Origin of the sequence: Streptomyces sp. NPDC059092 (assembly GCF_042756365.1) — a bacterium.
In the GTDB taxonomy this organism is placed as follows: domain Bacteria; phylum Actinomycetota; class Actinomycetes; order Streptomycetales; family Streptomycetaceae; genus Streptomyces.
Genome location: NZ_JBHZEJ010000013.1, coordinates 29496 through 137487, shown reverse-complemented (window position 1 = coordinate 137487; position 107992 = coordinate 29496). Strand labels below are relative to the sequence as shown.

Annotated in this window: 84 protein-coding genes, 3 tRNA genes and 2 pseudogenes; 51 read left to right on the top strand and 38 right to left on the bottom strand. The window is 70.3% G+C overall.

Features of this window, described 5'->3' with window-relative positions:
• Positions 1-72: 72 nt before the first annotated feature.
• Positions 73-1539, bottom strand: coding sequence for a CCA tRNA nucleotidyltransferase (locus tag ACFXPL_RS11210; RefSeq protein WP_384916069.1), 1467 nt, complete (start codon positions 1537-1539; stop codon positions 73-75).
• Positions 1540-1748: 209 nt separating this feature from the next.
• Between ACFXPL_RS11210 and ACFXPL_RS11205 the strand changes: the two genes are divergently transcribed.
• From ACFXPL_RS11205 to trxA, 7 genes are all read left to right on the top strand, one after another.
• The gene (locus tag ACFXPL_RS11205) at positions 1749-4214 is read left to right on the top strand and encodes a DUF6049 family protein (protein ID WP_384916066.1); all 2466 of its coding nucleotides are present in this window, start codon (positions 1749-1751) and stop codon (positions 4212-4214) included.
• 45 nt (positions 4215-4259) lie between these two features.
• Positions 4260-6401 (top strand): murein biosynthesis integral membrane protein MurJ, encoded by a 2142-nt coding sequence (gene murJ, locus ACFXPL_RS11200; protein ID WP_384916063.1) that lies wholly within the window; start codon positions 4260-4262, stop codon positions 6399-6401.
• 119 nt (positions 6402-6520) lie between these two features.
• The gene (locus ACFXPL_RS11195) at positions 6521-8239 is read left to right on the top strand and encodes a protein kinase family protein (protein WP_384916060.1); all 1719 of its coding nucleotides are present in this window, start codon (positions 6521-6523) and stop codon (positions 8237-8239) included.
• A gap of 25 nt (positions 8240-8264) precedes the next feature.
• Positions 8265-8969, top strand: coding sequence for an RNA polymerase sigma factor SigM (sigM, locus tag ACFXPL_RS11190; RefSeq protein WP_384916057.1), 705 nt, complete (start codon positions 8265-8267; stop codon positions 8967-8969).
• Complete coding sequence (locus ACFXPL_RS11185) at positions 8966-9949, top strand: hypothetical protein (protein WP_384916054.1); 984 nt, start codon at positions 8966-8968, stop codon at positions 9947-9949. Before sigM ends, ACFXPL_RS11185 begins: the two co-directional genes overlap by 4 nt.
• A gap of 119 nt (positions 9950-10068) precedes the next feature.
• A complete protein-coding gene (trxB, locus tag ACFXPL_RS11180) occupies positions 10069-11040 on the top strand; it encodes a thioredoxin-disulfide reductase (RefSeq protein ID WP_384916051.1) in 972 nt (323 codons plus the stop codon).
• 44 nt (positions 11041-11084) lie between these two features.
• Positions 11085-11414: a thioredoxin gene (trxA, locus tag ACFXPL_RS11175; RefSeq protein ID WP_384916048.1), complete on the top strand. Its 330-nt coding sequence runs from the start codon at positions 11085-11087 to the stop codon at positions 11412-11414.
• A 104-nt stretch (positions 11415-11518) separates the two neighbouring features.
• Here trxA and ACFXPL_RS11170 read toward each other — a convergent pair whose 3' ends face one another.
• The 9 genes from ACFXPL_RS11170 to rpmH form a co-directional block, all read right to left on the bottom strand.
• Entirely contained in the window at positions 11519-12136 is a 618-nt protein-coding gene (locus ACFXPL_RS11170) for a GNAT family N-acetyltransferase (protein WP_384916045.1), read from the bottom strand.
• A 405-nt stretch (positions 12137-12541) separates the two neighbouring features.
• Positions 12542-13639 (bottom strand): ParB/RepB/Spo0J family partition protein, encoded by a 1098-nt coding sequence (locus ACFXPL_RS11165; RefSeq protein WP_384916042.1) that lies wholly within the window; start codon positions 13637-13639, stop codon positions 12542-12544.
• Positions 13636-14712, bottom strand: a complete 1077-nt coding sequence (locus tag ACFXPL_RS11160; protein WP_384916039.1) for a ParA family protein — start codon at positions 14710-14712, stop codon at positions 13636-13638. Before ACFXPL_RS11160 ends, ACFXPL_RS11165 begins: the two co-directional genes overlap by 4 nt.
• Before the next feature lie 265 nt (positions 14713-14977).
• A complete protein-coding gene (gene rsmG / locus ACFXPL_RS11155) occupies positions 14978-15694 on the bottom strand; it encodes a 16S rRNA (guanine(527)-N(7))-methyltransferase RsmG (RefSeq protein ID WP_384916036.1) in 717 nt (238 codons plus the stop codon).
• Positions 15695-15798: 104 nt separating this feature from the next.
• Complete coding sequence (locus tag ACFXPL_RS11150) at positions 15799-16311, bottom strand: protein jag (RefSeq protein ID WP_384916033.1); 513 nt, start codon at positions 16309-16311, stop codon at positions 15799-15801.
• Positions 16312-16325: 14 nt separating this feature from the next.
• Positions 16326-17606: a membrane protein insertase YidC gene (gene yidC / locus ACFXPL_RS11145; protein WP_384916030.1), complete on the bottom strand. Its 1281-nt coding sequence runs from the start codon at positions 17604-17606 to the stop codon at positions 16326-16328.
• 3 nt (positions 17607-17609) lie between these two features.
• Positions 17610-17969, bottom strand: coding sequence for a membrane protein insertion efficiency factor YidD (gene yidD / locus ACFXPL_RS11140; RefSeq protein ID WP_384916027.1), 360 nt, complete (start codon positions 17967-17969; stop codon positions 17610-17612).
• Entirely contained in the window at positions 17966-18337 is a 372-nt protein-coding gene (gene rnpA / locus ACFXPL_RS11135) for a ribonuclease P protein component (protein ID WP_384916024.1), read from the bottom strand. Before rnpA ends, yidD begins: the two co-directional genes overlap by 4 nt.
• A 26-nt stretch (positions 18338-18363) precedes the next feature.
• The gene (rpmH, locus tag ACFXPL_RS11130) at positions 18364-18501 is read right to left on the bottom strand and encodes a 50S ribosomal protein L34 (protein WP_003975051.1); all 138 of its coding nucleotides are present in this window, start codon (positions 18499-18501) and stop codon (positions 18364-18366) included.
• 395 nt (positions 18502-18896) lie between these two features.
• On the opposite strand from rpmH, the gene dnaA reads away from it, so the two are divergent.
• The 11 genes from dnaA (at position 18897) to ACFXPL_RS11075 (ending at position 33702) form a co-directional block, all read left to right on the top strand.
• Positions 18897-20675, top strand: a complete 1779-nt coding sequence (gene dnaA / locus ACFXPL_RS11125; RefSeq protein ID WP_384916021.1) for a chromosomal replication initiator protein DnaA — start codon at positions 18897-18899, stop codon at positions 20673-20675.
• Positions 20676-21592: 917 nt separating this feature from the next.
• Positions 21593-22723, top strand: coding sequence for a DNA polymerase III subunit beta (gene dnaN / locus ACFXPL_RS11120; protein WP_384916018.1), 1131 nt, complete (start codon positions 21593-21595; stop codon positions 22721-22723).
• A gap of 77 nt (positions 22724-22800) precedes the next feature.
• Positions 22801-23685: a phosphogluconate dehydrogenase (NAD(+)-dependent, decarboxylating) gene (gene gnd / locus ACFXPL_RS11115; RefSeq protein ID WP_384916015.1), complete on the top strand. Its 885-nt coding sequence runs from the start codon at positions 22801-22803 to the stop codon at positions 23683-23685.
• A gap of 28 nt (positions 23686-23713) precedes the next feature.
• Complete coding sequence (recF, locus tag ACFXPL_RS11110; protein WP_384916012.1) at positions 23714-24892, top strand: DNA replication/repair protein RecF; 1179 nt, start codon at positions 23714-23716, stop codon at positions 24890-24892.
• A complete protein-coding gene (locus ACFXPL_RS11105; protein ID WP_384916008.1) occupies positions 24889-25533 on the top strand; it encodes a DUF721 domain-containing protein in 645 nt (214 codons plus the stop codon). The genes recF and ACFXPL_RS11105 overlap by 4 nt, the downstream gene beginning before the upstream one ends.
• Positions 25534-26038: 505 nt before the next feature.
• The gene (gene gyrB / locus ACFXPL_RS11100) at positions 26039-28120 is read left to right on the top strand and encodes a DNA topoisomerase (ATP-hydrolyzing) subunit B (RefSeq protein WP_384916005.1); all 2082 of its coding nucleotides are present in this window, start codon (positions 26039-26041) and stop codon (positions 28118-28120) included.
• Between the two features lie 50 nt (positions 28121-28170).
• Positions 28171-30843 carry a DNA gyrase subunit A gene (gyrA, locus tag ACFXPL_RS11095; RefSeq protein ID WP_384916002.1) on the top strand — a complete coding sequence of 891 codons (2673 nt, stop codon included), beginning with the start codon at positions 28171-28173 and terminating at the stop codon, positions 30841-30843.
• Between the two features lie 86 nt (positions 30844-30929).
• Positions 30930-31592, top strand: coding sequence for a DUF3566 domain-containing protein (locus ACFXPL_RS11090; RefSeq protein ID WP_384916000.1), 663 nt, complete (start codon positions 30930-30932; stop codon positions 31590-31592).
• A gap of 58 nt (positions 31593-31650) precedes the next feature.
• Positions 31651-31724: transfer RNA gene (locus tag ACFXPL_RS11085), tRNA-Ile, on the top strand.
• A 263-nt stretch (positions 31725-31987) separates the two neighbouring features.
• Positions 31988-32122: a DLW-39 family protein gene (locus ACFXPL_RS11080; protein WP_003958712.1), complete on the top strand. Its 135-nt coding sequence runs from the start codon at positions 31988-31990 to the stop codon at positions 32120-32122.
• A 251-nt stretch (positions 32123-32373) separates the two neighbouring features.
• The gene (locus ACFXPL_RS11075) at positions 32374-33702 is read left to right on the top strand and encodes a hypothetical protein (protein WP_384915997.1); all 1329 of its coding nucleotides are present in this window, start codon (positions 32374-32376) and stop codon (positions 33700-33702) included.
• 65 nt (positions 33703-33767) lie between these two features.
• Here the strand turns inward: ACFXPL_RS11075 and ACFXPL_RS11070 are convergent, their stop codons facing one another.
• Together ACFXPL_RS11070 and ACFXPL_RS11065 are read right to left on the bottom strand one after the other, a co-directional pair.
• On the bottom strand, positions 33768-35144 hold the full coding sequence (locus tag ACFXPL_RS11070; protein ID WP_384915994.1) for a protein kinase: 1377 nt from the start codon (positions 35142-35144) through the stop codon (positions 33768-33770).
• A 74-nt stretch (positions 35145-35218) separates the two neighbouring features.
• On the bottom strand, positions 35219-35767 hold the full coding sequence (locus ACFXPL_RS11065; RefSeq protein ID WP_384915991.1) for a helix-turn-helix domain-containing protein: 549 nt from the start codon (positions 35765-35767) through the stop codon (positions 35219-35221).
• Positions 35768-35952: 185 nt separating this feature from the next.
• Here ACFXPL_RS11065 and ACFXPL_RS11060 point away from each other — a divergent pair.
• From ACFXPL_RS11060 to ACFXPL_RS11050, 3 genes are all read left to right on the top strand, one after another.
• Positions 35953-36025 (top strand) — tRNA-Ala (locus ACFXPL_RS11060).
• A 136-nt stretch (positions 36026-36161) separates the two neighbouring features.
• Positions 36162-36743, top strand: coding sequence for a sugar O-acetyltransferase (locus ACFXPL_RS11055; RefSeq protein ID WP_384915988.1), 582 nt, complete (start codon positions 36162-36164; stop codon positions 36741-36743).
• Positions 36744-36753: 10 nt separating this feature from the next.
• Positions 36754-37302, top strand: coding sequence for a TetR/AcrR family transcriptional regulator (locus ACFXPL_RS11050; protein WP_384915985.1), 549 nt, complete (start codon positions 36754-36756; stop codon positions 37300-37302).
• A 115-nt stretch (positions 37303-37417) separates the two neighbouring features.
• Here the strand turns inward: ACFXPL_RS11050 and ACFXPL_RS11045 are convergent, their stop codons facing one another.
• Positions 37418-38617, bottom strand: a complete 1200-nt coding sequence (locus tag ACFXPL_RS11045; RefSeq protein ID WP_384915982.1) for an MFS transporter — start codon at positions 38615-38617, stop codon at positions 37418-37420.
• Positions 38618-38843: 226 nt separating this feature from the next.
• Complete coding sequence (locus tag ACFXPL_RS11040) at positions 38844-42104, bottom strand: DNRLRE domain-containing protein (protein WP_384915979.1); 3261 nt, start codon at positions 42102-42104, stop codon at positions 38844-38846.
• Between the two features lie 490 nt (positions 42105-42594).
• On the opposite strand from ACFXPL_RS11040, the gene ACFXPL_RS11035 reads away from it, so the two are divergent.
• Together ACFXPL_RS11035 and ACFXPL_RS11030 are read left to right on the top strand one after the other, a co-directional pair.
• Entirely contained in the window at positions 42595-50403 is a 7809-nt protein-coding gene (locus ACFXPL_RS11035) for a polymorphic toxin-type HINT domain-containing protein (protein ID WP_384915976.1), read from the top strand.
• An 820-nt stretch (positions 50404-51223) separates the two neighbouring features.
• Positions 51224-51556, top strand: a complete 333-nt coding sequence (locus ACFXPL_RS11030; protein ID WP_384915973.1) for a hypothetical protein — start codon at positions 51224-51226, stop codon at positions 51554-51556.
• 575 nt (positions 51557-52131) lie between these two features.
• Here ACFXPL_RS11030 and ACFXPL_RS11025 read toward each other — a convergent pair.
• Positions 52132-52377: a hypothetical protein gene (locus ACFXPL_RS11025; RefSeq protein ID WP_384915970.1), complete on the bottom strand. Its 246-nt coding sequence runs from the start codon at positions 52375-52377 to the stop codon at positions 52132-52134.
• A complete protein-coding gene (locus ACFXPL_RS11020; RefSeq protein WP_384916092.1) occupies positions 52365-52607 on the bottom strand; it encodes a hypothetical protein in 243 nt (80 codons plus the stop codon). The genes ACFXPL_RS11025 and ACFXPL_RS11020 overlap by 13 nt, the downstream gene beginning before the upstream one ends.
• A 281-nt stretch (positions 52608-52888) precedes the next feature.
• Between ACFXPL_RS11020 and ACFXPL_RS11015 the strand changes: the two are divergent.
• Both ACFXPL_RS11015 and ACFXPL_RS11010 read left to right on the top strand, forming a co-directional pair.
• Positions 52889-53610 (top strand): annotated as a pseudogene (locus ACFXPL_RS11015) (XRE family transcriptional regulator).
• Positions 53611-53612: 2 nt separating this feature from the next.
• Positions 53613-54083 (top strand): NUDIX hydrolase, encoded by a 471-nt coding sequence (locus tag ACFXPL_RS11010; RefSeq protein ID WP_384915967.1) that lies wholly within the window; start codon positions 53613-53615, stop codon positions 54081-54083.
• 1060 nt (positions 54084-55143) lie between these two features.
• Here the strand turns inward: ACFXPL_RS11010 and ACFXPL_RS11005 are convergent.
• The 4 genes and pseudogenes from ACFXPL_RS11005 to ACFXPL_RS10990 all read right to left on the bottom strand — a co-directional run.
• Positions 55144-55379: pseudogene (locus ACFXPL_RS11005) on the bottom strand (tyrosine-type recombinase/integrase); the annotation flags it as partial.
• Between the two features lie 168 nt (positions 55380-55547).
• Positions 55548-56429: a geranyl diphosphate 2-C-methyltransferase gene (locus tag ACFXPL_RS11000; RefSeq protein WP_384915965.1), complete on the bottom strand. Its 882-nt coding sequence runs from the start codon at positions 56427-56429 to the stop codon at positions 55548-55550.
• Between the two features lie 17 nt (positions 56430-56446).
• Positions 56447-57706, bottom strand: coding sequence for a family 2 encapsulin nanocompartment cargo protein terpene cyclase (locus ACFXPL_RS10995; protein WP_384915961.1), 1260 nt, complete (start codon positions 57704-57706; stop codon positions 56447-56449).
• 186 nt (positions 57707-57892) lie between these two features.
• The gene (locus tag ACFXPL_RS10990; protein ID WP_384915957.1) at positions 57893-59305 is read right to left on the bottom strand and encodes a family 2B encapsulin nanocompartment shell protein; all 1413 of its coding nucleotides are present in this window, start codon (positions 59303-59305) and stop codon (positions 57893-57895) included.
• 450 nt (positions 59306-59755) lie between these two features.
• On the opposite strand from ACFXPL_RS10990, the gene ACFXPL_RS10985 reads away from it, so the two are divergent.
• Together ACFXPL_RS10985 and ACFXPL_RS10980 are read left to right on the top strand one after the other, a co-directional pair.
• Positions 59756-60718, top strand: coding sequence for a PDR/VanB family oxidoreductase (locus ACFXPL_RS10985; RefSeq protein WP_384915954.1), 963 nt, complete (start codon positions 59756-59758; stop codon positions 60716-60718).
• Positions 60719-60836: 118 nt separating this feature from the next.
• Complete coding sequence (locus ACFXPL_RS10980; RefSeq protein ID WP_384915951.1) at positions 60837-61751, top strand: MBL fold metallo-hydrolase; 915 nt, start codon at positions 60837-60839, stop codon at positions 61749-61751.
• Positions 61752-61876: 125 nt separating this feature from the next.
• On the opposite strand, the gene ACFXPL_RS10975 is transcribed toward ACFXPL_RS10980, so the two are convergent.
• On the bottom strand, positions 61877-65665 hold the full coding sequence (locus ACFXPL_RS10975) for a hypothetical protein (protein ID WP_384915948.1): 3789 nt from the start codon (positions 65663-65665) through the stop codon (positions 61877-61879).
• A gap of 20 nt (positions 65666-65685) precedes the next feature.
• The gene (locus tag ACFXPL_RS10970) at positions 65686-66993 is read right to left on the bottom strand and encodes an MFS transporter (protein ID WP_384915946.1); all 1308 of its coding nucleotides are present in this window, start codon (positions 66991-66993) and stop codon (positions 65686-65688) included.
• Positions 66994-67214: 221 nt separating this feature from the next.
• On the opposite strand from ACFXPL_RS10970, the gene ACFXPL_RS10965 reads away from it, so the two are divergent.
• Positions 67215-67604, top strand: coding sequence for a DUF6344 domain-containing protein (locus ACFXPL_RS10965; RefSeq protein WP_384915943.1), 390 nt, complete (start codon positions 67215-67217; stop codon positions 67602-67604).
• 199 nt (positions 67605-67803) lie between these two features.
• Here ACFXPL_RS10965 and ACFXPL_RS10960 read toward each other — a convergent pair whose 3' ends face one another.
• Positions 67804-68535, bottom strand: coding sequence for a DUF5324 family protein (locus tag ACFXPL_RS10960; protein WP_384915940.1), 732 nt, complete (start codon positions 68533-68535; stop codon positions 67804-67806).
• A 212-nt stretch (positions 68536-68747) separates the two neighbouring features.
• Between ACFXPL_RS10960 and ACFXPL_RS10955 the strand changes: the two genes are divergently transcribed.
• On the top strand, positions 68748-69275 hold the full coding sequence (locus ACFXPL_RS10955) for a peptidylprolyl isomerase (RefSeq protein ID WP_384915937.1): 528 nt from the start codon (positions 68748-68750) through the stop codon (positions 69273-69275).
• A gap of 134 nt (positions 69276-69409) precedes the next feature.
• Positions 69410-70315 carry a rhomboid family intramembrane serine protease gene (locus tag ACFXPL_RS10950; protein ID WP_384915934.1) on the top strand — a complete coding sequence of 302 codons (906 nt, stop codon included), beginning with the start codon at positions 69410-69412 and terminating at the stop codon, positions 70313-70315.
• A 291-nt stretch (positions 70316-70606) separates the two neighbouring features.
• Here the strand turns inward: ACFXPL_RS10950 and crgA are convergent, their stop codons facing one another.
• The gene (gene crgA, locus ACFXPL_RS10945; RefSeq protein ID WP_329828239.1) at positions 70607-70864 is read right to left on the bottom strand and encodes a cell division protein CrgA; all 258 of its coding nucleotides are present in this window, start codon (positions 70862-70864) and stop codon (positions 70607-70609) included.
• 139 nt (positions 70865-71003) lie between these two features.
• On the opposite strand from crgA, the gene ACFXPL_RS10940 reads away from it, so the two are divergent.
• From ACFXPL_RS10940 to ACFXPL_RS10920, 5 genes are all read left to right on the top strand, one after another.
• Positions 71004-71819 (top strand): DUF881 domain-containing protein, encoded by an 816-nt coding sequence (locus tag ACFXPL_RS10940; RefSeq protein WP_384915931.1) that lies wholly within the window; start codon positions 71004-71006, stop codon positions 71817-71819.
• Between the two features lie 113 nt (positions 71820-71932).
• Entirely contained in the window at positions 71933-72106 is a 174-nt protein-coding gene (locus ACFXPL_RS10935; protein ID WP_384915928.1) for a hypothetical protein, read from the top strand.
• On the top strand, positions 72103-72741 hold the full coding sequence (locus ACFXPL_RS10930; RefSeq protein WP_384915925.1) for an aminodeoxychorismate/anthranilate synthase component II: 639 nt from the start codon (positions 72103-72105) through the stop codon (positions 72739-72741). The genes ACFXPL_RS10935 and ACFXPL_RS10930 overlap by 4 nt, the downstream gene beginning before the upstream one ends.
• Positions 72738-74195 carry a class E sortase gene (locus ACFXPL_RS10925; RefSeq protein ID WP_384915922.1) on the top strand — a complete coding sequence of 486 codons (1458 nt, stop codon included), beginning with the start codon at positions 72738-72740 and terminating at the stop codon, positions 74193-74195. The genes ACFXPL_RS10930 and ACFXPL_RS10925 overlap by 4 nt, the downstream gene beginning before the upstream one ends.
• A gap of 71 nt (positions 74196-74266) precedes the next feature.
• Positions 74267-75097 carry a class E sortase gene (locus ACFXPL_RS10920; RefSeq protein WP_384915919.1) on the top strand — a complete coding sequence of 277 codons (831 nt, stop codon included), beginning with the start codon at positions 74267-74269 and terminating at the stop codon, positions 75095-75097.
• A 192-nt stretch (positions 75098-75289) separates the two neighbouring features.
• On the opposite strand, the gene pknB is transcribed toward ACFXPL_RS10920, so the two are convergent.
• From pknB to ACFXPL_RS10890, 6 genes are all read right to left on the bottom strand, one after another.
• Positions 75290-77350: a Stk1 family PASTA domain-containing Ser/Thr kinase gene (gene pknB / locus ACFXPL_RS10915; RefSeq protein WP_384915916.1), complete on the bottom strand. Its 2061-nt coding sequence runs from the start codon at positions 77348-77350 to the stop codon at positions 75290-75292.
• 167 nt (positions 77351-77517) lie between these two features.
• Positions 77518-78984: a penicillin-binding transpeptidase domain-containing protein gene (locus ACFXPL_RS10910; protein ID WP_384915914.1), complete on the bottom strand. Its 1467-nt coding sequence runs from the start codon at positions 78982-78984 to the stop codon at positions 77518-77520.
• Complete coding sequence (locus ACFXPL_RS10905; RefSeq protein WP_384915911.1) at positions 78981-80399, bottom strand: FtsW/RodA/SpoVE family cell cycle protein; 1419 nt, start codon at positions 80397-80399, stop codon at positions 78981-78983. Before ACFXPL_RS10905 ends, ACFXPL_RS10910 begins: the two co-directional genes overlap by 4 nt.
• A 23-nt stretch (positions 80400-80422) precedes the next feature.
• Complete coding sequence (locus ACFXPL_RS10900; RefSeq protein WP_384915907.1) at positions 80423-81949, bottom strand: PP2C family protein-serine/threonine phosphatase; 1527 nt, start codon at positions 81947-81949, stop codon at positions 80423-80425.
• A gap of 141 nt (positions 81950-82090) precedes the next feature.
• Complete coding sequence (locus tag ACFXPL_RS10895; protein ID WP_329828253.1) at positions 82091-82609, bottom strand: FHA domain-containing protein; 519 nt, start codon at positions 82607-82609, stop codon at positions 82091-82093.
• A 10-nt stretch (positions 82610-82619) separates the two neighbouring features.
• Entirely contained in the window at positions 82620-83477 is an 858-nt protein-coding gene (locus ACFXPL_RS10890; RefSeq protein ID WP_384915904.1) for an FhaA domain-containing protein, read from the bottom strand.
• 327 nt (positions 83478-83804) lie between these two features.
• Here ACFXPL_RS10890 and ACFXPL_RS10885 point away from each other — a divergent pair.
• The 4 genes from ACFXPL_RS10885 to ACFXPL_RS10870 all read left to right on the top strand — a co-directional run bounded on the left by ACFXPL_RS10885 (position 83805) and on the right by ACFXPL_RS10870 (position 87107).
• A tRNA-Leu gene (locus ACFXPL_RS10885) sits at positions 83805-83887 on the top strand.
• 380 nt (positions 83888-84267) lie between these two features.
• The gene (locus ACFXPL_RS10880) at positions 84268-85740 is read left to right on the top strand and encodes a DUF2252 domain-containing protein (RefSeq protein ID WP_384915901.1); all 1473 of its coding nucleotides are present in this window, start codon (positions 84268-84270) and stop codon (positions 85738-85740) included.
• A gap of 70 nt (positions 85741-85810) precedes the next feature.
• Positions 85811-86674 (top strand): hypothetical protein, encoded by an 864-nt coding sequence (locus tag ACFXPL_RS10875; protein WP_384915898.1) that lies wholly within the window; start codon positions 85811-85813, stop codon positions 86672-86674.
• Positions 86675-86762: 88 nt separating this feature from the next.
• Positions 86763-87107: a rhodanese-like domain-containing protein gene (locus ACFXPL_RS10870; RefSeq protein WP_384915895.1), complete on the top strand. Its 345-nt coding sequence runs from the start codon at positions 86763-86765 to the stop codon at positions 87105-87107.
• Between the two features lie 74 nt (positions 87108-87181).
• On the opposite strand, the gene ACFXPL_RS10865 is transcribed toward ACFXPL_RS10870, so the two are convergent.
• The 5 genes from ACFXPL_RS10865 to paaA all read right to left on the bottom strand — a co-directional run bounded on the left by ACFXPL_RS10865 (position 87182) and on the right by paaA (position 90913).
• Complete coding sequence (locus ACFXPL_RS10865; protein WP_384915892.1) at positions 87182-88243, bottom strand: 2Fe-2S iron-sulfur cluster-binding protein; 1062 nt, start codon at positions 88241-88243, stop codon at positions 87182-87184.
• Complete coding sequence (paaD, locus tag ACFXPL_RS10860) at positions 88244-88780, bottom strand: 1,2-phenylacetyl-CoA epoxidase subunit PaaD (RefSeq protein WP_384915889.1); 537 nt, start codon at positions 88778-88780, stop codon at positions 88244-88246.
• Complete coding sequence (paaC, locus tag ACFXPL_RS10855) at positions 88774-89529, bottom strand: 1,2-phenylacetyl-CoA epoxidase subunit PaaC (protein WP_384915886.1); 756 nt, start codon at positions 89527-89529, stop codon at positions 88774-88776. Before paaC ends, paaD begins: the two co-directional genes overlap by 7 nt.
• An 89-nt stretch (positions 89530-89618) precedes the next feature.
• Positions 89619-89909, bottom strand: a complete 291-nt coding sequence (gene paaB / locus ACFXPL_RS10850) for a 1,2-phenylacetyl-CoA epoxidase subunit PaaB (RefSeq protein ID WP_384915883.1) — start codon at positions 89907-89909, stop codon at positions 89619-89621.
• The gene (gene paaA / locus ACFXPL_RS10845) at positions 89906-90913 is read right to left on the bottom strand and encodes a 1,2-phenylacetyl-CoA epoxidase subunit PaaA (protein ID WP_384915880.1); all 1008 of its coding nucleotides are present in this window, start codon (positions 90911-90913) and stop codon (positions 89906-89908) included. Before paaA ends, paaB begins: the two co-directional genes overlap by 4 nt.
• Before the next feature lie 114 nt (positions 90914-91027).
• On the opposite strand from paaA, the gene ACFXPL_RS10840 reads away from it, so the two are divergent.
• The 3 genes from ACFXPL_RS10840 (at position 91028) to ACFXPL_RS10830 (ending at position 93873) form a co-directional block, all read left to right on the top strand.
• Positions 91028-91735, top strand: coding sequence for a DUF5819 family protein (locus tag ACFXPL_RS10840; RefSeq protein ID WP_384915877.1), 708 nt, complete (start codon positions 91028-91030; stop codon positions 91733-91735).
• 158 nt (positions 91736-91893) lie between these two features.
• Positions 91894-93195: an HTTM domain-containing protein gene (locus ACFXPL_RS10835; RefSeq protein WP_384916084.1), complete on the top strand. Its 1302-nt coding sequence runs from the start codon at positions 91894-91896 to the stop codon at positions 93193-93195.
• Complete coding sequence (locus tag ACFXPL_RS10830) at positions 93196-93873, top strand: TrmH family RNA methyltransferase (protein ID WP_384915874.1); 678 nt, start codon at positions 93196-93198, stop codon at positions 93871-93873.
• Between the two features lie 45 nt (positions 93874-93918).
• Here ACFXPL_RS10830 and paaN read toward each other — a convergent pair whose 3' ends face one another.
• Positions 93919-95625, bottom strand: coding sequence for a phenylacetic acid degradation protein PaaN (gene paaN, locus ACFXPL_RS10825; protein WP_384916081.1), 1707 nt, complete (start codon positions 95623-95625; stop codon positions 93919-93921).
• A gap of 242 nt (positions 95626-95867) precedes the next feature.
• Between paaN and ACFXPL_RS10820 the strand changes: the two genes are divergently transcribed.
• Positions 95868-97391, top strand: coding sequence for a 3-hydroxyacyl-CoA dehydrogenase (locus tag ACFXPL_RS10820; protein WP_384915872.1), 1524 nt, complete (start codon positions 95868-95870; stop codon positions 97389-97391).
• A complete protein-coding gene (locus ACFXPL_RS10815; RefSeq protein ID WP_384915869.1) occupies positions 97388-97978 on the top strand; it encodes a TetR/AcrR family transcriptional regulator in 591 nt (196 codons plus the stop codon). Before ACFXPL_RS10820 ends, ACFXPL_RS10815 begins: the two co-directional genes overlap by 4 nt.
• Positions 97979-98077: 99 nt before the next feature.
• Here the strand turns inward: ACFXPL_RS10815 and ACFXPL_RS10810 are convergent, their stop codons facing one another.
• The gene (locus ACFXPL_RS10810) at positions 98078-98578 is read right to left on the bottom strand and encodes an Lrp/AsnC family transcriptional regulator (protein ID WP_384915866.1); all 501 of its coding nucleotides are present in this window, start codon (positions 98576-98578) and stop codon (positions 98078-98080) included.
• A 189-nt stretch (positions 98579-98767) separates the two neighbouring features.
• Between ACFXPL_RS10810 and pdhA the strand changes: the two genes are divergently transcribed.
• The 7 genes from pdhA (at position 98768) to ACFXPL_RS10775 (ending at position 107134) form a co-directional block, all read left to right on the top strand.
• A complete protein-coding gene (gene pdhA, locus ACFXPL_RS10805; RefSeq protein ID WP_384915863.1) occupies positions 98768-99940 on the top strand; it encodes a pyruvate dehydrogenase (acetyl-transferring) E1 component subunit alpha in 1173 nt (390 codons plus the stop codon).
• Positions 99937-100962: an alpha-ketoacid dehydrogenase subunit beta gene (locus ACFXPL_RS10800; protein WP_384915860.1), complete on the top strand. Its 1026-nt coding sequence runs from the start codon at positions 99937-99939 to the stop codon at positions 100960-100962. The genes pdhA and ACFXPL_RS10800 overlap by 4 nt, the downstream gene beginning before the upstream one ends.
• Positions 100962-102383: a dihydrolipoamide acetyltransferase family protein gene (locus ACFXPL_RS10795; RefSeq protein WP_384915857.1), complete on the top strand. Its 1422-nt coding sequence runs from the start codon at positions 100962-100964 to the stop codon at positions 102381-102383. Before ACFXPL_RS10800 ends, ACFXPL_RS10795 begins: the two co-directional genes overlap by 1 nt.
• A gap of 69 nt (positions 102384-102452) precedes the next feature.
• Positions 102453-103397, top strand: coding sequence for an NTP transferase domain-containing protein (locus ACFXPL_RS10790; protein WP_384915854.1), 945 nt, complete (start codon positions 102453-102455; stop codon positions 103395-103397).
• A complete protein-coding gene (locus ACFXPL_RS10785; RefSeq protein WP_384915851.1) occupies positions 103394-104932 on the top strand; it encodes a molybdopterin molybdotransferase MoeA in 1539 nt (512 codons plus the stop codon). Before ACFXPL_RS10790 ends, ACFXPL_RS10785 begins: the two co-directional genes overlap by 4 nt.
• Positions 104933-104952: 20 nt before the next feature.
• Complete coding sequence (locus tag ACFXPL_RS10780; protein ID WP_384916078.1) at positions 104953-106008, top strand: potassium channel family protein; 1056 nt, start codon at positions 104953-104955, stop codon at positions 106006-106008.
• A 145-nt stretch (positions 106009-106153) separates the two neighbouring features.
• Positions 106154-107134: an NAD(P)H-quinone oxidoreductase gene (locus ACFXPL_RS10775; protein WP_384915848.1), complete on the top strand. Its 981-nt coding sequence runs from the start codon at positions 106154-106156 to the stop codon at positions 107132-107134.
• 147 nt (positions 107135-107281) lie between these two features.
• Here the strand turns inward: ACFXPL_RS10775 and ACFXPL_RS10770 are convergent, their stop codons facing one another.
• Positions 107282-107824 (bottom strand): bacterial proteasome activator family protein, encoded by a 543-nt coding sequence (locus ACFXPL_RS10770; protein ID WP_384915845.1) that lies wholly within the window; start codon positions 107822-107824, stop codon positions 107282-107284.
• Positions 107825-107992: the final 168 nt, after the last annotated feature.

Below are 107992 nucleotides of genomic sequence, written 5' to 3'. Positions count from 1 at the left end.
ACGTGAAACACCGCCTCCTGAGGGATCGCGTCCGGGGCATGTTTCACGTGAAACATGCCCCGGACGCCGCGATCAGTTCTGCGCCGCCCACCACTCCTTGAGGGCGGAGACGGCCACATCCTTCTCCATCGGGCCGTTCTCCAGCCGCAGCTCCAGCAGGAAGGTGTACGCCGCACCGATCACCGGCCCGGGGCCGACCCCCAGGATCTCCATGATCTGGTTGCCGTCCAGGTCCGGCCTGATCGAGTCGAGCTGCTCCTGCTCCTGGAGCTGAGCGATCCGCTCCTCCAGCCCGTCGTAGGCGCGGGAGAGCGCGTTCGCCTTACGCTTGTTACGGGTGGTGCAGTCGGAGCGGGTCAGCTTGTGGAGCCTGCTCAGCAGCGGGCCCGCGTCGCGTACATACCGACGGACCGCCGAGTCGGTCCATTCGCCCGTCCCGTAGCCGTGGAAGCGCAGGTGCAGCTCGACCAGGCGTGAGACGTCCTTCACCATCTCGTTGGAGTACTTGAGCGCGGTCATCCTCTTCTTGGTCATCTTCGCGCCCACCATCTCGTGGTGGTGGAAGGAGACCCGGCCGTCCTTCTCGAAGCGCCGGGTGCGGGGCTTGCCGATGTCGTGCAGGAGCGCGGCCAGCCGCAGCACCAGGTCCGGGCCGTCCTCCTCCAGATCGATGGCCTGCTCCAGAACGGTCAGCGAGTGCTCGTAGACGTCCTTGTGGCGGTGGTGCTCATCGCTCTCCAGCCGCAGCGCCGGCAGCTCGGGCAGGATCCGCTCGGCGAGCCCGGTGTCGACGAGCAGCGCCAGCCCCTGACGCGGGTGGGCGGCGAGGACCAGCTTGTTCAGCTCGTCCCGGACCCGCTCGGCGGAGACGATCTCGATACGTACGGACATGTCCTGCATGGCAGCGACGACGTCCGGCGCCACCTCGAAGTCCAGCTGTGCGGCGAAACGCGCGGCCCGCAGCATCCGCAGCGGATCGTCGGAGAAGGACTCCTGCGGGGTGCCGGGTGTGCGCAGCACCTGGGCCGCGAGGTCCTCCAGCCCGCCGTGCGGATCGATGAACTCCTTCTGCGGGAGAGCCACGGCCATCGCGTTGACCGTGAAGTCCCGGCGTACGAGGTCCTCCTCGATGGAGTCGCCGTAGGACACCTCGGGTTTGCGTGACGTACGGTCGTAGGCTTCCGAGCGGTACGTGGTGACCTCGATCTGGAAGCGCTGATCCACGTCGCCGACCCGGGCGTCCTTCTGGCAGCCGACCGTCCCGAAGGCGATCCCGACCTCCCAGACCGCGTCCGCCCAGGGCCGCACGATCCTCAGTACGTCCTCGGGGCGGGCATCGGTCGTGAAGTCCAGGTCGTTGCCGAGCCTGCCCAGCAGGGCGTCCCTGACCGAGCCTCCGACCAGCGCGAGACCGAAACCGGCTTCCTGGAAACGGCGGGCGAGATCGTCGGCGACGGGGGACACCCGCAGCAGTTCGCTGACCGCGCGGTGCTGCACCTGGCTGAGTGCACTGGGGTTGTCTTCATTGGCTTTCGGCACAACAGAAAAGGGTACGTGCCGTGACTCATCCGGTCGTCCCCGTTTCCGGCTCCCCCTCCGATTCACGGGTTTCCGTCAGCGCATGAGATTCTTCCGATCATGTGGAGCAGTCCCCAGCACTTCGCCACAGCGCACATCGTTACCATGCGTGGACGCAGCAACCGACAACCACCAACGGCAGCAGACGATGACGAGGGACGGGCGAGCGCGTGGCCGAGGCGGCAGACTTCCAGGGGACGGGCCATTCCGCTGCCCGCCGATGGCTGCGGCGCACAGCCCCCCTCCTCGCCGGAGTACCGCTCATGGCGAGTCTGCTGGCCGGTACGACGGCCCCCGCGGCCCAGGCCGCGACAGAGGCCACCGGGGGCCGTACGGTCCATGTGGCGCTCGACACACTCGCGCCCAGCGCCCCGGTGAAGGGCGACACGCTCACCATCTCGGGGACCGTGACCAACGAGGGCAAGAGCACCGTCAACAACGCGCAGGTGGATCTGCGGGTCGGGCCACGTATGGCCGGCCGTACCGCCATCGACGACGCCGCTGCGCGCTCCGGGGTCTCGGGTGACGTGGCCCCGATCGGCGGACCGTACAAGGTCGTCATCCCGAAGCTCCCGGCCGGGATCCCGCAGGACTTCGCCCTGTCCGTCCCCGTCGGCAAGCTGGGGCTCGACGAGGACGGGGTGTACCAGCTCGGCGTCTCGGTGACGGGACAGACCTCGGCCGCCCCGTACGACCAGGTGCTGGGTGTCCAGCGCACCTTCCTGCCCTGGCAGCCCGACGATACGGCCAAGAAGACCCAGGTCACCGCTTTGTGGCCGCTGATCTCTGCCACGCATCTCTCCGCCGAGACCGGGCCGGACGATCAGCAGACACCGGTCTTCGAGAACGACGACCTGGCCGAGGAGCTGGCGCCCGGCGGACGGCTGGAGCAGATGGTCTCCCTCGGCAGCCAGTCCCCGGTGACCTGGGTGATCGATCCCGACCTGATCGCCACGGCCGACGCCATGACCAGGAACTACAGCGTCAAGAGCGGCGACACCACGGTGCCGGGCCGCAACCAGGCCGTGGCGATCAAGTGGCTCGACTCCCTGGAGAAGGCGGTCAAGGACGGCAAGGTCGTGGCGCTGCCGTTCGCCGACCCGGACCTGGCCTCGCTCGCCCACCGCGGCAAAAGCGTCTCCGGCGCCCTCAGCCATCTCCAGCCGGCCACCGACGTGGCCGACGACACCGTGGAGACCATCCTCCACGTCAAGCCGTCCGTGGACTTCGCCTGGCCGGTGGACGGCGCGATCGACCCGTCGATCGTCGACGTGGCGACCTCGGCGGGCGCCCACAAGATCATCACCCGCAGTGACAGTCTCCAGGACAACCTCGCGTACACCCCGAACGCCGCACGGCCGATCGGGGGCGGCACGACGGCCGTCGTCGCGGACCATCGGCTCTCGACCGCCTTCCAGAGCGACATGTCGGCGTCGAGCAGTTCCACCCTCGCCGTCCAGAAATTCCTCGCCCAGTCGCTGGCCGTGACGCTCCAGGAGCCCGACAACGAGCGCAACGTCGTGGTCGCCCCACAGCGGACGCCGACGGCGGCTCAGGCGCAGTCGATGGCGCGCGCGCTGCGCGCGCTGGAGTCCGAGCGCTGGACGGAGCCGACGGACCTGATCGCGGCGGCAGCGGTCAGCCCGGACGCGGACGCCACCACGAAGGTGCCGAGCGCCGCCCACTACCCGAAGAAGCTGCGCGGCCAGGAACTGCCGACCCAGACGTTCCTCGACATCAAGAAGACGCAGGACCGCTTCGACAAGTTCAAGGCCATCCTCACCGCACCGGACCGGGTCGCCGCCCCCTTCGGCAACGCGATCAGCCGGGCGATGTCGACGTCCTGGCGCGGCGACCCGAACGGCGCCGCGCAGTACCGGGACACGGTCGACATCTATCTGCAGAGCCTCACCGACGAGGTGCGGCTCATTCCCAAGTCCGTGCTCACCCTGTCCGGGCGCAGCGCGACGATCCCGGTGACCGTCCAGAACCAACTGCTCCAGGGCGTCCAGAACCTGGTGCTGCGCCTGAAGTCGGACAACCCGACCCGACTGAAGCTCGACGGTGATCTGGCCGTCGCGGAACGGCCGATCAAGATCGACGGCGGGCACAGCCAGTCGGTGAAGTTCACCGGCGCGGGCAATGCCAACGGACCGGTGCAGGTGACCGCCCAGCTCTATACGGTGGACGGCAAGCTGTACGGCGGTCCGATGACCTTCCAGGTGAAGGTCTCGGAGATCACGCCCACCGTGATGCTCGTCATCGCGGGCGGTGTGCTGCTGCTGGTCCTCGCCGGGGTGAAGATGTACAGCCAGCGCAAGCGGGCCGTGGCCCGTAAGGCGGGTGCCGGACCCGCGGACGGCGGCGACGACGGCGAGAAGGGCGACGACGGCCCGCACGGCGGCAACGGTGACGGCGACCGGGGCGGCCAGGAAAGCACGGACGCCACGGACCCGGACGCCACCGGGTCCGGTACGGCCGGCCCGGACGCCACCGGGGGCGCGCACGGGGCGAAGAACACGCCCGGCCCGAAGGCCGTCGAGGACACAGATCCCGGGCAGCCGAGTGACCCGACACCGGACACCGGTCCGGAAAGCGCGGACGCGTCGGGCGCGGGTGAGAAAGTGGACCGTTGAGCGATGTCGTGGCCGGTCGGCCGGGGACGATGAGGTGGGGTAACCATGAACGCGCCGTACGACGGTGACCGTGGGCCTGGCACGGGCGGCGATCCGGCAGGCCAGGTCCCGCCGCCTCCGCCACCTGCCCAGGACCCGTATGTCCAGGACGCCTACGCACAGGACCCCTACTGGGCGCAGGACCTGTCCGCGCAGGATCCGGTGACCGAGGCGCTGTACGACCGCGCCTCGCACCCTCCGCCGCCTCCCGGCACCTATCCGGACCGCCAGGACCTGTACCGGCAGCCGTACGCCCAGCAGCCCGCGCCCGATCCGCGGATCTGGGCGCAGACCCCGCCGCCCGAGCCCTCGGGCCCCTCCCGCCTTCTGCCGTACGGGGAGGACGCGCGGACCACCCAGTTCACCGGCGTCGACGACCTGGTTTCCCGGGCCGCCGACGAGGGCCCGGCACCGGACGCGTTCGCGCACCTCTACCGGGACCAGCAGGCCACGGCACAGGCCGTGGCGCCGCCGGAGCCCGAGGCGGTTCCCGCGGCGGCGCCCGCCAAGAAGTCGGGTGGCAAGGCCGCCGGCCTGCTCAAGTCCAGCGCGCTGATGGCCGCGGGCACCCTGGTGTCCCGGCTCACCGGCTTCGTACGGAGCCTGGTGATCACCGCCGCGCTGGGAGCGGCGCTCCTCGGTGACTCGTTCACCGTCGCCTACACCCTGCCGACGATGATCTACATCCTCACCGTCGGTGGCGGCCTCAACTCCGTCTTCGTACCGCAGCTCGTGCGGGCGATGAAGAACGACGACGACGGTGGCGTCGCCTACGCCAACCGGCTGCTCACCCTCGTCATGGTCGCGCTCGGCGCGATCGTGGCGCTGGCCGTGTTCGCGGCGCCCGTGCTGGTCCAGGCGATGTCGGACCCGATCGCCAGCGACGCCGCCGCCAACAACGTGGCCGTCACCTTCGCCCGCTACTGCCTGCCCACGATCTTCTTCATGGGTGTGCACGTGGTCATGGGCCAGATCCTCAACGCGCGCGGGAAGTTCGGCGCGATGATGTGGACCCCGGTCCTCAACAACATCGTCATGATCACCACGTTCGGCCTGTTCATCTGGGTGTACGGCACCGCCGCCGACTCCGGCATGACCGTGGGGACGATCCCGCCGGACGGCGTACGGCTGCTGGGCATCGGTACCCTCCTCGGTCTCATCGTCCAGGCGCTCGCGATGATCCCCTACCTCCGGGAGACCGGGTTCCGGTTCCGCCCCCGGTTCGACTGGAAGGGCCACGGGCTCGGCAAGACGGTCAAGCTCGCCAAATGGACCGTCCTGTTCGTCCTCGCCAACCAGGCGGGTGTGCTGGTCGTTACCCAGCTCGCCACCGCCGCGGGCAAGGCGTCCGGCACGGACGGCGCGGGCATCCTCGCTTACAGCAACGCCCAGCTCATCTGGGGCATGCCGCAGGCCATCATCACCGTCTCGGTCATGGCCGCCCTGCTGCCCCGGATCTCCCGCGCCGCCAGCGACGGCGACCCGGGCGCGGTCCGCGACGACATCTCCCAGGGGCTGCGCAACTCGGCGGTCGCGATCGTCCCGATCGCCTTCGCGTTCCTCTCCCTCGGTGTGCCGCTCTCCATCCTGATGTTCTCGTCCAGCGGCCTGGAATCGGCGCGGTCCATGGGCTTCATCCTGATGGCGTTCGCCCTCGGGCTCATCCCGTACTCCGTGCAGTACGTCGTCCTGCGCGGCTTCTACGCCTACGAGGACACCAGGACGCCCTTCTACAACACGGTGATCGTCGCCGCGGTCAACGCCGCGGCCTCCGCGGTCGCCTATGTCCTGCTGCCCCCGCGCTGGGCCGTGGTCGGCATGGCCGCGTCGTACGGGCTGGCCTACGCGGTCGGTGTCGGCGTGGCCTGGCGCAGGCTGAAGAAGCGGCTGGGCGGCGATCTGGACGGCGGACGCGTCCTGCGGACGTACGCCCGGCTCTGCCTGGCGTCCGTACCCGGCGCCCTCGCGGCCGGCGCGGTCGCCTACTTCGTACTGGAAGGTCTGGGCAGCACGGCCCTCTCTTCGATCGTCGCCCTGATCGGCGGCGGCATCGTCCTGCTGGGGCTCTTCTTCGTCGCGGCGAAGAAGATGCGGATCGAGGAGATGAACGCCATGGTCGGCATGGTGCGAGGCCGCCTCGGACGGTGAGGCGGCCCGGCCGAGTACAACCATCACCGGCTACCGCGTGTCGTGCATAGCGTCCGGCTGTGGGCACAATTGGTTTGGCTGTTGAACAGGGCGCAACGGATGGGGAGGCAGGAGCGACGGTGGCGGAACGTAGCACGGCTGCCGTCGACGTGGCCGGTAACAGCGGCGATGAGCCGCTGACCGCCAAGGCGGACAAGGCCACGACCGACGGGTTGGCGAAGGCCCAGGACACGGCGGAGCGGTCGGCCGCCGACACGGGCAGCGAGCGGCAGGACACCGAGCCGGGCGGCGCGGCGCCCGAACTCCACAGCGGCCACAGACTCGCCAGACGCTACCGCCTGGAGGAGTGCGTCACCCGTCTGGACGGTTTCAGCAGTTGGCGTGCCGTCGACGAGAAACTGCGCCGCGCGGTCGGTGTGCACCTCCTGCCCGCCGACCATCCGCGGGCCCGTTCCGTACTGGCCGCGGCACGGTCCGCCGCACTGCTCGGCGATCCCCGCTTCGTCCAGGTCCTGGACGCCGTCGAGGAGGGCGACCACGTCTACGTCGTCCACGAATGGCTGCCGGACGCCATCGAGCTCACCGCTCTGCTCGCCGCGGGCCCTCTGGAGGCCCACGAGGCATACCAGCTCGTCAGCCAGGTCTCCCAGGCGATGGCCGCCGCGCACCGCGAGGGGCTGGCCCATCTGCGGCTGACGCCCGGCGCCGTCCTGCGGACTTCCACCGGCCAGTACCGGATCCGCGGTCTCGCCGTGAACGCGGCCCTGCGCGGTATCCGCGCCGACCGGCCCCAGCGCACCGACACCGAGGCGATCGGCGCGCTCCTGTACGCCGCGCTCACGCAGCGTTGGCCGTACGAGAGCGACGCCCACGGCCTCTCCGGCCTCCCCAAGGGGGTCGGGCTGATCGCCCCCGACCAGGTACGCGCCGGCATCCACCGCGGTCTCTCCGAGCTGGCGATGCGGGCCCTGGTCAACGACGGCGCCACCGCCTCCCGGCAGGAGCCACCGTGCACCACGCCGGACGAGCTGTCCGCGGCGGTCGCGGAGATGCCCCGCATCCGGCCGCCGGAGCCCACGTTCGCCGCCCCGCCGGAGTACCAGCGCACCACGTACCAGCAAGGCACCTACGGGCGCACCCAGCCGGGTGCCGGGATGGCCTCCCCGACGCCGGTGCTGGCCCCGCCGCCCCCGCTTCAGAGCCGGACCGGCAAGGCCCTCAAGTGGACCGTCGCCGCGCTCCTCATCGCCGCCCTGGGCCTGGGGAGCTGGCAGGTCGCCGACAAGCTCCTCGACAAGGACCGCGGCACGACCGACACGACCCCTACGCAGAGCTCCACGGGAGACAGCGACAAGGCCGTGAAACCCGCCAAGCCCCTCAAGATCGACGACGCGACGGAGTTCATGCCCGAGGGATCCGGGATAAGGCCGGAGCTGGTCGCGAACGCCACCGACGGCGACAGCAGCACGGCCTGGATCACCAAGCAGTACTGGAACTATCCCAATTTCGGTAACCTCCCCGGCCACACCCAGGGCAGCGGAATCGTCGTCGACCTCGGCAGTGTGAAGGACGTGTCCGGTCTCGACATCCGTATGTACCGGTCCGGTCAGAAGGCCGAAGTGCTGGCCGCCGCCGCGGACGCGTCGGATCCGACGTCGCTCTCGGACTTCTCCCAGCGGCTCACCAAGCTGGAGACGGCGGGAAGCACGGTGAAGGCCACCCTCGACAAGCCTGTGCGGACCCGGTACGTATTGATCCACATCACTGAGCTGCCGCAGGACGGAGGATCCACCACCCGCTTTCGCGGAGGCATCTCGGAGATCCAGATCAACGGCTGACCGGAGACAGGGGAGGGGCTCACCGTTGGACGACGCCGCACTGGGCGACTTGAGCGACCAGGACCTGCTGAGCGCTCATGTCACGGGCCACCCTCAGGCCTTCGGCGAATTGGTACGGCGCCACCGCGACCGGCTCTGGGCCGTCGCCCTCCGTACTCTCGGGGACCGTGAGGAGGCGGCCGACGCCGTGCAGGACGCCCTCGTCTCCGCCTTCCGGGCCGCCCACACCTTCCGTGGGCAGTCCGCCGTCACCACCTGGCTGCACCGCATCACCGTCAATGCCTGCCTCGACCGGGCCCGCAAGGCGGCGTCGCGCAAGACCTCTCCCGTGGACGACACCGAGCGGCTGGAGCAGCTTCTCGAACCCCATGAGTCGGCCGAGGCGCCCGCCGAGCGGCAGGACCTCCACCGGGAGCTGCTGGCGGCGCTGGCCACGCTCCCCGTCGACCAGCGGGCCGCCCTGATCCTCGTCGACATGCAGGGTTACCCGGTGGCGGAGGCCGCCGCCGTGCTGGAGGTGCCCATCGGCACCGTGAAAAGCCGCTGCGCGCGCGGTCGGGCCAGACTTCTCCCGCTACTCGCCCATCTACGCGCGGGCACCAGGGATAACAGCGGTTCCGAGCGGGGAAGGAACCGGACGCCGCGGGCATCCGTCCCACCGGCATCGGGACCAAAGGATTCAGGATCGAGCGATCCTGCTGGAGTGAAGGGCGGAGGTGGGCGCGCATGACCTCTACGACCGACACCGCTCAGCATCCGGATGTCTCGGAGATCTCCGATCTCGCCGAAGGTCTGCTGACACCGGACCGCAGTGCCGATCTACGGGAGCACCTCGACGGCTGCGTGCTCTGCTCCGAGGTCCACGACTCCCTCGAAGAGATCAGGGACCTGCTGGGCACCCTGCCGGGGCCGCCCCGGATGCCCGCCGATGTCGCGGGCCGTATCGACGCCGCACTCGCCGCGGAAGCCCTCCTCGACGCGACCGCGCCCGACAAGTCCACCGCGTCCGATGTGTCATCGGCGTCGGCTGGGGCTGTGGACTCCGCCGATGTTTCACGTGAAACATCGCCCGCGTCCGAGCCGCCGCCCCTCACTGCCGCACCGGTGGCAACAACGGAAACCGTACGGGCCGACCGCCCCGCCGGACGGCCGAAGGCAGCCACCGGGCCCGGCCGCGGCGGGCCGTCACGCCTGCGGCGTCGCCGTACCGCTGTCCTGGGTGCCGTGATCGGAACGGCCTTCGTGGGGATCGGCGTGCTGCTGCTCCCGTCGCTCCACTCCTCGGACTCCGACGAAGCGTCCAAGACGGCCAGCGCCGCCGCGAACGACAGCGAGCAGTTCTCCGAGACACGTCTCCAGGACCGCGTGGACACCTTGCTGGCCTCGGGCGCCGATGCCGGGACCGAAAGCGAGACCAAGGCAGGCCGACCCCGCTCCATGGAGGGCGACCGGGGAGGAGCCTCGAACTCTCCCCTGCTCACTCCCGCGCCCGTCGTCCCGGCCTGTGTCCAGCGGGGCATCGGCAGCCGTCTGTCGGCGCTGGCCGCGGAGCGGGGCACGTACCAGGGAAACGACGCGTATCTCGTTGTCCTGCCGCACTCCGATGACAGCACCCGGGTCCAGGCCTACGTGGTCGATGCGACCTGTGTGAAGAGCGCTCCCTCGACCGACGGAGCCGTCCTGCTGACACACTCCTACCTCCGCCGCTGAGGCTCCTCGCGTCGAGCCGGGAGACCTCGGGAATGCGGGACCCGTAGGATCCGTTGGATGGGGTGAAAGTCGTTGATCCGGCCCCAGTAGTGCAGTCTGCAGAGACGAGGAAGAAACCCGTGAGCGACGTCCGTAATGTGATCATCATCGGCTCCGGGCCCGCCGGCTATACGGCCGCGCTGTACACCGCGCGCGCATCACTGAAGCCGCTGGTCTTCGAGGGCGCCGTCACCGCCGGTGGTGCGCTGATGAACACCACCGATGTGGAGAACTTCCCGGGCTTCCGCGACGGCATCATGGGCCCGGATCTGATGGACAACATGAGGGCCCAGGCCGAGCGCTTCGGCGCCGAACTGGTTCCGGACGATGTCATCTCGGTCGACCTCACCGGTGACATCAAGACGGTCACCGACACCGCGGGCACCGTGCACCGGGCCAAGGCTGTGATCGTCACGACGGGCTCCCAGCACCGCAAGCTCGGTCTCGCCAACGAGGACGTGCTGTCCGGACGTGGTGTCTCCTGGTGCGCCACCTGCGACGGCTTCTTCTTCAAGGACCAGGACATCGCCGTGATCGGCGGCGGGGACACCGCGATGGAGGAAGCCACCTTCCTCTCGCGCTTCGCCAAGTCCGTCACGATCGTCCACCGCAGGGACACGCTGCGCGCCTCCAAGGCCATGCAGGAGCGTGCCTTTGCCGACCCGAAGATCAAGTTCGCCTGGGACAGCGAGGTCGCCGAGATCCACGGCGAGCAGAAGCTCTCCGGGCTGACCCTGCGCAACACGAAGACCGGCGGGACCTCGCCGCTCGCGGTGACCGGGCTGTTCATCGCGGTGGGCCACGACCCGCGCACCGAGCTGTTCAAGGGCCAGCTCGACCTGGACGGAGAGGGCTACCTCACCGTGGCCGCCCCGTCGACGCGGACGAACCTCTCCGGCGTCTTCGGCGCCGGCGACGTCGTCGACCACACCTACCGCCAGGCGATCACCGCCGCGGGCACCGGCTGCTCCGCCGCCCTCGACGCCGAGCGCTTCCTCTCCGCGCTGAGCGACAGCGAGAACGCCGAGCCGGAGAAGACCCCCGCCGTCTGACCATCACTTCCCATCCACACCCCTCAACCCGTAAGGAGGCCGCCGTGGCCGGCGACCTGAAGCATGTGACCGACGATTCTTTCGACGAGGACGTTCTCAAGAACGCCAAGCCCGTCCTGGTGGACTTCTGGGCCGCCTGGTGCGGACCGTGCCGCCAGATCGCCCCGTCGCTGGAGGCCATCGCCGCCGAGCACGGCGACAAGATCGAGATCGTCAAGCTCAACATCGACGAGAACCCGGCCACCGCCGCCAAGTACGGGGTCATGTCCATCCCCACCCTGAACGTCTACCAGGGCGGAGAGGTCGTCAAGACCATCGTCGGCGCCAAGCCCAAGGCCGCGCTCGTCCGCGACCTTGACGAATACATCGGCTGACGAAACAGCAGGCGTCGGCAGACGCACGATGTTTCACGTGAAACGGGTCCGTCCCCCCGCTCGGGGGACGGACCCGTTCTCCGTTCTGCTCACCGCGGCCTGCTTCAGAGCGGTCGTAGCGCCGGTTCCTTCTTCACCGCTCCCAGGAGCCGGTCGAGCGCCAGCTCCACGTCTTCCTTCCAGGAGAGCGTGGTGCGCAGCTCCAGCCGTAGCCGTGGGTATCTCGTGTGCGGGCGCACCGTCTTGAAGCCCACCGCGGTGAGATGGTCGGCGGGCAGCACACAGGACGGCTCTTTCCAGCGGCTGTCACCGAACGCCTCGATGGCCTTGAAGTCCCGCCGCAGCAGATCCTTCGCCACGGTCTGCACCATCACCCGGCCGAGCCCCTGTCCCTGATAGCCGGGCATGACCCAGGCCGTCATCAACTGGACGGCGTCCGGCGAGACCGGGCTCGTCGGGAACGCCAGGGAACGCGGTACATAGGCGGGGGGCGCGTACAGGACGAAGCCGACCGGCAGATCATCGATGAAAACGATGCGCCCGCAGGATCCCCACTCCAGCAGGACGGCCGAGATCCACGCCTCTTTCTCCGAACCCGCCCGGCCCGCCCCTGCCGCGGCGTCACCACTGACCGGATCAAGTTCCCAGAAGACACACGTACGGCAGCGATGGGGGAGGTCCGAAAGGTTGTCCAGCGTGAGCGGTACGAGCCGACGCCCCATGGAGGCTGTTCCTCACTTCTTTCCCCTGCCGCACTCTGAGCGCCCGCCGACGCGCTCCGTTCCCGGAGCAGGCCGCCGACAAAGCCACCGAGCACGCCTAGGGTCTTTCGTTTGGGTCTGGCTTGCAGGGAGCGCCCGCCGCGTCAGCGGCTGATGTCACTGCGGGCACGCGAGCCCAGCCACACCCAAACGAGAGGCCCTGGTCCCAGTCCAGCCGACACCAGTTGGCCGCGGCTCGCCGATCGCATGGCCCTCGCTCTCCTTCTGAGGTGGATCAAGGTGGATGGCGCCCTACCAGAACGCATCGTATCCACTGGAGATGACCGGGACACCTGGGGAGCACAAAGGGCGGGCCGTGTTCCGGTCAGCGTGGAACACGGCCCGCCCCAAGGGTGCGGTGGAGCCTCAGCTCTCCTCTTCGTCCTCGGTGTTCTCGGAGAGCCCCTGGTCCAGGACACGCCCCTCACCGGGGGCGAGAGTGCCGAGGATCCGGTCCAGATCGTCCATCGAGGCGAACTCGACGACGATCTTCCCCTTCTTCTGTCCGAGGTCGACCTTCACCCGGGTCTCGAAGCGGTCGGAGAGCCGCGACGCCAGATCGCCCAGCGCCGGCGACAGCCGGGCACCGGCCCTCGGGCCCTTCGGCTTGGAGGTGGTCTGCGGACGCGACCCCATCAGGGTCACGATCTCCTCGACCGCTCGTACGGAGAGACCTTCGGCGACAATGCGGTGTGCCAGCCGGTCCTGCTCCTCGGAGTCGTCCACCGACAGCAGCGCCCTGGCATGACCGGCGGAGAGCACTCCGGCCGCGACCCTGCGCTGCACCGGAGGGGAGAGACGCAGCAGCCGCAGGGTGTTGGAAACCTGCGGACGCGAACGCCCGATCCGGTCGGCGAGCTGGTCGTGCGTGCAGTTGAAGTCCTTGAGCAACTGGTCGTAGGCCGCGGCCTCTTCCAGCGGGTTCAACTGAGTCCGGTGCAGGTTCTCCAGCAGTGCGTCCAGCAGCAGCTTCTCGTCGTCCGTGGCGCGGACGATCGCGGGGATGCGCTCCAGCCCGGCCTCCCGGCAGGCCCGCCAGCGCCGCTCGCCCATGATCAGCTCATAGCGCTCCGGGCCCACCTGCCGTACGACGACGGGCTGGAGAAGCCCCACCTCCTTGATGGAAGTGATCAGCTCGGCAAGCGCGTCCTCGTCGAACACCTCACGGGGCTGCCGGGGGTTCGGAGTGATCGAGTCGATCGGCACTTCCGCGAAATAGGCCCCGGCCACGGCCGGTTCGGGCGCCGCCTCCCGCTCCGGTACGACGGTCCCAGACTCCGGGGAGACGGTGGCCGTCGGCAGCGACGTCACCTTCGCGGCGGCGACCCCCCGCTCCGCCGTCAGCACCGGGGCACCACCCGGAGAAGCCGTGGCCACTCCGGGGGCGGTCACCGGCTGCTCCTGCGGAGCGGCAGGGATCAGTGCACCGAGCCCACGCCCCAATCCTCTACGTCGCTCGCTCACTGGATCCCCTCCGACATGCTCTGCTGACTGTTCTGGATACCCACATGGGCCTGCTGGGAGTCGTAGTGGACCCCCACCCCCCGCAGGGCGATCTCACGGGCGGCTTCGAGATACGAGAGGGATCCACTGGAACCCGGATCATAAGTCAGCACCGTCTGCCCGTAGCTCGGCGCCTCCGAGATGCGGACGGACCGAGGAATGCTCGTCCGCAGCACCTCGTTGCCGAAGTGGCTCCGCACCTCGTCCGCCACCTGCGAGGCGAGACGCGTCCGGCCGTCGTACATGGTGAGCAGAATCGTCGAGACATGCAGCGTGCGGTTGAGATGGGCCCGCACCAGATCGACGTTCCGCAGCAACTGACCCAGTCCTTCCAGCGCGTAGTACTCACACTGGATAGGAATCAGCACCTCCGCACCCGCGACCATCGCGTTGACGGTCAGCAGGCCGAGCGAGGGCGGGCAGTCGATGAGGATGTAGTCCAACGGCTGCTCGTACGCCTCAATCGCCCGTTGCAGTCGGCTCTCCCGCGCCACCAGGGACACCAACTCGATCTCCGCACCGGCGAGATCGATGGTGGCCGGGGCGCAGAAGAGACCTTCGACGTCCACGACCGGCTGGACCACCTCGGAGAGCGGCTTGCTCTCCACCAGGACGTCATAGATCGACGGTACTTCGGCATGGTGGTCGATCCCCAGCGCCGTGGAGGCGTTGCCCTGCGGATCGAGGTCTACCACCAGCACGCGCGCACCGTGGAGCGCCAGGGAGGCGGCGAGGTTGACCGTGGTGGTGGTCTTGCCTACGCCGCCCTTCTGATTGGCGACCACCATGACACGTGTCTGTTCGGGGCGGGGCAGACCCTCGCCGGCCCGGCCCAGCGCCTCCACCGCCAGTTGGGCAGCATGACCAATGGGGGTGTCGTCCAACGGGGGCGGTGTTTCACGTGAAACATCCTCCCCCTGCGACTCGGTGCGGGGGCCGGGGACCGGATCGGTCATCGGTCCCGCGATGTTGGCGTCGGACCGCAAGGATTCACTCTCCTCGACTTCAGACTCGCAATGGACAGAGCCTGCCATGCCTTCGGGGTCGTGAACCAGCGAGGCCCGTGGATCTGTGGATGAATCCGCGTCTGTGGACAACCCCGCCCCCCGTACGAGGGGTTTTCGGCCGCGCGGTGTGGCAGACGCGCGGCCTCGGGTGATGATGCCCTGCAGCAATGAGCGACGTTTCACGTGAAACACGATGCACGCGCTGCGGGGCTAGACCATCACGACACTCCGCAATGCATAGGTATGGCAGCTTGTATGGACCATCACTGATAGCCACTGAGGACTGTACGTCTCAACGGCGGCGCCGCGCACGGCCGGCCCGCGCGGCTTTGGCCCGCTTCGTCGCGAACCTCACACCGCCGGGGCTCTCCCCGACCTCCACCCGCACCACCGTGGCGAGCGGATCAACGATGCCCTCCCCGACCTGAAGCACCGAGGCCTCCACCACGCCGAGCTTGCTCAGCGCCGCCCGGGCCCCGTTGATCTCCTCCTCGGCCGTGTCGCCCTTCAGCGCCAGCATCTCGCCGTAGGGACGAAGCAGCGGCACCCCCCAGCCCGCCAGCCGGTCCAGCGGCGCCACCGCCCGCGCCGTCACCACATGGACCGGCTGGAGCGTACCGAGAACCTCCTCGGCCCGGCCGCGTACCACCGTCACATGGTCCAGGCCCAGCAACTCGACCACTTCCTGGAGGAAGTTCGTCCGCCGCAGCAGCGGCTCCAGCAGCGTGATCTTCAGGTCGGGCCGTACCAGAGCCAGCGGGATCCCGGGAAGACCCGCGCCGGAGCCGACGTCGCAGACCATCACTCCCTCGGGCACGACCTCGGAGAGCACCGCGCAGTTCAACATGTGCCGCTCCCACAGGCGCGGCACCTCACGGGGGCCGATCAGACCGCGCTTGACGCCCGCGTCCGCCAGCAGCTCCGCGTAGCGGACAGCCTCCGGAAAGAACTCACCGAAAACAGTGCGCGCCTCGTCCGGTGCGGGGGGAAGCTCTGCTGCCTCCGTCACGGGAACCGTCCTTCCATACCGAACCACCCACCGGTGGCTGACTATCAGGCTGACAAAGATCGGCCCCGCCTGCGCGACAGGCGGGGCCGAAGACGTTGAACCACTCAGGCAGGGAGCACCACGACGAAGCGCTCGGGCTCCTCGCCCTCGGACTCGCTGCGCAGACCGGCGGCGGCGACCGCGTCGTGCACGACCTTCCGCTCGAAGGGCGTCATCGGGCTCAGCTTCACCGGCTCACCGGTGCTCTTCACCTCGTCCGCCGCCTGGGCACCCAGCTCGGCCAGCTCGGTGCGCTTCTTGGCCCGGAAACCCGCGATGTCCAGCATGAGCCGGCTGCGGTCGCCGGTCTCCCGGTGGACAGCGAGCCGCGTCAGCTCCTGAAGTGCCTCCAGGACCTCGCCGTCGCGCCCCACCAGCTTCTGAAGGTCCACACCGGCCACGTCGCTGATGATCGAGACCGCGGCCCGGTCTGCCTCGACGTCCATGTCGATATCGCCGTCGAGATCGGCGATGTCGAGCAGGCCCTCAAGGTAGTCGGCCGCAATCTCCCCTTCCTGCTCCAGGCGGGTCAGGGTGTCGCCCCCCTCAGGGGCGGCGGAGATGGTGCCTTCCGTCACGGATGGACTCCTTTTTACTTCTTGGTCGGGTGCGTGGGCCGCTGCTGACCCTTGCGCTGCCCTGACTTGGCCTTCTGGCGTGTGGCACCGGCGGCGGGCTTGCCCGACGGCTTGGACGTGGTGTCCTGCGCCTCGTCCTTCTTCTGCAACGAGGTCTTCGCCTGCGGCTCGGCCGGCTCGGAGTGACCGGACTCCGGCTTGTCCGTACCCGCCTGGGCCGCGGCGGCCTGCCGCTGCGCCTTGGTCTGGCGCTTGGGCTGCTGGCGCCTGGCCGCGGCGCCCGCCTCGGCCTCGGCGGCGGCGGTGTCGCTCTTGATCACCGTGCCGTCGGGCTGTGCGGCCAGACCCGATTTGCCCAGACCCACGAAGAACTTGCGCTCGTTGTCGTTACGGTCCGGCCCCTTGGCCACGATCGCCTGCACGACGGAACGCTTGCGGCGGGACCGCACCTCGCCGTGCGTGGTGATGTTCTTCAGCAGACGCTGCAGGTACTGGTCCTGCGCCTTGCTCCCCGGGGTCGGGTTCTGGTTGATCACGTACATCTGCTGGCCCATGGTCCACACGTTGGTGGTCAGCCAGTAGACGAGCACACCCACGGGGAAGTTCACGCCGGTGACGGCGAAGATCAGGGGGAAGATGTACATCAGCATCTTCTGCTGCTGCATGTACGGCGTCTTGACCGTCAGGTCGACGTTCTTCGTCATGAGCTGGCGCTGCGTGTAGAACTGCGACGCCGACATCATCACGATCATGATCGCGGTGACGATCCGCACGTCGGTCAGCGACGCGTTGAGCGACGCGACCTTCTCGCTGCTGTCCAGGAACTTGGCGGCCAGCGGGGCGCCGAAGATGTGCGCCTGTCGCGCACTGTCCAGCAGCCCCTGGTTGATCACCCCGATGGTCTTGCCGCTCGCGATGCTGGAGAGCACGTGGTAGAGCGCGAAGAAGAACGGGGACTGCGCCAGGATGGGCAGACACGAGGAGAGCGGGTTCGTACCCGTCTCCTTGTACAGCTTCATCATCTCTTCGGACTGACGCTGTTTGTCGTTCTTGTAGCGCTCCTGGATCGCCTTCATCTTGGGCTGGAGCACCTGCATGTTCCGCGTCGACTTGATCTGCTTCACGAAGAGCGGGATCAGGCAGATGCGGATCAGTACCACCAGGGACACGATGGACAGTCCCCAGGCCCAGCCCGTGTCGGGGCCGAAGATCATCCCGTACAGCGAGTGGAACTGGACGATGACCCAGGAAACCGGTGTGGTGATAAAACTGAAGAGACTGGCAATCGTGTCCACTAATCAGGCTCCTTGAGCTTTGGGCGAGGTCTCTGCGGCCGGGCTGGGGGTGTCGGGGGCCGATCCCCCGGAAGGCACGTCAGCAGCGGGCCGCCCGCCCTTACCGCCGCGCCACGCGTTGCGCAGCAGTTCATGCCATCGCGGCCGTTTACGCGGCGGGACATGGTCCACGCCGCCCGGCGACCACGGATTGCACCGCAGAATGCGCCAGGCGGTCAGCGCCGTGCCCTTCACCGCGCCATGGCGGTCGATGGCCGTATATCCGTAGTGCGAACACGACGGGTAGTACCGGCAGACGGGCCCGAGGAGCGGGCTGATCGTCCACTGGTACAGCTTGATCAGAGCCAGCAGCGGGTACTTCATCGCGCGCCCCCTCCCAGCAGCCGCTGGAGAGCGGCGTCCAGGTCTCGGGCCAGCAGTGCATGATCGGCGTCGCCTGATCCGGGCAGCGCCCGTACGACAACCAGGCTACCGGGGGGCAGTGCGGGCAGGCGGTCGCGTATGAGATGGCGCAGGCGCCGCTTCACACGGTTCCGTACGACCGCTCCGCCCACCGCTTTGCTTACGACGAAACCCGCACGCACCGGGGAAGCGCTCTCCCCAGGCGCGTGCGGGTCCGTTGCACCGCTGTTCATATGGACGACGAGAAGCGGGCGTCCAGCCCGGCGTCCTCGCCGTACCGCGGTCGCGAAGTCCTCGCGCCGCCTCAGCCGATTCTCGGTAGGCAGCACGTCATGACCTGTTTTTCAGCAGGCGATCAGGCGGACAGACGGGCGCGACCCTTGCTGCGACGCGTCGCGAGAATCGCGCGGCCGGCACGGGTACGCATCCGCAGCCGGAACCCGTGGGTCTTGGCACGACGGCGGTTGTTCGGCTGGAAGGTGCGCTTGCTCACTCGGGGGCTCCAGAAAATGATGTGTGGATGGCGGGACATCGCCTGGCTGTCACCGTGCGCCCACGAGAAGCTCAGAAGCTCGCGTTCACGCCCGAGTGCACCGCTTCACAACCACAGATCGTGATCTTTGCCCATCGGAGGCAGGCGGCAGCAGCCATCGACAACTCGACCTGGTCACGGTACGCGCGGCTACGCCATCCGGTCAAACCAGCTCAGTGCCGGACTCCATTGTGCACAGCCTGTGGACAACAACTTGAACCGCGCGGGTCGGCCTGACTACCTTGGCGGAGACCGCTCCTATGCGCCGGTCGGTCTTCACCCCGGCTTTCCCCGCCGGCCTTCCCACCCCGTCCCGAGAAGCACACATTCGTGGGACCAGCGAGAGAGCGTGCCTTGTGGCTGATGTACCTGCCGATCTTGCCGCAGTGTGGCCACGAGTGCTGGAGCAGCTCCTCAGAGAGGGCCAGCAGGGCGTGGAGCCCAAGGACAAACAGTGGATCGAACGGTGCCAGCCCCTGGCCCTGGTCGCCGACACCGCGCTGCTCGCCGTCCCCAATGAATGGGGCAAGCGCGTCCTCGAAGGGCGCCTCGCCCCCCTCATCAGCGAGACCCTGAGCCACGAGTGCGGCCGGCCCATCCGGATCGCGATCACCGTCGACGACTCGGCGGGCGAGCCCACCCCTCCGGCGCCGCCCGTTCCCCAGCAGCACCGCTACCAGGGTCCGCTCCACGACGAGCCGCGGCAGGACGACGCGTACGACGGCTACGGGCACCGCCCCTCCGACGACGGCATGCCGTCCGTACGCCCCGCCTACCCGGACTACCAGCAGCAGCGCCCCGGCGCCGGGGCCTGGCCGCGCACCCAGGAGGACCTGTCCTGGCAGTCCCGCTCCGGCGGGTACCAGGACCGCGACCCGTACGCCACCGCCCGGCCGCAGCACCACGACTACCGGCAGCCCCAGGGCCAGGACAGGTCCCCGTACGAGCAGCCCACCGACCACCACGCCCGGCACGACCGGCACGACCTCCAGGAGCCGCCGGCGCCCCGGCACGGCGGCGGGCAGAGCGTGGGCCGCGCGCGCGCCGGAGCGCCGGGGCCGCTGGGCGCCCAGCCCGCCCCCGCGGCGGGCCCCGGCGAGCCGCAGGCCCGGCTCAACCCCAAGTACCTCTTCGACACGTTCGTCATCGGCGCGTCCAACCGCTTCGCGCACGCGGCGGCGGTCGCCGTCGCCGAGGCGCCGGCCAAGGCGTACAACCCGCTCTTCATCTACGGCGAGTCCGGGCTGGGCAAGACCCACCTGCTGCACGCCATCGGGCACTACGCGCGCAGCCTCTACCCCGGTACGCGGGTGCGGTACGTCAGTTCCGAGGAGTTCACGAACGAGTTCATCAACTCGATCAGGGACGGCAAGGGCGACACGTTCCGCAAGCGCTACCGGGATGTCGACATCCTCCTGGTCGACGACATTCAGTTCCTGGCGTCCAAGGAGTCGACGCAGGAGGAGTTCTTCCACACGTTCAACACGCTCCACAACGCCAACAAGCAGATCGTGCTCTCCTCGGACCGGCCGCCCAAGCAGCTGATCACTCTGGAGGACCGGCTGCGCAACCGCTTCGAGTGGGGACTGACCACGGACGTCCAGCCGCCGGAGCTGGAGACCCGTATCGCGATCCTCCGTAAGAAGGCGGTCCAGGAGCAGCTCAACGCGCCGCCCGAGGTGCTGGAGTTCATCGCCTCGCGGATCTCGCGCAACATCCGCGAGCTGGAGGGCGCCCTCATCCGGGTCACGGCGTTCGCCTCGCTCAACCGGCAGCCGGTGGATCTCGGGCTCACCGAGATCGTGCTGAAGGACCTCATCCCCGGCAGCGAGGACGCGGCCCCGGAGATCACCGCGACCAACATCATGGCGGCGACCGCCGACTACTTCGGGCTGTCGGTGGACGACCTCTGCGGCTCCTCGCGGAGCCGGGTGCTGGTGACGGCGCGCCAGATCGCGATGTACCTCTGCCGGGAGCTGACCGATCTCTCGCTGCCGAAGATCGGTGCCCAGTTCGGCGGGCGTGACCACACGACGGTCATGCACGCGGACCGGAAGATCCGTGCGCTGATGGCCGAGCGCCGCTCCATCTACAACCAGGTGACCGAACTCACCAACCGCATCAAGAACGGCTGACAGCGAGAGCGGCCTCACGGCGCTCACGAGGGCGCCCGGGACCCCGTCCGACACGGTCCCGGGCGCCCTTTCGCCGTTCTGGACGGCTCGCGGCGCCGCCTCCGAGGGCTCGCGGCACCGTCCCTGAGGGTTCGCGGCGCCCTCCCGGACGGCTCGCGGCGTGTCACCGGCCGCCCTCGCTGTTCGAATACGCGGCGGCACGGAAGCCTTCTCCACAGATTCGGGCAGAATCTTCCGTCCACAGCCTGGGGACCCAGGAGTTGTCCCGATCGTGTCCACAGGGCAGGCCGTCGCCCGGACATCGCTCCAGGTCAGGGGGGTGTGGATTTGTGGTTGACGCCGCTCCACAGCCTGTGGACGAATTTTCTGTCCACAGGGCCTCCGGGATCTTGTCCACCGGCGGCCCACAGGCAACCCTCCGTCGCCCACAGCTTCTCCACAGCCCTGTCCACTGTTCGGCAACGAAACACCCGGGGTCGCTGAGTCGAGTGAAAGGCGTCACATCAAGGAGGTCGGTTGGGCTGTGGGGAACGTGGGTAAAACTGGGGACGCGGCTGGGGAGAAGTCAGGGTGTCCTGTGCATGGGGTGTGCAGAACTTTCGCCTGTCCACAGAAGAGCCGAGTTCTCCACGGCTCCGCCCACAAGCCCGGTGGATAAAAAAACGGGCTTGACCTGCGCATACGACGTTATCCACGGTTTCCACAGGACCTACTACTACTACCCCTGAGAGTTAGCCAGGAGTCCGTTTCGAAGCAGGGCCTGTGCACAACTTCGCGGCCGACCGTCCGGAACGTCTCGCCTCGGCTTGACCCGCGACAGCACCGAGTGTCGGCGCCGTAGGTCAGACTGGTCCCCGGCATCACAGCCGACGACGAAGGCCAGCAGGGCGAGCGAGCAACAGCAGGAGGCGGTTCCGGTGAAGATCCGGGTGGAGCGCGATGTACTCGCGGAGGCGGTGGCCTGGGTGGCCCGTAGCCTTCCGGCCCGTCCGCCGGCGCCGGTGCTCGCTGGCCTTCTGCTGAAGGCGGAGAACGGCGCGCTCAGCTTCTCCAGCTTCGACTACGAGGTTTCGGCGCGGGTCTCGGTGGACGCGGAGGTGGAGGATGACGGCACCGTCCTCGTCTCCGGCCGGCTGCTCGCCGACATCTGCCGCGCGCTGCCCAACCGTCCGGTGGAGATCTCCACAGACGGTGTACGGGCGACGGTCGTCTGCGGCTCCTCCCGCTTCACGCTCCACACACTGCCTGTGGAGGAGTACCCGGCGCTGCCGCAGATGCCGACGGCCACCGGCACCGTGCCCGGTGAGGTCTTCGCCTCGGCCGCCTCCCAGGTCGCCATCGCCGCGGGCCGCGACGACACGCTGCCCGTCCTGACCGGCGTACGGATCGAGATCGAGGGCGACACGGTCACCCTGGCCTCGACCGACCGCTACCGCTTCGCGGTCCGTGAGTTCCTGTGGAAGCCCGAGTCGCCGGACATCTCCGCGGTCGCCCTGGTGCCCGCCAAGACGCTGCTGGACACCGCCAAGGCGCTCACCAACGGCGACACGGTCACTCTGGCGCTCTCCGGTTCCGGCGCGGGCGAGGGCCTGATCGGCTTCGAGGGCGCGGGACGGCGTACGACGACCCGGCTGCTCGAAGGTGATCTGCCGAAGTACCGCACGCTCTTCCCGACCGAGTTCAACTCGGTCGCGGTGATCGAGACCGCCCCGTTCGTCGAGGCCGTCAAGCGCGTGGCCCTGGTCGCGGAGCGGAACACCCCCGTACGGCTCAGCTTCGAGCAGGGCGTTCTCATCCTCGAAGCCGGTTCCAGCGACGACGCACAGGCTGTGGAGCGCGTCGACGCCCAGCTCGACGGCGACGACATCTCGATCGCCTTCAACCCGACCTTCCTGCTGGACGGTCTGAGCGCGATCGACTCCCCGGTGGCCCAGCTCTCCTTCACGACGTCCACGAAGCCGGCGCTGCTCAGCGGTCGCCCGGCCGTCGACGCCGAGGCGGACGAGGCGTACAAGTACCTGATCATGCCGGTACGCCTGAGCGGCTGACCCCACAGGTGAGTGGCCGGGTCCGGGCGTAGGCTCGGACCCGGGTACGAATCGCCTCAACGCTTAAGGAACGCCTGATGGAGCTCGGTCTTGTGGGTCTCGGCAAGATGGGCGGCAACATGCGCGAGCGCATCCGCCGCGCCGGACACACCGTCATCGGATACGACCGCAATCCGGATCTCGCGGACGTCCACAGCCTCAAGGAGCTGGTGGACAAGCTCAAGGGTCCGCGTGTGGTGTGGGTGATGGTTCCCGCGGGTGCCGCGACCCAGGCGACGATCGACGAGCTCGCCGAGCTGCTGTCCCCCGGTGATGTCGTGGTCGACGGCGGGAACTCCCGCTGGACCGACGACGAGAAGCACGCGGTCGAGCTGGGCATCAAGGGCATCGGCTTCCTCGACTGCGGTGTCTCCGGCGGTGTCTGGGGCCTCGACAACGGCTATGCGCTGATGTACGGCGGTGACGCGGAGCATGTGGCGAAGGTGGAGCCGATCTTCGACGCGCTCAAGCCCGAGGGGAACTTCGGCTCCGTGCACGCCGGCAAGGTCGGCGCGGGCCACTTCGCCAAGATGGTCCACAACGGCATCGAGTACGCCATGATGCAGGCGTACGCCGAGGGCTGGGAGCTGCTGGAGAAGGTTGACTCGGTCACCGATGTCCGTGAGGTCTTCCGCTCCTGGCAGGAGGGCACGGTCATCCGCTCCTGGCTGCTGGACCTGGCGGTCAACGCGCTGGACCAGGACGAGCACCTGAACCAGCTCCGGGGGTACGCGGAGGACTCGGGCGAGGGCCGGTGGACGGTCGAGGCGGCCATCAACCACGCGGTGCCGCTGCCCGCGATCACCGCGTCGCTCTTCGCGCGGTTCGCCTCGCGCCAGGAGGACTCGCCGCAGATGAAGATGGTCGCGGCGCTGCGCAACCAGTTCGGCGGCCATGCCGTCGAGTCGGCCGACGGCAAGTAGTGACATCCGGGGAGGTCCGCGCACAGCCATGCACGTGACGCATCTGTCGCTGGCCGACTTCCGGTCGTACGCCCGGGTGGAGGTGCCCCTCGACCCGGGCGTCACCGCGTTCGTGGGGGCGAACGGGCAGGGCAAGACGAATCTGGTCGAGGCGGTCGGCTATCTGGCGACGCTCGGCAGCCACCGGGTCTCGTCGGACGCGCCGTTGGTCCGGATGGGCGCGGAGCGCGCGGTGATCCGGGCGGCGGTCACGCAGGGCGAACGCTCGCAGCTCGTGGAGCTTGAGCTGAACCCCGGCCGGGCGAACCGGGCCCGTATCAACCGGTCGTCGCAGGTCAAACCGCGTGACGTGGTCGGGATCGTACGGACGGTGCTGTTCGCGCCGGAGGACCTGGCGCTGGTGAAGGGCGATCCGGGCGAGCGCCGCCGGTTCCTGGACGAGCTGATCACCGCGCGGTCGCCGCGGATGGCGGGGGTGCGGTCGGACTACGAGCGCGTGCTCCGGCAGCGGAACACGCTGCTGAAGTCGGCGGCGATGGCGCGGCGGCACGGCGGGCGTGGCATGGACCTGTCCACGCTGGACGTCTGGGACCAGCATCTCGCGCGCGCCGGTTCGGAGCTGCTGGCGCAGCGGGTCGATCTGATCGCGACGCTGCAGCCGCTGACGGACAAGGCGTACGAGCAGTTGGCGCCGGGCGGCGGTCCGGTCACGTTGGAGTACCGTTCCTCCGCCGGTGGCCCGGGCGGTGACGAGCCGGGCGGTTCGCCGGGCGTCGATGGTCCGGGCGAGCCGGGCGCCGGGTCCTCGCGCGACGAGCTGTACGCGCATCTGCTGGCGGCGCTGGCCGAGGTGCGCAAGCAGGAGATCGAGCGGGGCGTGACGCTGGTCGGGCCGCACCGGGACGATCTGGTGCTGAAGCTGGGCCGGCTGCCGGCGAAGGGGTACGCGAGCCACGGCGAGTCCTGGTCGTACGCGCTGGCGCTGCGACTGGCCTCGTACGATCTGCTGCGCGCCGAGGGCAACGAGCCGGTGCTGGTGCTGGACGACGTGTTCGCCGAGCTGGACGCGCGGCGGCGGGAGCGACTGGCGGAGCTGGTGGCTCCGGGTGAGCAGGTGCTGGTGACGGCGGCGGTGGACGACGATGTGCCGGGTGTGCTGGCCGGGGCGCGGTTCGCGGTGGCCGAGGGTGCGGTGGAGCGCGTATGAGTCCGTTGAGTCCGGGAACGCCGGGGGGCCCAGGGGCGCCGGGTCCTCGGTGGCCGGGGGGCCGCGGGGTGCCCGCGGAGCTGCCCGAGCCGTCCGCCGGGGCCGTGCCGCCGTCGTCGGCGGCGTCGGTGCCTGAGCCGTCCGGGGTGGATCTGGCCCGGGTCGCGCTGCGGGCGGCGAAGGAGCAGGCCCGCGCCCGGGGCAACGCCGTACAGCAGAAGAAGCAGGCCAGGCGCGGTGGCGGGCTGCGGTCCGGCGCGCGGGCCGACGGGCGTGATCCGCTGCCGCTGGGTGCGGCGATCAACCGGCTGATCATGGAGCGGGGCTGGGAGACCCCGGCCGCCGTGGGCGGGGTGATGGGCCGCTGGCCGCAGATCGTCGGGGAGGACCTGGCGAAGCACTGTGTGCCGCAGCGTTACGACGACGCCGAGGACGCGCGGGTGCTGACCGTGCAGTGCGACTCGACGGTGTGGGCGACGCAGTTGCGGCTGCTGGCGCCGCGCCTGGTGGCGCGGCTGAACGAGGACCTGGGCCACGGCACGGTCCGGATGATCAAGGTGCTGGGACCGGGGGGCCCGCCGCAGCGGTACGGCCGCCTCCGGGCGCCGGGGTCCACGGGGCCCGGCGACACGTACGGCTGAGGCTCCGCTCCCGTCCCTTCTGAGCGCCCGTCCCGCTGAGCGCCCGTGGCCTCGCGCGTCCTGGGACCTCGTACGTCCCCGTACTCCCCGCGTCCTTGTATCCCCTGCGTATCCCCCGCGTTCCCGGTGCCCGCGCGCGGCACCGATTCTCCTCACGAGCCGTCCTTCTTACGGGGGACGGCTCGCCCCGTTCCGTGCCGCCCGGTGGCGCTGTGACCTGGGAGAGCGCCTGGGGAGATTGAGGTGTCCCTCACCGTAGTGGGAGGTTGACAGGCCGAAGCGCTCAACGCCGGTGTGAGCCTCTTGGAGCCCCTTCCCGAATATGGGGAGTCGGAGGCTGCTCATCCAGGGCGGCACATGCGGACTCAGGTACCGGCAAACCCCCATTCGGGTCGGCGCTACCGGTAGACTGATGGGAAATCCCGCGCTGCTTGCGGGGGACTGTCAACAGATGCTGACACAAGCCGAACGACGCAGCCGCTCCCGCTTGCTCGGAGGACGGCCTGTGCTGTGCCAGAAAGGGCGCTTCGTGGCCGATTCCGGCAACCCCAAAGAGAAGACCCCGTCCGTCGCCACTGGCGAGCACGGCGAGGTGACCGCCGCGTACGACGCCAGTGCCATCACCGTTCTTGAGGGCCTGGACGCGGTCCGCAAGCGGCCCGGCATGTACATCGGCTCGACCGGTGAGCGCGGGCTGCACCACCTTGTGCAGGAAGTCGTCGACAACGCCGTCGACGAGGCGATGGCCGGGCACGCGGACACGATCGACGTCACGATCCTCCCCGACGGCGGGGTCCGGGTGATCGACAACGGCCGCGGGATCCCGGTGGGCATCGTTCCGTCCGAGAACAAGCCGGCCGTCGAGGTCGTGATGACGGTGCTGCACGCGGGCGGCAAGTTCGGCGGCGGCGGTTACGCCGTCTCCGGCGGTCTGCACGGCGTGGGCGTCTCCGTCGTCAACGCGCTCTCGACGAAGGTCTCGGTCGAGGTCAAGACGGACGGCTACCGCTGGACGCAGGACTACAAGCTCGGTGTGCCGACGGCGCCCCTGGCCCGTAACGAGGAGACGTCCGACTCCGGTACGACCGTGACGTTCTGGGCCGACCCGGACGTCTTCGAGACGACGGACTACTCCTTCGAGACGCTGTCGCGGCGCTTCCAGGAGATGGCCTTCCTCAACAAGGGCCTGACCCTGACCCTGACGGACGAGCGCGAGTCGGCGAAGGCCGTCGTGGGCGCGGACGTCGCGGGTACGGACGCGGTGGAGGGCGCGGACGAGGAGCCGCCGGCGCGTACGGTGACGTACTTCTACGAGGGTGGCATCGTCGACTTCGTGAAGTACCTCAACTCGCGCAAGGGCGAGCTGATCCACCCGACGGTCATCGACATCGAGGCCGAGGACAAGGAGCGGCTGCTCTCGGTCGAGATCGCGATGCAGTGGAACGCGCAGTACAGCGAGGGTGTGTACTCCTTCGCGAACACGATCCACACGCATGAGGGCGGTACGCACGAGGAGGGCTTCCGCGCGGCGATGACCGGTCTGGTCAACCGCTACGCGCGCGAGAAGAAGTTCCTGCGGGAGAAGGACGACAACCTGGCGGGCGAGGACATCCGCGAGGGTCTGACCGCGATCATCTCGGTGAAGCTGGGCGAGCCGCAGTTCGAGGGGCAGACGAAGACGAAGCTGGGCAACACGGAGGCGAAGACCTTCGTCCAGAAGATCGTGCACGAGCACCTGACGGACTGGTTCGACCGTAATCCGAACGAGGCCGCGGACATCATCCGCAAGTCGATCCAGGCCGCCACGGCCCGGGTCGCGGCCCGTAAGGCGCGGGATCTGACCCGTCGCAAGGGGCTGCTGGAGAGCGCGTCCCTGCCGGGCAAGCTGAGCGACTGCCAGTCGAACGACCCGTCGAAGTGCGAGATCTTCATCGTCGAGGGTGACTCCGCCGGCGGTTCGGCGAAGTCGGGCCGTAACCCGATGTACCAGGCGATCCTGCCGATCCGCGGCAAGATCCTGAACGTCGAGAAGGCGCGGATCGACAAGATCCTCCAGAACACCGAGGTGCAGGCGCTGATCTCGGCGTTCGGCACGGGGGTGCACGAGGACTTCGACATCGAGAAGCTCCGCTATCACAAGATCATTCTGATGGCGGACGCCGACGTCGACGGCCAGCACATCAACACGCTGCTGCTGACGTTCCTGTTCCGCTTCATGCGTCCCCTGGTCGAGGCCGGGCACGTCTATCTCTCCCGCCCGCCGCTCTACAAGATCAAGTGGGGCCGGGACGACTTCGAGTACGCCTACTCCGACCGGGAGCGCGACGCGCTGGTCGAGCTGGGCAAGCAGAACGGGAAGCGGATCAAGGAGGACTCGATCCAGCGCTTCAAGGGTCTGGGCGAGATGAACGCCGAGGAGCTGCGGATCACCACGATGGACGTCGACCACCGGGTGCTCGGCCAGGTCACGCTGGACGACGCGGCCCAGGCCGACGATCTGTTCTCGGTGCTGATGGGCGAGGACGTCGAGGCGCGGCGGTCCTTCATCCAGCGCAATGCCAAGGACGTCCGCTTCCTCGACATCTAGTCGGTCACCGCTGACGGATTCGACAAGGCCGAAAGGAACACTGACCAGCGATGGCCGACGAGAACACCCCCGCAACACCTGACAACGCCGACGACTCCGAGAACTCCGGCGTCCCCGGCACCCCTGGGACCCCTGTGGTCCAGGAGGTGGTCGAGGCGGTCGAGGGCCTGGCGATGCGCGTAGAGCCCGTGGGGCTCGAAACGGAGATGCAGCGCTCGTACCTCGACTACGCGATGTCCGTCATCGTGTCGCGCGCGCTGCCGGACGTACGGGACGGCCTCAAGCCCGTCCACCGGCGCGTGCTGTACGCGATGTACGACGGCGGTTACCGGCCCGAGAAGGGCTTCTACAAGTGCGCCCGCGTCGTCGGTGACGTGATGGGTACGTACCACCCGCACGGCGACTCCTCGATCTACGACGCGCTGGTCCGCCTCGCGCAGCCGTGGTCGATGCGGATGCCGCTGGTGGACTCCAACGGCAACTTCGGTTCACCGGGCAACGACCCGGCCGCCGCCATGCGGTACACCGAGTGCAAGCTGATGCCGCTGTCGATGGAGATGCTCCGGGACATCGACGAGGAGACCGTCGACTTCACGGACAACTACGACGGCCGCAACCAGGAGCCGACGGTGCTGCCGGCGCGGTTCCCGAATCTTCTGATCAACGGCTCGGCGGGTATCGCCGTCGGTATGGCCACGAACATCCCGCCGCACAATCTGCGGGAGGTCGCGGCCGGCGCGATGTGGGCGCTGGAGCACCCGGAGGCCTCGCACGAGGAGCTGCTGGACGCGCTGATCGAGCGGATCAAGGGTCCTGACTTCCCGTCCGGCGCGCTGGTCGTGGGCCGTAAGGGCATCGAGGAGGCGTACCGTACGGGCCGCGGCTCGATCACGATGCGCGCGGTGGTCGAGGTCGAGGAGATCCAGAACCGCCAGTGCCTGGTGGTCACGGAGCTCCCGTACCAGACCAACCCGGACAATCTCGCTCAGAAGATCGCCGATCTGGTCAAGGACGGAAAGGTCGGTGGCATCGCCGACGTCCGCGACGAGACGTCCTCCCGTACGGGGCAGCGCCTGGTCGTCGTCCTGAAGCGGGACGCGGTCGCCAAGGTCGTCCTGAACAACCTGTACAAGCACACCGATCTCCAGTCCAACTTCAGCGCGAACATGCTGGCGCTGGTGGACGGGGTGCCGCGCACGCTGTCGCTGGACGCGTTCATCCGGCACTGGGTGACGCACCAGATCGAGGTCATCGTCCGGCGTACGAGGTTCCGGCTGCGCAAGGCGGAGGAGCGGGCGCACATCCTGCGCGGTCTGCTCAAGGCGCTCGACGCGATCGACGAGGTCATCGCGTTGATCCGGCGCAGCGACACGGTCGAGATCGCGCGTGAGGGCCTGATGGGGCTGCTCACGATCGACGAGATCCAGGCGAACGCGATCCTGGAGATGCAGCTCCGCCGGCTGGCGGCCCTGGAGCGGCAGAAGATCGTCGCGGAGCACGACGATCTCCAGGCGAAGATCAACGAGTACAACGCGATCCTGGCGTCGCCGGAGAAGCAGCGGCAGATCGTCCGCGAGGAACTGACCGTCATCGTCGACAAGTTCGGTGACGACCGGCGTTCCAAGCTGGTCCCCTTCGACGGTGACATGTCCATGGAGGACTTGATCGCGGAGGAGGACATCGTCGTCACCATCACGCGTGGCGGCTATGTGAAGCGTACGAAGACGGACGACTACCGCTCGCAGAAGCGCGGCGGCAAGGGTGTCCGCGGGACGAAGCTCAAGGAAGACGACATCGTCGACCACTTCTTCGTCTCCACGACCCACCACTGGCTGCTGTTCTTCACGAACAAGGGCCGGGTCTACCGGGCCAAGGCGTACGAACTGCCGGACGTCGGCCGGGACGCGCGGGGTCAGCACGTGGCCAACCTGCTCGCTTTCCAGCCGGACGAGCAGATCGCCGAGATCCTGGCGATCCGCGACTACGAGGCCGTGCCGTATCTCGTTCTCGCAACAAAGGCGGGGCTGGTCAAGAAGACCCCGCTCAAGGATTACGACTCTCCGCGGTCGGGCGGTGTCATCGCGATCAACCTCCGGGAGACCGACGCGGGCGCGGACGACGAGCTGATCGGCGCCGAGCTGGTGTCGGCGGAGGACGATCTGCTGCTCATCAGCCGGAAGGCGCAGTCGATCCGGTTCACCGCGACGGACGACGCGCTGCGCCCGATGGGGCGTGCCACGTCCGGGGTCAAGGGGATGAGTTTCCGCGAGGGCGACGAGCTCCTCTCGATGAATGTCGTCCGGCCCGGTACGTTCGTCTTCACTGCCACGGACGGCGGCTACGCGAAGCGGACCGCTGTCGACGAGTACCGCGTCCAGGGCCGTGGCGGCCTCGGCATCAAGGCCGCCAAGATCGTGGAGGACCGCGGGTCGCTCGTCGGCGCGTTGGTGGTCGAGGAGACTGATGAGATCCTTGCCATCACCCTCGGCGGTGGTGTGATTCGCACGCGAGTCAACGAAGTCAGGGAGACGGGCCGTGACACCATGGGCGTCCAACTGATCAACCTGGGCAAGCGTGATGCCGTCGTGGGTATCGCGCGCAATGCCGAGGCGGGCCGTGAGGCTGAAGAGGTCGACGGGACCGATGACCCGGGGACCGATGAGGCCGGTACGGCCGAGGTCGCCGGAGGCAGCAAGCCTCCGGCCGGGGAGCACGAGGAGTAAGCGTGAGTGGAGCCACGGGCGCCGGATCGGCCGCTTCAGGAGCGAACGGTGCCCGTGGCCCTGCCACGGACTCCCAGGGGGTTACCGTGACCGACACCCGGGGGAACAAGCCCCCGTTCGAGACCTATGGCGCTGGGCAGCCGCAGCCGGCCGCCCAGCCGTACCACCCGCCGCAGGCGTATCCCTCTCCGGGCGGCGGAGCCACTCAAGCCGGACAGGGATCCAAGCCGGCCGGACAGCAGGGCCAACAGGGAGCTTCCGTGACATCTGCCCCTTCCGCCACCGGAACCGCCGGAGGCGGCGGTTCCGCCGCACCGACGACGGGACCCGCCGCCGCGGCGGTACGCCTGCCGAGGACGGGCGCGCGGACCACGCCCCGGACGCGCAAGGCGCGGCTGCGGGTCTCCAAGGCCGACCCGTGGTCGGTGATGAAGGTCAGCTTCCTGCTCTCCATCGCGCTCGGCCTCTGCACCATCGTGGCGGCGGCGGTGCTGTGGATGGTCATGGACGCCATGGGCGTCTTCTCGACCGTCGGCGGGACGATCAGCGAGGCCACGGGATCCAACGAGAGCAACGGGTTCGACCTCCAGTCGTTCCTGTCGCTGCCGCGGGTGCTCGTCTTCACGTCGGTCATCGCGGTGATCGACGTGGTGCTGGCGACCGCGCTGGCCACGCTCGGGGCCTTCATCTACAACCTTTCCGCGGGCTTCGTGGGCGGCGTCGAGCTGACGCTCGCCGAGGACGAGTGAGGTCCGGGTATCGATTTTGGGGCTGGCCCTGAAGTGCGCTAATCTTCAGGGGCAGCGCGGGGCTATAGCTCAGTTGGTTAGAGCGCATCCCTGATAAGGATGAGGCCACAGGTTCAAATCCTGTTAGCCCCACCGCGAGTATCGGCCCGTACGGATCTCTCCGTACGGGCCGATCGCATTGCACGGTACTTTCCACGTCGCCCTGTCTTTTCATACTGTCCTGTTTTCGCGCTGTCCTGTCGGCCCGTGCCGACTGAGCGACCGTTCTTTTACTGTCGGTGTCCGGCCGTGACGACGGCGGGAGTTGGGGTCGGACAGGTCACCGATCGATATCGATCGGTGTGTATAGTCGGGCGCCAGAAGTCCCCTACGTCAAGGAAAGACGAGGTCGCGCGGTGAAGAAGCTTCTTTTGGTCGCACTGGCTGCCATCGGCGGGCTCCTCGTGTACCGCCAGATCCAGGCGGACCGCGCCGAGCAGGATCTGTGGACCGAGGCGACGGACTCCGTGCCCGCAGGTTCGGGTGTGTGAGACGCAGCAGTCCTGATGCGAGCCCCGGTCGCTGAGCGGCCGGGGCTTCGTGCTGCCCGCTGGTGTGGCCCTGGTGGCGCCCGCTGTCCCGGTTCCGCCGCCGTCCGCTGTCCCCCGGCCTCCTCGGTGCCCGCTGTTCCGGCCCTCGTGGCGCCCGCTGTTCTGCCCGGGCAGACAGCGGTGCGGCCGCCGGGGCAGGATGGACCCCCGCAGACGGAACGCGACAGCGGGCAGAGGCAGGGGGAGAGCGCGTGAACGGGCAGCGCAGCAGGGGCCGGGTGGCGTCGGCCGCGACATCGGTGATGTGCGTGGCGGCGGCCGTGAGCGCGGCCCTGGCGCTGCCGGGGCAGGCGTGGGCGGCGGGCGGGCCGGCTCCGTACGCCTTCGAGCCCGACGCGCGGCAGATCACCGGCGCGGCGAGCACGAGCGAGGCGCGGACGCTGGACACCGGCGCCGTCTACCGCGACTCGATCAAGCCGGGGGAGAAACGCTTCTACCGGCTGGACCTGACGAAGCCCACGAGCGACTACGTCTCCGCGGTCGCCGTGCCCGAGCCCGGTACGAAGGTCGTCTTCGGGGACAAGATCGAGGTTTCGCTCCAGAACCGCGAGGGCACCGACTGCAGTTCGAACTACTCGAACTTCGGTGCGCAAGGAGAGTTCGCCCGGCCGCTCGCCGCCTACGCCTACCGGGTGATCAAGGAAGGCGCGTCCACCTGCCAGGAGTCGGGGGCGTACTACGTCGTCATCGAGCGGACCAGTGAGAAGACCTCCTCGGCCACGCCGTGGGAGCTGGAGATCCGCCACGTCACCGAGCCGAGGCTCAAGGAGACCGGGCCGACCCAGGCGCCCTCGCAGTGGCCGAGCGCCTCCCCCGAGCCGGTCGCGGGCGCGGTGCGCGAGCGGGCGGGCGGTCACGGCTTCACCGACGCCAAGGGGCTGGAGTCGGGCGAGTGGACGACGAAGATCGAGCCGGGGGCGTCGCTCTTCTACCGGGTGCCCGTCGACTGGGGGCAGCAGCTCTTCGCCAGCGCCGACCTCGGCAGCTCGGACGGGGACGGCTTCGTGGGCGGCGCGCTCGGGTTGTCCCTCTACAACCCGGCGCTCGGGTACGTGGACGGCAGCGGCTCGGTCTCGTACGACGGCAAGCAGAAGACGACGGCCCTCGACCCGCTGCCGCCGGTGGCCTACGAGAACCGCTTCGGCTACCGCTCCGGCGACCAGGACATGCGGTTCGCGGGCTGGTACTACCTGCGGATCAGCCTCAACCCGGAGGTGGGCAAAACGTTCGGGGAGAGGCCGTACGGGGTGACGCTACGGGTCGACGTCAAGGGCACGCCGAAGGCCGGACCGGGGTACGACGGGCCCGCCGGCCTCTTCGACGTGACCGGCGACGACCGGGACGCGGCCTCGGCCGGACAGGACGAGCGGGGCACGGCGCGGAGCGACACGATGGCGATGGTCGCGGCGGGCGGGATCGGCACGGGCACGGTGCTGGTGCTCGGGCTCGGCGTGTGGACGCTGCTGGCACGGCGGGGCGGGGCCGACGGCGGCCGGGGCGGGGCCGTACCGGCTCCGTGATCCGTGAACGTGATCCGTGACGGGCGCGTGCGTCAGGCCCGCCGGGCCGCCGGGCGTCAGGACCGTCAGACCTGGGTCAGCGCCCAGAAGCCGACCGCGAAACAGGCCAGCGCCAGCAGCAGGACCGGGACCGCCACCTTCGGGGACGGTCCCGGGCGCTTTCGAGGCCCGTGGTGGGCGACGGTACGGTGCGCCGCCCGCGGTGACTGGAGTGGCTGGGCCTGCTGAGGCAGGGAGGCCTGCGGGAGAGGGGCCTGCGGGCTCTGGGCGGTGTACGGACGCGTGAGGCTGGGGTCCTGCCGTACGGCGGCGGTCTGCGCCTGCGCGTGGGCCAGCTCGGCCGCCGAGGGGTACGGCTGAGGCTGGGGCTGAGGTTCCTGTGGCCGGACCGGCGGTGGGGGGAGGTGGAAGCTGCCGGTCTCCGACATGGAGGTGGGAGGGGGCGGGGGCGTGGGGGAGGGCTGGGCAGGCGGTTGGGGCGCCGGCTCGGGCTCGGGTTGGGGCTTCGATGCGGGGGTCGGCCGGGGCTCGGGCTGGGACTTCGGCCCGGGTTCCGGCTTCTTCTCGGGGCCGGTGGGGCCGAACCCCGGGGGCAGCGGGCCGATCTGGTCGAAGATCTCGACCGGCTCCTCGTCCTCCCCGGCCTCGGGGAGGAGATCCACGGCCGTCGTCAGCGCCTTGCGCGCCCCCGTGGCCGTACGGAACCTGGCGTGCGGGTCGGGCTGGACGAGCCCCGCCAGGACCTGCCACAGCGGCTCCGGGATGCCCTGCGGCGCCCCCGGGGTGCCGTGCGTCGCGAAGTGCTCGACGAGCGCCTTGGAGTCGGGTTTCTGACCCTGCAACAGGTAGAGCGCGACGAGGCCCACGGCGAAGAGATCGGCGGGGAAGTCGGGCTCAGCGCCCATCAACTGCTCGGGCGCGAAGTAACCAGGCGTTCCCACCACGTAGTTGGTCTCCGTCAGCCGCGGCTCCCCCTTGCGCATGGAGATGCCGAAGTCGGAGAGGCGCAGGTGCGGCCGCGCCGTTCCGGTGGCGTCCAGCAGGATGTTGGCCGGTTTGATGTCGCGGTGCACGACCCCCTCCGCGTGCACCGCGGCCAGACCGGCGAGCAACTGATCGAGCAGGGTGCAGACGAAGCGGGGCGGCAGCGGGCCGTAGTCGCCGATGACGTGCGCCAGCGACCCGCCGGTCACCAGGTCCATGGTGAACAGCACCTTGTCGTCGTCCGCCGCCCAGCTCGCCGGGGCGAGGACGTGCGGATGATCGATCCTGAGCGCCTGCTCGCGGACGAACCGCAGCAGGGTGTGCGCGTCGCTCTGCTGGAGGACCTTCGCGGCCACGTATCGGCGGCGCCGATGGTCCCAGGCGCGCCAGACGGCGCCCACACCGCCTCGGCCGATCGGGTCGATCAGCTCGTACCGCCCCGCGAAGACCTCACCCATGGCGCCGCGCTCGCTCCCCGTCGTGGTGTCCGGCGGACTTCCGCCGCGTCCTGCCCGTACCGCTTACCGCTGCTCTAGCTCTGGTGCGCCTCGTAATGGGCGACCGCGTCCGCGGTGCGCCCGGCACCGTAGACCCTGAGGAACTCTGCCAGTTCGGGCTGGGTCGGGGCGAGGGAGTCCGCCGCGTCTATGATGTCGCCGGCCGCGGCGACCGACCGCAGCAGGGACTGGATCTCCCGCACCACCCGGCGCACGGTGGGCGCGCCCGAGCTGTTCGTCGTCTGGCCGGTCCCCGTCAGGACGGAGCCCCCCTGGGACTTCTTGATCTCCTCCATCCGGTCGGTGGCCTCCCCGGCGCTGACGCTGCCGTCCGCCACCTGGCCCGCCAGATCCTGCAGCGCCTGCACGCGCTGCACCACCGCCGGGTTGCCGATCTTCGCGCGCTGGCCGCTCATCAACTGTGAGAGCATCGGCGCCGACAGTCCCAGCACGGCCGCGAGCCGTGCCTGGTTCAGACCCAGGTCGTCGATCAGCCGGCGGAAGAGCGCCCCCAAAGGCTCTCCGTACCAGCTTCTCTGGAGCTCTCTGGCTCTGGCAGTCGATTCCTGCTGTGCGGCATCCATGCGCGTCTCCCCATCGCTTCCCCAATGCGGCAGCTTCACTGCTGCGAACCTCGTGGGGCATCTTACGGAGCGTGGTCGCGCACGGGGAGCCCCAATCGTTTTGCGGGATCCCCCGGTACACCCGGTACTCTGGTGCCCGGTGATGGGAGAGCCGATCTCTGCTGGTCGGCGTACCCGCCCGTCCCGGGGCCTTAGCTCAGTTGGTAGAGCGCTGTCTTTGCATGGCAGATGTCAGGGGTTCGACTCCCCTAGGCTCCACTTCATCAGCCCCTCTGGCCTGCGGAAACGTGGCCGGAGGGGCTTTTGCGCGCGCGGGGTGTCGGTGCTCTGCCGGGCGAGCGCGCGTGCCGATATGAGTGTACGTTCGTACGCTTCGGCGGGTATGGTCGTCGGCATGCCGACGGACTACTTCGCTGACGACCCGCGCACCAACCTGGAGCGCATGCGGGCCGGCGACCCCTACATCGCCGACGACCCGGAGATCGCGAGCAGGCAGCAGCGCGCCATGCGGCTCGCCGCCCGCTACCAGACGGTCTTCCTGGAGGGCGCGGGCGAGGCGCGGGCGGTCCTGGAGGAGCTGCTCGGGTCGGTGGGGGAGGGCGTCGAGCTGCGGCCGCCGCTGTACGTCGACTACGGCAGCAACATCACCATCGGTGCCCGTACCTTCGTCAACTACCACTTCACCGCGCTGGACGTCGCGGCGATCACCATCGGTGAGGACTGCCAGATCGGGCCGAACGTCCAGCTCCTCACGCCGACCCACCCGGTGGAGCCGCAGCCGCGGCGCGACAAGCTGGAGGCGGCCCTGCCCATCACGATCGGGGACAACGTCTGGCTCGGCGGCGGCGTCATCGTCTGCCCCGGCGTGCGCATCGGCGACAACAGTGTCATCGGTGCCGGAGCGGTGGTCACCAAGGACATCCCCGCGAACGTCGTCGCGGTCGGCAACCCCGCCCGGCCGATCCGCACCCTCTGAGGCAGGTCACGTGGCCACCGGACATACGGACCCGCAGCGCCGCGAGCGCATCCTCGCCGCGACCCTCGACCAGATCGCGGAGGAAGGCGTGGCCGGCGTCTCCCACCGTAAGGTCGCCGCCCGCGCCGCCGTCCCCCTCGGCTCGATGACGTACCACTTCAGCGGCATGGACGACCTGCTGCGCGAGGCCTTCACGCGCTTCGCCGACCGGATCGTGGCCGTCTTCGAGGAGCACCTGGGCCGTGCGGACAGCCCGGAACAGGCGCGGGAGGCCGTCGCCGACCTGGTGCACACCCTCTCCGAGGGGCCCGGCCGCGACCTGATCCTGACGCAGGAGCTGTACACCCTCGCGGCCCGGCGCCCGGAGTACCAGGAGCTGACCCAGGCGTGGATGCGCCGCAGCAGGCGTCTGCTGGAGCGGCACTTCGACCCGGACACGGCCCGTCAGCTCGACGCGCTCATCGAGGGGCTCACCCTGCACCGGGCGCTGGACAACGGGGCACCGCACGGCCGCGAGCTGACGCTGCGGGCGGTCACCCGTATCACCACCGCCGTCTAGCGGCGGTTCACGAGCGGCCCGTGGGGCGCGGACCTGACACCGCGCCCCACGGGCTTCATTCGGTCCCTGGGCGATCCCGTCGTACGGCGGCGCGGTCCTCGGGCGCCGGACGTGCTCAGCCCGCCCGGGGGCGCAGCACCCTCGCGAGCAGGATCACCGACAGCCCGGCGAGGGGTACCACCAGCAGGCCCACGCGCAGACTGGTCGTGTCGGCGACGACCCCGACCACCGGCGGGGAGACCAGGAAACCCAGACGCATGAGCCAGGAGACGATCGTCAGCCCCGACCCCGGTTTGAGGCCGGGCAGCTCGTCGGCCTCGTGCATCGCCGCGGGGATGAGTGTCGCCACCCCGAACCCTGCCGCGGCGAATCCCAGGATCGTTCCTGGCAGCGTCGGCACGGCCAGCGCCAGGCCCATGCCGACCGCGGCGATCAGGCCGCCGGTGCGGGCCACGGTGCGCTGCCCGAAGCGGTCGACGAGCCGGTCGCCGATGATGCGGCCGATGAACTGGGCGCCCACCAGCGCGATGTAGCCGCAGGTCGCGAGCGCGGCCGAGGACTCCAGGGCGTCGGAGAGGTACAGCGCGGCCCAGGAACTGCCCGCGTCCTCCACGAGCGTGCCGGCCGTGGCGATCACGACGAGGGCGGCCAGCACGTATCCCGTACGCGGTGAGCCGCCCGCGCTCTCGGCGGACCGCCGGCGTGCGCCCTCGTCGTCCTCCGGCTCGCTGTCCGGGCCGGTCAGGCAGAACCGCCGGGCGACCACGGCGGCGAGGGCGAGGACGACCGCCGAGATCGTCAGGTGCTGCCCTCGCGACAGGTCCAGCGTGATCGCGCCGGCGGCCATCAGCCCTCCGGTGACGGCGCCGATGGACCAGATCGCGTGGAACGCGTTGATGATGGAGCGCCCGTAGCGGCGCTGCACGCGCAGGCCGTGCGCGTTCTGCGCGACATCGGTGAGCGCGTCCATCGCCCCGGCCAGGAACAGCGCCGCGGCGAACAGCGCCACCGACTCGGCGAGACCGGCCGCGAGGATGCCCGCGCCGCTCAGCAGGGTGCCCGCGACCGCGACCCCCGCCGAACCGAGCCGGCGGACGAGCACCCCGGCCGCGAGACCGGCCGCGATGGCCCCGGCCGGGAACGCCGCGACGGCCAGCCCGTAGGTGGCGTTGCTGATCCCGAGATCGGCCTTGATCTGCGGATACCTCGGCAGAAGGTTGGCGAACAGGGCGCCGTTGGTGAAGAACAGCACGGCCACGGCGGCCCGCGCGCGCCGCTCGGCGCGGGTGGGCCGCACCCCTATGTCAACAGTCATGCGGGCGACCTTAACCCCGAGTGCGTACGAACGTACACTCCTCTTGGTGAAGATCTCGTCCCGTCGCTCCGGTACGGCCGCCTCCGGCGCCGCACGGTGGGGAAGCGGTGGAGCAGCCGTACGTCACTGATCCCGGCCCGCTTCGCGATCTCCCGCGGCGGGGCCCGGTTCTCCCTGGTGGAGGAGGAACCGGGCCCCGGCCGGAAGCGCTGCCCTGCCGTCGGGGTCAGCCGAGGGCTCTCATCGATCTCCAGTCGGTGTTCAGGGCGACCTTGACCGGCGCGTTCGTGTTGGTCTTCGACGGGTGGTAGATCCGCATCTTTCCGTCGACGCCGGAACGGGCCCAGATGTCGGGGATGCCGTCGTCGTTGACGTCGGGGATACCGAGCGCCGTCGAGACGTTGGCCTCGGTCCAACTGGTTCCGTACGCGACGTCCCCGTTGAGGGAGTTGGCCGCCAGCTTGAGTGATTCGAGGTCGGCGCCGCCGCTGCCCGAGCCGGGCTTGCCGTGGCGGACGTACATGTTGCCGTTGTCCAGGTTGCGCCACAGCAGGTCGGGTGTGCCGTCGCCGTTGATGTCGGCGACGTTGACGATGTCACGGCGGGCCCACGCGTCGACGTTCATCAGCGTGGCCGTCCGGAACGTGGCGCCGGTGTAGCCGGACAGGACCCAGAAGGCGGGGCCGGCCCGCAGGACGAGATCGGGGAGTCTGTCGCCGGTGATGTCGCCGACGGCCTTGATCTGGGTCCAGGTGGAGGGGGCGGGGGCGTCGGCGGGGAGCAGGATTTTGATCCGTTTGCCGATGTCGAAGCTGCCGTAGCCGTCTCCGGGGTAGAGCCAGAAGCCCCCGTCCGGGGTGACGGCGAAGAGGTCGGTGATGCCGTCGCCGGGGTAGGCGTCCCCGTAGTGGGTGATCAGTGCGGTCCTGCCGGTGGTGGGGTTGTACCAGTGGTTGGCCGGGTGCAGTTGCTTGTCCGAGGTGTACGAGGCGCCCAGGCAGTCGTTCAGCCCGCCTCCCGGGAGCCCGACGCAGGTGTACAGATCGCCGGTGCTGTCGATGTGGAGGATGTCGGGGATGCCGTCACCGCCCGTGTCACCGGGGCTGTCGCCCTTGTCGCCGGGCTGGACGTAGAAGGTGTGGTTGGTGACGGCGCTCTTGTTTCCGAACGAGTCGTAGGCGTACACCTGCAGTGAGTTCGGGCCCGAGTGCGGGGGCTTCAGGGCGGGAATGGTGGCGGTGCCGTTGGTGGCCGTCAGATCGGTCCAGCTCAGGCCGTCGATGCCGTACTGGAACTTCGCCGCGCCCGACGAGGTGAGCGTGACGGCGCCGGTCCCCGGGAACTTGACGGACGCCCAGGTCAGGCCGTCGTCGGTGGCCTCGGGGAAGACGTCGCTCTCGACGGTCGGCGGTGGCGGGGCGGAGCCGTCGACCGTGAGGGTGCACCGGTTTCCGCTGGTGGGGTAGTACGCGGAGACCAGGCCGCCGGAGTCCTCCGCCCGTACGTCCCAGTAGTAGACGCCCTTGTCCGCGAGGGTGCTCGACGGGACGGTCAGTGTGCCCTTGCCGCTGGACAGGCTGGTGACGAGGGTGCCTGCCGGGGTGCTCGCGCCCGACTTCCAGAAGCGGAAGCGCAGCCCCTTGAGGTTGCCGTCGGGGTCGGAGGACTTCGCCGACAGGACCAGGTTGGTCTTGCCGATCGTCGCGCCGCCCGTGGTGGTCTTGCAGGTGCTGCCGGGGGTGGAGGTGACGCTGCTGGGCACGGCCGGCTTGCGGTTGTAGACGACGGTCAGCTCCGCCGAGGTCGCCCGGAACTTCCGCCAGGTCTGGGTGTCGCCCTCGCTGGTGGCCTGCATCCCGAAGGTGATGTTGGACCAGCCGCTGTCCGCGCCCTTCTGCGCGGCCGACTTCACGTTGAACTCCTCGTAGTCGTCGGGGCACTGGCTGGACGACCAGCCGTGTGCGAACGACTTCTTCTCGATCTCGCTCGACCAGCTCGGCTGCTTCTTCCACGTGGTGCCCGAGGAGATCGCCCCGGTCAGCCAGAACTGGAACTGCCGTTCGTCGCACGACCACGAGTGGTTGTTGAGCACCTTGAACTTCGCCGAGGTGACCGTCGCGCCCTTCAGCGCGGTGCTGTACCTCATCCGCCAGAAGGAGCGGGCGGTGCCGCCGGTGTCCTTCTCGTAGCCCACCCGAGCGTCCGACGTGCCCGAGCTGAAGTTGGTGCCGTTCCAGAAGCTGGTGTTCGGGTACGGCTTGTAGGCCACGGTCCAGGCCAGCCAGCCCGCGTTGAGCGTCGGGTCGACGAACACCGGGAAGCGGGCCTCCGGATCGCTGAGCAGGCCGGTCTCGCCGACCTTCACGTCGATCCGCGCCGTCCCCGTCCCGTCGCCGGCCAGCTCCATCGGCGCCGGGGCCTGCCGGGCCCCCGGCTCGATTCCGTTCAGTCCGGACAGCTTCAGTACGTCGGCCGGGGTGGCGACCGAGGTACGCGGCTCGTCCGTTCCTCCGCCCGTCCCCTGGCCCGTTCCTCCGTCCGTCTCCCCGCCCGTCTCCCCGTCCGTCTCCCCGTCCGTCTCCCCGTCCGTCTCCCCGCCCGTCCCCTCGTCCGTTTCCCCGTCCGGTTCCCCGGGCGCCTCCGGGTCGTGCCCGCTGGAATCCCAGGCGAACGGCGTCGGCACGGACCCGACCTCCTTGCCGGCGGGGTCCAGCACCAGGATCCGGCGCGCTGTCGCGTCGTACCGGAAGACGGCCGTCGACGATCTCAGTCCGTACGACATCGTCGTCAGCGCCTTGTTCTGGGCTGCCTCGCGGTCCTTGACGATGAGCAACTGCGCGAAGCCGCCCTCCTCCCGCGCGACCAGGAGCAGGTCGACGCCCGGCAGCGCCTCGGAGTAGAGGGCGCGCGGGCCGTCGAGTACGGGCTCGGGCAGCTCGCCCGGCCAGGTGTAGGAGATGACGTGGCCGTGGACGACCGTCTCCGCCAGCACGGTCTCGCCGGACGGAAGCTGATCGTCCGCCAGGGACGGCCTGGCGTACGACCGGTTCGCGCGGGTCTCCCCGCCGGCGGAGGTGCCGTCGGCGAACCGCAGCGGTACGGCCGGGTTGACCGGGTGGACACCCAGGCCGTCGGGGTCGCTCTCGGTGCGGCGCAGGCGGTTGTCGATCGGTGCCCACCGCCCCTCCGCGTTCTTCGCCCGCCGGGGCAGCACGGCCATCTGGGTGCGCAGTTGGCCGTCCGGCTGGACCCAGGTCATGTCGGTGGCGGTGGTCGCCGTGTCGACGACCACCGCTTTACCGGTGCGTTCGGCCTCGGCCGCGGCGGCGGCCCGGTCGCGAGGGGCGGTGGCCGTCTTCCGTACGTCGGTCGCCTTGCGGGCCTGAGGCGGTGACGGGTCGTCGGGTTGCCACCAGGGCAGCAGGGCAGCGGTCAGTGCGGCCAGAACCAGGCCGAGAGTGAGCGTCAGCCGGGTGCGTGTGCGCACGAAGGGGCTGAGAAAGCGGGGCGGCGCGGACACGGCGGTCTACTCCCGGGTGAACCAGGCGGATGAGGACATGGGCGCGGACACGATCACACGATTCACACAGGTCGTCCACGTATAAAGAATTTATGAATCCGTGATGGAGCCTTGGTGTGCTCTTGGTCATCAATCGTGAATGTCGGATTTGGATGATCTTGATCGGGGGGTGTGCGGCGGTAGAGGGGAGTCTCTGTTGGTCTGGGCCATTGGGCTGTTCAAACGATGATTTGGCGGTGATTTTCATGTGAGGCACTTCACAGAGAGTTGTTTCCTCGTCACGCAACGCCCTTGAAATCTGTGGCGCTCATGACAGAAGGTGCGGACCGCCTCTGTTGTTTTTTGCATCGCCTGGGTGGGGTCGTCGCGTATGCGTGTTCAAGGTCCACTGTCCTGGCTGGGTCGAAGACGCCTGGTCAGGACGGAATCACAACGACGGCGCCGGCGGCATGCCCGCATGGCGACCGTCCTTCTGCTGTCCACGACGCTGACCGTCACCTGCCTGGGCGGCAGCGCGTTCGCGGTGCCCGGCCCCGGCATGAGCCGGTCGTTCGAGCTGCCCGAACTGCCGGAGAACACCGCGGTCGACGGTGATGAGGAGGCCGACAAGAGCCTCACCACCGCGCCCGAGGTCCCGGTCGACCCGTACACGCCGACCGCCGTCACCCCGTGGACCAAGGGCAGTGGCGTCGCGACGCTGAAGGCGGACACCGCGCCCGGCACCACCGTCCCGGTCGACGAACTGCCGATCGCGGTCGGCGTGCCCGAGGGCGCAGATCCGGCCGCCCTCGCGGGTGACTGGAAGGTCGACCTGGCCCCGCCGGCCACATCCCAGGACGCGGGCGTCTCCGGCATGATCATGCGGGTCACCCCGCCGGCCACCGCCGACCCGGCCGCGCAGGTCGCGCTCGCCGTCGACACGACGGCCTTCGCCGACCTCTACGGGCCCCAGGCCGCCGACCGCTTCGGCCTGATGCTGCTGCCCGACTGCGTTCTGGACGCCCCCGACACCGGCGACTGCGCCGCCGAGGGCGCCACGACCATGTCCGGCACGCCCGAGGAGAAGGCCGAGCGGCTGAGCAGCTCGGTCGAGGTGGTCCCGGCCGCCGAGGCACCGACCCGTACGCCCGCCGCGAAGAAGGCGGCCACCCGCAAGATCCTCTCGGGCTCGGTACCGGTCGCCGAACTGCTGGCCGGCGACGCGGCCGGCTCCGGCGACACGGGTGACGCGGGCGCGACCGCCTCCGGCGCTTCGGTCCGTACGGCGTCCACCTCCACCTCCGTACTCCCGGCCGTCGACGCCTCCGGCCCCCAGGTGGTCGGCGCCCTGGACACCGGCTCCTCCGCCTCCGGCGACTTCACCGCCACCCCGCTGCTCTCCTCGGGTTCCTGGTCGGCGGGTTCGTCCTCCGGCGCGTTCACCTACGGCTACCAGGTGCAGGTCCCGGAGTCCGCGGGCGGTCTGACGCCGAAGGTGAACCTGAGCTACTCCTCCCAGTCGGTGGACGGCCGCACCTCCGCCTCCAACAACCAGGCGTCCTGGATCGGCGACGGCTGGGACTACAACCCGGGCTCGATCACCCGCACGTACGCCACCTGCCGCGAGGACTCCAAGAAGTCCGGCTCGAACAACGCCACCCACCGCACCGCAGACCTGTGCTGGGGCTCGAACAACGCCACCCTCTCCCTCGGCGGCATGACCACCGAGCTGGTGTGGGACGACGGCAAGTGGACCACCGCCAACGGAGACGGCGCCAAGGTCGAGCAGATCAAGGACGACTCCACCGGCAACGGCGCGCGGAAGGGCGAGTACTGGGTCGTCACCACGCGCGACGGCACCCGCTACCACTTCGGCCAGCACAAGCTGCCCGGCTGGTCGAGCGGCCAGCCCGTCACCGACTCGGTCCTGACCGTCCCGGTGTACGGAAACCACTCGGACGAGGACTGCTACAAGGCCGGTGACTGGGCGGGCTCCTGGTGCACCCAGGCCTGGCGCTGGAACCTCGACTACGTCGAGAACGTCCACGGCAACGCCATGTCCTTCTGGTGGAAGAAGGAGGGCAACCACTACGCCCGCAACTTCAACTTCAAGGCCCCGGTCGGCTACGACCGCGGCGGCTGGCTCGACCACATCGACTACGGCCAGCGCAACACCAAGGGCAGCGTCTTCACCTCCCCGGCCACCGAACGCGTCTCCTTCGCGGTAGCCGAGCGCTGCCTCAGCGAGGGCGCGCTGACCTGCTCCGAGGAGAACTTCACCGACAAGGATCCGGGCAAGTACCGCATCTGGTACGACACCCCGGCCGACCTGCGCTGCCAGTCCGGCAAGAAGTGCTGGAACGCCGGCCCGTCGTTCTGGACCCGCAAGCGGCTGACCTCCATCACCACCTCGTCCCAGCGCCTCGCCACCACCTCGGCCCGCCAGGTGGTCGACACGTACGCCCTCAAGCAGAGCTTCCCGGTCCTGAAGACCGGCGCCAACACGGCCCTGTGGCTGGAATCGATCCAGCGCACGGGGTACGCCAGGAAGGGCTCGACCGACGACAGCGTCACCCTGAACCCGGTGCGCTTCGAGTCGAACGCCGAGGACATGCCGAACCGCGTGAAGAACGACGCGCGCCCCGGCTTCTCCCGGCTGCGCGTCGCGCGTGTCATCAACGAGTACGGCGGCGAGACCGTCGTCACCTACAAGCAGCCCGAAGGGCAGTGCGCTTCGGGCACCGGTCTGCCCGGCAAGAAGGACACCGCGGCGCTGAAGGCCAACATCCGGCTGTGCTACCCGTCGTTCTGGAACCCGGACCCCGAGGCCGAGGACATCGACTGGTTCCACAAGTACGTGGTGGACACCATCGAGGAACTTCCCAACGTCGACGGGGCGTTCGCGACGCAGACCGCGTACGCCTACGAGAACGCGGGCTGGAAGCTCGCCGAGGCCGAGTTCACCAAGAAGTCCACGCGCACGTACGCGCAGTTCGCGGGCTTCGAGCAGACCACGGTCGTCACCGGCGCGGACGAGACGTCCATCGGCAGCAAGAAGTCCAAGTCCGTCACCCGCTACTTCCGCGGCATGGGCGACACGGTTCCGGTCAAGGACATCACCGGCGCCGAGATCGCCAAGGACCTGGAGCCCTTCGCCGGCCGTATCGCCGAGGAACTGACGTACACCAGCGCCTCCGACGCGGACACCGACTGGCTGTCCCGCAGTGTCACCGTCCCCGCCGCCACCGAACTGGCCAAACGGGACCGGGGAGACGGCCTGAGCCCGCTGCGCGCCTGGCGCGTCACCGAGCCCGAGGAGTTCGCGTACACCCGCTCCTCCGGTACGGGCGACGACACCCGCACCCAGCGGACCGTCAGCTCCACGACCACCTACGAGCCGACGCACGGCCTGCCCACCCAGGTCGAGTCACTCGGCGACACCGGCAGGAGCGGCGACGAGTCCTGCACCCGGCTGGAGTACGTCCACCAGACCGCCAGGAACCTCATCGGCCTCACCAAGCAGGTCCTGGTCTCCCCGACCACCTGCGCCGCCGCCGACTTCACGAAGCTGTCCACACTGAGCGGCGCGACGCGCACCGCGTACGACGGCCAGGGGTACGGCACCGCGCTCGCCGCCGGCACCCTCGGCGAGGCCTCCCAGACGTGGTCCCTGAACGGTGAGGGCACCGGCTTCCAGAGCGACGGCCGCTCCGAGTTCGACGAGGTCGGCCGTGTCGTCAAGCAGTACGACCCGGACGGCAACGCCGGCACGATCACCTACGACCCGCCCACCGGCCAGGTCTTCACGGTCACCGAGACCAACGCCGCCGGCCACTCCCAGAGGCAGGAAATGGAGCCCGGTCGCTCGACGACCCTCCGGACCACGGACGCCAACGGCCAGGTCAGCGAGGCCACGTACGACCCGCTGGGCCGTATGAGCGAGGCGTGGGGAGCGGGCCGCACCCCGTCCTCCTCGTCCGTCCCGGACTTCCGCGCGACCTACACCATCCCGCGGTACGACGAGGACAACCCCGACCGCAAGCCGCCGTACGTCACCACCAGGGCGCGCGGTCACGAGGACCGGATCGAGACCTCCGTCACCCTCTACGACGGTCTCGGCCGCGAGCGGCAGACGCAGGAGGAGGCCGACGGCGGCGGTCACCTGATCACCGACACCCTCTACAACACGTCGGGCGAGGTCTGGCAGACCAACAACGCCTACCTCACCCAGGACGCGAAGCCCGGCGAGCTCTTCACCCCGCTCGCCGACACCGCCGTCCCCAACATCACGCGCTACACGTACGACGGCCTCGGCCGGGCCCTGGCGGAGACCCCGGTCCTGAAGGTCCTGGACCCGCTGACCGGGGAAGCCACCTCACAGCCGGTCCCGGCGCGGGCCACCCGCTACGAGTACGGCCAGGACTGGTCGAAGGTCCTCAACCCGGCCGGCACCTCCGACTACCGCGTCTACACCGACGCCCTCGGCCGCACCTCCCGCGTCGACACCTTCGACCCGGAGGCCCAGAACGGCTTCACCTCGATGCGGTACGCGTACGACCGGCACGGCCGCATGGAGAAGGCGACCAGCTCGGCCGACACCGCGCACCCGTGGAGCTGGACGTACGACAACCGGGGCCGCCAGGTCACGGCGACCGACCCGGACACGGGCACCACGACGACCACGTACGACGCCCGTGACCGCGCCCTGACCACAAAGAACGCCAGGAACGTCACCGTCTGGAACGGCTACGACCTCCTGTCGCGGCCGACCCAGCAGCGCCTCGACGGCTCCACCGGCAAGCTGCTGGCCGCCTTCGACTACGACAAGGCGCCCGGCGGCAAGGGCATGCCGTACAGCGCGACCCGCTACACCGACGGCGAGGCGTACACCCAGAAGGTCGACGGCTACACCAAGGACTACCAGCCGACCTCGACCACCCTCACGCTCCCGAACTCCCTGAAGGGCGCGTGGGGCCTGGAGACGTCGTACACCTACGGCTACGCGTACACGGACACCGGCATGCTCCAGGAGGCGACGCTTCCGAAGGCCGGCCGGTTCGACGCGGAGAAGCTCGTCGTCCGCTACAACGAGGACGGCAAGCCGCTCTCCCTCTCGGGCAAGGACTGGTACGGCGCCGAGACCGTCTACGACTCCTACGGCCAGGTCCAGCGCTCCACGCTGGGCGCGCAGCCGAACCGGGTGTGGACGCAGGCGACCTACGACGAGTCCAGCGGCGAGCTGAGCGAGCAGGCGCTCTACCGCGAGCAGACCGGCGACCAGAGCGTCGTCACCGGCAACCTCGTCTCCAAGCGGGCGTACACCTACGACCCGTCCGGCAACGTCACCTCGATCCGCGAGCACTCCACCGGCATCGCCGAACGCCAGTGCTTCTCCTACGACCCCCTCGGCCAGCTCAAGACGGCCTGGACCGCCAAGGAGCAGACCGCCTGCACGGCCCCGAAGAACAGCGACGGCTCGCTGAACGTCGCGGCGGGCAAGGACGAATCCGGCTACTGGCAGGAGTACGAGTACGACCTAGTCGGCAACCGCAAGAAGCTGACCGAGAAGGACCTGACGGGCGCGACGGCGAAGGACGCGGTCACCTCCTACGCGTACGGCAAGGACGGCGCCCAGCCGCACACGCTGACGAAGGTCTCGAAGGCCTACACCACCCCGGAGGGCGCGCAGGTCAAGGCCGAGGCGGAGCGCCTGTACGAGCTCACGGGCGAGACCAGGTCCATCACCTCGTCCGAGAACGGCGACAAGCAGGAACTGTCCTGGACCTACGACGGCCAGGTCGAGCGCATCACCGGCCAGGGCACGGGCGGCCGGACGCCGTACGTCGGCCTGGCGGACAAGTGCCTCGACCTGAAGAGCGGCCTGACGACGGCCGCCCAGCCGCTCCAGCTCTACGACTGCAACGCGTCCCAGCCCCAGAGCTGGCGCTTCACGCCGACGCCGGGACAGGCGGACGCCAACCGGGGCGCACTCATCGTCTACGACGACTGGTGCGCGCAGCCGGCCGCCAACACGGCGGGCTCGGCGCTCGGGATCCAGAAGTGCGACGGCAAGGCGGCGCAGGAGCTGAGGCGGACGGCGTCCGGCCAGCTCACGCACATCGCCTCGGGCCTGTGCGTGACGGTCAAGGACGCCGCCTCGGCGAACGCGACCCCTCTCGTGCTGGCCACCTGCGCGACCGGCAAGGCCGAACAGCAGTGGGCCGCGCAGAACGACACCCGGTACGTCTACGGTCCCGACGGCAGCCGACTGCTCTCGATCAAGGGCAAGCAGGCCACGCTCTCCCTCGGCGACACCGAGGTCACGGTCGGGGCGGGCGGTGTCCTGAGCCACACGCAGCGCACCTACGCGGCGCCGGGCGGCGCGGTCATGCGGTACGCGAACGGCCAGGGCGCCGAGCAACTGGTCGCCCTGGCGGGTGACCACCAGGGCAGCACCTATGCCGAAGTCGCCCTGACCAGCACGAACACGGTCCGTATCCGTAAGCAGGACCCGTTCGGCAACCAGCGCGGCACCAGCACGGTCGGCGCCAACCTCCAGTCCCACACGGGCTTCCTGGGCGCGACGCGCGACGACTCCTCCGGCTTCCAGCCGCTGGGCGCGCGGTTGTACGACCCGCTGGTGGGCCGCTTCCTGTCGGCGGACCCGGTCCTGGACCTGAACGACGCCCTCCAGTCCAACGGCTACGCGTACGCCCACAACAACCCCGTCACGATGTCCGACCCGACAGGTCTGGCCATCTCCCTGACGGCATCGGAGCGCGCCGCGGCCCTGGCCGGCGCGGGCCTCTCGGCGGCCCAGGTCTCCCAGGCCCAGGCCATGATGGGCAAGTCCCTCACCTCGGTGATCCTCGCGGTGGCGTGGGACACCCTGAAGGACTTCATCGGCATCAACGACGCGATGTCGTGCTTCGGCGGCGACATGTGGTCGTGCGGCAGCCTGATCATCGGGGCGATCCCCTGGAGCAAGCTGGGCAAGATCCCCTCGGTGCTGAAGGCGGTCAACCGCACCATCAGCGCCATCCAGTCCTTCCGCGTGGCCAAGAAGGCGGCGGAACTGGTCCTGAAGGCGGCGAAGGCGGCCGAAGCGGCGGCACTTCGGGCCAAGAAGGCGGCGATCGAGAAGGCGAAGAAGGAAGCCGCCCAGAGAGCCAAGAAAAAGGCCGCCGAACAGGCGAAGAGAATCGCCGACAAGGCAGCGGCCCAGGCCAAGAAAACCGGCAACGCGGTCCAGAAGCAGGCGCAGGCGAAGGCGGCCCCGAAGGTCTCCACGCACAAGGCATCCAGTGGCGGCGGCGGAGGCGGCAAGGCCGGCGGCTCCAAGCCGGGCGGCAAGGCCGGCGGTTCCTCCCGCACCAGCGGAGGAGGCTCCAGCGGCAGCGGTGGCTCCGGCAAGGCCGACGGTGGCTCCTGCAAGGTCGGCAACAGCTTCGTGGCGGGTACCAAGGTCCTGATGGCCGACGGCACCACCAAGCCGATCGAGCAGGTGAAAACGGGCGACAAGGTCGTCGCGACCGACCCGAGGACGGGCGCGACCCGCGTCGAGACGGTCACGGCCGAGATCAAGGGCCAGGGCCTGAAGCACCTGGTCGAGGTCTTCATCGACACGGACGGCGAGAAGGGCACGAAGACAGCCCAGGTCACGGCGACCGACGGCCACCCCTTCTGGGTCCCCGAACTCGGCGAATGGATCGACGCCACCGACCTCCGATCCGGCCAGTGGCTACGTACCGGCGCGGGCACGCTCGTCCAGATCGCGACGGTCGAGCACCGCACGGTCCCGGACGAAACGGTCTACAACCTCACTGTCGGTGACCTCCACACGTACTATGTGGTGGCGGGGGCCACGGCGGTCCTGGTCCACAACTGTGGCAAGAAGCTCAACGATGTTGCCCTCGGAACGTCGGACCACGGGCTGGAGGACTGGGCGAATGACAACGGTTACACCCATTTCATGGGGGAGACACGTGATGGTTCCATCTCGAGCGCCGCAGATGCGATGAATTACCACCCTGAGGCCACCATCCACGTACGTCTTGACGGATTCACGCTGGAGAACAGAAGGTCGGGCAATCCGGCGGAGCTATTCGACTCCGCAGTGCAGCAGGGGCACGGCGATAACTGGCTTACGACGCAACGGGAGATGGCGTTCCTGGAGCGAGCCTTCCGGGTGGGGAACCTTGACAGCAGTCGACTCAGGTTCTACCTGGGGGGTAGTGACATCACTTCGGAGGTCCTCAAGGGTTCCAAGTACCTAGGAGGTTCGTAGTGACCTTGGTCGCGGCCTGGGAGAGGCCGTTTCGAATGTGGCATTTCTCGGTGAGCTTCAACTCGCTGCTGCTTCGCAGCCTCCGCGATGACGCCTCTCCGGCTCGAGTGGATGTTCTTTTCTCGAACGTCTTCTTTCTCCAGATGTCCACGACGTGTTCGCGACTTGAGATTCGTACGGGAGAAGGCCTTAATCCGCCGAAGGTGGAGATTCCGGCCGGTACTCGTGGGCAGTGGTACACCATCAATTCAGGGAAGGGGTACCTCTATGCCACCCATTGCGAATGGCACGAGGACGAAGGCACCGCGATGTCCCCGTCCCGCTTCGGTCCTCTGAGGAGGACGGACTGAACTGAGTCTCCCGAAGTCGCCTCGATCAAGAGGTGAGCAGGGAGGTCTGTGAAACGGGCTGCATCATGTCAGCAATGACATGATGCAGCCCGTCGGGCTTTGGCCTGCTGGTTCCGGGGTGGTCGGATTCGGGTGTCTGTCGTGATCCGTTTCGGTGAGCCGAATGGGCGTGAATCCATTACCGGGTTCAGGGATTTCGCTCCTGGGGATGACGTAAATCTTCCCGGGTCTCGGCTGTATATTGCTGACGAGAATAACAGAACTGAGGAGATAAGGAACCGCGTTCCGGGTGGGCGGATGCACCCGGATACACTCAGTGAAATGATGATTGGAGGAAGCTAGTGGAGGTATGGGTCGTTCGGCTGGAGTCCTCCGTGCATTCCACGGCGTACGTGCTGCGTGGGAATGGTGAGCTTCCCGAGAGGACCTGGGTATGCCTGCGGTCAGGCGGTGCACGGGAGCGGGGTCCCGTGGGGCAGAAGGGTTGCGCCGCGACCCTGGCAGGGGCGGCAGAACAGGGCAACGAGGGGCTGGAGGAGATGGCGGCGCAGCGCCGGGCGGACGAGGAAGCGGTGCGGCTCAGCGGCAAGAGCGACGACGAGGTAGCCGCCGAACTCGAAGCCGCCGAGGAACGGTTCACCAAGGCGAGCGCCGAGTTCGAAGCCGCCACCGCCCACCGCAACGCCATGCGGGCCGTCATGGAGCAACGCAAGCGCCTCAGCGGTAACTACACGCCCGAAGAGCAGGCCGCCAGCGTCCAGCGCCTATACGACCGGCTGAACGAAGGCAGAAGCCGACGCTGAACCTGCCGCACCCGGCGGAGCGGCAGGACGCGTAGCACGGGGAGTGTTGTTCAGAGTTTCTTTACTTGATCAAGGGCGTCCCGCTGACGCGGGCCGCCGCGCGCCGGCGGTCGGTGCCCGCCGCCCGCTCCTGTCTGCCGCCCCGCTGGCGACGGCCGCCGACCACTCGGCGCGCAGAGCCCGGGAGCGTAAGCCGGACTACCAATCGGAAGCCCCGGTCCGACCGCTCAGCAGCAGACTGGCCGGGCACCTGAGAGGCCGCCCGGCGGGCTCGCGCCGTCCCGGACGCCCATGCTTGCTGCCTGGCTGGGGGCCTTGACGATGAAGATAACGGGGCTGATGCCGGCGCGGGGTTGAGCGAGACACACGTGACGGGTGATCGGTCGGCACGCCCGCCGTCGTGGCTGACTTTCTGTGGAAGAGGCCAGAACTCCCACAGCCATGAGCACCGCACGCACGTGAAGGCCCGTCCCTGCCGGGGCTGACGCGTGCGGGGGAGCCTCGATCGGCTGCGCCCGGCAGGGACGGGAGTCGGGTGGGTCAGCGCAGTGCGGCGCCTGGGCGAGCGAGGCGAGTCACGTCTGGCGCCAGGTCCGCCAGGGGCGGGTGATGATCTCCTGGTAGGTGTGGTGGGACGGGTTCTGGCCGCAGTGCCGGAGTATCCAGTCCTGCGGTTCGGCGAAGTCCTCGCTTGTCGGCGAGGTCTCTCCGTCCACGGCGCACTGCATCGCGTAATGGACCGGCTCCGCGTCCGGCTCGCGGTCGGGCTGGAGCGTCCAGGTCTCGTAGCGCAGGATCGAGCGCGGGGTCACCGTCCCCACCTCCGGTTGGCCACGGCCACCTTCGCGCTCAACTCCTCCGTCGGAGTCGGCGTACGTACGTCCTCGGGCGGCACGTCCCACTCCCGGCCACCGCGCGGTGGCCGAAGCTGCACGTACGTCCCCACGTGCCCCATCACCACGCCCACCTTGTCGCTCCGCCGGTCGACCACCAGGGCGCCGGCATCGGGCGAGACGGTGTGCCCGTCGGCATCAGGGGTGGGGGCCGTCATCGTGACCGCCCCGGCGAGGCGGCCCGCGACCGGGCGTCCAGTCGCAGGGCGGGAACACATGGGGTGGCGCTCATTCGCACGGTGACGCTCCTCGGCGGCGTTGATGCGTGCCCTGGGCCTGTTGGTGCCGCAGGGTCGGCACCGATCCTCACGCCGGTCACCAGGACGAAGGAACCTCCACCAAACCCCATTACGGGACGTCCCGCACCGTGTAGAACGTCCCTGGTGCCGTCCTGGGACGAAGGGGGAGACTCGTGCCGAACGAGAGACTACGAGCCGTCATGGCGGCGGGGGGCTGGACGTACGCCGCACTGGCTCAGGAAGTCGAGGTCGACCCCAAGTCGGTCGAGCGCTGGGTGAACCTCGGGCGTATCCCGTGCCGTGCCACCGCCTTGCAGGCGGCCAAGGCCCTGGGAGAAGACGTGCACGCACTCTGGCCGGCGCGCTCCGCCAGGCCCGCCCCGCCCGCGCCATCAGCCCCGAACTGGTGGCGCTCTACGAGCAGCGGGCCGACATCCCCGTCTCGGCGCTCACCGACCTGATGGCCCAGGCCCGGGAACGGATCGACATCCTCGTCTACGCGGCCGTCTTCCTCCACGAGGCGTATCCGCGGCTGAACGAACTCCTCACCGAACGCGCCGCCGAAGGCTGCACCGTCCGCATCGCGATCGGGGACGCCGACAGCGACAGCGTCCAAGCCCGCGGCAAAGAGGAGCGGTTCGGCCATGGCATCGAATCCCGCTGCCGCCTCGCCCTCATGCACTACAGGCCGCTCGCCGGCGCCCCCGGCATCGAAGTTCGTACCCACGGCACCACGCTCTACAACTCCCTCTTTCGCGCCGACGACCAGTAACTCGTCAACGCCCACGTCTGGGGCGTCAACGCCTACGCCGCACCCGTGTGGCATCTTCGCCGTCACCAGAAGGGCGGGATGTTCGACACCTACGTCGACAGCTTCGCCGCCGTGTGGGCGACGGCAACCCCAGTACGAGAGGAAGGCTGACCGTGGCGCGAACCGAGTACTACGACGACCCCAGCGCACCCAAGGCGAACAGCATGGTCGTCGCCGCGTCCGCCGTCGTCACCGACGTCCACGGGCACATCCTTCTCCAGCGCCGCCGCGACAACGACCTGTGGGCCCTGCCTGGTGGGGGCATGGACTTCACCGATTCCCTGCCGGGCACGGCTGTCCGAGAAGTCAGGGAAGAGACCGGCCTCGATGTCGAGATCACCGGCTTGGTCGGCACCTACACCGACCCGAAACACATCATCGCCTATACCGATGGCGAAGTTCGGCGCCAGTTCAACGTCTGCTTCACCGCTCGCATCACCGGCGGCCAGTTGGAGATCTCCGCCGAGTCCACCGAAATCCGGTTCGTGCCGCCGGAAGAGATCGAGCAACTGCCGATGCATCACACCCAACAACTCAGGCTCCAGCACTTCCTGGAACAGCGCGAGAAGCCATACCTGGGCTGAACCGTCTGACGGCAGTAGTGACGGCAACAACCTCGCACAACCGCAGACGCCCACGCACCTCACCGGACCAGCAAACTGTGCTTGACCTGCGGAAAAGCAGGTAGAGGGGTCCGCGTAGCGCACGTACTATGCGCTGGCAGGTGCCACTCCGGTACTTGTGCACAATTGCGGTGGCGGCACCACGGTCTATCGGGGAGTTGCGGAAGTGAGCGGCGAAACCGGCGGCCCCAACCCTGCCTTTGATGATGCGGTGGAAGGAATTGCAAGGCCACGCGGCGGGGACTCGACGCCTGAGATGCACCATCTCGGTATGACCGATAGTGACTACACCAGCTGGACCACTAGTCCCGCTGCCGCTATTCGGGCGGCTACCCGAGGTGGAGGTAGTGGAGTTGTCATTAGAGCCACTATCCCCAGCAGACGTTTCCACGTCCATGTAAACGATCAGCCATGGGTCGAAGATGACCTTCGCGGCGAGGCCGAAGTGATCATTCAAGGGGTCATGCAAGGTCGAGCCAGGGCGGCATGGCCAGGTGCGCGACTAGAGGATCTCCGGTTCTGATAATTAAGATCTGGTGGGCGGTACCTGCGGGTACCGCCCGCCGGCGTTCTCAATGGAGTCGTCTTGGCGAGTGTGCAAGAAGTGCCCACTTTGAAGATTACGGAGCTGCTTCGAAGTGCCAAATGTCAGTCGTTGGCTTTGCTGCCGCCTCCCGTTCTGTCGGAAATCCTTGAGGAGGTATCCGGTTTGATCCACGTTGGAGTTGGGCCGAGGTCCACACTTCGAGGCACGTATCGAGACCGGTATTCCACACTGGATGAGTTCCGGAATAATAGATTTGGATGGCGGGACTTTTTTGCAGTTCTCGACGAGGATGGCCCCCCGGTTGGCCTATTCGCCGTCCGGGGGGGTGGGTGGAGCTTGATTGCTCTTACCGACGAAAGTGTGAAGGGCGTTCTGGCGGCTTTGGTGGCGCCACCTCAGTCCTTTGAATGGCCGAAGGGTGCGGAACGTGCCTGACAGGCTCCGGTCCCGATGACGGCAATGCTGACGGCGACGTCAGTGGACGACGGCTGCGGCTGGTGGGTCGTCGTTGCCGTCGATGGCTTCGCCGAGTGCGTTGCTGAGGGTGTCGATGGCTTGGCGATGGAGTCGGAGTCGTACGTGCGCGTAGACGCCGGGGCAGTGACGCCGATGTGGGCGTGGCCGAGGAGTTCCTTGATCACGATGAGGTCGACACCCTGTTCCAGGCGCAGGGTCGCGACCGAGTGCCTGAGGTCGTGGAAGCGGATGCGTCCCGCTGGTGAGTGACGGCAACGCCGATGTCCGAGCACTCGGCGCCGATGACCCGCGACGTATCTGAGTATCTCGCGAGCCATCGGCGCTCCTGGCTTGACGGCCGGCTCCCCCGCTGACTGCGGCCCCGTGTTCTCCTCGCCAGGCAAACGTTGCCGGACGCGGTGCTAAACGCGGTCGGCTGCGATCAGGACGTACTGGAAGGAGCCGTCCTTGTAGGAGTTGATGAACGCCTCCTCGATGCCGGTGACCAGTGAGGAGGTGGCCCGCAGTTCCCAGTAGGGCAGGGTCGCGGGAGTGAGGTCGATGACGGCCTGCGGGACGAGGCGGTTGTCGGCCATCGCGCGGAGGTATTCCCGGCGGGAGTGGATGTTGCATTCGAAGTGCGCGTTGATCTGGGAGACCCACTTCGACGGCTGGCCGTACCGCGGGTTCCAGCAGCCGGTGACGGTCACATAGCGGCCGCCCGTCGCGAGGACCCGGGAGTGCTCGGCGAAGAGGTCGTGCAGATCGACGTACATGGACGACTCGTTGTTCCACGAGGCCGCGGCCTGCCCGGTTTCGATGGGCGTGCCGAGCATGTTGCAGACACGGGCCCGGACGTGGTCGTCGATGCCGAGTTCGCGGGCGCGCCGGTTGGCGAAGTCGGCCTGCTTGGCCGAGAGGGTGACGCCCTCGACCTTGCAGCCGAAGCGCTGGTGGGCCATCACCATCGAGCCGCCGCGGCCGCAGCCGGCGTCGACGAGTGTGTCGTCGCGGTCGATGGGGCCGAGGTGGTCCAGGAGGAGTTCGGCCTGGGCCGATTCCAGGCGGTGGAGTTCGGCGATCAGCTTCTTCTCGTACGCGCTGTTCTGAGGGTCGCCAAGAGCGTCGTGGTCGACGTCTCCGATGCCGTAGTGGTGGTGGTAGAGGCCGTCGACATCGCCGAGCCGCAGGTTCACGGGCCTCGCCTCGCCGTCCCAGTAGCGGGCGATGTCGCCCTGGTAGGGCGTCGCCGGGGAGGGGATGAAGACGGAGGAGCCGGTGGTGGTGAGTTCGGTGCTGGTCACAGATGAATCCATTCTTCTTACCAGAAGTCGGGCAGGCTGTAGCGGTAGGTATTGGTCTGGTGCCAGTAGTGGTTGCCGTCGACCCACGCGGCCACCCCGCGCAGGAAACGCTGCACGCTGGGGACGGGGCAGGCGGCGCCGAGGGCCGCGGCAGCGGTCTCGAAGTCCCGCATGAGTTCGTTGTGGACCTCGACGGCCTTCAGGTAGGCCTCGCGGTCGGAGGTGTTCTCGCGTTCGGCGATCACCACGGGCAGGTTCAGGTGCCGGCCGGGGGACGCGAGTTCCTTCGTGTACGAGTACAGGTCGTTCACGATGGTGGTGGCGTTCGAGGCCAGCGCGATGACTCGCTGCATGGCGGGCTGGGCGTGCAGGTCCGTCGGGAGTTCGTAGCCGCCGACGGTGTCGGTGATGGTGGGGCAGGGACGGAAGTTGTTGAACTGGCGCATCGCCAGGTACTCCCACACCTCGGGGACGTGGTCCTGCTGGGCCCAGGCGGCCTCGGCGAGGTATCCCATGTGCAGCCGGGCCATGTCGTGGCGGTACCGGTCGGCCTGGGAGGGGCCGGCCTCCTGGAGGAAGTACTCCATGGCGGAGCGGTAGGCGCGGCGTGGCGCGTCCGACTGGAGCGACTGGGCCCACTGCGGCTGGTACTCCGCCGTCGTGTGCAGGGGGTCGAGGGTGGTGTGCGCCAGCAGGAGGCGTCCGCCGAGGCCGACGGGTGAGCCTCCGTGGTCCTCGCAGTAGCAGTCGTCCACCGCGTTCTCGGCGACCATTAGGCGCGTGGCCAGCATCAGGTGGTCGACGGTGGGGGCGTCCGGGTGGCAGGCGACCATGTAGCGCCCCACGGAGAAGCCGTCGAACTGGTCCTCCCAGTCCCCGGGGAACAGGTCCACCTCGTCCAGCGCCCAGGCCTTGATCCTGCGGCTGACCTCCTCGACCCGTACGGGGTCGGGCTCCGCCACCGGGTGGTGGTAGAGGCCGGGGATCGCAATGCCTTCCGCCGGTGAGGACGAGAGGGCGGGTAAAGGTGTCGGCGGCTCCTCGCGCGGGGGGAAGCGCAGGCTCGCCGTGCCCAGGCCGCTGGGGCCGCCCAGGATCCGTCGCAGGTCGGCGGCGGGGACGTCCACGGGGGGCGGGGCGGGTGAGGAGGACGCCAGGGGCGGGGCCTCGGTGGCCTTGAGGGCGCGGGCGGCGGCGTCGGCGAGGACGTACGCCCCGAAGTGGGAAGCGGCCGTGGGCAGGCTCGACTGCACGGGGAAGAGCTCGGGGTCGGGCATCCGGGGCTCCTTGGCGGGGTGGCGTGGGGGTATGTGGTGCGGGCGGGTGTTCCGGTTTCGGGCACGCTCGGCCGAGCCACCTGGGAGGGGCCGGGTGGCTCGGCCGGATCGTGAGGGTGCGGTGCCGGGGTGTACGGGCTCGTGCGGCCCGGCGCGGTCCGGTCCGGCGCGGTCCGGACGGGTGCCCTAGTCGTGCCTGCTGGCGATCTGCACGTTCTCCAGTACGCCGAGCGCGTCGGGCACGAGGACGGCGGCGGAGTAGTAGGTGGTGACCAGGTAGGAGATGATCGACTTCTCGTCGATCCCCATGAAGCGCACGGACAGGCCCGGCTCGTACTCCTCCTGGAGGCCTGTCTGGCGCAGTCCGATGACGCCCTGGTTCTCCTCGCCGGTGCGCATGACGAGGATCGAGGTGGTCTTCTCCTTGGTGATGGGGATCTTGCCGCAGGGCAGGATCGGGACCCCGCGCCAGGCCGGGACCTGCTGACCGCCGAGGTCGACGTGGGTCGGGTAGAGGCCGCGGCGGTTGAACTCACGCCCGATCGCCGCGATCGCCCTGGGGTGGGCGAGGAAGAACTTGGAGCCGCGGCGCCGGCAGAGGAGTTCGTCGAGGTCGTCCGGGCTGGGCGTGCCGGAGTGGGTCTGGATGCGCTGCTTGAAGTCGGCGTTGTGGAGCAGACCGAACTCGCGGTTGTTGATCATCTCGTGCTCCTGGCGCTCGCGCAGCGCCTCGATGGTGAGCCTGAGCTGTTCCTCGGTCTGGTTCATCGGCCCGTTGTAGAGGTCGGCGACCCTCGTGTGGACCCGTAGAACGGTCTGGGCGAGGGAGAGTTCGTACTCGCGCGGGTTCAGTTCGTAGTCGACGAACGCGCCGGGCAGCGCGGGCTCTCCGGTGTGGCCGGCCGACAGGGCGATCTCGGCCTCGCCGTGACGATTCTGCCGCTGGAGGGGGAGGGCGCTGAACCGTTCGACGTGGGCCTGGAGGCCCGGCGCCGCGGACATGATGGCGGCGAAGTCGGTGCGGGACAGGGTGAGCAGCGTGCCGGCGGTCTCGGCCGTGGCGGTGTACTCCCACCGGGCGTCCGCGTCCAGCAGGGCGTGCTCACCGAACCGGTCGCCGTCGGCGAGTACGGCGACGGCGACCGGTTCGCCGTACTTGCCGGCGGTGGTCTGGCCGACGCGGCCGTGGGCGATCAGGTGGATCCGCTCGGCGGGCGTACCGTGCTCGACCAGTGTTTCGCCGGCCCGGAAGTCGCGCTGGACGCACCGGCCGGCGATCGCGGTCAGCACCTCCAGGTCCTCGAAGCCCTGCAGCAGGGCCAGTTCGCCGAGCTCGCGGGGGATCACGCGGACGTCGGCACCGTCCTGGACGAACTCCACGCGTCCGTCACCGACGGTGTAGCTCAGTCGGCGGTTCACCCGGTAGGCGCCGCCCTTGGTCTCCACCCAGGGGAGCATCCGCAGCAGCCAGCGGGAGGAGATCTCCTGCATCTGCGGGGCGGACTTGGCCGTGGTGGCGAGGTTGCGGGCCGCCGCCGTGCCGAGGCTGGACTGCGGAGGCAACTCCAGAGGTGCTTCCTGGCCGGTTTCAACAGTCATCGGGCGCGCTCTCCTTCGTGAAGGCGGTGGCCGACGGGGCTGGCGCGGCACCGGAAAAGAAAGAGGGAAAGAAAGAGGGAAATGAGGGGGGCAAACATCCGCGAATCCGCTGAGATGCCAGGGAACAGTAACGGCCGGTGCACCCGGTTGGTCCAGGGAAACCGGTGGCATTAACTCGATGCGATGATCATTCCGGGGAAAGGTTTAACGGGCTGATCGTCGGTATTCAGGCGTGGGTGTGGCTGGAAATGGCCGGTCTCTCTCCGTCCGGAAGGTAACGATTCGGCAACGCACATGCTGTAGAGCCAGTAGGGTTCGTCTTGGGAAACGCCGTCCGTCGCCACGCCTTCCGTCGCGCGCCCATGACCTGACTGTTCCAGCGTCAGCTCATGCGCCGGCCTCTGCGGTGACATGGGTGTCGCTCTGTTCCTGTGAAAGCGGGAAGCCACTGTGAGCCATCCCTCCACTCCGGGCGGCGAGCTTTCGCTCGTCATCGCGGAACGGGTCGAATCCGCCGACGACGTCACCGCCCTGACCCTCCGTCACCCCGATGGCGCGCCGCTTCCGCGGTGGGAGCCCGGCGCCCACGTCGATCTGCTGCTCGGTAACGGGCAGGTCCGCAGCTACTCCCTGTGCGGTGATCCCGGCGACCGGTCGTCGTGGCGCGTCGGCGTGCTGCGCGTCGCGGGCGGGCGGGGCGGATCGGCGTACGTGCACGGCACGTTGCACGCCGGGACACCGGTACGGGTGCGGGGGCCGCGGAACAGCTTCGCCCTGCGGCCGGCCGGGCGCTATCTGTTCGTGGCGGGCGGCATCGGGATCACGCCGTTGCTGCCGATGATCGCCGCCGCCGAGGCCGCGGGGGCGCGGTGGCGGCTGCTGTACGGCGGCCGGACGCTCGCCTCGATGGCCTTCCTGGACGAACTGGCCGGGTACGGGGACGCGGTGGCCGTCCGGCCCCAGGACCGGCACGGGCTGCTCGACCTCGACGGCTACCTCGGCGAGCCGGACCCCGGCACCCTCGTCTACTGCTGCGGCCCCGAGCCGCTGCTGGCCGCGGTCGAGGAACGGTGCCGTGCGTGGCCGGCCGGGGCGCTGCGCGTGGAGCGGTTCCGGGCCGCGGAGCAGCAGGCCGCGGTGGGCGGCGACGCGTTCGAGGTGGTCCTCTCACAGTCCGGGCGCACCCTCCAGGTGCCGCCGGACAAGAGCGTGCTGACGGCTGCCCGGGACGCCGGAGTGGCCGTCCCGTACTCCTGCGCCGAGGGCATCTGCGGCACCTGCGAGACCGAGGTGCTGGAGGGCGAGCCCGATCACCGGGACTCCGTGCTCAGCGCGGAGGAGCGCGAGTCCGGCGAAACGATGATGATCTGCGTCTCCCGCTCCCTCGGCCCCCGGCTGGTCCTCGATCTGTGACGGCCGTGCCGCCTCTTCCCGTTACCGCCGGGTGACGTACGGCGTCCACCCGTACCCCGAAATCCATCACACCGAACCGCCCGGACCTCGGGCGTTCCCTCACACGAGAGCGGAGCTCATGAGCACCACACCCCAGGCAGAGCAGGGCTGGCAGGTCGACGACCGCTGTCTGAACTGCAACATCGCCCGTCAGATCGCCCCCGGCATGATCGGCTTCAAGGAGGGCGGGGAGTACGGCGGCCTGTCGACCGTCATCCGTCAGCCGGAGACCGCGGCCGATGTCGAGCTGATGTACCAGGCCGCGCACGCCTGCCCCACCCGTTCCGTGCACCCGCCGGCCGACCGGTGGGACGAGGACTCGGACCCGTATCCGCTGGCGCTGGACGACGCCGGGACCGTGTTCCTCTGCGGGCACGCCTCCCCGCAGACGTACGGCGCGACCTCGTACCTCCTGCGCCGTCCCGACGGGACCGGGATGATGATCGACACCCCGCGCTGGCGGCCCGCGCTGGCCCGCCGCTACGAGCAGAAGGCCGGCAGGATCACCGATGTCCTGATCACCCACCTCGACCACGTCGCGCACGCCAGGAAGTACGCCGACGCCTTCAAGGCCCGGCTGTGGATCCACGAGGGCGACCTGCACTCCCTGCCCTCGGCCGACCACATCATCCGCGGCACGGAGCCGGTCGAGATCGGCCCGGGCGTCATCGCCCACCCCTTCCCCGGGCACACCGCGGGCTCGACGCTCTTCATCGCGGACGAGAAGTTCTGCTTCACCGGCGACGCGTTCTTCTGGTCGAACGGCCAGCAGACCCTCGAAGTCGCCCACAGCGTCGTCTACGACTCGATCACGACGCTCGCCGAGTCGGTGGCCCGCGGGGCCGAGGAACTGACCTTCGAGTGGGTCCTGCCGGGCCACGGCGATCTGCACCACCTCCCCGCCGACGAGATGCGGGAACGGATGCGCGCTCTCGGCCGCCGCGCCGCGACCTACCCCGCGGAGCCGATCGACTACGGGGCCGTCCGCTACTGACGGGCCGCGCGCCGAACCCGTACGGGGTCTCGGGCGGGGCTCAGGGGCGCGACCGCGGTCACGCGTACGCGCCCCTGGGCCCCCCTAGGGACACCACAGGGCCTGGGCGGTGGACGCACTTGTGGTCAGGAGCTGTGGCGCAGCAGCCGTACGGGCCCGAAGAGGCCCGTACGCACCTGGCCCGCGGTGACGGCCATCGTCGGGGACGCGTCGTCCAGGTAGCCCGCGAGGGTGGAGCGGACCGTGATCTCCAGGTCGTTCGCGCCGGGGCGCAGGGCGCCGGTGATCTCGGTGCGCCAGGGGCCCCAGACGAGACGGTCGACCAGTACGCCGTTGACCAGCACGTCGGCCGTGCCGCGTACCTCGCCCAGGTCGAGCACCACCCGGCCGCCGGGCGGTGCGGGGAAGACCGTACGGTGGCGGACCTCGCCGCCCAGGGCGCGCAGCCCCAGCTCCTCCCAGGCCACCAGCTCCGCCGGGGCCTCGGCGACCTCGGCCTCGATCGCCGCGTCCAGCAGGGCGCCGCCGCTGCGGCCGTCCGTCGCCGTGACCCGCAGCAGGATCTCGGTCCCGGCGGGCAGCGGGGCGGGGAAGCGGACCCGGCGGTCCGCCTCAGGACCGTACGTACGGTCCGCCGCCGTCACCGCCACATCGAGGCCGGTGGGGATCCGCAGGGCGGTCGTCCCCAGCGGCGCGGGGAAGCGCAGCCACTCGGTCCGGGGGCCGGGCTCCCCGGTGGCCGGGGACCGGGGCACCAGCGGCAGGACGACACCGTTCTGCGCCGCCCCCGGTTCCAGCCAGCTCGCGCCCGGCAGCGGGTGCGGCCTGACCCGGGCGCAGAGGAAGCGCGGGTCGCGCGGCTGGTGCCGGCGCGGCGCGGCCGATGCCCAGCCGGGGCCGCTGAGCACGTCCAAGGACCGGGAGTCCACCGTCGCGGCCCCGCCCTCGCCGAGCCGCAGCGCGAGCGTGTTCTCCCCCGGGCGCAGCACCGTACGCAGGTCGTAGGGGTGTACCCGGATCTCGCGGTGGCCTGGGTACGGGTTGAAGTCGCCCTGGCGGCCCACCTCGACGCCGTTGACCAGCACCGTGCAGGCGCCCTCGCAGGCGACCAGGATCTCCGCGTCGTCCGGCACCCGCGCCAGCCGGAAGGTACGGGTCGGTTCCGCGCCGGTCAGCCACTCCGGCCTGCGGTAGGCGGCGGGGTCGGTGACCACGGCGAAGGAGGCCCGCAGCGGCCCGTCGCGCTCCGCCGTGAACTCGATCTCCAGCTCGACCGCGCGCCCCGCCGCGTGCGCGGGCAGCGGGCTGAAGGTCTGGTACCCCTCGCCCTCGGCGGGCAGCTCCGCGCCGTCGACCCGTACGCGGCGCGCGGCCCCCGACCCCACGGCGAGATACCGCCGCTCCCCGTCGCCGGTGGATCCGGGCAGCTCGATCCGGGTGCGTACGGCGACGGTGGCGCCCCGGTCCACCTGGCGCCAGTCGAGGAACTCCTCCGGTACGTACCCCTTGGGGCCCAGCGGGCCCTGGTGCACCGGGTCCTTGTGGATGCCGCGCGACAGCGACCACTCGGCGGGCCGCCAGGTGGAGTCGGGGTCGCGGACCTCGGCGAACGGGCCGTAACCGGCGACCACCGGCCGCCAGCCGGCGTACGGAGCGCTGTCGTACGGAGCGCCGTCCGCCCGGTGTTCCAGGCGCCAGACCTCCACGGGCAGGACGCCCGTACGGTCGGCGGCGGCCAGGTCGCCGTGGCTGTTGTCCAGCGTCGAACGGGCCAGCGCCCGCCACGGGCCCTCGACCGGGGTGCTGTCCACGGGCTCACCCAGCGGCTCCCGGGTGGCGTCGGGCAGGTCCGCGCCGAGCACGAGCAGGGTCACGGGACCGTCCGCGAAGTCCACGTCCACCGTCCAGAAGGCCCCGTCGCCCTCGTCGGCCACCGTCAGCTCCGTACGCGCCCCCGTCCGCGGGTCCCAGCGCTGCGCCCGCAGCGGCGGGAGGCCCTCGACCGTGACCCGCGCGCGCCGGTCGCCCGGCGGCACGAAGACATAGCCGTCCTCCCGCAACTGGCGCCAGTACTCGTCCCAGGGGAAGCCCGCGTCGGCCCAGTCGTGCCGGTCCAGCCCCTCCAGACGCGTCATCGGCGCCTTCGTACCGCTGATCTCGTCGTGCGCGGTGAGCATCACGACCCAGGTGTCCCCGAGCCGCCGCAGCAGGTACGGCGCGTCGGCCCGCACCCGTACGGGCCCCGCCGCCAGCGCGGCCGGCACGTCCTCCGGGGTGGCGACCCGCACGGCGAGCCCGGCCAGGGCCCGGCCCACCGGGCTCCGGCCGACATGGACCACCCGGCCGCCCGCCCGCGCGAACTGGGCCAGGACCGACTCCGCCGCCTCGCCGACGAGCACCGCGTCCGGGATCACCACCGTGCGGTACGTCTCGCGGCCGATCCGCAGCCCTCCGTCGGCGGTGACCGTGCCGCCCGCGACGGTGGCCTCGTCCAGCGTGTCGTGGTCCGCCCCGGCCCGCTCCAGCACCCCGCGGCGCTCCGCGAACCAGGCGCTCACCCCGTTCAGCTCGTGGTACGCGGCGACCGCGCGCCGCGCGGGCGGCAGCGGCCCCTCCAGCGTCAGATACGCCTGCGCGGTACTGGTCGGGGAGAGCAGCACCGTGTCGCACACATGCGTACCGGCCGAAAGCACCGAGCAGAGCCGGGTCACCGCCCCGGCGAACTGGTGGTACGAGGGCCAGTACGGCTGACGCCAGCAGGTGGACGGCGGGGCCCACTCCCACCAGCCGCCGGCCGTCGAGTAATAGACGGCGTGCGGGTCGTAGAGGTTGGCGCCCCGGCGCAGAAAGGGCGCGAGCCAGTCGTACGTCTCCTCCAGGGTGCCGCCCCAGCCGGAGGAGTGGAACGCCTCGATCCAGGTCCGCGGACCGCCGTGCGCGTGGGCGAGCGAGCTGTGCGCCTTCGGGTCGCCCCAGTGGTCGCTGCCGGGCGCCCCGTACCCCCGGTGGGTGCCCAGGTAGTCGCCGTAGAGCAGCACCCCGCCCACCGGGTCGCCCTCCCGCGCCGGGGACGCCTGGTCGAAGCCGCAGAGCAGCCCCCGTTCGGCGAACCAGGCGTCCAGCGGGTCGAAGAACGCCTGGCGCGCCAGCGTGGCCCGGTGCGCGTGGTAGTCCCGGCGGACCCGTGCCGCGTCCCGGCTCGCGGCGCCGAGATACCGGGCGGCCCCGGCGCCCCGGCCGCCCGCGAACAGTGCGGAGCGCAGCGGCAGCAGGTCGTATCCGTACGCCTTCTCGAACGTGGCGGCGAAGTCCCGTCCCCAGGTCGGCATCGGCGGCAGCTCGTCCTGGAAGAACCCGGGGATGACGGTGCCGAACCAGCGCCCCACCTGGCGCTCCAGCTCGCCGTGCACCTGGTCGAGCAGCGCCGCGCACGCCTCGGCGCCGAAGTAGTCGAAGCCGCTGACCCGCTCCTCGATCACCCCGTCGGCCCCCCGGTGCAGGGCGAGCCCGGCGAACTCGGAGTGTACGGCGGTCAGCCGGCCCTGGAAATTGGCGCCGGAGAAGCCGATCTGGTCGTACATCCACAGGTGGAAGCCCAGCTCCCGCGCGTCCTCGCAGGCGCCGTCCAGCAGCTCGATCCATCGCGGGCTGAGGAAGGGCGGATCGTCGGCGAGCGAACCGAACATCGGTCCCGTCGGCGCCAGGCACATCACCACGGCCTGCCGCACGCCCTGCGAGACCAGCTCCGTCATCTGCCGCCGCAGCCCCTGCCGCGTGACCTTCGCGCCGCTCCACCACCAGATCGGCAGCGGCGTGTACTCCGGGGCGGGGTCGGTGAACCGGGCCAGGAGCTCGCGCGCGCCGGCGCCCACGCCGGTGCCCGCACCCGCGGTCCTGTCCCGTTCCTGACTCATGCCCGCATGCATGCCCATGGTCATGCCGTGGCACGCTCCGCCTCGATCAGCTCCAGCGTCTTGCCGGAGGTATCGGGCATGAAGACGTACCCGACCACCCCGCTGATCAGCAGGAACACCGAGAGCAGGCCACCCACGACGCCGAGCCCCACCTGCGCGAGCGTCGGTACGAAGAAGCTCCAGACGCCGAGGCACATTCGCGCCACCCCGAAGGTGAAGCCCTGCGCCGTGCCGCGCAGCATGGTGGGGAACAGCTCCTGGCTGAAGACCTTGTAGAAGGCCTCACCCGCGAGCGCGCCGCCCGCGCTGAACAGCACGATGTTGATGATGATCACCGGGATCGTGAAGGGCAGGAAGAGGAAGAGCGCGTACGCCACGATCTGCAGCACGGAGCCGACCCCCCACAGCAGCCTGCGGGTCGCGTGCGTCCCGTCGGCGTGCCGCATGAACACCAGCACGGTCACCGCGATGCTGATCACGAAGCCCCCGCAGGACAGCGCCACACCCGCCGCCTGGCCCCCGGCGCCCAGCGTCTTGACGAAGTACGGCGTGAAGATGCCCGCCGTGCCGGCCGCCAGCCCCCAGAAGACGTAGATGCTCCCCGTCCACACCAGCGCCCGCAGATGGGCCCCGGAGAACAGGTCCCGTACGCCGTGGCAGACCGTCGTCCCGGCCGCCGCGGCGGCGGCCGACGCGGCCTGCCAGCGGGGCGACTCGGTGAGCCCCTGGCGCAGCGCCCAGGTGACCAGGGCGACGACGAGCAGATGGAGGAAGACGATCCGGATGCCCAGCAGACCCAGCGGGGCGAGCGCCAGGGCGAGCACCAGGACCACCACCGGTCCCACCGACCACGCCACTTGCGTGAAACCGAGCAGCCTGCCGCGCGACTTCGGCGGCGAGAACTCGCCGACCAGCGCCAGCGAGGTGGGCACGTCGGCGCCGACCGCGACCCCGATGACGAAGACCCCGAGGAAGAGCATCACGGAGTCGAAGGACAGCGCGACACAGAGCACGCCCGCCGCGTACACCAGCAGGTCGTACTTGTAGATGCGCTTACGGCCCAGCCGGTCGCCCAGCCGGCCGCCGATGAACGCCCCGATCGCGCAGCCGATCGCGTTCGGACCGATCGCGGCGAGCGCGCCCACCACCGTGCTGCTCAGATGCAGATACGACTGGAACAGGGCGAGCCCGGCACCCAGGGCCACGATGGACCCCGCGTCCAGGTAGGACGCCATACCAGCCAGGACGGACCATCGCCACTGCTGGGAGCTGACCTCCTCCCGGCCGACCGCTTCACCCGTGGCAGCACCGACGGTCCGCTGGGCCATGGCTGTTCCTCCTGCACGCCGTTGTGTCGAGGGGATGTCGGAGCCGGTTGGACCGTACGAGTGGTGTTCATCCGAAGAACTGCGCAGCGGCGGCGTAGCTCCTCGGAATCCCAGGATGCGTACACATCATGAGGAAGGTATGTAGATCGCCCCAACCGAAAGCGCAACTCGAAGCACCACCCGAACCCCCATCCGAAGCACACATCCGAAAGTGAGGGGTCATGGCCGCCTTCCAGGTCAAGACACTGTGGACCGTCTTCCTCACCGCGTTCTTCGCGGTGCTCGCCTCCCTGGGGCTCACCACCCCGGCCGCCGCCGCCACCGGCAGCGCCCCGCAGCCCGCCGACCGCCCGGCCGACCGGCCCGCCGACCGCCCGGCGCCGGCGCCCGCCGCCGCCCACCGGGCCGCCGAGGCCCAACCGGCGGCCAGGGCGACCGTGACCAGAGCCCTGCCGCGCGCCCGCTCCCTGCCGCCCACGATCAAGCAGCGCATCCACGCCGAGGCGCACGGCTCGTCACCGTCGGCCCGTCACCTGCCCGCACTCGCCCTGCCGGACGGCGACGGCGCCCACTCCGCCCACGCCGCCGACGCGGCGCTCGTCGCCGCGTGAGGCGCTCGCACCGTCCTGGCGATCCAGGGCCCCACGGTCCACGCGGCCGAAGCCCGCACGGACCTGGCGTTCGAAGCCCGCACGGACTTGTCGTTCGAAGCCCGCACAGTCCCGTCGGTCAGGTGCCGTACAGTCCCGTCGGTCAAGGTCCGCGCAGTCCGGTCCCACCAGTCCATCAGGGCCCGCACGGTCCTGTCGGTCAGGGACGGTCGCCCCGGTTCCGGTTCCGCTCCGCGGCCTCCGCCTCGGCCTGCTTCGCCTGCACCTCGGGATCGAGCGGATCGACCACATGGCTGCCGCCCACCGGACTGCCGTCCACCGACGTCAGCGGCGCACGCTCCGAGACCTCCGTAGCGGCCGGCGGTTCCACCAGCCAGTCCGGATTCGCCTGCTTGTCCCACCACTTCCACGCGGCGAAAGCCCCACCGGCCACCACACCCAGGACCGCGAGGCCCTTGGCGACCCGGCCGGCCCTGGCCCGCCGCTCGTGCTTGCGCACCAGCTTCTGGATCTCCTTCGCCGTGACCTGTCCGCGCAGGGCGGCCAGCGCCGCGGTGGAACGGGCCGCGGCCTGCTCCGCCACCGGCTGTGCCGTCGCCACCGCCTGCCCGACCCGCGGCACCGTGTAGTCCGCCGCCTGACGGGCGGCCCTGCGGGTGCGTACGGCGGCACGGTGGGCCGCGTCATCGAACTTCGGGGGTACACGAGGCGCCACATGGGCGCCGTACTGAACACGAGCCTGTTCGGCTGCCTTTGACATCGTCGGCGCGAGCCGAACCCGCGCTTCGCGGGCGTACAGGGCCGCTTGCTCCTTGGCCAGAGTGGCCTGCTCCTTTGCCGTGTCGGCGTAGGGGGCCACCGCTTCCGCGGCGTGCTGCACGCTCTCCTTGGCCGAACCGGTAGCGGCGCGCACGCTGTTCATGCGGGTCACAGGATCATCCTCCTCGGTGGCGTTCCGTATTTCGCCTATCCACCCTTTTCGAAATCATGCCTGCCGGTGACGATCCCGGCATGCGTTACGGGCATCCGTGTCATCCCGGGCGTCCGGCCTTTCGGCATGTCCGCCGCTCCTTCCCCCGGCCTCACGTCCCCATGGCCGTGCGAGGATCGGGAGCGTCAGCGACGACTCACGGAAGGCACATCGTGGCCGAGCAGCTTTACGCCACCCTCAGGACCAGCCAGGGCGACATCGAGCTGCGGCTCCTGCCGTACCACGCGCCCAAGACCGTCAAGAACTTCGTCGAACTCGCCCGGGGCGAGCGCGAGTGGACCGACCCGGCGACCGGCAGGAAGAGGGCGGACCCGCTGTACGACGGCACCGTCTTCCACCGCGTGATGAAGGGCTTCATGATCCAGGGCGGGGACCCGCTGGGCAACGGCACCGGCGGCCCGGGGTACGAGTTCGCCGACGAGTTCCACCCGGAGCTGGCCTTCGACAAGCCGTACCTGCTGGCGATGGCCAACGCGGGGCCGGGCACCAACGGCTCACAGTTCTTCATCACCGTCTCGCCGACCGGCTGGCTGAACCGTAAGCACACCATCTTCGGCGAGGTCAGCAACGCCGCGAGCAAGAAGGTCGTCGACGCGATCATCACCGTCCCGACCAACCCGGGCACCGACCGCCCGCTCCAGGACGTCGTGATCGAGTCGGTCGTCGTCGAGACCCGCTGACCCGACGCGGTCGTCGCTGACCGGTTCCCGCCGGCCGGGAACCTTCCCGCCCCGCCCGTCCGTAGTGGTTACATACCGGACGGGCGGGGCGGCGCGCCGCGTACCGCCCGCCGCCACGAAGACCGAGGGGACCGATGGACCACCCGCCAGGAGGCCACGGAGGCCAGGACCAGCCCGCCGTCACCCAGGGCCCGCCGAGCTGCTACCGCCATCCGGGCCGGGAGACGGGCATAAGCTGCACGCGCTGCGAACGGCCCATCTGCCCGGAGTGCATGATCAGCGCCTCCGTCGGATTCCAGTGCCCCGAGTGCGTCAGGCAGGGATCCGGTACGGGGCACGGCTCCACCGCCAACCAGCCGCGTACCCTCGCGGGCGGCACGATCGCCGCCGACCCCCGGCTGCTCACCAAGATCCTTCTCGGCATCAATGTCGCCGTCTTCGTCGCCGTCCTCGTCGTGGGCGATCATGACCGGCTCGCCATCGACCTCGGGCTCATCGGCGGCGCCTACGACGCGGGCCACGTCATCGGTGTCGCGGGCGGCGAGTGGTACCGGCTGATCACCTCGATGTTCCTGCACGAAGAGGTGTGGCACATCGCCTTCAACATGCTGGGCCTGTGGTGGCTCGGCGGTCCGCTGGAAGCCGCGCTCGGCCGCGCCCGCTTTCTGGCGCTCTACCTGCTCTCCGGACTGGCCGGCAGCGCCCTCACGTATCTGATCGCCGCGCCCAACCAGCTCTCGCTGGGCGCGTCCGGCGCCATCTTCGGGCTGCTCGGCGCCACCGCCGTACTGATGCGCCGGCTCAACTACGACATGCGGCCGGTGCTCGCCCTGCTGGCGCTGAACCTGCTCTTCACCTTCACCTGGAGCGGCATCGCCTGGGAGGCGCATGTCGGCGGCCTGGTGGCGGGCGTCGCGATCGCCATAGGCATGGTCCACGCGCCCCGGGAGCACCGGACACTGGTGCAGTACGGGACGTGCGCGCTGGTGCTGCTGGTGACGGTCGGGATCGTCGTGGCCAGGACGCTGCAGCTCACCTGAGGCCGCCCGGTCCGCCCCGCGGGGCGGACCGGGCGGGCGGACCTGTGGCCACGTTGTCCACAGAGTGTGCCGGATCTTGTGCATCCTGTGGGGAACATGCGTGCCCCTTGTCGCCGGTATGGGTTTGACCAGCGGAGACAAGGGGCGATCACATCATCGGAGGGACCGTGGCGGTCACACCGGCGTCCATGACCGGTGGGGTTATCCACAGATCTTCTGACCTTTTCCCCCGCCTGTGGATAACGATGTGGACAAGCATGGGGAGAGGTTGACGCGGAGCGGTCGGAGCCGCTACTTCCACTGGGTGGAGACACCGAAACCGGCGGCGATGAAGCCGAACCCGACCACGATGTTCCAGTTCCCGAAGCTCTTCACCGGGAGATCGCCCTCGGTCACATAGAAGACGACGATCCACGCCAGCCCGATCAGGAACAGGGCCAGCATCACCGGAGCCACCCAGCTCCGGTTGGTGAGCCTTATGGCGGTCGCCTGCTTCGCCGCCGGGGGCGGCGTGAAATCGGCCTTCTTGCGGATACGTGACTTCGGCACGAGGGACTCTCCTGTCGATGCGCTGCGTGACCGCGCAGGGGACTGTAAACGGGTCCCGGGGCGGAGAGCAGGGGGAACCACCGCCCCCGGGCGTCCGTTAGCGTAGTGCTTCCGCGGCGCCTAAGGAGATAAGGGTACGTTGAGCAATTCAGCCGACTCTCCCCCAGGGCCGGTCCCAGGGCCGGTTTCAGGGCCCGCCCCCGGGCCTGGACGGACGCCGGGACGCCGGTTCGGAGCACGCCCCGCGCGGGTTCTCACGGCCGCCGTCTTCGCCCTCGCCGGGCTGATCTTCGTCACCAGCTTCAACACGGCCAAGGGCACCAACCTCCGTACGGACACCTCGCTGCTCAAGCTCTCCGACCTGATCCACGAACGCGACCGGAAGAACGCCGAACTGGGCGACACCACCGCCGCGATACGGCAGGAGAACGACCGGCTCGTCAGCCGCGACCACGGCACCAGCGAGGCCGAGAACGCCGAGCTGCGCGCGCTGGAGGCCTCGGCGGGCACCCAGAAGGTCACCGGCCCCGGCCTCACCGTCACCCTCGACGACGCCCCGCCCAACGCCACCGCCAACCCCGGCTACCCCGAGCCGCAGCCCAACGACCTCGTCATCCACCAGCAGGACCTCCAGGCCGTGGTGAACGCGCTGTGGCAGGGCGGCGCCAAGGGCATCCGCGTCATGGACCAGCGGCTGATCTCCACCAGCGCCGTCCGGTGCGTGGGGAACACCCTGATCCTTCAGGGCCGCGTCTACTCGCCCCCGTACAAGATCACCGCGGTCGGCGACCGGACCGCACTGCGCAAGGCGCTCGACGACTCACCCGCGATCCAGAACTACGAGCTGTACGTGAAGGCGTACGGCCTCGGCTGGAAAGTCGATGAGCTGCGCAAAGAGACGCTTCCCGGCTACTCGGGCACGGTGGACCTGCACTACGCGACCCCCGTCGAGTGACGAAGAGCAAGTCCGAACCTGGGTGCGGCTCGCTCATGCACCGCCCACGCGACCCCGTGGCCCTTTAGTCTGGTGCGGTACCGCCCGGCGCGGTACCGAACGGAAGGGACAGCATGTACGGCTGGATCTGGCGGCATCTGCCGGGCAACGTGTTGATACGGGCGGCGCTCTCGCTCGTGCTGGCGCTCGCCGTCGTCTATGTGCTGTTCCAGTACGTCTTCCCGTGGGCGGAGCCGCTGCTGCCGTTCAACGACGTGACCGTCGACGGAGCGGGGGCGGCCCGATGAGCGCGCGCATCCTCGTCGTGGACAACTACGACAGCTTCGTCTTCAACATCGTCCAGTACCTCTACCAGCTCGGCGCCGAGTGCGAGGTCCTGCGCAACGACGAGGTGGCCACCTCGCACGCCGACGACGGCTTCGACGGCGTCCTGCTCTCCCCCGGCCCCGGCACCCCCGAACAGGCCGGTGTCTGCGTCGAGATGGTGCGCCACTGCGCCGCGACCGGCCTGCCCGTCTTCGGCGTCTGCCTCGGCATGCAGTCGATGGCCGTGGCGTACGGAGGGGTCGTCGGCCGGGCCCCCGAGCTGCTGCACGGCAAGACGTCACTCGTCACGCACGAGGGCAAGGGCGTCTTCGCCGGGCTGCCCTCGCCGTTCACCGCGACCCGCTACCACTCGCTCGCGGCCGAGCCCGCCGAACTGCCGGCCGAGCTGGAGGTCACGGCGCGGACCGAGGACGGCATCATCATGGGGGTACGCCACCGTGAACTGCCCGTCGAGGGCGTGCAGTTCCACCCGGAGTCGGTGCTCACCGAACACGGCCACCTGATGCTGGCCAACTGGCTGGCGCAGTGCGGGGATCCGGGTGCGGTGGGCCGCTCGACGGGACTGGCGCCGGTGGTGGGCAAGGCGCTCGCGTGACCGCACTGCGCCCCGAACACGACGCCGGTCACGGGGGCGCGTACGGCCAGGACCGGTACGAACCGGACGGGTTCCGGCCGGGCGCGTACGGGGACTCCCGCGCGTTCGAGGCGGCGGTGGACGGCCTCGCCGACCCGCTGAACGATCCACTGCCGGGGCAGTCCGGGCAGCCGGGTCGGCCCGGTCAGCCCGGTCGGCCGGAGAGACCGGAGCCGCCCAGCCCGCCGGTGCGGCGGCCGGGGCGGCACCGCGGGTCGCAGCGCGACGAACCGGCCGCGCCCGGCCCCGTACCGCCTCCTCCTGGCCCCCTGCCGGGGCCCGTGGCCGGGCCGGAGTGGTCCGGGGACTACTACCGGCAGTACGCGGCGGAGCCGCAGGCGCGGGCGGTGCCCGAGCCGCGTTCGGTACCGCACCCCGGTCCGGCCCCCGCTTCAGCGTCCGCTCCCGCACCGGCGCCCATATCCACGGCCGCGGCGGCGGAGTTCGTGACGCAGCCCATGCCGATGGTGGAACCGGGCCCCGCGCAGGGCCCCGGGCCGCTGCCGCCGGCCGTCGCGGGACCGACGCCGTCCGAGCCCCGTACCGGCGGCCGTGCGGAGCGCCGGAGGGCCGCGGCGGCCAAGGGCGCCGGCAAGGGCCGTAGACGCGCCGAGGCGCCCGAGGACGAGGACACCCCGGGGAGCGCCCGGAACGAGGCCGAGCACGCGACCACGGGCCCCACGCGGGCGGCGTCCTCCCGGCCGCTCTCGCGGATCGAGGCGCGGCGTGCGGCGCGCGCCCTCAAGGAGAGTCCCGCCGTGATCGCGAGCCGGGCGATCGGCGAGGTGTTCATCAGCTTCGGTGTGCTGATGCTGCTGTTCGTCGCGTACCAGCTCTGGTGGACGAACATCCAGGCCGGCCAGTTCGCCGGCAAGGAGGCGGACAAGATCCAGAGCGGCTGGGCGGCGGGGCGGCAGCCCGGGGCCTTCGAGCCGGGTCAGGGCTTCGCGATCATGCACATTCCGAAGCTGGACGTCGTGGTGCCGATCGCGGAGGGCATCAGCAAGCCGAAGGTCCTGGACCGCGGCATGGTCGGTCACTACGCGGAGGGTTCGCTCAAGACGGCGATGCCCGCCGACAAGCAGGGCAACTTCTCGGTGGCCGGGCACCGCAACACCCATGGGGAGCCGTTCCGGTACATCAACCGGCTGCAGCCCGGTGACGAGATCATCGTCGAGACGCAGGACGCGTACTACACGTACGACATGACCAGCATCCTGCCGCAGACCCCGCCGTCGAACGTCAGCGTGATCACTCCGGTGCCGCCGGGGTCCGGGTTCACGAAGCCCGGCCGCTACATCACCCTGACCACCTGCACCCCCGAGTTCACCAGTACCTACCGCATGATCGTGTGGGGCAAGATGGTGGACGAGCGGCCGCGCAGCAAGGGGAAGCCCGACGCGCTCGTCGGCTGAGGCCGGCGGGTCCCGCGGGGTCCGACGAGGACCGATCGGCCGGAATCACGACAGGGACGGGGACGGGCGCCGTGGCAGCGAGTACCGGGCACGAAGAACAGGCCGGCGCACCGCCGTCGTCCCCGGGGCCGGGCCCGGACGCGGCCCCGGCAGCCGTTCCGGGGACGGGGTCGGCGACGGGTACGGGTACGGCGACGCCGCCCGCCCGGGGCCGCCGCCCACGGGGCCGTATCGCCGCCGCCGTCAGCGTCTTCGGCGAACTGCTCATCACGGCGGGCGTGGTGCTGGGCCTCTTCGTCGTCTACTCGCTGTGGTGGACGAATGTGCTGGCCGACCGCGCGGCGGGAGAGCAGAGCGACGACGTACGGCACAACTGGGCGCGTGAGGCGACCGGTGGCGGCGGCCCCAAGAGCTTCGACGCGGCGGACGGCATCGGCTTCCTGCACGTCCCGGCGATGGACAGCGGCGAGGTGCTGGTGAAGAAGGGGACGAACACGTCCCTGCTGAACGACGGAGTCGCGGGCTACTACACGGACCCGGTCAAGTCGGCGCTCCCCTGGGACAAGCAGGGGAACTTCACCCTCGCGGCGCACCGGGACGGGCACGGGGCGAGGTTCCACAACATCCACAAGATCAGGACGGGTGACGCGGTCGTCTTCGAGACGCGGGACACCTGGTATGTCTACAAGGTCTACAAGGAGCTTCCGAAGACCTCCAAGTACAACGTGGAGGTGCTGATGCCGGTGCCGAAGGAGTCCGGGAAGACCGAGCCGGGCCGCTACCTGACGCTGACGACCTGCACGCCCGTCTACACGTCGGAGTACCGCTACATCGTCTGGGCCGAGCTGGAACGTACGGAGAAGGTCGACAAGGAGCGCACGCCCCCGCCGGAGCTGCGCTGAGAGCCGGCTGACGGCCCGCTGACGGCCTGAGGGCCGGCGGACACGGGAATTGCCCCGGCACCCACTGTGGGTGCCGGGGCGTTTCGCTGAGCCGGGCCTGAGTCGAGGCTGAGCCTGAGCCGAGCCGATCCTGGAGCCTGAGCCAGGAGGCCGGCCGGTGCGGGCCGGGGCTCAGGCGGCTTGCTTCAGGCTCTACGAGCCCTCGCTGCGGAAGGGGACGTCGGAGCGGCCGCCGAAGCCGAAGAAGCCTCCGCCGTTCCCGTCGCCGTTGTTGTCACCGTTGTTCCCGTTTCCGTTGCCGTTCCCATTGCCGTTGTTCTGGCCGCCGAACGTGGTCAGGGTGACCGTGTCGCCCTTGTTCACTTCCTGGCCGGGGCGCGGGTCGCTGCTGATGACGATGGCGTTGTCGTCCCCGGACGAGCCGTTCGCGAGCGCGACGTTCAGGCCCTGGCCCTGGAGGGTGCCCCTGACCTCGCCGAGCCGCTTGCCGGTGAGGATGTCCGCGGGGATGGTCACCTTCTCCTGCTGCGGCCCCTTGGAGACGTCCAGGGTGACGGTGGCGCCCTCGGCGGCCTTGCTGTCGCCTGCCGGGTCCTGTTTGACGACGGTGCCCGCCGGCTGGTCGGAGTCGACCGGGTTCCGTACGACCACGAACTTGAGCGTCTTGAGCTGGGCCTCCGCGGTGTCCACGGAGTTGGTGGTCACGTTCGGGACGGGGATCAGGGTGTTCGTCGCGATCGTGAGGGTGACCGTGGAGTTCTTCTCGGCCTGGGAGTTGCCCTCGGGGGTCTGGGAGAGGACGGTGCCGGAGTCCCGGTCGGACTCCTCCTCCTTGTAATCGACCTTGAAGCCCTTGTTCTCCAGTTGGACGGTCGCCTTGTCCTTCTGCTTGTCGGTGACGTCCGGGACCTCGATCTGCGGCGCGCCCTCGGAGACGACGACCTGGATCGTCTCGCCCTTGTCCATCGGCCCGCTCTCGGGCGTCTGGCTGCAGATGGAGCCCTTGGGCTGGTCACAGCGCTCGGCGCCCGACTGGGTGACCTTCACGGAGGCGTTCTCCGCGAGTGTCTGGGCTTCGGTCAGGGTCTTGCCGACGAGTTGCGGGACCGTCACCTGGCCGCTCGTCTCGCCGCCGCTGCCGTCGGTGATCCATTTGCCGATGAGGATCGCGCCGACCAGCACCAGGACGCCCGCGACGGCGAGCAGGATGGTCGACGTGTTGGACTTCTTCGGCTGCTGGCGGCGGCGCGCGGGACGGTCGTCGTATCCGCCGAAACCGCCGTCGTCCGGGTTGACCGGCGGGAGCATCGAGGTCTGGCCGGCCGGGTCGCCCGCGCGCATCGCCGTGGTCGGCTGGTCGGCGCCGTAACCGCCGTAACCGACCGCTCCCATGGCGGCGGTGGCGGCGACGGGCTGGCCGTCGAGGCAGGCCTCGATGTCGGCGCGCATCTCGTCGGCGGACTGGTAGCGGTAGTCCGGGTCCTTGACGAGGGCCTTGAGGACGATCGCGTCCATCTCGGGCGTGATCTCGGGGTCGAAGACGCTGGGCGTCTGCGGTTCTTCCCGTACGTGCTGGTAGGCGACCGCGACCGGGGAGTCGCCGATGAACGGCGGCCGGACCGTGAGGAGCTCGTAGAGCAGGCAGCCGGTCGAGTAGAGGTCGGAGCGCGCGTCGACCTGTTCGCCCTTGGCCTGCTCGGGGGAGAGGTACTGGGCGGTGCCGATGACGGCGGAGGTCTGCGTCATCGTCATGCCGGAGTCGCCCATGGCGCGGGCGATGCCGAAGTCCATGACCTTGACCTGGCCGGTACGCGTCAGCATGACGTTGGCCGGTTTGATGTCGCGGTGGACGATCCCGTTGCGGTGCGAGTACTCCAGCGCCTGGAGGATCCCGACGGTCATCTCCAGCGTGCGCTCGGGGAGCAGCCTGCGCCCGGAGTGCAGCAGCTCGCGCAGGGTGGAGCCGTCGACGTGCTCCATCACGATGTACGGGAGGGAGACGCCGTCGACGTAGTCCTCGCCGGTGTCGTAGACCGCGACGATCGCCGGGTGGTTGAGCGAGGCCGCGGACTGGGCCTCTCTGCGGAACCGTGCCTGGAAGGACGGGTCGCGCGCCAGGTCGGCCCGCAGGGTCTTGACGGCTACGGAACGGCCGAGCCGGGTGTCATGGGCGAGGTAGACCTCCGCCATGCCACCACGACCGAGCACCGAGCCCAGTTCGTACCGGCCGCCGAGGCGACGCGCCTCTTCCATAACGTTCCAGCCCTCTCCGTCAGTCCCGACCGCACCGGCGAGTGGTCCGGCGGTGTGCTGCTCGCGCCTACGCTACCGGGCACGCCGTATGAGGTTGGCCCGTAACGGTGAGCTGATATACGACCGGTATCGCATTGTGCGGGTATGGACGTGCGTCGTGACGGGCGTCACTTCTTACTGTCGATGACCGCCTTCATCACGTCCTTGGCGATGGGGGCCGCCAGGCCACCACCGGAGATGTCGTCACGGCTGGCGTCGCTGTCGGCGACGACGACCGCGACGGCAACCGGGGAGCCGTCACCCGTCTTGGCGTACGAGATGAACCACGCGTACGGGTTCTTGCTGTTGTTCTCGCCGTGCTGGGCGGTGCCGGTCTTCCCGCCCACTGTGACGTTCGGAATCTTCGCGTTGGTTCCCGTGCCCTCGTTCACCACGGTCTCCATGATGCTCTGGAGCTTCTGGGCGTTCTCCTGCGAGAGGGGCCGGCTCAGCTCCTCGGGCTCGGTCTTCTCCAGTACGTCCACGCTGGGGGACTCCAGGCGGTCGACCATGTACGGCTTCATCAGCTTGCCGTCGTTGGCGACGGCGGCGGCGATCATGGCCATCTGGAGGGGCGTGGCGCGGGTGTCGAACTGGCCGATGGAGGAGAGCGCCGTCTGCGAGCTGTTGATGTCCTCGGGGAAGACGGAGGCCGCGGCGCGGACCGGGACGAACTGCTCCTCGTTGAAGCCGAACTTCTTCGCGGTCTCCAGCATCTTGTCCTTGCCGAGGTCCGAGCCCAGCTTGCCGAAGACGGTGTTGCAGGAGTAGCGCAGCGAGACCCGCAGGGTGGCGTTCTCGCAGGGGATGTTGCCCTCGTTCGGGAGCGGCCTGGTGGTCCCGGGCATGATCCAGGGGAGCGGGGTCTCGGTGGGGGCGTCGACGTCGCTGACCTTGCCGTTCTCCAGGGCGGCGGCGGCCGTCAGCACCTTGAAGGTGGAGCCCGGCGGGTAGGTCTCGCGCAGCGCCCGGTTGAGCATCGGGTCGTTGGGGTCCTTCTTCTTGTCGAGGCCGACCCAGGCCTCGGAGTCCTTCTCCGTACGGCCGGCGAAGGTGGCCGGGTCGTAGCTGGGGGTGGAGGCCAGCGCGAGGATCTTGCCGGTCGCCGGTTCGATCGCGGCGACGGCGCCCTTCTTCTTGCCGAGCCCCTCGTACGCGGCCTTCTGAGCGGCACCGCTGAGCGTCGTGACGACGTTGCCGCCCTTCTTCTCGTCGCCGGTGAACATGGACATCGTGCGGTCGAAGAAGAGCCGGTCGTCGTTGCCGGTGAGGATGCCGTCCTCGATGGACTCGATCTGGGTGGCGCCGAACGCCTGCGAGGCGTAGCCGGTGACGGGCGCCCACATGGGACCGTCGGTGTAGGTGCGCTTGTACGTGTAGTACGTGTCGTCGGTCTTCGCGGAGCCGGTTATGGGCTTGCCGTCGACGATGATGTTGCCCCGTGCGTTGCTGTACCGCTCGATCTGCACACGCTTGTTGAAGTCGTGGGAGCTGAGCTCGTTCGAGCGCACGAAGCCGAGCCAGTTCTCCCGGATCAGCAGGGCGAGCATGAGGAGCCCGCAGAAGATGGCGATACGGCGCAGGGGCTTGTTCACGGTCGGACCACCTGGGTCATCTCGGCGTCGGGGGACGGGGCGGGGGCCGGTGCGGGGCGGCGCGCGGTGTCGCTGATACGGATGAGGATGCCGATCAGGGCCCAGTTGGCGAGGACGGACGAGCCGCCGTACGCGACGAACGGCATGGTCATACCGGTCAGCGGGATGAGCCCCATGACGCCGCCGGCGACGACGAAGACCTGGATGGCGAAAGCGCTGGAGAGCCCGATGGCGAGGAGCTTGCCGAAGGGGTCACGGGCGGCGAGTGCGGTGCGTACGCCGCGTTCCACGATCAGCGCGTAGATCATCAGGACGGCCATGGTGCCGGCCAGGCCCAGTTCCTCGCCGACGGTGGTGAGGATGAAGTCGGCGTTGGCGGCGAAGCCGATGAGGTCGGAGTTGCCCTGGCCGAGTCCGGTGCCGAGGGTGCCCCCGGAGCCGAAGGAGAGCAGGGCGTCGCCGATCTGCTGGCAGGCGCCGCTGGTCTCGTAGCAGGCGAAGGGGTCGAGCCAGGCGTTGACGCGGGACTGGACGTGCGACTCGAAGGTGGCGACGCCGACGGCTCCGCCGACCGACATCAGCAGTCCGAAGACGATCCAGCTCGTCCGCTCGGTGGCGACGTACAGCATCACCACGAAGAGGCCGAAGAAGAGCAGGGAGGTACCGAGGTCGGTCTCGAAGACCAGGATGAGGATCGAGATGCCCCAGATGCCGAGGATCGGTCCCAGGTCGCGGCCGCGGGGCAGGTAGAGGCCCATGAAGCGGCGGCTGGCGAGGGCCAGGGCGTCTCTTTTGACCATCAGGTAGCCGGAGAAGAAGACCGCGATGATGATCTTCGCGAATTCGCCGGGCTGGAGGGAGCCGAGGCCGGGGAGGGTGATCCAGATCTTGGCGCCGTTCTTCGCGGGGAAGAACATCGGCAGGATCAGCAGGAAGAGCGCGACGGCCATCGAGATGTACGTGTAGCGCTGGAGGACGCGGTGGTCCTTGAGCAGGACCAGTACGGCGACGAAGAGCGCGACGCCGATCGCGGAGTTGAGGAGCTGGCCGGGGGCCGCCGGGTTGTACGTGGACTTGGTGACGATCTTGGCGAGCTGGATCAGCCGGGGCGACTGGTCCAGACGCCAGATCAGCACCAGCCCGAGGCCGTTGAGCAGCACAGCCAGCGGCAGGAACAGCGGATCGGCGTACGGGGCGAACTTGCGCACCACGAGGTGCGCGACGCCCGCGAGCAGGCTGAGGCCGGCCCCGTATCCGAGCATCCCCGCGGGAATCTTGCCGTCCATGGCCAGCCCCACGTTCAGATACGCGAACACGGGGATGGCTACGGCGAAGGCGAGCAGGGCGAGCTCGGTGTTGCGGCGGCTCGGTGCTTCGATCGCGCCGATGGTGGTCGTGTTGGTGACAACGCTCATGGTGGTGAAGGGCCCCCTACGGCCTACTGCTGCTTACCGCAGTTCGAGGCCACTTTCTGCTCCTCATCGGAGAGGCTGGGGCCTGGAGTGGGAGTCGCGGCTTTCGGGTTGACGGTGGTGGGCTTGGTGGCGGACGTACCGGTCGTACCGCCGGCCTGCCCCTCACCCGTGGCCACATTGGCCTCTGTATCGGCTTTCTCGGCCGTACGGCGCTGTTCTTCCTTCTTGCACGCCGAGGCCTGGGTGGCGAGTTCCTTGATCTTCTCCTGGCCGCCCGCGAGGCTGCCTTCGGCGATCGTGTCCTCGACCTGCTTGCGCTGGTACTCAGGGAGGTACTTGAGTTCGATCTCGGGGTGGTCCTTCTCGACCTTCGAGAGCGAGAGCCAGGCGAGGTCCTGGCTGATGCCCCGGTAGAGGGCGACGTGCTGCTCGCTGGCGCCGACGTAGTACTGGGTCTGGGTCCAGCGGTAGCCGCCGTACAGACCGCCGCCGACGACGGCCAGCGCGAGCACGGAGTAGAGCGATCTCTTGAGCCACCGGCGGCGCGGGCGTTCCTTGACGTAGTCGTCCGAGCCGTCGCCGTAGGAGCCGAAGCCGTCCCCGGGAGCCGCAGCGCCGTACCCGTAGTCGGTGTCGTCGCCGCTGCCGGGCGGGCCGAACGCGCCCGCGCCCTGCGGGGGTACGGCGCGGCCGAGACCGGCGGCGCGGCCGGCCGGGGTCTGCATCGCCGCGGCGTTCTCCGCGGAGCTCAGCGGGAGCTGGTTCTCGGCGACGGCGCCGACGACGACCGGGGTGTCGCTGATCATCCCCGCCATGGTGTCGGTGGATTCGACGTCCAGGACGTCGGCGACGATGCAGGTGATGTTGTCGGGTCCGCCGCCGCGCAGGGCGAGCTGGATGAGGGCCTGGATGGTCTCCGGAGGGCCCTGGTAGCTGGCGAGGGTCTCTTCCATCGTCTGGTGCGAGACGACGCCGGAGAGGCCGTCGGAGCAGATCAGGTAGCGGTCGCCGGCGCGGACTTCACGGATGGAGAGATCAGGCTCGACATGGTCACCGCTGCCCAGCGCGCGCATCAGCAGGGAGCGCTGCGGGTGGGTGGTGGCCTCTTCCTCGGTGATCCGTCCCTCGTCGACCAGCCGCTGCACCCACGTGTGGTCCTGGGTGATCTGGGTCAGTACGCCGTCGCGCAGCAGGTACGCGCGGGAGTCGCCGACGTGGACGAGGCCGAGGCGCTGGCCGGTCCACAGGAGGGCGGTGAGCGTGGTGCCCATGCCCTCCAGCTGCGGGTCCTCCTCGACCATGAGGCGGAGCTGGTCGTTGGCGCGCTGCACCGCCGTACCGAGCGAGGTGAGCAGGTCGGAGCCCGGGACGTCGTCGTCGAGCTGCACGAGCGTGGAGATCACCTCGGACGAGGCGACCTCACCGGCCGCCTGGCCGCCCATGCCGTCGGCGATGGCCAGCAGCCGGGGGCCGGCATAGCCGGAGTCCTCGTTCCCCTCCCGGATCATTCCTTTGTGCGACCCGGCGGCGAAACGCAGAGACAGACTCATGCGCACCTCGCCCGTCGGCTCGCCGGTCGACTGTCGCGCCAGCCGGTCTCGAGCCACACTGCCCACCCTCCGGTCGGGAGCCTGCTGCGGTCCGCTGTGGGGACCGCCGTGGCTCGCTCGCTCCGCTCGCTCATTGTCGTACTACTTCCGCAGCTCGATGACGGTCTTTCCGATGCGGATCGGAGCGCCCAGTGCGATCGGCTGCGGGGTCGTGAGCCGGGTCCGGTCGAGATACGTGCCGTTGGTGGACCCGAGGTCCTCGACGATCCATTGACCGTCACGGTCCGGGTAGATCCTGGCATGCCTGCTGGACGCGTAGTCGTCGTCCAGCACGATGGTCGAGTCGTGGGCGCGGCCCAGCGTGATCGTCTGTCCCTGGAGGGCCACCGTGGTGCCGGTGAGGCTGCCCTCGGAAACGACCAGCTTGGTGGGCGCTCCCCGGCGCTGCCTGCCTCCCTGCTGTTGCTGCTGGCGCTGCTGGGGCGGCGCCGCGGACTGGCGGGCCTGCTGCGGACGCGCGTCCGCGTTGCGGCGTGAGCCGCGCTGCGTTACGCGTGTTCCGAACAGGTCGCTGCGGATGACCTGTACGGCCACGATCACGAACAGCCACAGAACGGCTAGAAAACCTAGCCGCATGACCGTCAGGGTCAGCTCTGACATTGCCCCCGCTTCACCCTTCGGCTTGCCTGAAAACGATGGTGGTATTGCCCACGACGATCCGCGAGCCGTCGCGGAGCGTAGCGCGGGTGGTGTGCTGTCCGTCCACCACGATGCCGTTGGTCGACCCGAGGTCCTGGACCGTGGAGGGCGTACCGGCCCGGATCTCGCAGTGCCTGCGCGAGACTCCCGGGTCGTCGATCCGTACGTCGGCGTCGGTGCTGCGGCCCATGACGAGGGTGCCGCGGGAGATCTGGTGGCGGGTGCCGTTGATCTCGATCCAGCGGCGCACCTGGCCGTGCGGCATCGCTCCGGGGCCGGGGCCCGCGGGCCGGCCGCCGGGACCGCCGGGGCTTCCGGTCGGCGAGGAGGCGGGCATGGGGGGCACGGCGGACGGCGGGTAGCCGTAACCGCCGGGAGCGCCCCGGGGAGGCGAGGCGGGGGCCGCGGGGCCGGGGTGGCCGGCCGCGCCGCGGTCGGGGCCGTCCTGTGACGTACTCGACGCCAGGGTCCGGCTGCGCACCCGGTAGAGACCGGTGTCGAGGTCCTCGGCCTTCTCCAGGTGGACCTTGATCGGCCCCATGAACGTGTACCGCTGCTGCTTGGCGTAGTCGCGGACCAGCCCCGACAGTTCGTCGCCGAGCTGCCCCGAGTACGGGCTGAGCCGCTCGAAGTCCGGGGTGCTCAGCTCCACGATGAAGTCGTTGGGCACGACGGTCCGCTCGCGGTTCCAGATCGTCGCGTTGTTGTCGCACTCGCGCTGGAGGGCACCCGCGATCTCGACAGGCTGGACCTCGGACTTGAACACCTTCGCGAAGGTGCCATTGACCAAACCTTCGAGACGCTGTTCGAAACGCTTCATGACTCCCATGGGGCACCTCCTCCGTTGTTGCCGTCCTGGTACTGCTTACTGATCGTATCCACGCGTCGGGAAATCGGCTGGTTCCCCTTGTCTGGCCCGTCGATGAGTGTCACCTCTCACACGGGATCGTAGAGGCGGCCTGACGCCAGTGTCCCGCACCCCGGGTGCACTCAGGAGGAGTGGGTGGCGGCCGTTGTCCGTTCCCTGTTCCGAGGCCGGATCGTCGAAACAAACGGATGTGATTCCACCCGTCACGGCGTGCTAATCTTCTCGAAGTCGCCAGGAGCGCACACCAGCAGAACATCAGCAGGTGAAGCACCGGACGACACGCCCAATGCGCGAGTGGCGGAATGGCAGACGCGCTGGATTCAGGTTCCAGTGCCCGAAAGGGCGTGGGGGTTCAACTCCCCCCTCGCGCACAGCGGGTAGTCAGTGACTACCCACAGCGGATTGGTCGAACCCCCGCTCCGGAGATCCTCCGGAGCGGGGGTTCTTCTGTATGTCCGGCCACGGCGCTTCGGCGGGCTTGCGAGGGGCCGGGGGCTTCGGAGCGCTCGGGCTCTGTGACGCAGGTTACGTTCGGGAGGGCGGCGGCGGGGCGTCGGCAGGACGTCGGGTGGGGCGTTGGGCAGAGGCGTTCGGCGGGTCGCCCCGTGGGTTGCCCGGCGGGTCGTCCGGCGGGGTTTCCGGGGTTTCCGGGTTTTCCACAGGGCGGGCGCCTGTTCGGATCCGGCGGTACGGTCGTGAGCGGTTGATCTCGCACGGCGAGTCACGACGAGTACGGGGGAGGCGGCGCGCCATGGGCGGTGTCGGGTCGGGGACGGCGGCCGGGTCGGGAACGGCGGCCGGGGCGGTACGGATTCCGCCGGTGCCGGGGTTCGCGCCGCGCGCGGCCCAGGGTGAGCCGGACGGCGCGCGGACGCCGAAGGAGCGGGGGCGGGCGCTGCGGAAGCGGGTGCCGAGGTCCTCGCACGCCGGGCTCGTCCAGGTGCCGGGGCGGCCGGACGCGGTGCGGGCCGTGGAGGAATCCAGCCGCGGCCGGGTGGCGCGGCTGACGCCGATACGGGTCGGGCGGATGGCCGCGACGCCCTTCGCCTTCCTGCGCGGCTCCGCCGGGCTGATGGCCCATGACCTGAAGGGCACGCCGGTCACCGGCGTCGGCGCGCAGATCTGCGGCGACGCCCACGCGGCCAATTTCGGCCTGTACGGGGACGCGCGCGGCCGGCTCGTCATCGACCTCAACGACTTCGACGAGACCGTGGTCGGCCCCTGGGAGTGGGACGTCAAGCGGCTCGCCGCCTCGCTGGTGCTGGCCGGGCGCGAGGCCGGCGCGGACGAGGACATCTGCCGGAGTGGGGCGTACGACGCGGTGGGGGCCTACCGGCGCACGATGCGGCTGCTGGCGAAGCTGCCGGTGCTCGACGCGTGGAACGCGATCGCCGACGAGGAGCTGGTCTCCCACACGGACGCCCGTGACCTCGCCGGCACGCTGGAGCGCGTCTCGGAGAAGGCGCGCAACAACACGAGCGCGCGGTTCGCGGCCCGGTCGACCGAGGCGGTGGACGGCGCGGACGGACAGGGCACCGCCGGGCGGCGCTTCGTCGACGCGCCGCCCGTGCTGCGCCGCGTGCCCGACGGGGAGGCCGCGGCCGTGGCCGCCTCGCTGGAGGCGTATCTGGCCACCCTCCCGGCGGACCGGCTGCCCCTGCTCGCGCGGTACGCGATCCACGACGTGGCGTTCCGGGTCGTCGGCACCGGCAGCGTGGGGACTCGGTCGTACGTGGTGCTCCTCCTGGACCACCGGGGGGAGCCGCTCGTACTCCAGGTGAAGGAGGCGCGGCCCTCCGCCCTGCTGCCCCATCTGCCGGCCGTCGGTTTCGTGCCGCCCGAGGTGGCGCACGAGGGGCGGCGCGTGGTGCTCGGCCAGAAGCGGATGCAGGTGGTGAGTGACAACCTGCTGGGCTGGACGACGGTCCTGGGCAGCCCGTACCAGGTACGGCAGTTCAGGAACCGTAAGGGCAGCGTGGACCCGGCGGCGCTCCCCGCCGACCAGGTCGACGACTACGCGCGGATGACCGGGGCGCTGCTCGCCAGGGCCCACGCGCACAGCGCTGACCCGCGGCTGATCGCGGGGTACTGCGGCAAGAACGAGGAGCTGGACGCGGCCGTCGCCGAGTTCGCGGTGGCGTACGCGGACCGTACGGAGGCGGACCACGCGGAGCTGGTCGCGGCGGTGCGCGGCGGGCGGATCTCCGCCGAACTGGGGGTCTGAGCGGCCGGTACGGGCCTTCTGGGGGCCGGGGAGGGGCGGGGGCCGCCCGATCCGCCCGTAGGCTGGTCGGGTGATGCACGACGCCCCTGGGGAGCCGACGATCCGTAACGACGACGAGCAGGACGTACGAGACGTGCCGGACGCCAACGCGGCGTCCGACCCGCGGCCCGAGGCGCGCCTGGAGCGGGCCGTGCGCGCCGCCGAGCAGGCGCTGATCGAGTTCGAGATCGCCCTGGAGACGTTCCGGATCGAGGTCGACAACTTCTCCCGGCTGCACCATCAGCGGCTCGGCCCGATGTACGCCCGGCTCGACGAGCTGGACGCGCTGATCGCGGAGGCCCGGGCCTCCCGCTCCGGCGACCCGGAGGATCTGCGCAAGGCGCGGGAGGCCCGGGCGATGGTGCAGCCGATGCCGGGCGTCGAGGAGCTGTTCCACGACTGGCTCGATTCCGACGGTCTGTCGCCGGAGGCGTCGGCGATGCTGACCGACCGGCCCGTACGGCCGCCCAAGCGCGTCCGGCCCAGCGACGAGGCACGCAGGATCTACCGCGATCTGGTGCGCAAGTCGCATCCGGATCTCGCGCAGGACGACGGGGAGCGCTCGCGGCGTGAGGAATTCCTCACGCGGGTCAACTCCGCCTACGGGCGCGGGGACGAGGCGCTGCTGCTGGAGCTGGCCGCCGAGTGGGCGGCGGGACCGGTGCCGCGGCCGGCCGAGCTGAGCGAGAGCGAGGAGCTCTACGCCCGGCTGGAGTGGCTGTCGCAGCGCAAGGAGGCGCTGACGCTGGTCGCCCAGGAGCTGGAGCAGGGCGCGATCGGCGCGATGCTCAGGATGGCGCCCGACGACCCGGACCGGCTGCTGGAGGAGATCGCGGAGCAGCTTCTCGCGGAGGTCTCGGGGCGTGAGGCGGAGCTGGCCAAACTGGTGGAGTAGATTTTCCGGGCCAGGGTCCGGTCATGGCCCGGCCGCGGCGCCCGGGTCCGGCCCCGGTGCCGGTCCCGTACGAGAGAAGGCAATCCCCATGAATTTCGCCCCGCTGCCCTCCGTCGATGTCGCGGCGGTGCCGGCCGACGGCCTGGTGCTGGACGTCCGGGAGGCCGACGAGTGGGCGGCCGGCCATGTCGAGGGCGCGCTCCATGTCCCGATGAGTGACTTCGTGGCCCGCTTCGGCGAGGTCACGGAGGCGGTCGCCGACGGCCGGAAGGCGTTTGTGATGTGCCGCGTGGGCGGCCGTTCCGCGCAGGTCACCCAGTATCTGGTGCAGCAGGGCATCGACGCGGTGAACGTGGACGGCGGCATGCTCGCCTGGGACGGCGCCGGGCGCCCGATGGTCGCCGACAACGGCACCCCGGCGTTCGTCCTCTGACGCCTGACCGCCTGACCGCCTGACCGCCTGACCGCCGCCGACGGCGCCCGCACCGGGCCGGGCGGGGCCTCGGCTCAGCGGTCGAAGTCCAGCTCCACCTCCGCGGTCGCCGGGTGGGACTGGCAGGCCAGTACGTACCCCGCGTCCGTCTCCTCCGGTTCGAGCGCGAAGTTGCGGTCCATGGCGACCTCGCCCGAGACCAGGAACGCCCGGCAGGTGCCGCAGACCCCGCCCTTGCACGCGTAGGGCGCGTCCGCGCGGCTGCGCAGCACCGTCTCCAGCAGGGACTCGCCCTCCCGCACCGGCCAGGTGCCCGAGCGGCCGGCCAGGGTCGCGGTCAGGGCGCTGTGCGCGGGGGCCCGGGAGCCGGCCGTGGCGGCCGCCACGGCGGCGGACGGCGCCTCGTCGACGTGGAAGATCTCCTGGTGGATACGGGAGCGCTCCACCCCGAGACCGCGCAGCGCCCGTTCCGCGCCGGAGACCAGGCCGAGCGGGCCGCAGAGGAACCAGCCGTCGATGTCGGCCACCGGGAGCAGTGCGGGCAGCAGTCCGGTCAGCCGCTCGCGGTCCAGCCGGCCGGACGGCAGCCCCGTCCGCCGCTCCTCCCGGGAGACGACCGTGACGAGCTGGAAGCGGTCGGGAAAGCGGTCCTTGAGGTCGGCGACCTCCTCCAGGAACATCGTGGACGCCACGGTGCGGTCGCTGCGCACCAGACAGAACCGGGCCGTGGGTTCCCGTATCAGCAGGGTGGCCGCGATCGACAGCACCGGGGTGATGCCGCTGCCCCCGACGATCGCCGCGAAGTGCCCGGCGCGGGGCTCCAGGACGAAGCGGCCGGTCGGCGCCATGGCCTCGACCGTGTCGCCCACGGCCAGCTCCTTGAAGGCGTACGTGGAGAACTCGCCGCCCTCGACCAGCCGGATGCCCACCCGCAGCGCCGCCTCGGGGCCGGCGGGGGCGCAGATCGAGTACGTACGCCTGATCTCCTCGCCGCTCCCGGTGCGGCGGCGCAGGGCGATGTGCTGGCCAGGGGTGTGCCGGAACGTCTCGCGCAGCTCGGGCGGTACGGCCAGGGTGACGGCGACCGCGTCGTCCGTGAGCGGTTCGACCTCGCTGACCCGGAGCGGATGGAACATCTACAACTCCTTGAAGTGGTCGAACGGTTCGCCGCAGGCCGTGCAGCGGCGCAGTGCCTTGCAGGCGGTGGAGGAGAACCGGCTGAGCAGTTCGGTGTCGGTCGAGCCGCAGTGCGGGCAGCGCAGGGAGAGCGTCAGCGGCACGGGCCCGCCGGCGGGGTCCGGTGTGGCGCCCGGGCGGGGCGGGGCTATGCCGGACTCGGCGAGTTTGCGGCGGCCCTCGGCGCTGATGTCATCCGTCGACCAGGCCGGGGAGAGGACCGTGACGACCGAGACCTCCGGCACCCCGTGGTCGTGCAGGACGCGCTCGATGTCGGAGGACATCGTCCCGACGGCCGGGCAGCCGGTGTAGGTGGGGGTCAGCTCCACGCGGACCCGGCCGGGGCCCGCGAGGTGGAGGCCGCGCAGCACGCCCAGCTCGGCCAGGGTCAGCACCGGCAGCTCGGGGTCGGGCACGGAGCCCGCGAGGGCGCGCAGCTCCGCCTCCAGCGCCGTCGTCTCCGCCGGTGCCGGGCTCCGGTCCGGGGTCGTCACCATGACGCCCCCGGGTGGCTGCGGTGGAGGTGCTGCATCTCGGCGATCATCCGTCCGAACGGTTCCGTGTGCAGCCCCTGCCGGCCCGCGCCCGCCGTCCAGGCACCGGAGCGGGGGCCGTCCGGCACGGGCAGGGTCGCCCGGTGCAGCACATCGGTGACGGACGCGAGCCAGCTCTCCTCCAGCGCCCGCCAGTCGACGTCGAGTCCGTCGAGCCCTTCGGTCGGGCGGAACATCTCGCCGGTGAACCGCCAGAGCGCCCGGCAGCCGCGCTCCATCCGCTCGCGGCTCTGCGGCGTGCCGTCCCCGAGCCGCAGGGTCCAGTGTTCGGCGTGGTCCTGGTGGTAGGCGACCTCCTTGACCGCCTTGGCCGCGAGTCCGGTGAACTCGCTCTCCCCGGCCGCGAGCTGCTGGTACAGGAAGAGCTGGTAGGTGGAGAAGTAGAGCTGGCGGGCGATCGTGTGCGCGAAGTCGCCGTTCGGCTGCTCGACCAGGTGGAGGTTGCGGAACGCGCGCTCCTCGCGCAGATAGGCCAGCTCGTCCTCGTCCCCGGCGAGGGAGAGCAGGAAACGTGCCTGGCCCAGCAGGTCCAGCGCGATGTTGGCGAGCGCGACGTCCTCTTCGAGGACGGGAGCGTGGCCCGCCCACTCCCCCAGCCGGTGGGAGAGCACCAGCGCGTCGTCGCCGAGCGCGAGGGCCGCCGCCCTGTTCACCGCCCGGGGGGTCCGCTCGGTCGCCGGTACACCGGACACCGGTAGGTCGGTCGCCGATGCGCCGGACGATGATGCGCCGGTCGCCGGTACGCCGGACGTCGATGCGCCGGTGGTCGTCGGGACGCCGGTCACAGGTGCTTCACCCCCTCGGGGATCTCGTAGAAGGTCGGATGCCGGTAGGGCTTGTCGGCGGAGGGGGCGAAGAACGGATCCTTCTCGTCCGGCGAGGAGGCCGTGACCGCCGAGGACTCCACCACCCAGATCGAGACGCCCTCGCCGCGCCGGGTGTAGAGGTCCCGCGCGTTGCGCAGCGCCATCTCCGCGTCCGGGGCGTGCAGGCTGCCCGCGTGGGTGTGCGAGAGCCCGCGGCGGGAACGCACGAAGACCTCCCACAGGGGCCAGTCGGCCGTACCGCTCATGCCGTCGCCTCCATCCGTACCGCCCCGGGGCGGTGCTTCGCCGCGTACGCCGCCGCGGCCTCCCGTACCCACGCGCCCTCGTCGTGGGCGCGGCGGCGCTGGGTGATCCGCTCCTCGTTGCACGGCCCGTTGCCCTTCAGCACCTCGTGGAACTCCGCCCAGTCGATCGCCCCGAAGTCGTGCCGCTCCCGCTCCTCGTTCCACCGGAGGTCCGGGTCGGGGAGGGCCAGGCCGAGGGCCTCGGCCTGCGGGACACAGATGTCGACGAAGCGCTGCCGCAGCTCGTCGTTGGAGTGCCGCTTGATCTTCCAGGCCATGGACCGCGCCGAGTGCGCCGACTCGTCGTCCGGTGGGCCGAACATCATCAGCGACGGCCACCACCAGCGGTCCACCGCGTCCTGGGCCATGGCGTGCTGCGCGTCCGTCCCGTTGCTCAGGGCCAGCAGCAGCTCGTACCCCTGGCGCTGGTGGAAAGACTCCTCCTTGCAGATCCTGACCATCGCACGGGCGTACGGGCCGTACGAGCAGCGGCAGAGGGGGACCTGGTTCGTGATCGCCGCGCCGTCCACCAGCCAGCCGATCGCGCCGACGTCCGCCCAGGTCAGCGTGGGGTAGTTGAAGATCGACGAGTACTTCTGCCGACCGCTGTGGAGCTTGTCGAGCAACTCGTCACGGCCCGTGCCCAGCGTCTCGGCCGCGCTGTAGAGATACAGGCCGTGTCCGGCCTCGTCCTGGACCTTGGCCATCAGGATCGCCTTACGGCGCAGCGAGGGCGCTCGGGTGATCCAGTTGGCCTCCGGCTGCATTCCGATGATCTCGGAGTGGGCGTGCTGGGCCATCTGGCGGACCAGCGACGCCCGGTACGCCTCGGGCATCCAGTCGCGCGGCTCGATGCGCTCGTCGGCGGCCACAGCCGCGTCGAACGCCGCCTCGAAGGACTCCGCCGTCCTTTCCACCGTCGCCTCCTCGGCTGTCCCCGCGGTCCCCGTGGTCACTGCCGTCATCCGGACCCCCTACCGACCGATCGTTCGGTTCATGGACTTCAATGGTGAGTCGGCGGCCCGTAGGGTGTCAACCCTGTGGATAACTGACCGGAGTACGACGGGGATCGGGGCGGGATGGATTCGTACGACGACCAGGGTGGGAAAGCCGGACCGCCACCCGGGGCCGGGATATCCGGCCTCTCCTTCCGCTACCAGGTGGTGGCCGCCGTGTCGCTCGCGGTCATCGGGCTGCTGGCCTGCGGGCATGTCGCGATGGTGTTCCTGCACGTCGCCCCGTCCAACACGCTCACCAAGCAGTACGGCAAGGCCGTCGACGGCTGGGTCTACCCCGAGTTCGAGCAGAACTGGAAGCTCTTCGCGCCCAATCCGCTCCAGCAGAACATCGCCGTCGAGGTGCGCGCCGAAGTCGGGTCCACCGGCCTCACGCGCAGGACCAGCGAATGGATCGACCTCTCCGCCGAGGACGGCGCCGCGATCCATCACAACGTCCTGCCCAGCCATGTCGACCAGAACGAGCTGCGCAGGGGCTGGGACTTCTTCGTCGGATCGCATGACAATCAGAACCGCCCGAACGGGCTGCGTGGCCAGCTCTCCGAGAGCTACGTCCGCCGGATCGTGATGCTGCGGCTGGCCGACCACGACCTGGGCGGGCCGGTGGTACGCATCCAGGCCAGGTCGGTCACCACGGCGGTCTCCTCGCCGCCCTGGAGCACCGAGAAGATCAGCACGCGCCCGTCCTACCGGATCTACCCCTGGTGGACGGTGGACGCCACCGACCTTCCCGGCGGCGTACGGAACGGCCGTGCGGAGGCGCACCGGTGAGCGAACAGTCCGACCAGCCCGACCAGTCCGACCAGCCTTCCCAGCCCGACCCGTCGCAACGGTCCGCTGAACCCGTACCGCCGCGACAGCCCGTACCGCCGCGGGCCGACCGGTCGTCCGAACCGCCGGAGGGCTCGCGCCCCGACCCCTGGCCCGTTGTGCGTCCCGCCCCGCGCCCCGACCCGTCCGCGCGCACGACGCGCCCCGATCAGTGGGCGGCGGGCGCGCTCCACCGTGTCACCTCCGCGGCCCTCGGCCCCTACCAGAGCGCCGTCATACGGATCGGTTTCGCCGCCACCTGGCTCCTCTTCCTGCTGCGCGAGGTGCCGCACCGCCGTGAGCTGTACGGCCCCGACGGGCCCTGGAGCTGGGACATGGCCCAGCGGCTCATCGCGAAGAACAACGCCTTCTCCGCGCTGATGTGGTCGGACAGCGCGCTGTGGTTCGAGATCGTCTTCGCCGTCGCCGTGCTCTCCAGCGCGCTGCTCATGGTCGGCTGGCGTACCCGCACCATGTCCGTGCTCTTCATGTTCGGGGTGCTGTCGCTCCAGAACCGCAGCATCTTCATGGGGGACGGCGGCGACAACGTCATCCACCTCATGGCGATCTACCTCGTGCTGACGCGCTGCGGGCAGGTCTGGTCGCTCGACGCGCGGCGCGCCGCCCGCGCGGCGCGTACGGCGGAGACCGCGAGGGCGACGTCTCCGGCAGGTGCGGCGGACGCCGCCGGTCCGGCCGTACGGGACCGGGTCGGCCCGGTCCTCTGGACGGTCACCGGCACGGCGCTCCTCATCGGCACGTTCACCGACCGGGTCCAGATCGAGAGCTGGCTGCTGGCCCTGTTCTGGGGGGCCTGGGCCGCTCAGGGGCTCTGGTGGGCCGTGAGCCGCCGCGCGCGCCACGGCGAGCCGCGCGCCCTGCTGGACGTCCTCGCCAATCTGATCCACAACGCCGCACTGGCCGTGATCATGGCCGAGGTCTGTCTCATCTACGCCACCGCCGGCTGGTACAAGATCCAGGGCTCGCGCTGGCAGGACGGCACCGCGCTGTACTACCCGCTCAAGCTCGACTACTTCGCGCCCTGGCCCGGACTCTCCGACCTCTTCGCGTCCAGCGCGCTCATCGTGATGGTGCTGACGTACGGCACGGTCATCGTGCAGGTCGCCTTCCCGTTCACGCTCTTCAACCGGCGCGTCAAGAACGTCCTGCTCGTCGCGATGATGCTGGAGCACGCGGGGATCGCCGTACTGCTCGGGCTGCCGTTCTTCTCGCTCGCCATGATCGCCGCCGACGCCGTGTTCCTGCCGACGGTCTTCCTGCTGTGGCTCGGCGGCCGTGCCACCGGGGTGCGCGACCGGCTGCTCGACCGGCTGCCGGGCCTGACCCGCCCTGACGCTGGCCGGGCGGCCCTGCCCGGGCAGCGTCAGGAGAGCCCCGAGCAGCCACGTACCCTCGTGTAGGTGATCAGCGAGACATCGGACGAGGGCCTGGAGCCGGTCCAGTACGACGAAGGCTACGGACCCCCGGTCGGTGTCGGACCGCACCGCGAGCCCTGGCCCCGGGGTGAGCGGTACGACCCGGAGCTGCTGGCGGCCGGGGACCGCCGCAACGTGGCCGACCGGTACCGGTACTGGTCGCGCGAGGCGATCGTCGCCGACCTCGACACCCGGCGTCACGACTTCCACGTCGCGGTGGAGAACTGGAGCCACGACTTCAACATCGGCTCCGTGGTCCGCACCGCCAACGCCTTTCTCGCCAAGGAGATCCACATCGTGGGCCGGCGGCGCTGGAACCGGCGCGGAGCCATGGTCACCGACCGGTACCAGCATGTGCGCCACCACCCCGGTACGGAGGAGCTGACGGCCTGGGCGGCGGCCGAGGGGCTGCCGATCATCGGGATCGACAATCTGCCGGGCGCCGTCCCGCTGGAGCGGACCGAACTGCCGCGCCGCTGCGTGCTGCTCTTCGGCCAGGAGGGCCCCGGCCTGACCGAAGAGGCCCGTGAGCACGCCACGATGGTCTGCTCGATCGCCCAGTTCGGCTCGACGCGCTCGATCAACGCGGGCGCCGCCGCGGCCATCGCCATGCACGCCTGGATCCAGCGGTACGCGGAGATCCCGGCGCCGCCCGCACCCTGACCGGGCCCGCCCGCACCTCGATCGGCCGGGCCCGTACGAGTCGGCTCAGGACGGGCGGCGTACCTCCACCGTGCGGAAGCGGTTCGCCACGAACGCCGCGTCGCACAGCGCCGCGTTCGCCGCCGGGTTGCCCCCCGAACCGTGGAAGTCCGAGAACGCCGCCGTCTGGTTCACGTACACCCCTCCCGTGAGGTTGAGCGAGAGCTGCGCGGACTCCTCAAGGCAGACCTCCTCGACCGCGCGCTCCGTCTCCGGGGACGTCGTGTACGCGCCGACCGTCATCGCACCCTGATGGCGCACCGTGCGCCGCAGCAGCTCCAGCGCGTCCTCCGTCGAGTCCACGGCGACCGCGAACGACACGGGCCCGAAGCACTCGGTGAGGTACGGCACCTCCTCGCCGCCCTCCCACGCCCTCTCCCAGACCTTGCGGGCGCCGTCGGCCTTCACGATCGCGGGCGTACGGACCACCGCGTCCGGGAAGTCCGGATGGGCGATCTCCCGCGAGGCGAGCGCGACGTCCCCGAGCCCGTCGGCCGCCTCCAGACGGGCCTTCACCCCGGGGTTGACCAGCGCGCCCAGCAGCGCGTTGGCCCGGGTGTCGTCGCCCAGGAGCCCGGCCACCGAGGCCGCCACGTCGGCCACCACCTCGTCGTACGACTTCTCGCCCGCGTCCGTCGTGATGCCGTCCCGGGGGATCAGCAGGTTCTGCGGTGTCGTGCACATCTGGCCGCTGTAGAGCGACAGCGAGAAGGCGAGGTTGGAGAGCATCCCCTTGTAGTCGTCCGTGGAGTCCACGACGACCGTGTTGACGCCCGCCTTCTCCGTGTACACCTGGGCCTGGCGCGCGTGGGTCTCCAGCCAGTCGCCGAAGGCGGTCGACCCCGTGTAGTCGATGATCCGGACCTCCGGGCGGACCGCCAGGGCCTTGGCGATGCCCTCGCCGGGCCGCTCCACCGCCAGCGCGACCAGATTCGGGTCGAAGCCCGCCTCCGCGAGCACCTCCCGGGCCACCCGGACCGTCAGCGCGAGCGGCAGCACCGCGCGCGGATGCGGCTTGACCAGGACCGGGTTGCCGGTGGCCAGGGAGGCGAACAGCCCCGGATAGCCGTTCCACGTGGGGAAGGTGTTGCAGCCGATCAGCAGCGCGACCCCGCGCGGCACGGCGGTGAAGGACTTCCGCAGCTCCAACGGGTCGCGCTTGCCCTGCGGCTTGGACCACCCGGCCGACGCGGGTGTCCGCGTCTGCTCCTGGTACGCGTACGCCACGGCCTCCAGGCCGCGGTCCTGGGCGTGCGGGCCGCCCGCCTGGAACGCCATCGTGAAAGCCTGGCCGCTCGTGTGCATCACCGCGTGCGCGAACTCGTGGGTCCGCGCGCTGATCCGCGCCAGGATCTCCAGACAGACCAGGGCGCGGGTCTCGGGGCCCGCGTCGCGCCACGCGCCCATGCCCGCGCGCAGGGCGGGCAGCAGGACGTCCGGGTCCGCGTGCGGATACTCGATCTCCAGGGCCGGCCCGTAGGGCGAGACCTCGCCGCCGGTCCAGCCGTCCGTGCCCGGCTGGTCCAGCTCGAAGCGGGTCCCGCGCAGCGACTGGAAGGCGGCGAGCCCGTCGGCGGGCGCACTCTCCCCGTACGCCTTGGGGTGTTCGGGGTGCGGGGACCAGTAGCCGCGCGACCCGATCGTCTCAAGGGCCCGGTCGAGCGTGGGCCGGTGCTTCTCGGCGAGCTGCTGGGGGCTGAGCTGGGCGGCCATCGTGGACCAACTCCTCATCGAGTTCATCGGATGTGCGAGGGCGTGCGAGGACGTGCGGCGGCGGAGAACGGGGACGGAGAACGGGGGCGGGGGACAGGGACCGGCGGACAGAGTTAGAGTAACCGAACGATCGGTCGGGACAAGGGGATCCGGGCGATCCTGTGGACAACCGACGACGAACGGGCGGACAGCGGTCGCCTCACCGGCGCCGCGCGCCCCACCGATACGGGAGGATTGCGGCCATGACAGCAATCGAGCCGGGCCGCGTCGTCGCGGTCGCGGGCACCGGCACGATGGGCCAGGGAATAGCCCAGGTGGCGCTGGTCGCCGGCCACCCCGTACGGCTCTACGACGCCGTGCCGGGCCGCGCGGGGCAGGCCGCCGCCACCCTCACCGGGCGTCTGGACCGGCTGGTCGCCAAGGGCCGGCTCGACACGGCAGCCCGCGACGCCGCGGTGGCCCGGCTGCTCCCGGCCGCGGACCTCGCCGAACTGGCCGACGCCGCGCTGGTGATCGAAGCAGTCCTGGAAGACCTCTCCGCCAAACGGGAGCTGTTCGCGGCGCTGGAGGACATCGTCGCCGACGACTGCCTGCTCGCCACCAACACCTCCTCCCTCTCCGTCACGGCCGTCGCGGGCGCGCTGCGCCTGCCGGCACGCCTCGTGGGGACGCACTTCTTCAACCCGGCGCCCCTGCTGCCCCTCGTGGAGGTCGTCAGCGGCTTCGCGAGCGCCCCCGACGCCGTGACCCGCGCGTACGAGACCGTGCTGGCCTGGGGGAAGACCCCGGTGCGCTGCGCCGATACACCGGGCTTCGTCGTCAACCGCGTGGCGCGCCCCTTCTACGCGGAGGCGCTGCGGGTGTACGAGGAGGGGGCCGCCGACCCGGCCACCGTCGACGCGGTCCTGCGCGAGTGCGGCGGCTTCCGGATGGGCCCCTTCGAGCTGACCGACCTGATCGGCCAGGACGTCAACGAGGCCGTCACCCGTTCCGTGTGGGAGTCCTTCTTCCACGACCCGAAGTTCACCCCGTCGCTCGCCCAGCGCAGGCTGGTGGAATCGGGCCGCCTCGGCCGCAAGACGGGCCAGGGGTGGTTCCCGTACGGCGAGGGAGCCACCGCCCCCGTACCGCGCACCGAGGAGCCCTGCGAGGCCCCCGACGCGGTCGGCGTGCACGCGGATCTCGGGCCCGCCGCCGTCCTGCGCGAGATGATCGAGGAAGCGGGCATCAAGGTCACCCGCGACCGCACCCCGAACACCTCCGAAGGCTTTCTCACCCTGCCCGGCGGTACGGCGCTCAGCCTCACCGGCGGATCCAGCGCCACCGGCGACCCCTCCGGGCCGCACATCCACTTCGACCTCGCGCTGGACTACCGCTCCTGCACGCGCGTCGCCCTCGCGCCCGGCGCCGACGCCGACCCCGGGGACCTGCGGGCGGCCATCGGCCTCTTCCAGCGGCTCGGCAAGCGGGTCAGCGTCGTCGACGACATACCCGGCATGATCGTCGGCCGCACCGTCGCCCTGCTGATCGACCTCGCCTGCGACGCCGCGGCCCGCGGAGTGGCGAGCGCGCAGGACATCGACACCGCCATGAAACGCGGCGTGAACTACCCTGGCGGACCCGGCGAGTGGTGCGACCGGCTCACCGCGTGGTGGGTCAGGTCCTTCCTGCTCGCCATGGACAGCGCGTATCCCGGCGGCCGTTACGCCCCGTCCACGGCACTGACCCGCCGTGCCGACACCGAAGCGAAGCAGGGGCGTTCATGACCACCGCCAAGCGCGACACCTACACTCCCGAGACCCTGCTGGCCGTGGCCGTGCGTGTCTTCAACGAACGCGGCTACGACGGCACCTCCATGGAACATCTCTCCAAGGCGGCCGGGATCTCCAAATCCTCCATATACCACCATGTCGTCGGCAAGGAGGAGCTGCTGCGCAGGGCCGTCAGCCGCGCCCTCGACGGCCTCTTCTCCATCCTGGAGGAGGACGGCGCGACGCGTGGCCGGGCTGTCGCCCGGGTCGAGCACGTCACCCGGCGCACGGTCGAGGTGCTGATGGCCGAGCTGCCCTATGTGACGCTGCTGCTGCGGGTACGGGGCAACACGCAGACCGAGCGGTGGGCGATGGAGCGGCGCAGGGAGTTCGACCAGCGCGTCGCCGGCCTCCTCAAGGCCGCCGCCGCGGAGGGCGACCTGCGGGCCGACCTGGACACCAAGCTGGCGACCCGGCTGCTCTTCGGCATGGTCAACTCCCTGGTCGAGTGGTACCGGCCGCACGCGGCGGGCGGCTACGACCGCGACCAGGTCGCGGACGCCGTCGTACGGCTGGCCTTCGACGGGCTGCGTGCCTCCTGACGGGCCGCGCACTTACTGAGGGGCTGCGCGCCTCGTGACGGGTTGCCTGCCTCCTGAGGGGTTGCGCGCCTTCTGAGGGGGCGCGGTCGACGGTCCTGGCTAGAGAGGCGGCATGCTGCCCGGGCCCAGGTCCGTCTCCTCGAACACCAGCAGTGTGCGCGTCGAGAGCACCTCCGGGATCGACTGGAGCCTGGTCAGGACCAGCTCGCGCAGCGTCCTGTTGTCCGGGGCGTGCACCAGCAGCAGAACATCGAAATCGCCGCTGACCAGCGCGATATGGGTGGCGCCCGGCAGCTCCTGAAGCTGCTCGCGCACCGTGCGCCAGGAGTTCTGGACGATCTTCAGCGTGATGTACGCGGAAGCCCCCTGTCCGGCTCGTTCGTGGTCGACCCTGGCGCTGAAACCGCGGATCACCCGGTCGTCGATCAGCCGGTTGATCCGTGCGTACGCGTTGGCCCGGGAGACATGGACGCGCTCGGCGACCGACCGTATCGAGGCGCGGCCGTCCGTCTGGAGAATGCGCAGGATGTCCCGGTCGATGGCGTCCAGCGGCCGAGGCGGCTGTTCCTGCGCGGCGGCCCGTTCCGTGCCGTCGGCCATTTGTTCAGCTCTCCTGTCTCCCGGACTCCCCGCCATGGACGGCCTGCGTCCATCCCAGGCTGTGGAGAACCGTTTGTCCACAGGCTGGAGGCGTGTGTAGCCAAAATGGCCCGTCGACCGAACAATCGGTAGGGAGGCGGCGCCGCGCTCCGGCGCTCCGCCCGTTCGCCCCGACGAGGAGGTGCACGCGTGAAGAAGAGCAGCACGCCGGTCCAGGAACTGCCCGCCGCCGCGGCCCGTCCACCCGCCCCGCCCCCGGCCTGGCAGCCGCGGACCGACCCCGCACCGCTGCTCCCCGACCCCGAGCCGTACCGCGTGCTGGGGACCGACGCCGCGGCCGGGTCCGATCCCGCGCTGCTGCTGCGGCTCTACGCCGAGCTGGTCCGCGGCCGCAGGTTCAACGCGCAGGCGACGGCGCTGACCAAGCAGGGCAGGCTCGCCGTCTACCCGTCGAGCACCGGCCAGGAGGCGTGCCAGGTCGCCGCCGCGCTCGCCCTGCGCGAGCAGGACTGGCTCTTCCCCAGCTACCGCGACACGCTCGCCGCCGTGGCGCGCGGGCTCGATCCCGTCCAGGCGCTGACGCTGCTGCGCGGCGACTGGCACACCGGGTACGACCCGCACGAGCACCGGATCGCCCCGCTCTCCACGCCGCTCGCCACCCAGCTTCCGCACGCGGTCGGACTGGCCCACGCGGCCCGGCTCCGGGGGGACGACGTCGTCGCGCTCGCCCTGGTCGGTGACGGTGGCACCAGCGAGGGCGACTTCCACGAGGCGCTGAACTTCGCCGCCGTATGGCGGGCTCCGGTCGTCTTCCTCGTCCAGAACAACGGCTTCGCGATCTCCGTACCGCTCGCCAAGCAGTCCGCCGCTCCCTCCCTGGCCCACAAGGCCGTCGGGTACGGCATGCCGGGCCGCCTGGTCGACGGGAACGACGCCGTCGCGGTGCACCGGGTGCTCGGCGAGGCGCTGGCCCGCGCCCGGCGCGGCGGGGGGCCCACGCTGGTCGAGGCCGTGACCTACCGCATCGATGCCCATACGAACGCCGACGACGCGACGCGCTACCGCGAGCGGGACGAGGTGGAGACCTGGCGTGCGCACGACCCGGTGCGGCTGCTGGAGCGGGAGCTGACGGAGCGCGGGGTGCTCGACGAGGACGGCATCAGGGAGGCCGCGGACTCCGCCGAGACGATGGCCGCGCGGCTGCGCGAACGGATGAACGCGGACCCGGTGCTCGACCCCATGGACCTGTTCGCGCACGTCTTCGCCGAGCGGACCTCGCAACTCCGGGAGCAGGAGGCCCAGCTCCGGGCCGAGCTGGCCGCCGCCGAGTCGGCCGGCGAAGAGGCTGGTGATCCGCGATGACCGGCACCGTGGAGGAGAGGACCGCGGTCGCGGCGAAGCCCGCCACGATGGCGCTGGCGCTCCAGCGCGCGCTGCGTGACGCGATGGCCGAGGACCCGGCGGTCCATGTCCTCGGGGAGGACGTGGGCACGCTCGGCGGGGTCTTCCGGATCACCGACGGGCTCGCGGCCGAGTTCGGGGACGAGCGGTGCACGGACACACCGCTCGCCGAGGCGGGCATCCTGGGGACGGCCGTCGGCATGGCGATGTACGGGCTGCGGCCGGTCGTGGAGATGCAGTTCGACGCCTTCGCCTATCCGTCGTTCGAACAGCTCATCAGCCATGTGTCGCGGATGCGCAACCGCACGCGCGGCGCACTGCCGCTGCCCATCACGGTGCGGGTGCCGTACGGCGGCGGGATCGGCGGGGTCGAGCACCACAGCGACTCCTCCGAGGCGTACTACATGGCGACCCCCGGCCTCCATGTCGTCACGCCCGCGACGGTCGAGGACGCGTACGGGCTGCTGCGGGCCGCCATCGCCTCCGACGACCCGGTGGTCTTCCTGGAGCCGAAGCGGCTCTACTGGTCGAAGGCCGCGTGGTCGCCGGACGCGCCGGCCGAGGTCGGGCCGATCGGGCGCGCGGTCGTCCGGCGCCGGGGCTCCAGCGCCACGCTCCTCACGTACGGCCCCTCGCTTCCCGTCTGTCTTGAAGCGGCGGAGGCGGCCCGTGCCGAGGGCTGGGACCTGGAGGTCGTCGACCTGCGCTCGCTGGTGCCGTTCGACGACGAGACGGTGGCGGAGTCCGTGCGCCGCACGGGCAGGGCGGTCGTCGTCCACGAGTCCACCGGCTTCGGCGGACCGGGCGGGGAGATCGCCGCGCGGGTCACCGAGCGCTGCTTCCACCACCTGGAGGCGCCGGTGCTGCGGGTGACCGGATTCGACATTCCCTATCCGCCGCCCATGCTGGAGAGGCACCATCTTCCGGGAGTGGACCGGGTGCTGGACGCGGTCGCGCGGCTCCAGTGGGAGACGGAGAGCTGATGGCGCAGGTGCTGGAATTCAAACTGCCTGACCTCGGTGAAGGGCTGACCGAGGCGGAGATCGTCCACTGGCTCGTGTCGGTGGGCGACGTCGTCGCCGTCGATCAGCCGGTCGTCGAGGTCGAGACGGCCAAGGCGCTGGTCGAGGTGCCCTGCCCTTACGGGGGCGTGGTGACGGCGCGCTACGGCGAGGAGGGCGCGGAGCTGCCGGTCGGGGCGCCGCTGCTGACCGTCGCGGTGGGCGCGTCGGCCCCGCTGGGCGGAGCTGAGCCCGCCTCCGCCCCGGCCCCGGCCTCGGCTCCGGTGGCCAGGTCCGCGCCGTCTCCCGCCCCGGCCGCATCCGACTCCGGAGCGTCGGGCAATGTGCTCGTCGGGTACGGCACGGGCGCGCCGGTGGCCCGCAGGCGCCGGGTCCGGCCGCCGGGGGACGGGCTCCGTGCGGCTCCTCCCGCCGTTCCGGCCGGCTCCACCGCGAACGGGACGGCCGGTCCCGTCGCGGTCGTCTCCCCGCTGGTGCGCAGGCTCGCCCGCGAGCACGACCTCGATCTGCGGACGCTCCCGGGCTCGGGGCGGGACGGCCTGATCCTGCGGTGCGACGTCGAGCGGGCGATACGGGAAGGCGCCACGGCGTCCCCGGCCGCGCGGCCCCGGTCCGCGCCGGCGGCGCCGTCCATGACGCCCGGGCCCGCACCGCAGGCACCTGACCGTGCGGAGGCTTCCCCGCCGCAGCCCGGTGCCACCAGGGTGCCGCTGCGGGGCGTACGGGGCGTGGTCGCGGACAAGCTGGCCCGCAGCAGGCACGAGATCCCGGACGCCACCTGCTGGGTCGACGCGGACGCCACGGAGCTGCTGGCCGCCCGTACGGCGATGAACGCGGCGGGCGGGCCCAAGATCTCGCTGATCGCGCTGTTCGCCCGGATCTGCACGGCGGCCCTCGTCCGGCACCCCGAGCTGAACTCCACCGTGGACACGGCGGCCCGGGAGATCGTGCGGCTGCCCGAGGTGCATCTCGGCTTCGCCGCGCAGACCGACCGCGGGCTGGTCGTCCCCGTCGTACGGGACGCGCACACCCGCTCCGCGGAGTCGCTGAGCGCCGAGTTCGCCCGGCTCACGGAGGCGGGCCGGTCCGGCACGCTGACGCCGAAGGATCTGACCGGCGGCACCTTCACGCTCAACAACTACGGGGTGTTCGGGGTCGACGGCTCCACCCCGATCATCAACCACCCCGAGGCGGCGATGCTCGGCATCGGCCGGATCGTGCCCAAACCCTGGGTCCACCAGGGGGAACTGGCGGTGCGTCACGTCGTGCAGCTCTCGCTCACCTTCGACCACCGGGTCTGTGACGGCGGTACGGCGGGCGGCTTCCTGCGCCATGTCGCGGACTGTGTCGAGCAGCCGGCGGTGCTGTTGCGCACGCTGTGACGGGGCCGAGTCGGAAGAACCGGGGACCGCGCGTACTCCGGACCGGCGATCACGGCACATAATGCAGCCATGACCGCCTATGACGCCATCGTGCTCGCCGGAGGCGCCGCCAGACGGCTCGGCGGGGCCGACAAGCCCGGCGTGCGGGTCGGCGGCCGGGCGCTGCTCGACCGGGTGCTCGCCGCCTGCGACGGGGCCGCCGACACCGTGGTCGTGGGCGGTCGGCGGCCGACGGCACGGCCGGTTCGCTGGGCCCGCGAGGAGCCGCCGGGCGGTGGGCCGCTCGCCGCGCTCGACGCCGGGGTGCGGTGCGTGCGGCCCGATGCGGAGACCGTGCTCGTCCTCTCCGCGGACCTGCCGTTCCTCTCCCGGCCGACGGTGCGCCGACTCGTCGGGACGCTCGTCGGGAGCGGCGCGGAGGCGGCGCTGCTCACCGACCCCGACGGCCGGGACCAGCCGCTGGTCGCGGCGTACGGCGCCGAGCCGCTGCGCCGCGAGATCGCCCTGCTCCGTACCGAGTACGGCAGCCTCGCCGGTCTGCCGCTGCGGCTGCTCGTGCAGGAACTCGAACTCGCCTGGGTCGACGCGGGGCCGCTCGCCCCCTTCGACTCCTTCGACTGTGACACCTGGGAAGACATCTCCACGGCGCGGGCCCGGATCAGGGAGCATGGGACCGTGCTGGACGAATGGATCACCGCAGTCAAGGACGAACTCGGCATCGAGCTGGACGTCGACACCTCCGCCCTTCTCGACCTCGCCCGCGACGCCGCGCACGGCGTCGCCCGGCCCGCCGCGCCGCTGACGACCTTCCTGGTCGGGTACGCGGCGGCCCGGGCCGGGGGAGACGGACCCGAAGCTGTCGCGGAAGCGGCCCGCAAGGCCGCGGCGCTGGCCCTGCGTTGGGCCGCCGAAGCGGAGACTGAGGCGGAAGCGAAGACCGAGAGGGAGGCCACCGACGGCTCCACCGGTAGCGACGGTGGCGCGGCCGGGGCCAAGGGGGCCGACGCAGGATGACCGCCCATGACCGCAAGGTCGACGGGACCGAGGAGCTCGACGGGACCGCGGGGGCCGGTGGGCGCGGCGGTCTCGACGGGATCGACGCCATCGACGGGATCGACGACGTGCTGGCGCTCGTCGGCCGAAGCCCGGCCGGGAGCCACCACGGCGGCCACGGCACCGGCCACAGTTACAGCCACAGCCACAACACCGGCCAGAACACCGGCCACGGCAACGGCAACGGCAGCGGTCGGGACGCGGGGGCCCGTACCGGTTCCGCCGGGTCCAGCCGGCCCCGCGCCACGGCGTGGTCCGACGCCCGCGCGCTCGCGGCACGCTCCGGGCGCCCGGCACCGGACGGAACGCCGTCCGCGCGGGCCCGCCGGGTCCCCCTCGACCAGGCCCTGGGCCTGGCACTCGCCGAGCCGCTGGCCGCGCTGACCGACCTGCCGCCCTTCGACACCTCGGCCATGGACGGCTGGGCGGTCTCCGGGCCGGGCCCCTGGTCCGTACAGAACGGCGCTCACGACAGCGGCGACGACAACGGCAGCGGCGGCCCCGGCCTGCTCGCCGGGCACGCCACGGCCGTGCCCCTCCCCGACGGTTCGGCGGTACGGATCGCCACCGGCGCCCGCGTTCCGCCCGACGCCACCGCGGTGATCCGCAGCGAACACGCCCGTACCGACGCCGCCGGACATCTCCACTCCCAGCGCCCGGTGACCCAGGGCCAGGACATCCGGCCGCGCGGCCAGGAGTGCCGCTCCGGCGAGCATCTGCTGCCCGCCGGCTATGTGATCACTCCCGCCGTGCTCGGGCTCGCGGCGGCGGCCGGCTACGACGAGCTGCCCACCGTCCCGCGCCCGCGCGTCGAGGTGCTGGTCCTCGGCGACGAACTGCTCGTCGAAGGGCTCCCCCACGACGGGCTGATCCGCGATGCCCTCGGTCCGCTGATCGCACCCTGGCTGCGCGCCCTCGGCGCGGAGGTCGTCGCCACCCGCCGGCTCGGCGACGACGCCGAGGCGCTGTACCGCGCGGTCTCCGCGTCCACGGCGGACCTCGTCATCACCACGGGAGGCACGGCGGCGGGACCGGTCGACCATGTCCATACCGTGCTGCGGCGGACGGGCGCCGAACTGCTGGTGGACGGGGTCGCCGTGCGCCCCGGCCATCCCATGGTGCTGGCCCGGCGGGCCCCCGGGCGGCTGTTCATCGGGCTGCCCGGCAATCCGCTCGCCGCGGTCTCCGGACTGCTGACGCTCGCCGAACCCGTGCTGTGGGGACTGGCGGGGCGGGCACCCCGGACATCGTACCACGTACCGGTACGGGACGCGGTGCACGGACATCCGTCCGACACCCGGCTGGTCCCCTTCGTCCACCGGGACGAGGGGCTCGTACCGTTGCGATTCAACGGTCCGGCCATGCTGCGCGGTATCGCCGCCGCGGACGGGCTCGCGGTGGTGAAGCCCGGTGGCGCGCGGCCGGGTGACGATCTGGAAGTTCTCGACCTGCCGTGGAACGCCACGGTGTCGGTCGACGGAGGGTGTTTCACGTGAAACTTCCGGGCCAGGACGCGATGGCCAGACGCGCGGACGAGCATCTGGTCGCCGCGCGGGTGAAGCTGCCGCGCCGCACGGCCGTACGGCCGCTGCGGCAGGTCAGCCGTCGGCTGCTGATGGCGCTGTTCGTCCTCGCGCTGACGGTCTTCCTCGTCTACGTCGACCGGGAGGGGTACCACGACAACGCGGACGAGTCCGTCGACTTCCTCGACGCCGTCTACTACGCGACCGTCACGCTCTCCACGACGGGGTACGGCGATATCGTGCCGTACAGCGACAGCGCGCGGCTGGTGAACGTCCTGCTCGTGACCCCGCTACGGGTCTGCTTTCTCATCATCCTGGTCGGAACCACTCTTGAGGTCCTCACGGAGCGCACCCGGGAGGAATGGCGGCTGAACCGCTGGAGGTCCAACTTGCGCGACCACACCGTCATCGTCGGCTACGGCACCAAAGGGCGCTCGGCGATACAGACCCTCCGTGCCACCGGGCTGAAGAAGGAACAGATCGTCATCGTCGACCCGTCGAACAAGGTGATCGAGGCGGCCAACGCCGAAGGGTTCGTGGGGGTCGTCGGCGACGCGACCCGCAGCGACGTGCTGCTGCGGGCCGAACTCCAGCGCTCCCGCCAGGTCGTCATCGCCACCCAGCGCGACGACACGGCGGTGCTGGTGGCGCTGACCGCGCGGCAGCTCAACCGGGGCGCCAAGATCGTCGCCGCGGTGCGCGAGGAGGAGAACGCGCCGCTGCTGCGGCAGTCCGGCGCGGACGCCGTGATCACCAGCGCGAGCGCGGCCGGCCGGCTGCTCGGGCTCTCCGTGCTCAGCCCCAGCGCCGGCACGGTGATGGAGGATCTGATCCAGCAGGGCAGCGGCCTCGATCTCATCGAACGCCCGGTGATAAAGGCCGAGGTGGGGCGGAACGTACGGGAGACGGACGACCTGGTCGTGAGCGTGCTGCGCGGGCACCGGCTGCTCGGTTACGACGACCCGGCGGCGAGCCCGCTCCAGCTCACCGACCGGCTGATCACCATCGTCCGGGCCACGAGCCCCGCGGAGTCCGACCTCACCAACTGACCTCACCCACTGACTCCACCGACCGGCCTCGCTGACCGACCCGGCCGACCGGCCTCGCTGACCGACCCGGCCGGCCTCGCCGACCGGCCTGGACTCTCCGCCGACCTGGCCTCTCCGCCCGGTGCTCAGGAGTAGCCTCGCGGCCATGCATGCGATCACGATTCCGGAACCTGGCGGCCCCGACGCGCTCGTATGGGCGGAGGTACCCGACCCCGTAGCCGGTGACGGCGAGGTGCTCGTCGAGGTGGTGGCGAGCGCCGTCAACCGCGCCGACCTGTTGCAGCGCCAGGGCTTCTACGATCCCCCGCCCGGCGCCTCCCCGTACCCCGGTCTGGAGTGCGCGGGCCGGATCACCGCGCTGGGGCCCGGTGTCGCCGGGTGGGCCGTCGGGGACGAGGTGTGCGCGCTGCTGGCCGGCGGCGGCTACGCCGAGCAGGTCGCCGTACCGGCGGGGCAGCTCCTGCCCGTGCCGGAAGGGGTGGACCTGGCCACGGCCGCGGCGCTGCCCGAGACCACCGCGACCTGCTGGTCCAACGTCTTCATGGTTTCCCACCTGCGGCCCGGTGAGACGGTCCTCGTGCACGGCGGCGCCAGTGGGATCGGCACGATGGCGATCCAGCTCGCCAAGGCGGTGGGCGCGCGGGTCGCGGTCACGGCGGGCGGTCCCGACAAGCTGGCGCGCTGCGCCGAGCTGGGTGCGGACATCCTGATCAACTACCGCGAACAGGACTTCGTCGAGGAGATCCGCAAGGCCACGGAGGGCGCGGGAGCGGATGTCATCCTCGACATCGTCGGCGCCAAATATCTGGAGCGGAACGTGAAGGCGCTGGCCGTGAACGGCCGGATCGCGGTGATCGGTCTCCAGGGCGGGGCGAAGGGCGAACTCAATCTGGGCGCCCTGCTCAGCAAGCGCGCCGCCATCACCGCGACCTCGCTGCGCGCCCGCCCGCTGGCCGAGAAGGCGTCCATCGTCGCGGCCGTACGGGAGCACGTCTGGCCGCTGATCGCGGACGGGCAGGTCCGGCCGATCGTGGAGCAGACGCTGCCGATGGAACGGGCGGCCGACGCGCACCGCGCGCTGGAGAGCGGTACGCACATCGGCAAGGTGCTGCTCCTCACCTCCTGAGAACAGAGGACCTCCCGACAACAGGAGGCTCCCTGAGAACAGGAGCGCGGTCCGGCCCCCAGCGGGTGGGCCGGACCGCGCAAAGCCTGCGGGCCTTACAGATGGTCCTTACGGATGTGGTTTGCAGGTGTGGCTTACCGGTGTGGCTTACAGATACGGGCCCGAGCGGATCGCGCCATGGCCCTGGTCGCCCTCGTCCTCCGGGACGGAGCCAGGCGGCAGAGCGCGCCGCATCTGCTCCAACTGGGCCCTGGCCGCCATCTGCTGGGCGAAGAGCGCTGTCTGGATCCCGTGGAACAGGCCCTCCAGCCACCCCACCAACTGGGCCTGCGCGATGCGCAGTTCCGCCTCGGAGGGGATCGCCTCGTCGGTGAAGGGCAGCGAGAGCCGCTCCAGCTCCTCGACCAGCTCGGGCGCGAGCCCGTCCTCCAGCTCCTTCACCGAGCCGGCGTGGATCTCCTTGAGCCGCACCCGGCTCGCCTCGTCCAGAGGGGCCGCCCGCACCTCCTCCAGAAGCTGCTTGATCATGCTGCCGATGCGCATGACCTTCGCGGGCTGTTCCACCATCTCCGTCACCGGGATCTCACGCGCCTCGGCGTCGGCCCCGCCGCCGCCGAAGGACATCCCGTCCTGTCCGACCACCAGGACATGGGGGCTCTCCTGCGACCGTTCGTTCCTCGGCATCTCCATGCGGTCCATTGTCTCGCACATGTGCGTCATCACGCGGCGTGGGGCCCGGGGGAAGGCAGGCGGAGGTTGTTAGGGGGGGGCGCGGCCCGGGGCGGGGGGGGGGCCGGGGGGGCCCCGGGGGCCCCCCCCCCGGAAGCGGGGCCGAGGGGGGCCGGGGGCCCCCCGCCG

What these genes read in the sequence shown, in the direction of transcription:
- murJ (WP_384916063.1), top strand. Translation starts at nt 4,260, where the DNA reads ATGAACGCGCCGTACGACGGTGACCGTGGGCCTGGCACGGGCGGCGAT.
- ACFXPL_RS11185 (WP_384916054.1), top strand. Translation starts at nt 8,966, where the DNA reads ATGACCTCTACGACCGACACCGCTCAGCATCCGGATGTCTCGGAGATC.
- ACFXPL_RS11170 (WP_384916045.1), bottom strand. Translation starts at nt 12,136, where the DNA reads ATGGGGCGTCGGCTCGTACCGCTCACGCTGGACAACCTTTCGGACCTC.
- ACFXPL_RS11160 (WP_384916039.1), bottom strand. Translation starts at nt 14,712, where the DNA reads ATGGCAGGCTCTGTCCATTGCGAGTCTGAAGTCGAGGAGAGTGAATCC.
- yidD (WP_384916027.1), bottom strand. Translation starts at nt 17,969, where the DNA reads ATGAAGTACCCGCTGCTGGCTCTGATCAAGCTGTACCAGTGGACGATC.
- gnd (WP_384916015.1), top strand. Translation starts at nt 22,801, where the DNA reads ATGGAGCTCGGTCTTGTGGGTCTCGGCAAGATGGGCGGCAACATGCGC.
- recF (WP_384916012.1), top strand. Translation starts at nt 23,714, where the DNA reads ATGCACGTGACGCATCTGTCGCTGGCCGACTTCCGGTCGTACGCCCGG.
- ACFXPL_RS11105 (WP_384916008.1), top strand. Translation starts at nt 24,889, where the DNA reads ATGAGTCCGTTGAGTCCGGGAACGCCGGGGGGCCCAGGGGCGCCGGGT.
- gyrA (WP_384916002.1), top strand. Translation starts at nt 28,171, where the DNA reads ATGGCCGACGAGAACACCCCCGCAACACCTGACAACGCCGACGACTCC.
- ACFXPL_RS11070 (WP_384915994.1), bottom strand. Translation starts at nt 35,144, where the DNA reads ATGGGTGAGGTCTTCGCGGGGCGGTACGAGCTGATCGACCCGATCGGC.
- ACFXPL_RS11065 (WP_384915991.1), bottom strand. Translation starts at nt 35,767, where the DNA reads ATGGATGCCGCACAGCAGGAATCGACTGCCAGAGCCAGAGAGCTCCAG.
- ACFXPL_RS11055 (WP_384915988.1), top strand. Translation starts at nt 36,162, where the DNA reads ATGCCGACGGACTACTTCGCTGACGACCCGCGCACCAACCTGGAGCGC.
- ACFXPL_RS11045 (WP_384915982.1), bottom strand. Translation starts at nt 38,617, where the DNA reads ATGACTGTTGACATAGGGGTGCGGCCCACCCGCGCCGAGCGGCGCGCG.
- ACFXPL_RS11035 (WP_384915976.1), top strand. Translation starts at nt 42,595, where the DNA reads ATGGCGACCGTCCTTCTGCTGTCCACGACGCTGACCGTCACCTGCCTG.
- ACFXPL_RS11020 (WP_384916092.1), bottom strand. Translation starts at nt 52,607, where the DNA reads ATGACGGCCCCCACCCCTGATGCCGACGGGCACACCGTCTCGCCCGAT.
- ACFXPL_RS10995 (WP_384915961.1), bottom strand. Translation starts at nt 57,706, where the DNA reads ATGCCCGACCCCGAGCTCTTCCCCGTGCAGTCGAGCCTGCCCACGGCC.
- ACFXPL_RS10990 (WP_384915957.1), bottom strand. Translation starts at nt 59,305, where the DNA reads ATGACTGTTGAAACCGGCCAGGAAGCACCTCTGGAGTTGCCTCCGCAG.
- ACFXPL_RS10980 (WP_384915951.1), top strand. Translation starts at nt 60,837, where the DNA reads ATGAGCACCACACCCCAGGCAGAGCAGGGCTGGCAGGTCGACGACCGC.
- ACFXPL_RS10975 (WP_384915948.1), bottom strand. Translation starts at nt 65,665, where the DNA reads ATGAGTCAGGAACGGGACAGGACCGCGGGTGCGGGCACCGGCGTGGGC.
- ACFXPL_RS10970 (WP_384915946.1), bottom strand. Translation starts at nt 66,993, where the DNA reads ATGGCCCAGCGGACCGTCGGTGCTGCCACGGGTGAAGCGGTCGGCCGG.
- ACFXPL_RS10965 (WP_384915943.1), top strand. Translation starts at nt 67,215, where the DNA reads ATGGCCGCCTTCCAGGTCAAGACACTGTGGACCGTCTTCCTCACCGCG.
- ACFXPL_RS10950 (WP_384915934.1), top strand. Translation starts at nt 69,410, where the DNA reads ATGGACCACCCGCCAGGAGGCCACGGAGGCCAGGACCAGCCCGCCGTC.
- ACFXPL_RS10935 (WP_384915928.1), top strand. Translation starts at nt 71,933, where the DNA reads ATGTACGGCTGGATCTGGCGGCATCTGCCGGGCAACGTGTTGATACGG.
- ACFXPL_RS10930 (WP_384915925.1), top strand. Translation starts at nt 72,103, where the DNA reads ATGAGCGCGCGCATCCTCGTCGTGGACAACTACGACAGCTTCGTCTTC.
- pknB (WP_384915916.1), bottom strand. Translation starts at nt 77,350, where the DNA reads ATGGAAGAGGCGCGTCGCCTCGGCGGCCGGTACGAACTGGGCTCGGTG.
- ACFXPL_RS10905 (WP_384915911.1), bottom strand. Translation starts at nt 80,399, where the DNA reads ATGAGCGTTGTCACCAACACGACCACCATCGGCGCGATCGAAGCACCG.
- ACFXPL_RS10900 (WP_384915907.1), bottom strand. Translation starts at nt 81,949, where the DNA reads ATGAGTCTGTCTCTGCGTTTCGCCGCCGGGTCGCACAAAGGAATGATC.
- ACFXPL_RS10895 (WP_329828253.1), bottom strand. Translation starts at nt 82,609, where the DNA reads ATGTCAGAGCTGACCCTGACGGTCATGCGGCTAGGTTTTCTAGCCGTT.
- ACFXPL_RS10890 (WP_384915904.1), bottom strand. Translation starts at nt 83,477, where the DNA reads ATGGGAGTCATGAAGCGTTTCGAACAGCGTCTCGAAGGTTTGGTCAAT.
- ACFXPL_RS10880 (WP_384915901.1), top strand. Translation starts at nt 84,268, where the DNA reads ATGGGCGGTGTCGGGTCGGGGACGGCGGCCGGGTCGGGAACGGCGGCC.
- ACFXPL_RS10870 (WP_384915895.1), top strand. Translation starts at nt 86,763, where the DNA reads ATGAATTTCGCCCCGCTGCCCTCCGTCGATGTCGCGGCGGTGCCGGCC.
- ACFXPL_RS10865 (WP_384915892.1), bottom strand. Translation starts at nt 88,243, where the DNA reads ATGTTCCATCCGCTCCGGGTCAGCGAGGTCGAACCGCTCACGGACGAC.
- paaD (WP_384915889.1), bottom strand. Translation starts at nt 88,780, where the DNA reads ATGGTGACGACCCCGGACCGGAGCCCGGCACCGGCGGAGACGACGGCG.
- paaB (WP_384915883.1), bottom strand. Translation starts at nt 89,909, where the DNA reads ATGAGCGGTACGGCCGACTGGCCCCTGTGGGAGGTCTTCGTGCGTTCC.
- paaA (WP_384915880.1), bottom strand. Translation starts at nt 90,913, where the DNA reads ATGACGGCAGTGACCACGGGGACCGCGGGGACAGCCGAGGAGGCGACG.
- ACFXPL_RS10840 (WP_384915877.1), top strand. Translation starts at nt 91,028, where the DNA reads ATGGATTCGTACGACGACCAGGGTGGGAAAGCCGGACCGCCACCCGGG.
- paaN (WP_384916081.1), bottom strand. Translation starts at nt 95,625, where the DNA reads ATGGCCGCCCAGCTCAGCCCCCAGCAGCTCGCCGAGAAGCACCGGCCC.
- ACFXPL_RS10820 (WP_384915872.1), top strand. Translation starts at nt 95,868, where the DNA reads ATGACAGCAATCGAGCCGGGCCGCGTCGTCGCGGTCGCGGGCACCGGC.
- ACFXPL_RS10815 (WP_384915869.1), top strand. Translation starts at nt 97,388, where the DNA reads ATGACCACCGCCAAGCGCGACACCTACACTCCCGAGACCCTGCTGGCC.
- ACFXPL_RS10810 (WP_384915866.1), bottom strand. Translation starts at nt 98,578, where the DNA reads ATGGCCGACGGCACGGAACGGGCCGCCGCGCAGGAACAGCCGCCTCGG.
- ACFXPL_RS10800 (WP_384915860.1), top strand. Translation starts at nt 99,937, where the DNA reads ATGACCGGCACCGTGGAGGAGAGGACCGCGGTCGCGGCGAAGCCCGCC.
- ACFXPL_RS10795 (WP_384915857.1), top strand. Translation starts at nt 100,962, where the DNA reads ATGGCGCAGGTGCTGGAATTCAAACTGCCTGACCTCGGTGAAGGGCTG.
- ACFXPL_RS10790 (WP_384915854.1), top strand. Translation starts at nt 102,453, where the DNA reads ATGACCGCCTATGACGCCATCGTGCTCGCCGGAGGCGCCGCCAGACGG.
- ACFXPL_RS10785 (WP_384915851.1), top strand. Translation starts at nt 103,394, where the DNA reads ATGACCGCCCATGACCGCAAGGTCGACGGGACCGAGGAGCTCGACGGG.
- ACFXPL_RS10780 (WP_384916078.1), top strand. Translation starts at nt 104,953, where the DNA reads ATGGCCAGACGCGCGGACGAGCATCTGGTCGCCGCGCGGGTGAAGCTG.
- ACFXPL_RS10775 (WP_384915848.1), top strand. Translation starts at nt 106,154, where the DNA reads ATGCATGCGATCACGATTCCGGAACCTGGCGGCCCCGACGCGCTCGTA.
- ACFXPL_RS10770 (WP_384915845.1), bottom strand. Translation starts at nt 107,824, where the DNA reads ATGGAGATGCCGAGGAACGAACGGTCGCAGGAGAGCCCCCATGTCCTG.